Origin of the sequence: Paenibacillus antarcticus (assembly GCF_001637225.1) — a bacterium.
Taxonomy (GTDB): domain Bacteria; phylum Bacillota; class Bacilli; order Paenibacillales; family Paenibacillaceae; genus Paenibacillus_AQ; species Paenibacillus_AQ antarcticus.
On sequence record NZ_LVJI01000024.1, the window covers coordinates 1 to 115343 of the forward strand.

At 40.1% G+C, this 115343-nt stretch carries 110 protein-coding genes, 9 tRNA genes, 1 rRNA gene, 1 pseudogene and 1 riboswitch (1 of these 122 running past the window's edge); of the genes and pseudogenes, 84 read left to right on the forward strand and 37 right to left on the reverse strand.

The genetic code is table 11. From position 1 onward, the window contains the following. Nucleotides 1-89 precede the first annotated feature (89 nt). The 11 genes from rrf (at nucleotide 90) to PBAT_RS16275 (ending at nucleotide 2586) form a co-directional block, all read left to right on the forward strand. A 5S ribosomal RNA gene (gene rrf / locus PBAT_RS16225) occupies nucleotides 90-206 on the forward strand. A 77-nt stretch (nucleotides 207-283) separates the two neighbouring features. Further along, nucleotides 284-359 (forward strand) — tRNA-Asn (locus PBAT_RS16230). 5 nt (nucleotides 360-364) lie between these two features. Beyond that, a tRNA-Ser gene (locus tag PBAT_RS16235) sits at nucleotides 365-456 on the forward strand. A 19-nt stretch (nucleotides 457-475) separates the two neighbouring features. After that, nucleotides 476-550, forward strand: a tRNA-Glu gene (locus PBAT_RS16240). 19 nt (nucleotides 551-569) lie between these two features. Beyond that, nucleotides 570-643: transfer RNA gene (locus PBAT_RS16245), tRNA-Met, on the forward strand. A gap of 33 nt (nucleotides 644-676) precedes the next feature. Further along, nucleotides 677-754: transfer RNA gene (locus tag PBAT_RS16250), tRNA-Asp, on the forward strand. A gap of 10 nt (nucleotides 755-764) precedes the next feature. Beyond that, nucleotides 765-840 (forward strand) — tRNA-Lys (locus tag PBAT_RS16255). A 14-nt stretch (nucleotides 841-854) separates the two neighbouring features. Beyond that, nucleotides 855-939, forward strand: a tRNA-Leu gene (locus PBAT_RS16260). 55 nt (nucleotides 940-994) lie between these two features. Further along, nucleotides 995-1068, forward strand: a tRNA-Pro gene (locus PBAT_RS16265). A gap of 12 nt (nucleotides 1069-1080) precedes the next feature. Beyond that, a tRNA-Gly gene (locus PBAT_RS16270) sits at nucleotides 1081-1151 on the forward strand. A 415-nt stretch (nucleotides 1152-1566) separates the two neighbouring features. Then, complete coding sequence (locus PBAT_RS16275) at nucleotides 1567-2586, forward strand: Gfo/Idh/MocA family protein (protein WP_068650965.1); 1020 nt, start codon at nucleotides 1567-1569, stop codon at nucleotides 2584-2586. A 187-nt stretch (nucleotides 2587-2773) separates the two neighbouring features. Here PBAT_RS16275 and thiE read toward each other — a convergent pair whose 3' ends face one another. From thiE to PBAT_RS16310, 7 genes are all read right to left on the reverse strand, one after another. Beyond that, nucleotides 2774-3430, reverse strand: coding sequence for a thiamine phosphate synthase (gene thiE, locus PBAT_RS16280; RefSeq protein ID WP_068650966.1), 657 nt, complete (start codon nucleotides 3428-3430; stop codon nucleotides 2774-2776). Then, nucleotides 3423-4241 carry a bifunctional hydroxymethylpyrimidine kinase/phosphomethylpyrimidine kinase gene (thiD, locus tag PBAT_RS16285; protein ID WP_068650967.1) on the reverse strand — a complete coding sequence of 273 codons (819 nt, stop codon included), beginning with the start codon at nucleotides 4239-4241 and terminating at the stop codon, nucleotides 3423-3425. Before thiD ends, thiE begins: the two co-directional genes overlap by 8 nt. Before the next feature lie 66 nt (nucleotides 4242-4307). Then, nucleotides 4308-5102 carry a hydroxyethylthiazole kinase gene (gene thiM, locus PBAT_RS16290; RefSeq protein ID WP_068650968.1) on the reverse strand — a complete coding sequence of 265 codons (795 nt, stop codon included), beginning with the start codon at nucleotides 5100-5102 and terminating at the stop codon, nucleotides 4308-4310. Nucleotides 5103-5126: 24 nt separating this feature from the next. Further along, nucleotides 5127-6155, reverse strand: a complete 1029-nt coding sequence (locus PBAT_RS16295) for an ABC transporter substrate-binding protein (RefSeq protein WP_188017002.1) — start codon at nucleotides 6153-6155, stop codon at nucleotides 5127-5129. Then, nucleotides 6152-6928, reverse strand: coding sequence for an ABC transporter permease (locus PBAT_RS16300; protein WP_068650969.1), 777 nt, complete (start codon nucleotides 6926-6928; stop codon nucleotides 6152-6154). The genes PBAT_RS16295 and PBAT_RS16300 overlap by 4 nt, the downstream gene beginning before the upstream one ends. After that, nucleotides 6909-7766, reverse strand: a complete 858-nt coding sequence (locus PBAT_RS16305; protein ID WP_338060046.1) for an ABC transporter ATP-binding protein — start codon at nucleotides 7764-7766, stop codon at nucleotides 6909-6911. The genes PBAT_RS16300 and PBAT_RS16305 overlap by 20 nt, the downstream gene beginning before the upstream one ends. Before the next feature lie 16 nt (nucleotides 7767-7782). Then, nucleotides 7783-7887: riboswitch (TPP riboswitch) on the reverse strand. An 82-nt stretch (nucleotides 7888-7969) separates the two neighbouring features. After that, a complete protein-coding gene (locus tag PBAT_RS16310; protein WP_068650970.1) occupies nucleotides 7970-8512 on the reverse strand; it encodes a helix-turn-helix domain-containing protein in 543 nt (180 codons plus the stop codon). 155 nt (nucleotides 8513-8667) lie between these two features. On the opposite strand from PBAT_RS16310, the gene PBAT_RS16315 reads away from it, so the two are divergent. The 3 genes from PBAT_RS16315 (at nucleotide 8668) to PBAT_RS16325 (ending at nucleotide 14613) form a co-directional block, all read left to right on the forward strand. Beyond that, entirely contained in the window at nucleotides 8668-9528 is an 861-nt protein-coding gene (locus tag PBAT_RS16315; RefSeq protein ID WP_068650971.1) for a VOC family protein, read from the forward strand. A 493-nt stretch (nucleotides 9529-10021) separates the two neighbouring features. Further along, complete coding sequence (locus tag PBAT_RS16320) at nucleotides 10022-12760, forward strand: glycosyl hydrolase family 18 protein (protein ID WP_084403167.1); 2739 nt, start codon at nucleotides 10022-10024, stop codon at nucleotides 12758-12760. Nucleotides 12761-12777: 17 nt separating this feature from the next. Beyond that, nucleotides 12778-14613 carry a fibronectin type III domain-containing protein gene (locus tag PBAT_RS16325; protein ID WP_068650973.1) on the forward strand — a complete coding sequence of 612 codons (1836 nt, stop codon included), beginning with the start codon at nucleotides 12778-12780 and terminating at the stop codon, nucleotides 14611-14613. Between the two features lie 66 nt (nucleotides 14614-14679). Here PBAT_RS16325 and PBAT_RS16330 read toward each other — a convergent pair whose 3' ends face one another. The 5 genes from PBAT_RS16330 to qoxA form a co-directional block, all read right to left on the reverse strand. Continuing rightward, nucleotides 14680-14916 carry a DUF6953 family protein gene (locus PBAT_RS16330; protein ID WP_068650974.1) on the reverse strand — a complete coding sequence of 79 codons (237 nt, stop codon included), beginning with the start codon at nucleotides 14914-14916 and terminating at the stop codon, nucleotides 14680-14682. 95 nt (nucleotides 14917-15011) lie between these two features. Beyond that, a complete protein-coding gene (gene qoxD, locus PBAT_RS16335; protein ID WP_068651222.1) occupies nucleotides 15012-15299 on the reverse strand; it encodes a cytochrome aa3 quinol oxidase subunit IV in 288 nt (95 codons plus the stop codon). Between the two features lie 4 nt (nucleotides 15300-15303). Then, complete coding sequence (locus tag PBAT_RS16340; RefSeq protein ID WP_068650975.1) at nucleotides 15304-15900, reverse strand: cytochrome (ubi)quinol oxidase subunit III; 597 nt, start codon at nucleotides 15898-15900, stop codon at nucleotides 15304-15306. Next, nucleotides 15897-17840 carry a cytochrome aa3 quinol oxidase subunit I gene (gene qoxB / locus PBAT_RS16345; RefSeq protein ID WP_068650976.1) on the reverse strand — a complete coding sequence of 648 codons (1944 nt, stop codon included), beginning with the start codon at nucleotides 17838-17840 and terminating at the stop codon, nucleotides 15897-15899. Before qoxB ends, PBAT_RS16340 begins: the two co-directional genes overlap by 4 nt. 106 nt (nucleotides 17841-17946) lie before the next feature. After that, nucleotides 17947-18972, reverse strand: coding sequence for a cytochrome aa3 quinol oxidase subunit II (gene qoxA, locus PBAT_RS16350; RefSeq protein WP_068650977.1), 1026 nt, complete (start codon nucleotides 18970-18972; stop codon nucleotides 17947-17949). A gap of 419 nt (nucleotides 18973-19391) precedes the next feature. On the opposite strand from qoxA, the gene PBAT_RS16355 reads away from it, so the two are divergent. The 5 genes from PBAT_RS16355 to PBAT_RS16375 all read left to right on the forward strand — a co-directional run bounded on the left by PBAT_RS16355 (nucleotide 19392) and on the right by PBAT_RS16375 (nucleotide 26099). Further along, nucleotides 19392-21164: an ABC transporter ATP-binding protein gene (locus tag PBAT_RS16355; RefSeq protein WP_068650978.1), complete on the forward strand. Its 1773-nt coding sequence runs from the start codon at nucleotides 19392-19394 to the stop codon at nucleotides 21162-21164. Then, on the forward strand, nucleotides 21145-22995 hold the full coding sequence (locus tag PBAT_RS16360) for an ABC transporter ATP-binding protein (RefSeq protein WP_068650979.1): 1851 nt from the start codon (nucleotides 21145-21147) through the stop codon (nucleotides 22993-22995). The genes PBAT_RS16355 and PBAT_RS16360 overlap by 20 nt, the downstream gene beginning before the upstream one ends. A 74-nt stretch (nucleotides 22996-23069) precedes the next feature. Further along, nucleotides 23070-24614 (forward strand): sensor domain-containing diguanylate cyclase, encoded by a 1545-nt coding sequence (locus PBAT_RS16365; protein WP_188017003.1) that lies wholly within the window; start codon nucleotides 23070-23072, stop codon nucleotides 24612-24614. Nucleotides 24615-24678: 64 nt separating this feature from the next. Then, nucleotides 24679-25347, forward strand: a complete 669-nt coding sequence (locus PBAT_RS16370; RefSeq protein WP_068651224.1) for an HAD family hydrolase — start codon at nucleotides 24679-24681, stop codon at nucleotides 25345-25347. A gap of 5 nt (nucleotides 25348-25352) precedes the next feature. Further along, nucleotides 25353-26099 (forward strand): alpha/beta fold hydrolase, encoded by a 747-nt coding sequence (locus tag PBAT_RS16375; RefSeq protein WP_068650980.1) that lies wholly within the window; start codon nucleotides 25353-25355, stop codon nucleotides 26097-26099. Between the two features lie 114 nt (nucleotides 26100-26213). On the opposite strand, the gene PBAT_RS16380 is transcribed toward PBAT_RS16375, so the two are convergent. Genes PBAT_RS16380 through PBAT_RS16390 form a run of 3 tightly spaced genes read right to left on the reverse strand, consistent with a single transcriptional unit; the run spans nucleotide 26214 to nucleotide 29437 of the window. Continuing rightward, nucleotides 26214-27983 (reverse strand): CotH kinase family protein, encoded by a 1770-nt coding sequence (locus PBAT_RS16380; protein WP_068650981.1) that lies wholly within the window; start codon nucleotides 27981-27983, stop codon nucleotides 26214-26216. 21 nt (nucleotides 27984-28004) lie between these two features. After that, nucleotides 28005-28727, reverse strand: coding sequence for a DUF4956 domain-containing protein (locus tag PBAT_RS16385; protein WP_068650982.1), 723 nt, complete (start codon nucleotides 28725-28727; stop codon nucleotides 28005-28007). 2 nt (nucleotides 28728-28729) lie between these two features. After that, a complete protein-coding gene (locus PBAT_RS16390) occupies nucleotides 28730-29437 on the reverse strand; it encodes a polyphosphate polymerase domain-containing protein (protein WP_068650983.1) in 708 nt (235 codons plus the stop codon). A 230-nt stretch (nucleotides 29438-29667) separates the two neighbouring features. On the opposite strand from PBAT_RS16390, the gene PBAT_RS16395 reads away from it, so the two are divergent. The 3 genes from PBAT_RS16395 (at nucleotide 29668) to PBAT_RS16405 (ending at nucleotide 32418) form a co-directional block, all read left to right on the forward strand. Next, a complete protein-coding gene (locus PBAT_RS16395; protein ID WP_246168604.1) occupies nucleotides 29668-30897 on the forward strand; it encodes a purple acid phosphatase family protein in 1230 nt (409 codons plus the stop codon). 169 nt (nucleotides 30898-31066) lie between these two features. Continuing rightward, nucleotides 31067-31669, forward strand: a complete 603-nt coding sequence (locus PBAT_RS16400; RefSeq protein WP_068650985.1) for a DUF2087 domain-containing protein — start codon at nucleotides 31067-31069, stop codon at nucleotides 31667-31669. A 257-nt stretch (nucleotides 31670-31926) separates the two neighbouring features. Continuing rightward, nucleotides 31927-32418 carry an LURP-one-related family protein gene (locus tag PBAT_RS16405; protein WP_068650986.1) on the forward strand — a complete coding sequence of 164 codons (492 nt, stop codon included), beginning with the start codon at nucleotides 31927-31929 and terminating at the stop codon, nucleotides 32416-32418. Nucleotides 32419-32433: 15 nt separating this feature from the next. Here PBAT_RS16405 and PBAT_RS16410 read toward each other — a convergent pair whose 3' ends face one another. From PBAT_RS16410 to PBAT_RS16420, 3 genes are all read right to left on the reverse strand, one after another. Further along, complete coding sequence (locus PBAT_RS16410; RefSeq protein WP_068650987.1) at nucleotides 32434-32655, reverse strand: hypothetical protein; 222 nt, start codon at nucleotides 32653-32655, stop codon at nucleotides 32434-32436. Nucleotides 32656-32785: 130 nt separating this feature from the next. After that, entirely contained in the window at nucleotides 32786-33220 is a 435-nt protein-coding gene (locus tag PBAT_RS16415) for a threonine/serine exporter family protein (RefSeq protein WP_068650988.1), read from the reverse strand. 21 nt (nucleotides 33221-33241) lie between these two features. After that, complete coding sequence (locus PBAT_RS16420) at nucleotides 33242-34000, reverse strand: threonine/serine exporter family protein (protein ID WP_084403148.1); 759 nt, start codon at nucleotides 33998-34000, stop codon at nucleotides 33242-33244. Between the two features lie 286 nt (nucleotides 34001-34286). On the opposite strand from PBAT_RS16420, the gene PBAT_RS16425 reads away from it, so the two are divergent. From PBAT_RS16425 to PBAT_RS16440, 4 genes are all read left to right on the forward strand, one after another. Beyond that, nucleotides 34287-34688 carry a GntR family transcriptional regulator gene (locus tag PBAT_RS16425; protein WP_068651228.1) on the forward strand — a complete coding sequence of 134 codons (402 nt, stop codon included), beginning with the start codon at nucleotides 34287-34289 and terminating at the stop codon, nucleotides 34686-34688. Next, nucleotides 34685-35383, forward strand: coding sequence for an ABC transporter ATP-binding protein (locus tag PBAT_RS16430; RefSeq protein WP_188017004.1), 699 nt, complete (start codon nucleotides 34685-34687; stop codon nucleotides 35381-35383). Before PBAT_RS16425 ends, PBAT_RS16430 begins: the two co-directional genes overlap by 4 nt. Then, nucleotides 35380-36129 carry a hypothetical protein gene (locus PBAT_RS16435; protein WP_068650989.1) on the forward strand — a complete coding sequence of 250 codons (750 nt, stop codon included), beginning with the start codon at nucleotides 35380-35382 and terminating at the stop codon, nucleotides 36127-36129. Before PBAT_RS16430 ends, PBAT_RS16435 begins: the two co-directional genes overlap by 4 nt. 263 nt (nucleotides 36130-36392) lie before the next feature. Further along, on the forward strand, nucleotides 36393-37583 hold the full coding sequence (locus PBAT_RS16440) for an MFS transporter (RefSeq protein ID WP_068650990.1): 1191 nt from the start codon (nucleotides 36393-36395) through the stop codon (nucleotides 37581-37583). Nucleotides 37584-37642: 59 nt separating this feature from the next. Here PBAT_RS16440 and PBAT_RS16445 read toward each other — a convergent pair whose 3' ends face one another. Next, nucleotides 37643-39352, reverse strand: a complete 1710-nt coding sequence (locus PBAT_RS16445; protein WP_169810130.1) for a methyl-accepting chemotaxis protein — start codon at nucleotides 39350-39352, stop codon at nucleotides 37643-37645. Nucleotides 39353-39668: 316 nt separating this feature from the next. Between PBAT_RS16445 and PBAT_RS16450 the strand changes: the two genes are divergently transcribed. From PBAT_RS16450 to PBAT_RS16470, 5 genes are all read left to right on the forward strand, one after another. Next, the gene (locus PBAT_RS16450; protein ID WP_068650992.1) at nucleotides 39669-40838 is read left to right on the forward strand and encodes a glucose-1-phosphate adenylyltransferase; all 1170 of its coding nucleotides are present in this window, start codon (nucleotides 39669-39671) and stop codon (nucleotides 40836-40838) included. After that, nucleotides 40835-41938, forward strand: a complete 1104-nt coding sequence (gene glgD, locus PBAT_RS16455; protein WP_068650993.1) for a glucose-1-phosphate adenylyltransferase subunit GlgD — start codon at nucleotides 40835-40837, stop codon at nucleotides 41936-41938. Before PBAT_RS16450 ends, glgD begins: the two co-directional genes overlap by 4 nt. Before the next feature lie 114 nt (nucleotides 41939-42052). Beyond that, a complete protein-coding gene (locus tag PBAT_RS16460; protein WP_068650994.1) occupies nucleotides 42053-42565 on the forward strand; it encodes a mismatch-specific DNA-glycosylase in 513 nt (170 codons plus the stop codon). 155 nt (nucleotides 42566-42720) lie between these two features. Then, entirely contained in the window at nucleotides 42721-43149 is a 429-nt protein-coding gene (locus tag PBAT_RS16465) for an Rrf2 family transcriptional regulator (RefSeq protein ID WP_068650995.1), read from the forward strand. 187 nt (nucleotides 43150-43336) lie between these two features. Then, the gene (locus PBAT_RS16470) at nucleotides 43337-43987 is read left to right on the forward strand and encodes a nitroreductase family protein (protein WP_068650996.1); all 651 of its coding nucleotides are present in this window, start codon (nucleotides 43337-43339) and stop codon (nucleotides 43985-43987) included. Nucleotides 43988-44076: 89 nt separating this feature from the next. Here PBAT_RS16470 and PBAT_RS16475 read toward each other — a convergent pair whose 3' ends face one another. Further along, entirely contained in the window at nucleotides 44077-44928 is an 852-nt protein-coding gene (locus tag PBAT_RS16475; RefSeq protein WP_068650997.1) for a DegV family protein, read from the reverse strand. Between the two features lie 29 nt (nucleotides 44929-44957). After that, complete coding sequence (locus tag PBAT_RS16480) at nucleotides 44958-45371, reverse strand: hypothetical protein (protein WP_068650998.1); 414 nt, start codon at nucleotides 45369-45371, stop codon at nucleotides 44958-44960. Between the two features lie 168 nt (nucleotides 45372-45539). On the opposite strand from PBAT_RS16480, the gene PBAT_RS16485 reads away from it, so the two are divergent. Continuing rightward, nucleotides 45540-45923 carry a DUF423 domain-containing protein gene (locus tag PBAT_RS16485; RefSeq protein WP_068651232.1) on the forward strand — a complete coding sequence of 128 codons (384 nt, stop codon included), beginning with the start codon at nucleotides 45540-45542 and terminating at the stop codon, nucleotides 45921-45923. A gap of 37 nt (nucleotides 45924-45960) precedes the next feature. Here the strand turns inward: PBAT_RS16485 and PBAT_RS16490 are convergent, their stop codons facing one another. Beyond that, nucleotides 45961-46521 carry a hypothetical protein gene (locus tag PBAT_RS16490; protein ID WP_068650999.1) on the reverse strand — a complete coding sequence of 187 codons (561 nt, stop codon included), beginning with the start codon at nucleotides 46519-46521 and terminating at the stop codon, nucleotides 45961-45963. 199 nt (nucleotides 46522-46720) lie between these two features. Here PBAT_RS16490 and PBAT_RS25975 point away from each other — a divergent pair, with 199 nt between their 5' ends. Both PBAT_RS25975 and PBAT_RS16495 read left to right on the forward strand, forming a co-directional pair. After that, nucleotides 46721-46852, forward strand: coding sequence for a hypothetical protein (locus PBAT_RS25975; protein WP_420848789.1), 132 nt, complete (start codon nucleotides 46721-46723; stop codon nucleotides 46850-46852). 745 nt (nucleotides 46853-47597) lie between these two features. Then, nucleotides 47598-47900, forward strand: coding sequence for a YunC family protein (locus tag PBAT_RS16495; RefSeq protein ID WP_068651000.1), 303 nt, complete (start codon nucleotides 47598-47600; stop codon nucleotides 47898-47900). 86 nt (nucleotides 47901-47986) lie between these two features. On the opposite strand, the gene mtnA is transcribed toward PBAT_RS16495, so the two are convergent. After that, a complete protein-coding gene (gene mtnA, locus PBAT_RS16500; RefSeq protein ID WP_068651001.1) occupies nucleotides 47987-49078 on the reverse strand; it encodes an S-methyl-5-thioribose-1-phosphate isomerase in 1092 nt (363 codons plus the stop codon). Then, nucleotides 49075-50304 (reverse strand): S-methyl-5-thioribose kinase, encoded by a 1230-nt coding sequence (mtnK, locus tag PBAT_RS16505; RefSeq protein ID WP_068651002.1) that lies wholly within the window; start codon nucleotides 50302-50304, stop codon nucleotides 49075-49077. Before mtnK ends, mtnA begins: the two co-directional genes overlap by 4 nt. Before the next feature lie 277 nt (nucleotides 50305-50581). Between mtnK and PBAT_RS16510 the strand changes: the two genes are divergently transcribed. The 8 genes from PBAT_RS16510 (at nucleotide 50582) to PBAT_RS16545 (ending at nucleotide 57643) form a co-directional block, all read left to right on the forward strand. Continuing rightward, on the forward strand, nucleotides 50582-51043 hold the full coding sequence (locus tag PBAT_RS16510) for a Dps family protein (RefSeq protein ID WP_068651003.1): 462 nt from the start codon (nucleotides 50582-50584) through the stop codon (nucleotides 51041-51043). Between the two features lie 301 nt (nucleotides 51044-51344). Next, nucleotides 51345-52124 carry a Fe-S cluster assembly ATPase SufC gene (gene sufC, locus PBAT_RS16515; RefSeq protein ID WP_068651004.1) on the forward strand — a complete coding sequence of 260 codons (780 nt, stop codon included), beginning with the start codon at nucleotides 51345-51347 and terminating at the stop codon, nucleotides 52122-52124. 24 nt (nucleotides 52125-52148) lie between these two features. Then, the gene (gene sufD, locus PBAT_RS16520; protein ID WP_068651005.1) at nucleotides 52149-53456 is read left to right on the forward strand and encodes a Fe-S cluster assembly protein SufD; all 1308 of its coding nucleotides are present in this window, start codon (nucleotides 52149-52151) and stop codon (nucleotides 53454-53456) included. After that, on the forward strand, nucleotides 53453-54673 hold the full coding sequence (locus tag PBAT_RS16525) for a cysteine desulfurase (RefSeq protein ID WP_068651006.1): 1221 nt from the start codon (nucleotides 53453-53455) through the stop codon (nucleotides 54671-54673). The genes sufD and PBAT_RS16525 overlap by 4 nt, the downstream gene beginning before the upstream one ends. Continuing rightward, nucleotides 54663-55094 (forward strand): Fe-S cluster assembly sulfur transfer protein SufU, encoded by a 432-nt coding sequence (gene sufU, locus PBAT_RS16530; protein ID WP_068651007.1) that lies wholly within the window; start codon nucleotides 54663-54665, stop codon nucleotides 55092-55094. Before PBAT_RS16525 ends, sufU begins: the two co-directional genes overlap by 11 nt. A gap of 19 nt (nucleotides 55095-55113) precedes the next feature. Then, on the forward strand, nucleotides 55114-56511 hold the full coding sequence (gene sufB / locus PBAT_RS16535; RefSeq protein WP_068651008.1) for a Fe-S cluster assembly protein SufB: 1398 nt from the start codon (nucleotides 55114-55116) through the stop codon (nucleotides 56509-56511). A gap of 298 nt (nucleotides 56512-56809) precedes the next feature. Beyond that, on the forward strand, nucleotides 56810-57010 hold the full coding sequence (locus PBAT_RS16540) for a hypothetical protein (protein WP_068651009.1): 201 nt from the start codon (nucleotides 56810-56812) through the stop codon (nucleotides 57008-57010). A gap of 27 nt (nucleotides 57011-57037) precedes the next feature. After that, nucleotides 57038-57643: a M23 family metallopeptidase gene (locus tag PBAT_RS16545; RefSeq protein WP_068651010.1), complete on the forward strand. Its 606-nt coding sequence runs from the start codon at nucleotides 57038-57040 to the stop codon at nucleotides 57641-57643. Between the two features lie 49 nt (nucleotides 57644-57692). Here PBAT_RS16545 and PBAT_RS16550 read toward each other — a convergent pair whose 3' ends face one another. Both PBAT_RS16550 and PBAT_RS16555 read right to left on the reverse strand, forming a co-directional pair. Continuing rightward, complete coding sequence (locus PBAT_RS16550; RefSeq protein WP_068651011.1) at nucleotides 57693-58733, reverse strand: HD-GYP domain-containing protein; 1041 nt, start codon at nucleotides 58731-58733, stop codon at nucleotides 57693-57695. A 67-nt stretch (nucleotides 58734-58800) separates the two neighbouring features. After that, nucleotides 58801-59523 carry a molybdenum cofactor biosynthesis protein MoaE gene (locus PBAT_RS16555; protein ID WP_068651012.1) on the reverse strand — a complete coding sequence of 241 codons (723 nt, stop codon included), beginning with the start codon at nucleotides 59521-59523 and terminating at the stop codon, nucleotides 58801-58803. A gap of 162 nt (nucleotides 59524-59685) precedes the next feature. Here PBAT_RS16555 and PBAT_RS16560 point away from each other — a divergent pair, with 162 nt between their 5' ends. The 9 genes from PBAT_RS16560 to PBAT_RS16600 all read left to right on the forward strand — a co-directional run bounded on the left by PBAT_RS16560 (nucleotide 59686) and on the right by PBAT_RS16600 (nucleotide 68349). After that, nucleotides 59686-61125, forward strand: a complete 1440-nt coding sequence (locus PBAT_RS16560; RefSeq protein ID WP_068651234.1) for a bifunctional metallophosphatase/5'-nucleotidase — start codon at nucleotides 59686-59688, stop codon at nucleotides 61123-61125. Nucleotides 61126-61184: 59 nt separating this feature from the next. Then, nucleotides 61185-62015, forward strand: a complete 831-nt coding sequence (locus tag PBAT_RS16565; RefSeq protein ID WP_068651013.1) for an undecaprenyl-diphosphate phosphatase — start codon at nucleotides 61185-61187, stop codon at nucleotides 62013-62015. Between the two features lie 90 nt (nucleotides 62016-62105). After that, on the forward strand, nucleotides 62106-63224 hold the full coding sequence (locus tag PBAT_RS16570) for an HD-GYP domain-containing protein (protein WP_068651014.1): 1119 nt from the start codon (nucleotides 62106-62108) through the stop codon (nucleotides 63222-63224). Between the two features lie 288 nt (nucleotides 63225-63512). Further along, a complete protein-coding gene (yfkAB, locus tag PBAT_RS16575) occupies nucleotides 63513-64652 on the forward strand; it encodes a radical SAM/CxCxxxxC motif protein YfkAB (RefSeq protein WP_068651015.1) in 1140 nt (379 codons plus the stop codon). 16 nt (nucleotides 64653-64668) lie between these two features. Beyond that, nucleotides 64669-66012, forward strand: a complete 1344-nt coding sequence (locus PBAT_RS16580; protein WP_068651016.1) for a hemolysin family protein — start codon at nucleotides 64669-64671, stop codon at nucleotides 66010-66012. A 12-nt stretch (nucleotides 66013-66024) separates the two neighbouring features. Further along, nucleotides 66025-67056 carry a sporulation integral membrane protein YtvI gene (gene ytvI / locus PBAT_RS16585; protein WP_068651017.1) on the forward strand — a complete coding sequence of 344 codons (1032 nt, stop codon included), beginning with the start codon at nucleotides 66025-66027 and terminating at the stop codon, nucleotides 67054-67056. Between the two features lie 210 nt (nucleotides 67057-67266). Beyond that, on the forward strand, nucleotides 67267-67488 hold the full coding sequence (locus tag PBAT_RS16590; RefSeq protein WP_068651018.1) for a spore coat associated protein CotJA: 222 nt from the start codon (nucleotides 67267-67269) through the stop codon (nucleotides 67486-67488). Then, nucleotides 67488-67754, forward strand: coding sequence for a spore coat protein CotJB (locus tag PBAT_RS16595; RefSeq protein WP_068597784.1), 267 nt, complete (start codon nucleotides 67488-67490; stop codon nucleotides 67752-67754). The genes PBAT_RS16590 and PBAT_RS16595 overlap by 1 nt, the downstream gene beginning before the upstream one ends. Nucleotides 67755-67779: 25 nt before the next feature. Continuing rightward, nucleotides 67780-68349 (forward strand): manganese catalase family protein, encoded by a 570-nt coding sequence (locus tag PBAT_RS16600; protein ID WP_068651019.1) that lies wholly within the window; start codon nucleotides 67780-67782, stop codon nucleotides 68347-68349. A gap of 80 nt (nucleotides 68350-68429) precedes the next feature. On the opposite strand, the gene PBAT_RS16605 is transcribed toward PBAT_RS16600, so the two are convergent. Continuing rightward, a complete protein-coding gene (locus tag PBAT_RS16605) occupies nucleotides 68430-69821 on the reverse strand; it encodes an aldehyde dehydrogenase (RefSeq protein ID WP_068651020.1) in 1392 nt (463 codons plus the stop codon). A 129-nt stretch (nucleotides 69822-69950) separates the two neighbouring features. On the opposite strand from PBAT_RS16605, the gene PBAT_RS16610 reads away from it, so the two are divergent. The 7 genes from PBAT_RS16610 (at nucleotide 69951) to PBAT_RS16640 (ending at nucleotide 79031) form a co-directional block, all read left to right on the forward strand. Then, nucleotides 69951-70613 (forward strand): phosphatase PAP2 family protein, encoded by a 663-nt coding sequence (locus PBAT_RS16610; protein WP_068651021.1) that lies wholly within the window; start codon nucleotides 69951-69953, stop codon nucleotides 70611-70613. Nucleotides 70614-70781: 168 nt separating this feature from the next. Continuing rightward, on the forward strand, nucleotides 70782-71597 hold the full coding sequence (locus PBAT_RS16615) for a PPK2 family polyphosphate kinase (RefSeq protein ID WP_068651022.1): 816 nt from the start codon (nucleotides 70782-70784) through the stop codon (nucleotides 71595-71597). A 211-nt stretch (nucleotides 71598-71808) separates the two neighbouring features. Beyond that, nucleotides 71809-73569 carry a sensor histidine kinase gene (locus PBAT_RS16620; protein ID WP_068651023.1) on the forward strand — a complete coding sequence of 587 codons (1761 nt, stop codon included), beginning with the start codon at nucleotides 71809-71811 and terminating at the stop codon, nucleotides 73567-73569. Then, nucleotides 73562-75169 carry a response regulator transcription factor gene (locus PBAT_RS16625; protein ID WP_068651024.1) on the forward strand — a complete coding sequence of 536 codons (1608 nt, stop codon included), beginning with the start codon at nucleotides 73562-73564 and terminating at the stop codon, nucleotides 75167-75169. The genes PBAT_RS16620 and PBAT_RS16625 overlap by 8 nt, the downstream gene beginning before the upstream one ends. 337 nt (nucleotides 75170-75506) lie before the next feature. Beyond that, nucleotides 75507-76493, forward strand: coding sequence for an ABC transporter permease (locus PBAT_RS25630; RefSeq protein WP_068651025.1), 987 nt, complete (start codon nucleotides 75507-75509; stop codon nucleotides 76491-76493). A gap of 11 nt (nucleotides 76494-76504) precedes the next feature. Then, nucleotides 76505-77404: a carbohydrate ABC transporter permease gene (locus tag PBAT_RS25635; protein WP_068651026.1), complete on the forward strand. Its 900-nt coding sequence runs from the start codon at nucleotides 76505-76507 to the stop codon at nucleotides 77402-77404. 55 nt (nucleotides 77405-77459) lie between these two features. Next, nucleotides 77460-79031: an ABC transporter substrate-binding protein gene (locus PBAT_RS16640; RefSeq protein WP_068651027.1), complete on the forward strand. Its 1572-nt coding sequence runs from the start codon at nucleotides 77460-77462 to the stop codon at nucleotides 79029-79031. A 67-nt stretch (nucleotides 79032-79098) separates the two neighbouring features. Here the strand turns inward: PBAT_RS16640 and PBAT_RS16645 are convergent, their stop codons facing one another. The 6 genes from PBAT_RS16645 to PBAT_RS16670 are packed head-to-tail and all read right to left on the reverse strand — an operon-like array spanning nucleotide 79099 to nucleotide 85740. Then, complete coding sequence (locus tag PBAT_RS16645; protein ID WP_068651028.1) at nucleotides 79099-80232, reverse strand: YheC/YheD family endospore coat-associated protein; 1134 nt, start codon at nucleotides 80230-80232, stop codon at nucleotides 79099-79101. Further along, nucleotides 80205-80729 carry a GNAT family protein gene (locus PBAT_RS16650; protein WP_068651029.1) on the reverse strand — a complete coding sequence of 175 codons (525 nt, stop codon included), beginning with the start codon at nucleotides 80727-80729 and terminating at the stop codon, nucleotides 80205-80207. Before PBAT_RS16650 ends, PBAT_RS16645 begins: the two co-directional genes overlap by 28 nt. Nucleotides 80730-80746: 17 nt before the next feature. Continuing rightward, complete coding sequence (locus PBAT_RS16655) at nucleotides 80747-81814, reverse strand: YheC/YheD family endospore coat-associated protein (RefSeq protein WP_068651235.1); 1068 nt, start codon at nucleotides 81812-81814, stop codon at nucleotides 80747-80749. Nucleotides 81815-81861: 47 nt separating this feature from the next. After that, nucleotides 81862-83238 (reverse strand): YheC/YheD family endospore coat-associated protein, encoded by a 1377-nt coding sequence (locus tag PBAT_RS16660; RefSeq protein ID WP_068651030.1) that lies wholly within the window; start codon nucleotides 83236-83238, stop codon nucleotides 81862-81864. Continuing rightward, nucleotides 83235-84359: a YheC/YheD family endospore coat-associated protein gene (locus tag PBAT_RS16665; protein ID WP_068651031.1), complete on the reverse strand. Its 1125-nt coding sequence runs from the start codon at nucleotides 84357-84359 to the stop codon at nucleotides 83235-83237. The genes PBAT_RS16660 and PBAT_RS16665 overlap by 4 nt, the downstream gene beginning before the upstream one ends. Before the next feature lie 13 nt (nucleotides 84360-84372). Beyond that, nucleotides 84373-85740, reverse strand: a complete 1368-nt coding sequence (locus tag PBAT_RS16670) for a YheC/YheD family endospore coat-associated protein (protein WP_068651032.1) — start codon at nucleotides 85738-85740, stop codon at nucleotides 84373-84375. Between the two features lie 147 nt (nucleotides 85741-85887). On the opposite strand from PBAT_RS16670, the gene PBAT_RS16675 reads away from it, so the two are divergent. The 3 genes from PBAT_RS16675 to PBAT_RS16685 all read left to right on the forward strand — a co-directional run bounded on the left by PBAT_RS16675 (nucleotide 85888) and on the right by PBAT_RS16685 (nucleotide 88263). After that, nucleotides 85888-86235, forward strand: coding sequence for a YlbF/YmcA family competence regulator (locus PBAT_RS16675; protein WP_068651033.1), 348 nt, complete (start codon nucleotides 85888-85890; stop codon nucleotides 86233-86235). 197 nt (nucleotides 86236-86432) lie between these two features. Then, entirely contained in the window at nucleotides 86433-86717 is a 285-nt protein-coding gene (locus tag PBAT_RS16680) for a hypothetical protein (RefSeq protein WP_068651034.1), read from the forward strand. A gap of 211 nt (nucleotides 86718-86928) precedes the next feature. Further along, entirely contained in the window at nucleotides 86929-88263 is a 1335-nt protein-coding gene (locus PBAT_RS16685; protein ID WP_068651035.1) for a DRTGG domain-containing protein, read from the forward strand. Nucleotides 88264-88281: 18 nt separating this feature from the next. Here PBAT_RS16685 and PBAT_RS16690 read toward each other — a convergent pair whose 3' ends face one another. The 3 genes from PBAT_RS16690 to PBAT_RS16700 all read right to left on the reverse strand — a co-directional run bounded on the left by PBAT_RS16690 (nucleotide 88282) and on the right by PBAT_RS16700 (nucleotide 89481). Next, a complete protein-coding gene (locus PBAT_RS16690) occupies nucleotides 88282-88602 on the reverse strand; it encodes a YtpI family protein (protein WP_068651036.1) in 321 nt (106 codons plus the stop codon). 61 nt (nucleotides 88603-88663) lie between these two features. Beyond that, on the reverse strand, nucleotides 88664-89152 hold the full coding sequence (locus tag PBAT_RS16695; protein ID WP_068651037.1) for a sporulation membrane protein YtrI: 489 nt from the start codon (nucleotides 89150-89152) through the stop codon (nucleotides 88664-88666). Between the two features lie 2 nt (nucleotides 89153-89154). Then, on the reverse strand, nucleotides 89155-89481 hold the full coding sequence (locus PBAT_RS16700; RefSeq protein WP_068586991.1) for a YtrH family sporulation protein: 327 nt from the start codon (nucleotides 89479-89481) through the stop codon (nucleotides 89155-89157). Between the two features lie 180 nt (nucleotides 89482-89661). Here PBAT_RS16700 and PBAT_RS16705 point away from each other — a divergent pair, with 180 nt between their 5' ends. The 22 genes and pseudogenes from PBAT_RS16705 (at nucleotide 89662) to PBAT_RS16810 (ending at nucleotide 114903) form a co-directional block, all read left to right on the forward strand. Then, complete coding sequence (locus PBAT_RS16705) at nucleotides 89662-93330, forward strand: DNA polymerase III subunit alpha (protein ID WP_068651038.1); 3669 nt, start codon at nucleotides 89662-89664, stop codon at nucleotides 93328-93330. A gap of 167 nt (nucleotides 93331-93497) precedes the next feature. Next, nucleotides 93498-94004, forward strand: a complete 507-nt coding sequence (locus PBAT_RS16710) for a phosphatidylglycerophosphatase A family protein (protein ID WP_068651039.1) — start codon at nucleotides 93498-93500, stop codon at nucleotides 94002-94004. A gap of 101 nt (nucleotides 94005-94105) precedes the next feature. Next, entirely contained in the window at nucleotides 94106-94294 is a 189-nt protein-coding gene (locus PBAT_RS16715; RefSeq protein ID WP_068651040.1) for a glutamate decarboxylase, read from the forward strand. 83 nt (nucleotides 94295-94377) lie between these two features. Continuing rightward, complete coding sequence (gene accD, locus PBAT_RS16720) at nucleotides 94378-95268, forward strand: acetyl-CoA carboxylase, carboxyltransferase subunit beta (protein ID WP_068651041.1); 891 nt, start codon at nucleotides 94378-94380, stop codon at nucleotides 95266-95268. After that, nucleotides 95269-96267: an acetyl-CoA carboxylase carboxyltransferase subunit alpha gene (locus PBAT_RS16725; protein ID WP_068651042.1), complete on the forward strand. Its 999-nt coding sequence runs from the start codon at nucleotides 95269-95271 to the stop codon at nucleotides 96265-96267. 105 nt (nucleotides 96268-96372) lie between these two features. Then, nucleotides 96373-97797, forward strand: a complete 1425-nt coding sequence (gene pyk, locus PBAT_RS16730) for a pyruvate kinase (RefSeq protein WP_068651043.1) — start codon at nucleotides 96373-96375, stop codon at nucleotides 97795-97797. Nucleotides 97798-97985: 188 nt separating this feature from the next. Continuing rightward, entirely contained in the window at nucleotides 97986-98378 is a 393-nt protein-coding gene (locus PBAT_RS16735) for an FxsA family protein (protein WP_068651044.1), read from the forward strand. Between the two features lie 217 nt (nucleotides 98379-98595). After that, nucleotides 98596-99708 carry a citrate/2-methylcitrate synthase gene (locus PBAT_RS16740; RefSeq protein WP_068651045.1) on the forward strand — a complete coding sequence of 371 codons (1113 nt, stop codon included), beginning with the start codon at nucleotides 98596-98598 and terminating at the stop codon, nucleotides 99706-99708. A gap of 135 nt (nucleotides 99709-99843) precedes the next feature. Then, on the forward strand, nucleotides 99844-101139 hold the full coding sequence (gene icd, locus PBAT_RS16745; RefSeq protein ID WP_068651046.1) for an NADP-dependent isocitrate dehydrogenase: 1296 nt from the start codon (nucleotides 99844-99846) through the stop codon (nucleotides 101137-101139). A gap of 21 nt (nucleotides 101140-101160) precedes the next feature. Continuing rightward, the gene (mdh, locus tag PBAT_RS16750; RefSeq protein ID WP_068651047.1) at nucleotides 101161-102102 is read left to right on the forward strand and encodes a malate dehydrogenase; all 942 of its coding nucleotides are present in this window, start codon (nucleotides 101161-101163) and stop codon (nucleotides 102100-102102) included. A 167-nt stretch (nucleotides 102103-102269) separates the two neighbouring features. After that, complete coding sequence (locus tag PBAT_RS16755) at nucleotides 102270-102695, forward strand: hypothetical protein (RefSeq protein ID WP_068651048.1); 426 nt, start codon at nucleotides 102270-102272, stop codon at nucleotides 102693-102695. Nucleotides 102696-102898: 203 nt separating this feature from the next. Next, a pseudogene (locus tag PBAT_RS16760) lies at nucleotides 102899-103764 on the forward strand (SDR family oxidoreductase). A 226-nt stretch (nucleotides 103765-103990) separates the two neighbouring features. After that, a complete protein-coding gene (locus PBAT_RS16765) occupies nucleotides 103991-104986 on the forward strand; it encodes a bile acid:sodium symporter family protein (RefSeq protein WP_068651049.1) in 996 nt (331 codons plus the stop codon). Next, entirely contained in the window at nucleotides 104983-106776 is a 1794-nt protein-coding gene (gene pnpS, locus PBAT_RS16770; protein ID WP_068651050.1) for a two-component system histidine kinase PnpS, read from the forward strand. The genes PBAT_RS16765 and pnpS overlap by 4 nt, the downstream gene beginning before the upstream one ends. Before the next feature lie 126 nt (nucleotides 106777-106902). Then, entirely contained in the window at nucleotides 106903-107637 is a 735-nt protein-coding gene (locus PBAT_RS16775) for a response regulator transcription factor (RefSeq protein WP_068651051.1), read from the forward strand. A 130-nt stretch (nucleotides 107638-107767) separates the two neighbouring features. After that, nucleotides 107768-108523 (forward strand): phosphate ABC transporter ATP-binding protein PstB, encoded by a 756-nt coding sequence (gene pstB / locus PBAT_RS16780; protein ID WP_068651052.1) that lies wholly within the window; start codon nucleotides 107768-107770, stop codon nucleotides 108521-108523. A gap of 37 nt (nucleotides 108524-108560) precedes the next feature. Next, complete coding sequence (gene phoU / locus PBAT_RS16785) at nucleotides 108561-109220, forward strand: phosphate signaling complex protein PhoU (protein ID WP_068651053.1); 660 nt, start codon at nucleotides 108561-108563, stop codon at nucleotides 109218-109220. Nucleotides 109221-109389: 169 nt separating this feature from the next. Then, on the forward strand, nucleotides 109390-112050 hold the full coding sequence (gene polA, locus PBAT_RS16790) for a DNA polymerase I (RefSeq protein ID WP_068651054.1): 2661 nt from the start codon (nucleotides 109390-109392) through the stop codon (nucleotides 112048-112050). Nucleotides 112051-112100: 50 nt separating this feature from the next. Next, nucleotides 112101-112934 carry a DNA-formamidopyrimidine glycosylase gene (gene mutM, locus PBAT_RS16795; protein WP_068651055.1) on the forward strand — a complete coding sequence of 278 codons (834 nt, stop codon included), beginning with the start codon at nucleotides 112101-112103 and terminating at the stop codon, nucleotides 112932-112934. 128 nt (nucleotides 112935-113062) lie between these two features. Beyond that, nucleotides 113063-113737, forward strand: coding sequence for a sporulation membrane protein YtaF (ytaF, locus tag PBAT_RS16800; protein ID WP_068651056.1), 675 nt, complete (start codon nucleotides 113063-113065; stop codon nucleotides 113735-113737). 9 nt (nucleotides 113738-113746) lie between these two features. Beyond that, the gene (gene coaE, locus PBAT_RS16805) at nucleotides 113747-114343 is read left to right on the forward strand and encodes a dephospho-CoA kinase (RefSeq protein ID WP_068651057.1); all 597 of its coding nucleotides are present in this window, start codon (nucleotides 113747-113749) and stop codon (nucleotides 114341-114343) included. After that, nucleotides 114340-114903, forward strand: a complete 564-nt coding sequence (locus PBAT_RS16810; protein WP_068651058.1) for a lytic transglycosylase domain-containing protein — start codon at nucleotides 114340-114342, stop codon at nucleotides 114901-114903. The genes coaE and PBAT_RS16810 overlap by 4 nt, the downstream gene beginning before the upstream one ends. 64 nt (nucleotides 114904-114967) lie before the next feature. Here PBAT_RS16810 and PBAT_RS16815 read toward each other — a convergent pair whose 3' ends face one another. Further along, nucleotides 114968-115183: an alpha/beta-type small acid-soluble spore protein gene (locus tag PBAT_RS16815; RefSeq protein ID WP_068532065.1), complete on the reverse strand. Its 216-nt coding sequence runs from the start codon at nucleotides 115181-115183 to the stop codon at nucleotides 114968-114970. A gap of 136 nt (nucleotides 115184-115319) precedes the next feature. Between PBAT_RS16815 and nrdR the strand changes: the two genes are divergently transcribed. Next, nucleotides 115320-115343: the start of a transcriptional regulator NrdR gene (gene nrdR, locus PBAT_RS16820; RefSeq protein WP_068532067.1), read on the forward strand. 444 nt of this gene lie beyond the right edge of the window; only the first 24 of its 468 coding nucleotides appear in the window; the start codon lies at nucleotides 115320-115322; its stop codon lies off the right edge, out of view.

Here is a 115343-nt window from a genome sequence, read left to right on the forward strand (position 1 = left end):
ATTAAACCTTGAATTAAGCTCCATGCCTTTTTTAAGGACTGATATTTTCTAGCAGCGATTTCGAGAAGCATAAGCTTCGAAAAATCATGTTTGGTGGCGATAGCGGAGGGGTTCCACACGTACCCATCCCGAACACGACCGTTAAGCCCTCCAGCGCCGATGGTACTTGGACCGCAGGGTCCTGGGAGAGTAGGACGTCGCCAAGCAGTTCTTCTGAAACAAACTTATATGTGCTTGTATAGCTGATGCATACAGGTCGCGTTTGTAACACAAACGCTTATATTCCCTGATAGCTCAGTTGGTAGAGCACTCGACTGTTAATCGAGTTGTCACAGGTTCGAGCCCTGTTCGGGGAGCCATATATGGAGAGGTGTCCGAGCTGGCCGAAGGAGCACGATTGGAAATCGTGTAGGCGCCAAAAGCGTCTCGAGGGTTCGAATCCCTCTCTCTCCGCCAGAGAAGATTATACTTATGTGACCCGTTGGTCAAGCGGTTAAGACACCTCCCTTTCACGGAGGTAACAGGGGTTCGATTCCCCTACGGGTCACCAATATCAAATTGCTTATTGACGCGGGGTGGAGCAGCCCGGTAGCTCGTCGGGCTCATAACCCGAAGGCCGCAGGTTCAAATCCTGCCCCCGCAATTAATTTTATTCCATTGAGGAATAGGTTACTATGGAACCGTGGTGTAGTTGGCCTAACATGCCTGCCTGTCACGCAGGAGATCGCGGGTTCGAATCCCGTCGGTTCCGCCATTTTTACTAAGGGACATTAGCTCAGTTGGTAGAGCACCTGACTCTTAATCAGGGTGTCGAAGGTTCAAGCCCTTCATGTCCCACCATATATTTTCATTGTGCGCGTGTGGCGGAATTGGCAGACGCACTAGACTTAGGATCTAGCGTTTCACGACGTGGGGGTTCAAGTCCCTCCACGCGCACCATTTTTATCGAAGTAGCCTAAAGGTATACAATTACCGAACAACTATTTCAAAACATCGGGACGTAGCTCAGCTTGGTAGAGCACCTGGTTTGGGTCCAGGGGGTCGCATGTTCAAATCGTGTCGTCCCGATATTTTAAGTATGCGGGTGTAGTTCAATGGTAGAACTTCAGCCTTCCAAGCTGATAGCGTGGGTTCGATTCCCATCACCCGCTTAATGCTTCAAAAGTAAACGAATATGTAATAAACAAAAAGAGCTGCGAAAATTCGTGGCTTTTTTTGTTTAAATAGGTAAGCGGAAGTCTATCACGATAAAGCCATATCTTTATCAAAGAAAGGATGATGGAAGTGGCGAAGTTGTGGTAGATAGTCAGGGGAATATGACGAAAGAATATATTAAAGATCTGGAAATGACAGTTTCTATTTCACGATAATATTGATACAATTATCATATATATTTATTAGGAGGATCCCTGAGTAGGGAATCCTCCTCTTTGGTAATTATTTGGTAATTATATTGGGTTTTATTAATATAAAGGATGGAACCCCTATACTAGGGGGAGCAGCTCTTTTAAAATATCAACATGTATATGGTACAAATCTTACTGTGTATACAAATGGAGTATGAATATGATCTTATACGAAAAGGAAGCGGTGATTACTGTGATACGATTTGGAATCATTGGAACCAGTTGGATAACGGAACGATTCATTCTAGCTGGAAGGGAGTCGGAGGGATTTATTTTGAGTGCCATCTATTCTCGAACAGAAGAGAAAGGTACTTCATTTGCTACTAAATATGATATTCCAAAGGTCTATACCAACTTAGAGGATATGGTATCAAGTAATGAAATAGATGCGGTCTATATTGCGAGTCCGAATTCATCGCATGCAGAGCAAGCAATCATATGTATGAATCATGGTAAACATGTCTTATGTGAGAAGCCTATGGCATCGAATGTGAGAGAGATGCAAGAAATGATTAATACAGCACAGAAGAATGATGTTCTTTTGATGGAAGCTATGAAATCGACACTCATGCCGTCTTTTAACATAATGAAGGACAACTTATATAAAATTGGTCGGATACGTCGCTATTTTGCAAGTTTCTGTCGTTATTCTTCAAGTTACGAGGAACTAGAGAAGGGAAATATTCCAAATGTCTTCAATCTGTCTTATTCTAATGGTTCTTTAATGGATTTAGGTGTCTACTGTATCTATCCAATGGTGGCTCTGTTCGGTAAGCCTCAATCTGTTGAAGCTACGGGTGTATTACTATCAACTGGGGCTGATGGAGAAGGAAGTATGGTCTTGCAATATGGGAAGATGGACGCTGTTATCATGCATTCCAAAATAGCGGATTCCTTTTTGCCTGTAGAAATTCAGGGCGAGAACGGGACGATGGTTATTGATAAAATCAGTTCACCACAAGATGTTAAGATTCGTTATGGGGACGGTACAATTGAAGATTTAAACCGACCAGATATACATAAACCGATGTATTATGAGATTCAAGAGTTTATAGATTTAGTTCAGACGGGTCAAGGAGAAAGTTCTGTAAATACATTAGCCAATTCCTTAGCCGTTGCGGAAATATTGGAGGAGGCTAGAAGACAGATGGGAGTTAAGTATCCCGCTGATCTTTTGTAATAGGAATCTGATGTACAATTACTGGAATTTCTAAAAGAGAAGGACATGATGATCTGATACGCTCATATGGATCATATAGTGAAGTATAAATGAACTGAATGAATCGTATGTGCGAATAAATGAATGTGTTAGAAGGGTACTTTAACATACATAGAGTACCCTTTTTCTGTTGTATTAGTATAAGAAGCTAAATGCTTAAATTCTGATTGAAAAGTGCGGCTACATTTCGGACGGAAGCTGCGCTAGCAATGGCTGAGATGACAGATATACCATCTGCGCCAGCTTGGATGACATCTGCAGCATTATCGGTGGTGATGCCCCCTATTCCAACTAGGGGGATATCAATACCCTTTGTGCGCAATTCTTGAATAAGACGAGTACCGAGAACGGCCTTAGCATCGGGTTTGGTTTGTGTTGGATAAATTGGACCTACTCCCAAATAGTTAGCTCCATCTTGTATGGCTTGTTTTGCCTCGAATATCGTATGAGCAGAGACACCGATGATGGCATGTGTGCCTAGTTTTTTACGAATAATGATTGCAGATTCATCATCCTGTCCAACATGGACACCATCCGCTCCAATACTGATAGCCAGATTGATATCATCGTTCACGATGAAAGGGATATGATGTTCCTGGCACAGCTTCTGTAGTTGTTTGGCTAAATCAAGTTTAGCTTGACCTATTAGAGCACCAGGCCCTTTTTCACGAAATTGAAATAAAGTAATCCCTCCTGCAATTGCGTCAGACAATACGTTCACAGGGTGCCTTTGACAGTTAATACTCCCCATGATGAAGTAGAGCTTAAGATGCTTTCGAATGCTCTCTGCATGAATACTAGACATGTATTTCACCTCGCTGTCTTCTCTTATACGCAAAATGATTCGTAGGTCCATGACCCGATCCCATTCCTAGTTGATCCTCAATCGCCGATTGGATGAATGATTTAGCGACTTGAACGGCTTCATGAACAGATTTTCCTTTTGCTAATTCTGCTGTAATAGCCGCTGAGTAAGTACATCCTGTACCATGAGTATGTCTCGTCTCAATTCGCTTGTTCTCCATATAGACGTAATTCTCTCCGTCATAGAGAAGGTCTATGACTTGATCCGTAGAAGCATCGTGTCCGCCTTTCATGACAACATATTGACTACCCATCTGAACGATGATTTTGGCTGCTTCTTCCCTATCCCTCAACGTTCGAATAGACATTCTGGTTAGGATTTCTGCTTCAGGTAAGTTGGGCGTAGTAACTAGAGCAAGGGGGAGCAGATATGAAATGACGGATTGAACGGCTTCCTGTTGCAGAAGAGGGGAGCCACCTTTGGCGACCATAACAGGGTCAATAACTAAGTTCCTCCAATGATATTGCTGTACTTTGTCAGCTACGATGCGAATAATCTCTTCGCTAAATAACATCCCCGTCTTCACTGCATCAGGAGCTAAATCACTTCCAATGGAGTCTAATTGCATTGCAATAGCATTTGAACTTGAGGGGAAGACCCCTTGAACGCCTAATGTGTTCTGCGCAGTAATCGCAGTGATTGCAGTCATTCCATACACAGCTAGTTCTTGAAATGTTTTCAAGTCTGCCTGGATGCCGGCACCACCGCCACTGTCAGAGCCTGCTATAGTCAATGCTTTGAATATAGTCATGATGGAACCTCCTCTAAGTCCTGTTCAAGTTCTCAAAATAGATGGTATTAGATTACTTGTTCGTCTCTAATGAATTTTTTGAATATTTGATCTTTGTTGGACAACATCTGGGGTTACCAACGCTAATTGATTGAGGAATTCTATCTGAAAACTACCAGGTCCTTGAGCAACTGTCTTCTCAGCAGCTATTTCTGCAGCAATGCTATAGAAGGCAACGGCCTCGGTAACAGATTCAATAATTTGTTGTTCACTCACACTTAAAAAGGCAGCGATTACAGATCCAAGTAAACATCCGCAGCCCGTTACTTTTGTCATAATCGGGTGACCATTACTCACGATATATGTCGTTTGTCCATCTGTAATCACATCATCCGCACCCGTAATTACAACAATACAATCTAACATTTGAGCTGCTTTTTGCGCAAGTTGAATCACATTTCCTTCACCCGTACCAGCATCAACGCCTTTAATGGACCAACTCTCGCCTATAACATGGGCTACCTCAGCAACATTCCCACGTAGTACGGTAAGCTTGATTTCTTGGGTAATTAGCTGGGCTATAACTGTACGATATGAAGTTGCGCCAGCACCGACTGGATCAAATACGATGGGAAGGTTGCGCTCATTGGATGATTTACCTGCAATAAGTATGGAATTCACAATACTTTCATTGAGAGTGCCCATGTTGAATAGCACAGCATCTGCAATGCTAGCTACATCGGCAACTTCTTCAATACCATCTGTCATAAAAGGAGAGGCACCTAAAGCAAGGAGTCCGTTAGCTGTGAAATTAGTAACTACAGTATTGGTGATGTTGTGTACAAGTGGATTCTTGTTACGTAATTTTTGTAGAAATGTCATGATTGAATTCCTCCTTGGATTGAATTAGAGATTGATAAATGCTTCGTTAACGTTGATTGTATTCGGCAATAGCTTATTCGTCATGAGCCATTGATTAACGTTCTCCCACGATTCTAGTTCTTGGTAACCGAAAGGTCGTTCCTTAGCATCCATAAGGGGCAATAGAATTTGTAAACTCTTCGTTTCTATATCCTTGTCTAGAGGTGATGTTTGATCTTCATGTTCGAACAGAACGGATAGCGCTTGGTCAGGATGCTGTTGTACATATTGTTGTCCTTCTCTAATGGCTGCAACAAACTTACTAAGTAACTCAGGTTTGTCTTTCAAGCCTTGGACGCTAGCAACGAGTACAAGCTCATAATAATCAGGTACACCATATTCCGTAGGGTTTAGAGAGAGCATAGTGTGACCTTGCTTAGCTAAGATCAGTTGTTCATGATTAATGAATCCACCCATGATCGCATCGACCTTGGAGGTTGCAATGGCAGGAATCAGATCATAGCCTACATCGATCATTTTGACGTTCTCTGAGGTGCCTCCATCGTTCCTAATCATCGTATGTACCATAGCTTCATATAAAGGAATGGAAGAGTATCCAACTTTTGCACCGACTAGATCTTTGGGGGATTTGACCTTTGCATCAGCAGGCACCATAAGATGATTGAGGGGATGTCTAACAATAGCAGCTATTGATTTAACTGGAATATTCTCACCACGGGCCATAAGGACTTGCGGTTGATAGCTAAGGGCTAGATCAATTTTTCCAGCAGCCACTAGCTTTAAGGAGTCGTTGGTTTCTGCAGGCATTTGAATGTTTACATCTAATCCTTGATCAGAGAAATACCCATTCTTTTGTGCTGTATACAAGAAAGAGTGAATAGCGTTCGGGTACCAATCGAGCATGATCGAGAGTTCTTGAAGTTCTTTTTCAGAAGAAGTAGAGACTTGATTTGAGTTAGCTCCGTTATTACAAGCGGTTAGTAGTAGTAAGAATATTAGTAGCGTTGTTATCATATTTCTAGTTGAATTTGTTGATGTCCTTGTGTATGTCATTTCGTCGATCCTCTTCTCTTAAGTAATTGTTTCTCAATGATTACAATCGTTATAAAAAGGGAAATGCCAAGTAAAGAAAGTAACAATATGGAAGCGAACATGGCATCTGTATGCATATTGCTCGACATCCGCCGGCTGAAATAACCTAAGCCCTCCGTACCCCCTAACCACTCACCAATCGTAGCGCCTACAACGCAATATACGATAGATAACTTCAATCCCGAGAAGAAGGAAGGCAAGGCCATAGGAATCTCAATGGTTCGAAAAATATCCCAGCGCTTGGCTCCCATGGTCAAGAGTAGCTCGGTATAATCGCCATCGCCTTTCTTGAGACCGTCGTATGTACTCACTACAATAGGAAAGAATGCAGTCAGGAAGACTATCGCCACTTTACTCCAAATGGTGTAACCGAACCACATAATGAAGATAGGAGAGAGCGCGATTAGAGGGATGGTCTGACTTATAATGAGGAAAGGATAGAGAGCCTTCTCAATTGGACGGAATATATGCATACCTACCGCTAGCATAACGCCCCCAATAACAGATAGTAGAAATCCTAAGGTAACTTCCTCTAAAGTAGCAATTAAATGCTGACCAAGTAACAAATGACTGTCTTCAAATAACGCAAGGACAATCGAGGTTGGGGCAGGAATAATAAAAGAGGGGACCCATCCTAAAGTGACAACGGATTGCCAAGAGACTAGAAGTAATGGTATTAGAAGAACGAACCACCCATAATCGTGAACCCACTGTTTATATAAAGGTCTTCTCATATAGTCTTTGCTCCAAATCTTGCCTCAACTGAATAAAGTGAGGGTCGTAGTTCATCACGTAATGCCGCGGCCTCGGTAAATTTACGTGCATCTCTTGAACACCTTGATCAGGCTCAGAGGGCAGGAGATAGATTCGGTCACTCAGTAGAATCGCCTCTTCGAGATCATGTGTAATGAAGAGAACGGTCTTGAACAGATCATCCCACAGTTCCAGTAACCAACGATGCATCTCTTTTTTGGTCATAGCGTCAAGCGCGCCGAAAGGCTCATCTAATAACAAAAGATCTTGACCCGTTATGAGCGTTCTAAGAAAAGCGACACGTTGCCGCATACCGCCTGATAATTCGTTGGGATAGCAATGTTCGTATTTCCCAAGACCGAATCGTTCTAGCATTCGCTGTATGTTAGCTATGACCTCTTTCTTGTGCCCTCTGGAAGGTTTGCGATTAAATTCCCATGGGAGTAAGCAATTATCTAGAACTGTTCTCCAGGGCAGGAGCAGGTCCTTCTGAGGCATGTATGCGACTTCACCTAAGCGATTCGTTGTGCACTTTTCACCATGAATGTGTATTTCACAGCAGTTAGGTTCTAGAAGTCCAGCAATGAGCTTGAAAAGAGTGCTTTTCCCTGAGCCGCTAACGCCAATAATGGAAATGAATTCACCAGCATGAACATTCATAGAGAGTCCTTGAATTATGGGTGATTCGTGGGACTGAGAATAAGAGTATGTTAAATCGTCTAGAGATAAGATGGACAAGATCGCCTCGCTTTCTGTAAACAAATAAAGACCCAACCATTTCCGATAAGGAAAAAGTGGGCCCAAAAGTTCAATCAGCAAGAAATATGCACGAGTTGAAGATTTCGTTCCACTTCCCTCCGCTGGTATAATCCAGATCAGGTTCCAAGGGTCCGGAAACGTAAAGTTCCATCTCAGTCGTTAGACTCCCCTAGTGAAATACAAGGTCTTATTCAGTTCATAACCCATCAAATATAACACAATTTACAAATAAGTAAATATGTATTAAATAAGTCATACTTATTTTAATATGCATCGCTCTCTGAATCGATACTTATGGAGATTAAGACAATAGCAGGTTCATCACCAATATTTTTGACATAATGAGGAACACAGGCTTTCCAGCTAAAAGAATCTCCGGTACTCAGAGTAGCAGAATCCTCACCTTGTTCGATGAATAAGGTGCCCTGTATGATGAAATGAAGTTCTTCTCCTGCATGAGCATGAGCGTCTTCTGTTGAGGCACCTGAAGGCATTTCTACAAGCATCATCCGTATATTGCCACGATCACTTAGATGCTCAACATGGAAGTTCTCCTTGCCATGTATTGTCTTACGTCGTTCATCCTTACGTATAATATGCATTCGCTCTTCGTTCTTTAAGAGCAGAAATGCAAGCGGTACGTTAAGAGCTTGTGCGATGCTATCTAATGTAGCGATGGAAGGGGACGTTTTATTGTTCTCCACTTGACTCATAAATCCCTGTGATAATCCAGTTCGTTCGCATATTTGTTGTATAGACCAATTCTTTCTTTTGCGAATGGACCGAATATTAGAACCGATATCCAATGTAATCTCTCCTAGTCGAGCACTTTTATTTATAATATCAAACAGTTATTGACTTGGCAAAACAGTCGTGATAAATTTATTATACAAAATATATATTTCTATTACAAATATACAGTCAATATATCAACATTTTTACAATCGAAAGGAAGATACTTATGACAAAAACAATACATCCAAGTACGTCCATTGGACTTGTGAAACTTAAGATCAGTGATCTTGATCGTTCAGTAGCCTTTTATACGGAGGTCGTTGGGTTACGCATTCTAAGTCAGACGGAGAATATTGCTGAACTTACAGTAGATGGTAAACAACCTTTATTGATATTAGAACAAATTGAGAATGCTGTAATTTTACCGGAAAGATCGGTTGCTGGTTTGTATCATTTTGCAATTCTGGTACCAGATCGAATTTCATTAGGGTTATCTTTGCGTAATTTGATTAAGTTCAATGTGGGCGTGGGCCAAGGAGATCATCTCGTTAGTGAGGCATTGTATATTAGTGATCCCGACAATAATGGTATTGAGATTTATGCTGATCGACCAAAGGAATCTTGGAAACGTGATGCAAGTGGAGAATATGTTATGACAACTGATCCAGTTGACGTAGATGGATTACTTGCGATCTCTGAAGGCAAGACTTGGAGCGGGTTATCTAAAGATACGATCATGGGACACGTGCATTTCCATGTGTCAGATCTACAAAAGACAGAGGCATTTTATTGCGGTATTCTGGGTTTTGATGTTACTGCACACTATGGGGATATGGCATTATTCATTTCTGCAGGAGGATACCATCACCATATTGGATTAAACACATGGGCAGGAGTAGGTGCACCACCTGCACCTCATGATGCAGTAGGATTAGATTACTTTACATTGATTCTTCCTAATCATGAGGAACTAGACAAAGTGATCGTTCAACTGAAGGATGCAGGAATAAGTGTAAAGTATATAGAGGGTGGATGGTTTGTGAAGGACCCTTCTAATATTACGATCAAACTTTTGAGCAAGGATTGAGATTGTCTAGTACGATATTGGATGATTAGATGTGATATATTCTAAATTCACTTTATAGTGTCAGAAAGCCGTTAGCGATATGCTAACGGCTTTTTTGTATGTACATAACAGGGGGACTATTGTCTTGGGATGACTGGTAGACGTCTTAAATGTCTTGTTAGGTGTTGGATGCATTAATATAAGTTGCTAATGCAGTAACGCCATAAAATATATACAAATAATGTAATAAAATTTCAGGTGGTTAGCGTATATTTTATAGGAATTGCATGATAAGGATTATTTTTACAATTAGTATCGGGGTTTTATTTGAGTATGGATTTCTTTTCTTGTTGTGAATAGAGGAGGTTATATTTCTGTCATACAAGATTGAAATAACTATTTATAAAGGAGGTAATAGAAATATTGTTGTAAACGCTATCATTCTATTGTTTTAAAAATAAGGAGGCTACAAGCTTTGAAAAAGAAAGTGAAATCATTAGGAAAGTCTACGATTATGGTGTTGATTTCTGCTTTAATTATATCTTTTTTTCAATTCGTCAGTAATGACAAAGTTCAAGCAGCAGAAGCAGAGGGTTACAAAATAGTAGGGTATTTTCCCTCTTGGGCTCCGTATGATCAAAATTATTTTGTTAGTGATATAGATGCTTCTAAAGTAACTCATATCAATTTTGCGTTTGCAGATATATGTTGGAACGGTAGACATGGTAATCCCGATCCAACAGGTCCAAATCCAGTAACATGGACTTGTCAGGATGAAAATGGAACGATCAATGTACCTAATGGAACAGTCGTCATTGGTGATCCGGAGATTGATGTGCTAACAAGTATGGCAGGTGATACTCCGAATAAACCCATAAAAGGTAACTACGGGCAGTTGATCAATCTGAAGCAAGCGAATACGAATCTTAAAACGATTATATCCGTTGGTGGCTGGACTTGGTCTAACCGCTTCTCGGATGTGGCAGCCACTGCAGCGACTCGTGAAGTTTTCGCGAACTCTGCAGTTGATTTTCTACGTAAATATCAATTTGATGGGATTGATCTAGACTGGGAATATCCGGTTAGTGGCGGTCTAGATGGTAACAGCTATCGCCCGGCAGACAAACAAAACCATGTACTATTGCTACAAGCAGTTAGAGCTAAGCTGAATGCTGCTGAAATTGTAGACGGAAAAAAATATTTGCTAACGATCGCTTCAGGGGCAGGTCCTAATTATGTAACCAACAATCAGATGGCTAACATTGCGAACACTGTGGATTGGATAAATATCATGACCTATGATTACAACGGGGATTGGCAAACCCAGAGCGCTCACAATGCACCTTTATATAAGGATCCAGCTGCAGTAGCAGCGGGTGTAGAGAGTGCAGCTACATTTAATATTCAAGCCAGTATTCAAAATTATATAAATGCAGGTGTACCGGCAAACAAAATTGTTCTGGGTACCGCATTCTATGGAATTGGTTGGAGTAAATGCAAAAATGTAAGTAATGGGCAATATCAGAGTTGTAGTGCTCCAAATACTGGAACTTGGGAGACCGGTAGATATGATTTCACGGATCTCCAAAATAATTACATCAATAAAAATGGGTATACACGTTATTGGAATGATGTCGCAAAAGTGCCGTACCTATTCAATCCGACCAATGGTAACTTTATCAGCTATGATGATGTGGAATATTTTGGACACAAGACAAACTTTATTAAGTCTACTGGGTTGGGTGGAGCGATGATCTGGGATCTTAGTGAAGATCGCAATAAATTATTACTTAATAAAGTATTTAGTGATTTGCAAGGTACAATTGTGGTTGATAATCAAGCCCCGACTGTACCTAATAATGTGAGTTCTCCGTCCAAAACATCCAATAGCGTGTCTCTAACGTGGAGTCCTTCAACTGACAATGTAGGTGTGACAGGTTACACGGTCTCATATGGTAGTACTTCTGTAAACGTAGCAGGTACATCGACAACGGTTAGTGGTTTAACAGCAAGCACAGCGTATACATTTACTGTAAAAGCGAGGGATGCTGCAGGCAACAACTCGGAAGTAAGTGTACCACTTCAAGTCACGACGGAAGCCATTGTCGTAGATACGATACCACCGACGGTACCGGGAAATCTGCAAACGACAGGGAAATCTTCATCCAGTGTTAATCTGTCGTGGAATGCTTCCACCGATAATGTGGGTGTAGCGGGATATACCGTGTCCTACGGATCAACGAGTGTCAACGTAACGGGAACAAGCACAACAATCAACGGACTAACAGCAAATACAGCGTATACCTTCACCGTTAAAGCAAGAGATACAGCGGGAAATACTTCAAATGACAGTCCTGGTCTGTCCGTAACGACGGAAGCAGCTACTACTTGCTCGGTGGCAGCATGGAATGCTAATTCGGTGTATACGGGTGGACAGCGTGCATCGTATAACGGTAATAGCTATGAAGCCAAGTGGTGGACGCAAGGAGAACAGCCAGATCTGAGTGGAACAGCGGGTGTATGGAAGCTGATCGGCCAATGTGGCGGAGTAAGCGACACGATTGCTCCATCGGTACCGAGCAATCTAAGTACATCCGAAGCAACGGCCACCACGATCAGCCTTGCGTGGGACGCTTCAACGGATAATATCGGGGTGGTGGGCTACACCGTAACATATGGTTCAACAAACTTAAATGTTACAGGGACATCGACTACGGTGTCTGGTCTGAATGCTAATACAGCGTATATCTTTACAGTTAAGGCTAGAGATTCAGCAGGCAATGCTTCTGTCGCGAGTACGCCCGTGCAAGCATCAACGACAGCAGCACCGGCAGATACGATAGCTCCGACGCAACCTGGGGAGGTGCTAGTAACAGGAAAGAGTGCCACGAGTGTTAATCTGTCATGGAATGCCTCTTCAGATAACGTTGGGGTGAGCGGATATACGGTCACTTACGGTACAACAAATCTGAATATAACAGGAACAGCAGCTACAGTTAGTGGTCTTTCGGCAAGCACAGCCTATATGTTTATAGTTACAGCACGTGATGTAGCGGGGAATATTTCGACTGGAGCAACTATTAACGCGACGACAGATGCAGTGGGTGGTCCGAGCGCTTGGGCGACGAATGTTAGTTATAAAGTTAATGACATCGTGACGTATGGAGGTAAAACCTATGTTTGTATACAGCCTCATACTTCACTTGGGGGCTGGGAGCCTAGCAATGTGCCGGCATTATGGAGAATCCAATAAAAGGGGGATCATTTGCAATGAGGGATAATATTAGAATGACTCATTCATTACCACGTGCAATTCTATTTACAATAATTATTGCGATTATATTCACAGGGTACCAATGGAATACTCCGCAAGCAAATGCCTCCATTCCAGTAAGCAAGAAACTGATCGTTGGATATTGGCATAATTTCAATAACGGATCGGGCGATATAAGGCTACGGGATGTATCTTCCAACTTTGATGTTATTAACGTTTCTTTTGCTGAACCTACCAATGGAGTACAGGGTGGGACGATTGGCTTTGCTCCATATAATGCGACGGACGCTGATTTCATTGCAGATGTTCAATACCTACAAAGTCAGGGCAAGAAAGTCATGATTTCAATCGGGGGCGCCAATGGGCAAGTGCAACTAGTCAATACGCAGGCTCGTAACAATTTTGTATCAAGTATGAAGACGATCATCACAAAATATGGTTTTAACGGATTTGATATTGATTTCGAAGGTCATTCACTCTATTTCAATGCTGGTGATAGTGATTTCCGGAGTCCCACCACACCAGTTATTACAAATCTGATCTCTGCCGTAAGAGAACTGCATGATTTCTATGGTGATAGCTTCATGCTGACAATGGCACCGGAGACATTCTTCGTACAGCTTGGGTATTCTTTCTATGGAGGAAGCTGTATTTCATGCGATAATAGGGCCGGATCATATTTGCCTGTTATCTATGGGCTAAGGGATATTTTGGATTGGCTACAGGTACAACATTATAATTCGGGACCAATCACGGCGCTTGATAATCAATACTATTCCATGGGGAGTGCTGATTTCCATGTCGCTATGGCGGATATGATGCTTACGGGTTTCCCAGTAGGAAGAAATTCTAACTATCTCTTCCCAGCACTTCGTTCCGATCAGGTCGTCATAGGACTTCCCGCTAACGTAAATTCTGGGGGAGGGTTTACTTCTGTAGCGGAAGTGCACAAAGCGTTGAACTACTTAATGAAGGGTGTTTCTTACGGCGGAGGGTACACTTTGCGTAACGGAGCACATCCCGGTACGAGAGGGCTGATGACTTGGTCGATTAACTGGGATAAATTCAATAATTTCGAGTTTTCCAGCAATCATCGTACGTATTTGAATCAATTCGAATCAGGTGGTGTATTGGATACGATACCACCGTCTGTACCCGGCAATTTAGTATCGACACTTACCACGTCTAATAGTGTGAACTTAGCGTGGAACGCATCTACAGACAATGTGGGTGTTACAGGCTATTCGGTAACTTATGGGGCGACCAGTATGAACGTAGCGGGCACAAGCACGACTATTAATGGGTTATCTCCGAATACAGCCTATACGTTTATTGTGAAGGCTAAAGACGCAGCAGGCAATCAATCAGCAAGTAACGTGGTAACGGTCACGACTAACGCTCCTAGTGCCGATACAACGGCTCCGACAGCACCAACGAACCTACAGGTATCTGGGAAAACGACTTCTAGCGTAATCTTGAGTTGGACAGCGTCAACGGACAATGTAGGTGTTACTAGTTACACGGTAACTTGGGGTTCAAATAGTGTGAATGTAACAGCTACAACAGCAACAGTAACCGGGTTATCGGCGGGCACAGCTTACACGTTTATGGTAACTGCGAAAGATGCGGCTGGTAATGTATCTACTGGTACATCCTTCCAGTCAACGACGGATAATAATCCTACAGGACCCGTCCCATGGGCAGCAAATGTGAGCTATACAGTAGGCAAATTAGTTACTTACGAAGGGGCAACCTATTCTTGTAGACAAGGTCATACCTCGCTTCAAGGGTGGGAGCCAGCAAACGTACCAGCATTATGGTTATTGCAGTAAATGAATGACAAGGGTACTGGAATATATCCAGCACCCTTGTTTGTACCTGTATTAAGTTTGAGTGTATTAGGTCCAATACCAGAAGAATCCTTCACGATCCCAAGCTGCTCGCCCAGCATGTAACTTTTTAAAAGCCTTTTTTACTTCCTTCGATATAGATTGGTTCCCATTTTCATTGACATAAATAAAGGGTTCTCCAAAATGATCTAAAATATGCTTAACAGCCTCAGGTTGTATTAACTTACCGGAGTCCTTTAATTCACTAAGCATCCATTCAGCGACTTGATCCGCTGTAAATTCCATGTGCATCAATCCTCACCATTCTAATTGTGTAATGAAAAATGCAGCTTGCCTACATTGTAGGAGAAGCTGCATTTTTCATTATAATACATCCTTAATTAACTATACCAGCCCCATATGAATATGAACATTGATCCGAAGAGCGTAACCAGACCAACAAACAGTGCATAAGCGATATTAAGGTAAAGTTCTTTTTTAGTACTAGCCATTTCACTAATGTGCATGAATACAAACAGCTGCAGAGAAGCCTGAATGACGGCAGTAACTGCTAAGATTGCCATCTTAGAAGCAAAAGGAATATCAAGTAAAGCTGTTAATGCAAGGGCCGAAAGGATGAGGGAGGATAGATAGCCCATTACATGGCGAATTGGAAATAACTGTTTCATCATGTCACATCAGTCCTTTCAGGTAAACGAAACTAAAGATAAAGATCCATACAACATCTAGGAAATGCCAGTAAAGAGAGAATATAAAGGATTTATTGGCAGTTGCCAATGTAAATCCTTGTCTCTTGACTTGCAATAATATAGACGCTCCCCATAATATACCAAAGCTAACGTGAGCTCCATGTGTTCCTAGTAATACGAACAAGCTAGAAGTAAAGGCACTTGTCGATATTGAAGCACCCTCATGTACATAGGTGAAGAATTCAGTGATTTCAATTCCAAGGAATCCTAGACCCATGAGTAAGGTAAGCCCGAAAAAGATCATCATAGGCTTCTTCAAACCAAGTCGCATACTATGAACCGCAAGACCGATGGTGAAACTACTTGTAAGTAGCAAGAAAGTTTCCCATAGAACACCTGATAGTTCAAATAATTCTGTACCATTTGGACCTGTTGCATAACGATTCACTAAAACGAAATAAACGGTGAATAGGGTGGAGAATAGAGCAATTTCTGCTCCTAAAAAGATCCAAAATCCGAAGATTTTATTACTGTTTTCTTCTGACCCATATTCAAGCGGTTTAGTGGCATCTATTTTCATAGCGTTTCACCCCGCAATTTCTTTTCTGTTTCTATAATTTCTTCGACAGACACGGTAATTCCATGATCTCTATCGAAGGACATGGTAGCTAAGACAATTAGAATTCCAATACCTGATATAATTGCTGGGATCCACCAGCTAAATACCAATGCGAAACCAAAGACGAAGAAGACACCGGCAAGAATGACAGGCTTTCCACTATTACTTGGTAAATGAATCGGCTCAATCTTACCGTCGAAGATAGGTTGGTTATCGTGCTTAGCGGACCATAACGCATCTCTACCCTTAACATTTGGAGTTATAGCGAAGTTGTATGCAGGAATTGGACTACTTGTTGCCCATTCAAGCGTACGTGCATCCCATGGATCTCCGTTCGTTTCACGTGGGCTATAACGAATACTGTAGTAAATGTTATATACCAGAATAATGAAACCGAAGGCAAGGCCTAAGGCGCCGGCAAACGATAGTAAGTTAAGTGGACCAAATCCTGTTTCTTCCGAATAGGTGTACATCCGACGTGTCATTCCTTGTAAACCTAGGAAGAACAGTGGGAAGAATGTCACGTTAAAGGAAATAGCGATCCACCAGAATGCATGTTTCCCAAGACGTTCATTAAGTTTGAAGCCGAATACTTTCGGGAACCAGTAATGGAAACCGGCAATAACGGCAAAGACTGTACCCGGAATTAGAACGTAATGGAAATGTGCTACTAAGAACATTGTATTATGGTATTGATAATCGGCGCTGGCCATAGCCAACATGACACCTGTAACACCACCGATTGTGAAGATTGGAATAAAGGCTAATGAGTAAAGCATAGGCGTCGTAAAGGTGATCTTACCCTTTCGCATGGTGAACAGCCAGTTAAAGATCTTGACCCCCGTAGGAACGGATATCGCCATGGTTGTAATAGAGAAGAATCCGTTAACCATAGCTCCTTGACCCATCGTATAGAAGTGATGCGCCCATACTAAGAAGGACAAGAGAGAGATAACGACCATACTGACGACCATGGATGTATATCCGTACAAGTTCTTCTTCGAGAATGTCGCGATAATTTCACTGAATATCCCGAACGCAGGGAGAATAACGATATATACTTCAGGATGTCCCCATACCCAGAATAGGTTGGCCCATAACATATCCATCCCACCATTAGACATGGTGAAGAACTGGGACCCAAAGATACGGTCAAACATCATTAAAGCAAGCGCAACAGTTAGTACTGGGAATGCGAATGCAATGATAACACTTGTGATTAGAGAAGACCACGTAAACATTGGCATACGCATAAGCTTCATGCCAGGTGCGCGCATCTTAAGAATGGTTACAATGAAGTTGATCCCTGTCAACAATGTACCAATCCCTGAGATTTGCAGAGCTAGAGAGTAATAGTTATTTCCTACTGTTGGACTAAACTCTAGACTTGCAAGCGGGAAATAAGCTGACCAACCTGCATCAGGAGATCCTCCGATAACAAAGGAAAGATTTAATAGCATAGCTCCTGCGAAGAATAACCAGAAACTAATAGCATTCAAACGTGGGAATGCGACATCTCTTGCTCCAATTTGAAGAGGAACAACAACGTTCATAATCCCAATAATAAATGGCATAGCCATAAATAGAATCATAATCAGACCATGAGTGGTAAAGATCTCATTGTAATGTTGTGCATCCAGGAACTTATTCTCTGGAACGGCGGTCTGAAACCTCATCATGATGGCATCGACACCACCACGGAACAACATGATCAGAGCGGAAAGAATGTACATTACTCCGATGCGTTTATGGTCAACAGTGGTTAGCCATTCACGCCATAGGTAACCCCATTTCTTAAAGTAGGTAAGACCAACGATAATCGCAATCGTAGCAAGAACAATACTAGCCATTGCGCCGTAAATCATCGGTTCACCGGTAACGAAAAATTCGTCCCATTTCATTAGGATTTGACTCCTTTCAGGTTATATATATAGATTGAACCTTGTAAATGCAAACGTTCAATCTATATAATTAAGCAATTTAATGTTTGTTTGAAAATAAACGTTCTTACTTCCCATCATGACTTGTATGATCGATATCTGAGTTGCTGTCCTCTGCTGGTGATTGAGGTAACGGTTCGTTCGGATTTACATTAGGTACAGCATCGAATTTTGTTTCTTCAGGATTAGCTGGAACTGGATGTTCTGCTTTGTTCTCCTGGTGTTCTTTGTTACCATTTTCCATATCCGTGTGTTTCATATGATCGGAATGATCTCCTGGAGCTGGACTAAAGGTTAGATGTGTACTTGAGAATGTTTTGCGACCTACATAGGAGGTTGCAAGCAAACTTTTAAATTCTGTTTCGTCTAATGCAGAGGCTGTTGTTTTAACTTCCTCAACCCATTCGCTATACGCCCCAGGACTCATGGCAAGTGTTTCAAATTCCATGTGTGCAGTACCCTGTCCACTGAAGTTAGAATTTCGACCTAGATAAGAGCCTTGTTCATCTGCAACTAAATTCAAGGTGTTAACCATGTCACTCATCGCATATTTTTGTCCGGCTAATTGAGGTATCCAAAGACTTGTGATTGGACCAAATGAATACAATCGTAATTCAATAGGACGATTAACAGGGATGTTAAGATAATTGACTGTCTCAATCCCTTCCTCAGGATAGCTGAAATGCCACTTCCAGTTAGATGAAGATGCATAAACAACCAAAGGTTTCTGATCCTCATAACCTGCAGCTACCTTTTCTACTGTGCTTGTTGACTGCACGGTTACTACAGAAAGAACAGCTACAATGATGATTGGAATTGTGATCCAAATCGCTTCTAGCCATTTATTTCCTTCCTCATGTGGAGGCATGTAGTCGTCTTTCGTCTTCGATCCTCTGTACTTGACCAAGAACACGACATAAAGAACATATACTACAAGTAGTACTCCTGCCATCATGGCAATTGAGAAAAGAATCGTATCGGATAATGTTCTTGCAGCAGGACCTTTAGGATCCAATACTGTAATTGAACTACATCCAGACAAGAGCAATACAAGGCTCATGAATAGTACTAATAATGATCCTCTTTTTTTCATGATGAACTCCTTCCTTTATGAACTGCATTTAAACTGATTACGGATGAACCTGATAAACAATCATAGTTCTATATTAGGAATACCTTTCAGATAAAGCAAAACCCAAAACATTGCTTTTTTGCCATATTATTGTTAATTTTTGTCTAACTATTTAACAAATTGTGATTAAATTGTTACAAGGGAGCATTGATATGACATAGATCACTGTAATGGCGCTGTTTTTGGCGTGTTCATAGAATGTTCATTATTTCACAAAAGTTACTCTAATCGACACATTTGACAAGCTCTGAATTACGGAGAATCCGCTATTTACTTACATATTTGGCTTCTAATACGTCCTTCATTGGAATAGCATACCCAAGCAGTAACGGCTTTAATTTGTTATAATAAGTCATATTTGAGTTGGTATAATTGCGTATATGAGTTGGGAATATGGGGGAATAGTGGTGGTTACATGTCTTTTCTATCTGAAAAAGTATCGAATATCTACTGTTGCAGCCTTATTGATGATGTTAATTGAGCTTTCAGTTGAATTAATACAGCCCTTAATTATTTCCAAAATGATTGATGGTGGAATTAGAAATGGGGATCTTTCCAGTGTATTGCAATGGGGTGGTTTCTTGGCTGTTTGTTCCATTATTGCCTTTGTATCTGGCATTTTAAGTTCTTTTTTTGCTTCTCATGTGAGCCAGGGGTTTGCCTATGATCTTAGAGAGCAGTTGTATGAAAAAGTACAATCGTATTCATTGTCTGTATTTGACCGATTCGCTGCTTCTTCCTTAATTACAAGATTGACTAATGATGTCACACAGCTACAGAATACTGTGTTTATGGGGCTCAGAATTATGATGAGAGCACCTCTACTTGTGATAGGTAGCGTTGTGATGGCATTTGTTGTACATGCAGAACTTGCTCTATTATTAACCTTAACGGTTCCAGTATTGCTTATCTTTTTAATCGTGGTAGTCAAAAAAGCAGGGAATTTATTTCGAATGGTTCAAGTGAAATTGGATGCTACGAATGGTGTGATTCAGGAAAATTTAATCGCAATGAGATTGATTCGAGTCTTTGGACGTATGAAATTTGAAACGGAGCGGTTTGCACGTTCAAGTCAGGAACTAATGATACGGACGATCTCTGCTTTACGTCTAACAGAACTAACGATGCCCATTATTTTATTGATCATGAATACCGGGATATTAGCAGTATTATGGTTCGGACAAATAAAGATTAGCCTTGGTGAAGCAACAATGGGGGAAGTAGTAGCTGTCGTTAACTACTCGTTACGAACGACAGGTGCCTTATCCGTCTTCTCTATGATTGTTGTTAACTTCTCAAGAGCACGTGCATCGGCTCAACGAATTGCAGATGCACTCGAGACAGATAGTAATCTCTTGGGCGTGACAGACGGAAATGTGACTTCTGATACGATTAATGGTGCCGTAACGTTTGATCATGTGTCTTTCCAGTATCCGGATACGCAAGCTGCTGTACTGCATGACATATCATTCGAGACCAAACCAGGTGCTACAGTTGCTATTATGGGAGCGACGGGTGCTGGGAAAACTTCACTTGTAGGGCTTATCCCAAGGCTGTATGAACAGAATACAGGAGTAGTCAAGATCGATGGTAAGGATATAACCACTCTAAACACAGAATATTTACGTGATGCCATCGGTTATGTGCCTCAGGAGATTATCCTCTTCACAGGTACCATTCAAGATAATATTGCATGGGGTAAAGAGGATGCCACACTCGATGAGATTATTGAAGCGGCAAAGTTAGCACAAATTCACGATACAATTATTAGTTTTCCAATGGGTTATGACACAATGTTAGGGCAAAAGGGTGTGAATCTGTCAGGTGGACAGAAACAGCGATTGACGATTGCTAGGGCGCTGGTTCGCAAACCTGGCATATTATTACTTGACGATAGTACTAGCGCATTGGATATACGAACAGAAGCTACATTACTACAAGCACTGAGAGACGTCGCATGTACTACATTTCTTATTACACAAAAAATCAGTTCTACGCTTCACGCAGATCTAATTCTATTATTGGAAGATGGTTCTTTACTTGCACAGGGAAGTCATGAGGAATTGCTTGAAAATTGTGTTCTATATCAGCGGATTTATGAATCTCAGTTCTCGAGAGTAGGAGGTATACGTCATGTGGAAGGAGTTAAGTGAACCATTCCGATATCCACGACCACAGGCGACCCAGAGGCCCAAAGGAACTGACACTATTGTTTCGGGAAAGCGAGTTAAACGTAAAGCAAAGGATTTGTCGGGAACGTTGAGAAGATTATGGATCTATCTTTCTCATCGCAAAGGTCGACTCATTTTAGTGCTTGTTATGGTACTTCTAAGTTCAGCCTTAGCCCTACTTGGACCCTTTATGATTGGAACAGCTATAGATACATTTATAGAGCGCCCGGCAGATCAATCGTGGTTGTATTTTCTCGGCGGACTTGGAATAGTGTATGGGCTGCAGTCGCTTACGTTATGGTTGCAAAATATTTGGATGATTGGAATTGCACAGGAGACGGTATATCGAATGAGGGTAGACCTTGTCCAACATTTACATCGCTTACCGATTCCTTTCTTCGGAAAGCGTCAACAAGGGGAGTTAATGAGTAGGGTTACTAATGATATAGACAACGTTAGCGCAACTTTGAATAGCTCTGTTATTCAAGTGTTCTCTAGTGTACTTACACTTGTGGGTACGATCATCGTTATGCTATGGCTCAGTCCCTTACTAACTTTACTGACTTTTCTAGTCGTTCCATTAATGGTATTAGGTATGCGATGGATTACATGGCGCACAGGGCCTTTATTTAAGCAGCAACAGCGTAATTTGGGTGATTTAAATGGATTTGTTGAGGAGACATTATCAGGCCAGCGTATTATAAAAGCATTCTCACAAGAGCAAAGGGTTATTAACGAATTTAGATTCCGCAATGATATGATTAAGCAGTCGGGGTTTTGGGCTCAAGCGATATCAGGTTTCATTCCTAAATTGATGAATGCGCTCAATAACTTGAGCTTTGCCATTATTGCTGGCGTAGGTGGATTATTAGCCATTCGTGGAACAATATCTATTGGAGTTATCGTCATATTCGTCGAGTATGCAAGACAATTCACAAGACCCCTGAATGATTTGGCTAATCAATGGAACACGATGTTGTCTGCGATTGCGGGGGCAGAGCGAGTATTTGAAATTCTTGACGAGGAAATAGAGGCGAAGGATGAGAAGGATGCAATCACACTAGATGCAGTACAAGGAGCAGTTATCTTCTCGCATGTGTCGTTTGCTTACGATGAAGGAAAAGAGACGTTGTCTGATATCAGTTTTAAGGCAGCACCAGGAGAGATGATTGCACTAGTCGGCCCTACAGGAGCGGGTAAGACTTCACTAATCCAATTGCTATCGCGATTCTATGAGTTGGATCATGGCACTATTACGATTGATGGGATCGATATTACAACAATTCGGCGTGAAAATTTGCGTTCTCATATGGCATTTGTACTGCAAGATTCTTTTTTGTTCGAAGGGACGATCCGTGATAATATCCGCTACGGAAAGCTTGATGCAACGGATGAAGAAGTTGAGAGGGCTGCACGTATGGCGAATGCGCATTCATTTATTGAACGAATGCGAGGAGGTTATGATAAGGTGCTGAAGCATAGCGGCGCAGGTATTAGCCAAGGACAGAAGCAATTACTCGCTATTGCTAGAGCCATTCTCGCAAATCCTTCGATTCTAATTCTAGATGAAGCTACGAGTAGTATTGATACGGTAACGGAGATTAAGATACAAGATGGCCTTCAGAGGTTAATGAAGGGCCGAACAAGCTTTGTTATTGCCCATCGTTTAAACACGATTCGGAAGGCTGATCAAATCCTAGTATTGAAGGATGGGCGTCTCCTTGAACAGGGGACTCATGAGGAACTTCTTGTAGAGCAGGGGTTTTACAACAGCCTATATGATGCACAACTGAAGGGCCAACTCAATAGTTAGAAAAGTATATTTGTTTTCATACAGATATCATATAGTATATAAGTTGTACTTAAGTCAATGAAAGAGGTCACTCCGTGAGAAAACATAAAGGATTTAAGCTTCGTACTATTCTTGGCATGTTAGTGATAGGATCTGTACTAATAACTGCTGTACTAGGTGGTTATATGGCGTATAGTAATAACGCTAATTCTTTGTCTTCCAGCTATCTTGAAAATAACTATCACTATGCTCAAAAGTTATCCTCTAATACTAGCGACTTATTGAATGTGATGCAGAATAATATTTCGTACATTGCAGAGATCGCCGGACAAGAGTCTTTCTCACAGAAGGACCTAGATATTGTATATAGGGGTAATGATCAGTATTTCAACTCTATCATTATATCCAACTCAAAACGTGAAGTTCAGTTTATAAATCCGGGAGATACGGGCGTTGATGTGGGAACACTGCTAACATCGGATGCATCTCTTCAAGCTTCTTTAGCAAGGATACCGATGATTTCTGAGCCCTACGTAGCTGTATCAGGTCGTCTTATTCTCATGGTCTCTGCTCCAATATATAATGATAGAGGAACCTACATAGGTTTTGCTGGGGGGACATTATACCTCCAAGAGGATAATGCATTAAGTAAGTTGTTAATGGAACATTTCTACGGGAATGGATCCTATGTGTATGTGTCAGATCAGCAAGGACGACTCATTTATCATCCTATAATTGAACGCGTTAATGAGATTGTGCAGAATAATGAAGTGATTGAAAGAGGATTGTCGGGACAAAGTGGTTCTCAAAATGTCGTTAATTCAAAGGGAAAATCATTTTTTGCAGGATTTGCATATGAACCTATTAGTGAATGGGTCATCGTGTCTCAAACACCTACCGCGATCTTGGATAAGCCATTGCGAGATATGTTAATCAGTTTGTTGATCAAGGATATTCCTTTGTTTCTTATTATATTAATTGTTGCAGCACGTGTTTCTTATTATATCTCCACACCGCTATACAGACTGGCACAGTTCTCAGAAGAGGCGTTTGACTCTAAAAAAGCCAATCCGCCGTCTTTACCTAAGATATCTTCTGTGATCTATGAGGTGAATCAGCTACATAAAAGTATGGGGAAATATTTGAATTTATTAAATGAGGAAATTCAAATTGATGGATTAACGGGTCTATCTAATCGAAAAACATTCGATTTAAACATACAAGAATGGTATGAAGAGAAAATACCATTTGCTCTAATTTTGATAGACATGGACCATTTTAAACAAATTAATGATACCTATGGGCATGCAAGAGGAGACGAGGTGTTAAAGTTCGTTGCTTCTCAACTAAGGCTCGTGGCTACTCCACGGGATGTATGTTTTCGTTATGGAGGAGAAGAATTCGGAATCTTAGTCAAATTCGCTGAAAGACAGTCTGTACTTGATATGGCCGAACTTTTACGTAAAAAGATAGCTAAATCGGAATGTCCTAATGAAGATAAGGGGATTACGATATCGATTGGAGTAGCTTTATCTGATCCCTTGTCAGGTGGGCCGGAAAAGGTGATAGAGTTCGCAGACCGAGCGCTATATCAATCAAAAAAAGAAGGTAGGAACAGGACGAATATCTACGAAGATTGAGCATGAGGATATTCGTTTTTGTTGAAGAGAATTGAGTTTGAATGTAAAGGGAGCGATTATATCTATGATTAAAGCACTGATCTTCGATTTTGACGGTACGATTATTGATACTGAAACGGCATGGTACATAGCTTTTAAAGAGGCTTATATGGAATATGGTGTTGACCTGACACTTGAATTGTATTCCGAGTGTATTGGTACGAGCCTCGCTGGTTTTAATCCGTATGAATATTTAATTACAGAGAAGAAGCTTCCCATCGACCGAGAATCCTTCCGTCGTTCTGTGGATCTTCGGCATACTAAGCTTATGGAACTTGAGAAGGTTCGTCCGGGTGTATTAGAATATCTTGAAGCAGCCAAGGATGCTGGCCTTAGAATCGGATTGGCATCAAGCTCATCCATGAAATGGGTAGGGAAATATTTAGATCAATTGAATATTCGACATTATTTCGAGTGTATTCGTACGTCTGATCATGTAACCAATGTAAAGCCAGATCCTGAACTATACATACAGACGTTAGCTTGTCTTGAAGTTAAAGCGGATGAAGCGATAGCCATAGAAGATTCACTACATGGAGCAAGGGCTGCAGCCTCTGCAGGCATGCATTGCGTGGTTACTCCTAACGAAATAACAGGTTTCATGGAATTCGATTCAGTGTTTCATAGAGTGAAAAGTCTTTCTGATGTGGATTTTGTACAACTCATTCACCATACATTTAATAGTAGGAGTTAGTAGAGATGACGCTTTTTGTGAATGAATCTGGGAACAAGATGGGTCCAATGCTTGTATTTATACATGGAGCTGGCGTGAGTGGTTGGATGTGGGATAAGCAGGTGGAATATTTCAAAGAACATTACTACGTAGTAGTGCCTGATTTGCCCAGTCACGGTAAAAGTCATGATAAGGAGTTTACAACGATACATGATGCGGCCCAAGATATCGCTGAAGTCATCAGAGATAGAGATTACGGACAGTCTATTACAATCATTGGTTTTTCTTTAGGTGCGCAAATAGCGTTAGAGATGTTAAGCATGAATGGCATCCGTATGGATCGTGCGATTATAATTAGCGGGCTTGTGACACCTATGAAATTCACTCGTTGGATCACGAAACCGTTAGTTCGCATTTTCATGCCATTAACAAAAAATAGATTCTTTTCAAGGTTACAAGCTAAGGAATTATATATCGGAGATGAATATTTCGAACTATATTATCAGGAATCTGCGCTAATAAGTATGGATTCGCTCCTTACTATTCTTAATGAAAATATGTCGTATTGCTTACCTCAAGGGTTCAATCAGGGTAAAACAAAGGTCTTAGTTCTAGTAGGAGCTAAGGAAAAGAAACAGATATTGAAATCTTCTAATGTTATTAGTAGCAGTAGTGAATATTGTGAAAGAGAAATTGTTCCCAATATTGGCCATGGAATATCATTAGCAAATCCGGCGCTATTTAACCATATGATAGAAGCTTGGATAAGATGAGATATAGTCAGCTTGGAAGAATCAGATGAAGTATCTTTAATAAGACAAGAATAAGCTAGTACGGAATGATAGTAACAATCATCCATACTGGCTTATTCTTGTTATGTCTAGAATTTAAAGTCTTTTCCGTTTATAGAAGGTAATGAACAAACCGGAAAGGAGTAGGAGAACTAGTGTAATGCCGACTGTGAGTGCTTCTTTTACAGTGCCTTTTGGTTGAGCACTTTGCTCACCGAAACCGCCCATACCGCCAACCATTCCACCGCGACCACCACCCATACCATCGGGTCTATCGCCTCCCATTTGGCCTCCAGGAAAGCCACCACCTTCGAAATTCTGTCCATCAGCAGGAGCAGTTGGAGCGCCTTGAGCATTCTGTCCATCGCTAGAAGCAGTTGGAGCGCCTTGAGCATTCTGTCCATCGCTAGAAGCAGTTGGAGCACCTTGAGCATTCTGTCCATCAGCAGGAGCAGCTTGCCCAGCTTGTGCGGTTACATCAGTTGGAGTAGCTAGTGCGTTGTTGCCTGCCATAGCTGGCATATCACGCTTACCACCGCCACCCATGCCACCACCGCCCATGCCACCGCCGCTTCCTGATCCATCGCCTGAGGATGCAATGGTGCCGGCAAGTTGTTGATCAATATTGTTGACTTGCGTGTCATTAATGGTTATGAGCTTCGGTACTGCACTTTGATACTCTTCATAAGTGTAGAAAGAACTTGGATCTTCCTTCACGTTAGTGGAGATCATAGCTGAGACTTCCTCAACTCGTTCCTTAAATATAGCCGAAGACAAGTAACCTTCAGTGGCGTCTTTAATGATGTTATGATACATTTCTTTGTACTCATCAACAGCAAGGAGTTTGGCAACCAAAGGCCGCTCAGCTAAGGCACCTTGTGTTGGTTCATCGATGAGTAGATTCGAACTTCCCAATCCCCCGAATGCCATGTTATAGTCCCAAGGGAGGACGGAGAATACACCGTCATCTTCGTATAAATAATAATTCTGTTTGTTTCCACCAATATAGCTGTCAGTATTATTAGTTAGCACTTGAAGAGCAATGTATTTCAGGGTTTCTTCTACATCCAAATATTTGGCATAATCTGTACCGTTATTCAATTCGTCCAACATATCGATAAGAATATCATCGTTGGATTTTTCGGATTTCTGAGCTAGTCCAGTATAGGACGCAATCTTGTCATCAATCCATTGAAGGTCGCTACCGCTTCCGGTCATTTCCCCTTTGTACAGCGCTCCGTATGAGTTGCCGAAGTTCGATTCAAGATACTGTTCATCTACTTGTTGGACAGCCAAAAAGAATCCATACAATTCATCATTCACATAAACATTTACAAATGAAAATCCAGGTGTAGGAAGTCCCATTTGATCCGCGAGTTCATAGGTCAGGAACTCTCTCATATAACTGGCATCACTGTAGCCATTATTCAGGTTTATTTTACTGATTCCCAAAAGATTCTGGCTTGATAAATACTCATCAAAGGAGAGCTTTAGGCTATATCTATCCGAATCATCCATGCTGACTACACTTCGCAAGCTTAGATTCCCTTTTGTACGAACGCCCACATTATCGTAATGCATGCCGTTGTAATCGACAGATGCGGTTTTAATCTCTTCCGCAGAAGCGTTGTCTTTCATGCTCTGAAAGTCATCTTTATCAATGGTGATTTTGACGTCTACGACTTTATCCTTAGGGAATACCTTCGTAGCTATTTCGTCATCCGTCTTTGAGGTTTCGGTAGTACTTGATACCTCAGAATTTTCTATGCTAGTAGTGGTAGATTTAGTCGCCTCACATCCTACCATGGCTATAATGGTGACGATGGAACAGATGCATAGAAGAAGCTTCATCATTTGTGCTTTCATCTTGTGAACACCTTCCCATCCTTAAGATACATAGTCGCCGCTGTAGCTGATAAGTACGGCATTCTTAACTCCGCTAATACCAGAAAGTTGATTAACAAAGCTTCCTTCCTTGTCATGAAGGCGAATTTCCAATGTCATTTCAATATTTCCATTCGTTACGGTTTTTTGTTTCACATTAAAGCGTTTAACGGATGTGTTTAGTTGTTTATGAACGGCTAGCTCACTTGTATCTCCGTCACAGTTCACTACTAGTAAATAAGGAGTTTCAACAGATGAACTTTTGATAAAGAAGAACATGACTAGTCCCACAATAATTGAACCAATCGCTGCTAGAGTGAAGAATCCAGCACCAGATACGATACCGGCTGCCGCAGCCCAGAACAAGAAGATTAGATCAGTAGGGTCTTTGATAGGTGTTCTGAAACGAACAATGGAGAGTGCGCCGACCATACCAAGCGACAGTACTAAGTTTGAATTAATCGCGATGATGACCATCGAAGTGACCATCGTCATTCCGATCAGAGAAACGTTGAAGCTTTTAGAATATAAAACACCGCTGAATACCCGTTTATAAAGAAGATAGATAAAGAAGCCAATAATAAATGAAATTGCCATAGTAATAATTATCTTGGAAATACTAATATCAGATACAAAGTTCTCTGTCACCGAGTTTTTTAGAATATCTGTAAAATTAGTTGTTGAATCCGTTGGTGCTGCAGCCGCTGCTGCTGTTATTGCGCTCATTATTAATAATCCTCCCAAGAGTTCGTTTTCAAAAACTTACGACACATCACGTATTTCGAAGCAGATTGTCTGTTTAATCCTTCAAGCTGTAGCGCTATTCTGATATATTCTGGAATGTACTCGTCGTATTTCACCTCAAGAATAATCAGATTGTCATCCATTGCACGTACACAATGTAAGTCAGGATCGAACATATCTACGGAATGAAGCCCCGTTCGAAGTTCTTTATCAAAAGTAATGCGAACATTTCCATTCTCACAAATAAAAGGTTCTCGCACATAATCCACAATGACCTTGGCGCGAAGTAAGTTGTTCTTCATTTCTTCATGTAGTTCAATGAGTAATGGCTTATCTGAGTGGCGTAGCACTTCATAATTTCCTGATATGAGTTCATCCGCTATTTCCCTAGTCAGTGGTTCTTTCAATTTAGCGATATAATCTCTAAATTTGATTTTCTTCTCGAAATGAATGATTGAATCGTCTTTATTGTAAATTCGGATCCGGTACTTGGCGCGATCTCTGACCCCACCCAATTTCTCATGAAGGGCTTTGTTATTAATATCATCAAAATATAAGCTACGAATCGCGTATTCTCCATTGGGTCCGACATGCGTATCTTGTTTAATCAAGTTTTTCAACCGTTGACGAATGATTTGGTACTGATGTTGATTGATGAAATACTTGAGTTCATTACGATATTTGAGATTCATATTGTTAATTACACCTCATTTCCTCGTTACATTTATACTCATTGTATCTTGTAAATCTGATTTTTCTCTGAGCGTAAACTGAATGTAAACTGAAAATGTTTACATTGCGTTAACAAAAGGTTGTATTAGGACAAGAAATTGACTCTATGAGTCATTGAGGGGTATCGTATATGAAATACATTTAAAGTATCCAATAGTAAATGTGGTTGTATGGAGGGGGGGAGAAAAAGTTGCGGAAAGAGTTCATCTGGTTAGTATTGATAGGTATAGTTATCTTAATTATAGTAGTCGGTGCGGAATGGATGAAGGTAGGTCAGTCTGAGAAACCAAAGTCTTTGGTGATGACATTGAAGAATTCTGCTCTAACGAGTCGCGCATTTACTTGGTATACGGAAAGTCCTAATGCTGCTTCGATATTACAACTAGTGAAAGGTAAAAATCAGGATTTCGATGGTCAAGATGTGATTACGATTACCGGATCAACGACCAAGGTGGATGTGGGAAATAATCATGAACAAGGCGCCCACAAAGCTGAAGTGACTGGACTTGAATCTGGAACTGTTTATTCTTATCGTGTTGGGAGTGGTAAGGACAAGGAATGGAGTACAACGGTAAGTTTCACTACGGAATCCGAGGAGATGGAAGAATTCACGTTCATCAATGTGGCAGATTCGCAGGGCATAACAGAATTGGACTTTGACCTCTGGGGAAAAACAATGAATAAAGCCTTCGAGATATTTCCAACTGCTCAATTTATCGTGCATAATGGCGATCTAACGGAGGAGCCTGAGGATGAGGTTGCTTGGGATCAGTTCTTTGGTAAAGCAAAAAATTGGCTAACACAAGTGCCATTCATGCCTGTCACGGGGAATCATGATGAAGTGAAGGGACTTGCAGATAGATATACATCACACTTCAACCTACCAGATAATGGAGCTAATGGATCGATAGAAGGTACAACCTATTCATTCGATTACGGTTCCGCTCACATTGCGGTATTGAATACAGAGTCTAATATTAAAGAGCAAACGAAGTGGTTGGAGAAAGACCTCGCAGGGACGGATAAGCAATGGAAGATTGTAGCCATGCACAGAGGAGCCTATGGAGGTAAAACATATAATAAAGTAGATGACTGGGTATCAATTTTTGACCAATACGACGTAGATCTTGTATTACAGGGTCATAACCATGAATATTCTCGTTCTTATCCTTTGTGTGATGGCAAGATAGTAGGAGATGGCGGAAATATCGTGAACGATCGTGAAGGTACAGTATATGTTGTTACGAATACAGCAGGGCAGAAGTTCAATGAGAAGAAAGATGATCAATTCTATCACCAAGTGCATTTTCAAAATCAGAAACAGATGTTTGCTGGTATTACGATTCAAGCAGATACGTTAACCTTTCAGGCATATGATATCGATGGAGAAAAGTTAGATGAGTTTGTCATACAGCATTGATGATTTGATGCCATTTGCGAGAGCTCGGATTACTCAATAGAAATAACCGGAAGATGAACCATCTTCCGGTTATTTCTATTGACAATCATGAAAGATGACATTATTATGTAATTTAATAAGTATCTAATTAGATGATTGTTAAATTAGTTGGGAAGGAGCGTGTGTTACATTGCAACTAGATAAGATCGTTAGCTATCATAAAGCACTTGCGGATCCAACACGAATAAAGATGCTAATCATTCTGGCTGAGGGAGAACGTAATGGTCAAGTCTTAGCTGAGAAGCTTCATGTTACGCCAGCTACCATAACACACCATGCTACAAAATTGCGTGAAGCAAGTCTAATTAATGAGCGCAGAGATAAGAATACGATCTATTTTTCTTTAAATGATTATTTCATCCACAATAATGCAACGGCAATCGTAGAACTAATATACAGAAATGTTAGGAACAAGAGGGAGGAAGACGTAATGTTAGAGTCTCATAAGAAATTAAAGGAATCGGTTATTAACAATTTCTTTACGACAGAAGGGAGATTAAAGCAGATACCAGCGCAACTTAAGAAGAAATTAATTGTACTAGAGCATGTGGTCAGTCAGTTAGAGAACGGAAGGAAGTACACCGAGAAGGAAATAAATAATTTCATTAAACCCGTTCATGAAGACTTTGCAACGATACGTAGAGAATTTATAATGCATCAATTTATGTATAGGGAAAATGAGATTTATGAATTAAATCCTAAGGAATTATGGGCAAGGTGGGAGACTCTGTAGTAAGAGGAATACAACGGCTTCCAATTACACTTGACAAGCATGGTACGGGTGCGACAAGGATTGATCATTCATCAAAGTTGAGGAGAAAGTCCTTTAATTCATTCCAATAGAAAGAGCCTACCTAGATCCTTATGTGGGCTTTTTGTTTATCTTAGACGAGTGTAACATTAAAGATACATAGTCAATTATTGGATCTTCATGGTAAAATAGGATGAAATATATCATAAGTAATTCTATCTCACAAGGGAGCGATGATTATGGAATTATATTTTAAAGACAAATTTTTCAATTCAGGAATCTCAGATATTATGAATCATGATGGAGTAGTTGTTGGAAGTATGGACTTGAAATCCTCCTTCGGTTCTTCTTTGAATGTATTTGGTGATCAAGGTCAGATCTTGTGTGGTGGGAAGTTTCGTTCATTCTCAAATAAATGGATCATATCCGATGAAAGAGAGGGGCAACTTGGTCTACTGCGAAGACGAATGAGTTTTCTTACTAAAAAGTATGAATATGATGCGGGAAATCGAGGAGTCTATGAGATTACATCCCCAGCATTTTCTAAAGAATATAGTATACAGAGAAGTAATGGTGAGATCGTAGCCTCTTTTGCTAAAGTAAGCAGTTGGATACAAACGGGAGCATTTCGTTTATTTAATGATTCGAAGGAATTAGATAGTTATGAGTTAGTGGCGGTTGTCATGGGGGTACATGAGATACAGAAGAGGGATTCACAAAATGCAAGTTGAATGTTACGTAAGGAGCTACCGAAATATAACAAAATCAACATAGAAAAAGGAATCGCTGCGCTCGAGGGCTGGATTCCTTTTGTGTTTATTATGAAGTTGTGTACGTTTCTGTTGAAGTGTAGGTGTTATTTTGGAGAGGGGATTAATACCTAACCATGATCCACGTAGTAACTCTGGGTTTACTTTACCTTGTTTCTCGATCTTTTGTCTTATTTTTTTGGCTTTACTTGATGACATCGCTGTGTTCCTCCTTAGAATTGAACTTCCCTTCTATTATACGTCCTAATTTGATTTTGGCTATACTTGTGGAATAGTGAATAATTGGGCAAGGAATACGCAGATCTTTGTAGTAGAGACTTCTACTTGTTTATGTTAATGGAGGCGTCTTCTTGCGAATGGTCTGGTTTAACACTTCAGATAACACAAGACCTAAGGCAATGGATCCTGAGAGCATAAAGGCTTGAACGGCGAAGTGAACTGCCTCGTTATAATCATTCTGTACGAATCTGCGCATCGCATTATAAGCTAATCCACCGGGAACCAATGGAATGATACCCGATACGCTAAATATAATAACTGGCATCTTATAATACTTTGCAAATATTTGGCTAATCACCCCTACGAGAAAGGTAGCCGCAAGTGTTGCTAGTATGGGGTCAACGTCATATTCTAGAAGTAGAATATATGCCATCCAACTGAGCGTACCTACCAAGCCACATTGGATAAGAGATCTCTTTGGAGCATTAAAGAGTATAGCAAATCCTGCGGTTGCAATGAAACACGTGACTAATTGTTCAATCATGATAGAAAGACCTCTTTCAATTTAAAAAATAGTGAATACAACTGCAATTCCTGTTCCAATCGCAAAAGCTGTTAGAAATGCCTCAGCCCCTCTAGATAACCCGGATACGAGATGTCCGGCCATTAAATCGCGCACTGCATTCGTTATAAGCAATCCTGGTACTAGTGGCATAACAGAGCCAATGATAATCTTATCTAATGATTGTCCGATTCCTGCAGAGGTTAGAATGAATGATACGATTCCGATAAGGAAGGCTGCCACCAATTCGGCGAAAAATTTGACCTTTACTAAACGATGGAAATACACAAATGCGGAATATCCTAATCCTCCACAAATCATACCCGGTATGAAATCAAGCCATCCCCCTTGAAACATGATCGTAAAGCAGCCACTAGCAATCGATGCCGCCATAATTTGAAATCCTATTGAGAAAGCATGAGCCTCTATATCCACCTGATGGAGCATCGTCAGTGCTTCCATAACAGAAATTTCCCCGCTACTTAGCTGCCTTGAAATGCCATTCACAGCGACCACTTTCCGAAGATCGGTTGTTCGTTTCACTATTTGAATTAACTGAGCTGATCCAGCCCTATCCAGTTGAAAAATAATTCCTGTTGGCGTCACGTAGCTATTCGAGTTGTTAAATCCAAATGAGGCAGCTATACGCGACATCGTATCCTCTACACGATAGGTTTCTGCTCCGCTTTGAAGCATAATCTGACCTGCTAAGAGGCATACAGAAATGACGTCATGCGTCGGTTGCTCAAGCTTAATCTCCAATTCTAATCTTCTCCCCTAGGATGATATTAATTCGCTAATGAGGAACATTTATTCCCAATTACAGAGCCATTATATCACGAGATAAATAAAAAGCAGAATACAATAAACACAGGTGACGTTTATGGATATCGTGAAACCATTAGCTTGTAAGTCTGATTGGCGTATCTATAGGTTTATTTGTATTTTTTTTGGATAACTCGTTAAAAGTACTTTACAACGTCACAATCATAGTGTACTATTTAGCTATGACAGTGACACTGAGGTGGTGGAAGGAGATATGCCAATTGTGAGTATTGAATTTGATAATAATATGCCGATCTATTTACAGATCATGAACTACATCAAGAGACAGATCGTAACAGGCACATTGAAGCCGGGAGACAAAATACTTTCGGTTCGTGAATTAGCAGCAGAATTACAGATTAATCCGAATACGATTCAGCGCACATTTCAGGAACTAGAGCGTGAAGAGATTGTAGAGACGAGACGTGGTCTCGGAAGATACGTGACAAGTGAGGAATCTAAAATTATGGCGATTAAGAAGGAAATGGCAGGCGCGTTGTTAGATCAATTTATCATCGGTATGCAGGAACTTGGATTTGCAGATCAAGACATTGTATCTATTGTTGCTGAAGCGGTAACAGAAAGCCCTGAACCTGGTCAAGAGAGAGGAGTGAATCATACGTGAGTAGCTTATTACAAATGAATAGTATAACCAAATCTTACGGTTCCAAGTTCGCATTAAATGACGTATCTCTTGAGATTGGACCGGGGAAGATCGTAGGACTTCTTGGGAGCAATGGAAGCGGGAAAAGTACGCTCATGAAGATGGTCACAGGGTTGCTACAACCAACTAGAGGAACATTAACTGTTACGGGATTACCTGTAGGACTGAAGAGTAAAGCGTTAGTGTCCTTCATGCCTGATAGACCTTTGACAGAATCATGGATGAAAGTGCGAGATGCCATTACTTTTTTTCAAGAGTTCTATGACGATTTCGATATTGTGAAGGCTCGAGAAATGCTTCAATTCATGAAGCTAAATGAAAGTGATCGTGTCAGTGTATTGTCGAAGGGGATGAGTGAAAGGTTACAGCTCACGTTAGCTTTATCACGTGATGCGCGCCTCTATTTACTTGATGAGCCGATTGGTGGCGTAGATCCGGTAGCCCGAGGAAAAATATTAGATGCTATTGTAGAGTACTACAATGAAGATAGTAGCATCATTATCTCTACTCACCTTGTGCGTGATATTGAGAGGATCTTTGATGAAGTGGTCTTCATCCGCGAAGGAGAAATTGTCATGCATGAAGAAGTAGAGAATATACGGATTAAATATGGAAAAAGTGTTGATGACATGTTTAAAGAGGTGTATGCAGAATGATGAAATTATTGAAATATGACTTTAAGAGAAATAGTGCGAAGCTATTAGGAGTTGCTGTTGTACTCATTCTTGCCCAGTTATCAATCATGCTATTAATGAATGACATTACTCTGATAATAGTAATTACCTTGCTTACTTATATGATCGCTGGAGTGATTTTATTTATAACACCGATCCGCACCTATAGTTATAATCTCAAAGCCTATCACCGTAAGTTATTACCGGTGCATTCATTGAAGACTATTATTTCACCTATCGCAATGGGTTTTATATGTTTGTTGATATTGGGCCTTATTATGCTCATTCACGGATATGTATACCTCACGGTTTATGATAATACACAAATACTTTACATCATTAAAACGTACCCTATGGATACTATAATATCACTGTTATCTGCATGTTGGATTATCATTAATATGTTTATTACGATCTTTTTAGCTATCACTATTGCTACTAGTATTCGTAGCAAGGGAAGCTTTTGGATCGGAATTGTGGTCTTTTTCATCATCGTGAATGGGCTGTCTTGGTTAGATAACCTGCTATTTGGAGGGGCTGAGTGGGGATTTTTCCGAATTTTTGCTGATGAGTCTAATTCATCAGTGAATGGTGTACTTACTAATATGAATTCACTTCAAACATCGATTTCTGGAGGAATGATAGGTTCGTTCATCTTTGAGTTGGTATGCTCTGTAGCTTTCTTGTATGTAATGGTGAAACTTATTGATCGGAAAGTAGAAGCATAACACCAGAAATCAAAGTATAAAAAATGGCCTTATACGCAGTTAACTTGCGTATAAGGCCATTTTTTATTTTCATTAACAGCCTCGATATGACTCAATTAGTTAGCGAAAAGTGCATTAGTGGTACGACTTCTCCCAATTCACAGTATAGAGATTCTAGCCAGATAGGAGTAGAATGGTACCTAATGTTACCAATCGTGAAGAAATTGTTCCATATAACTTAAGAGTAGCAAAGTACATAAGGACGATGTGAAAGGATGGTGTCTATGCCATATTCTTGGAAACGGAATTTAGTTGTCCTTTGGATAGGTGTCTTCTTTTGTAGTACAGCGTATTCGATCTCTATTCCCTTTCTTCCCATATTTCTGAACACAGAACTTGGTGTAGAAACAAATATTGAGATTTGGTCAGGATTGGCTTTCGGTATAACCTTTCTAGCTAGTGCTTTAATCTCTCCATACTGGGGTTCACTAGCAGATAAATACGGTCGTAAACCCATGCTGATTCGCTCTGGCTTTAGTCTTGCGGCATTATACTTATTAAATTATTTCGTTACAGATCCGTATTGGTTCTTAGTTGTGAGAGTTCTACAGGGGTTATTAGCTGGATTCGTACCTGCTGCGATAGCTATGGTAGCAACGAATACACCAGAGGATAAGACAGGTTATGCACTAGGAATCATGTCTACATCTGGAGCAACGGGTAGTATTATTGGGCCTCTCATTGGAGGTTTTGTAAGTCATTATTACGGGAACAGGAATGCATTTCTATTCTCAAGTATCATTGTGTTAGTCTCCGCACTTATTGCAACTTTGTTTGCCAAAGAACATAATTTCGATCGGACTGCTGTTCGTTCTCATGTACGTGATGACCTTAAGATGGCAGCGAAGAATAGCACATTCATGACACTGATGGGGCTTGTGTTCATCACAACGTTCTCGGTGATGATCTTGGAACCTCTCATTACGGTCTATGTTATGGAGATGGGGGTTACGAAGTCCAATGCTTCTCGTACCTCAGGCATAATTTTCTCCGCTGTTGGGATTGCAACGATTATCATGGCTCCTCAGTGGGCGAAAATAGGTAGAAGAATTGGGTATGGAAAAGTGTTGTTTCTGGGCTTAATCGGTGGTGGATTAGGGAACTTATTGCAATTCTTTGTGACAGGTTATATTGGCTTTGGGGTGCTTCGATTCGGTTATGGGCTGTTCTTTGCAGCCGTGTATCCCACGATCAATGCCATGATTGTAAACGTGACAGATTCGAACTTCCGGGGTAGGGCATTCGGACTGAATCAATCCGTCTCCCAGATGGCAACGATGGCAGGGCCTATTATTGGTGGATTGCTAGGGGCATGGATACCTATCCGGTGGATATTTATTATTAATGGACTGGCATTGATCGGTTCTGCACTGCTTGTAAGATCAAGGATGCTAGAACGGCAAGTGGAAGTATAAATACAAACAGCCTCGAACGCATGTTATTAACGCATTCGAGGCTGTTTGTATTATTTAAGTTACACCCTAAAAGAGGATGTGTTGTTCTTCAAGCTTGTTGATGTATTTTTTAAAGTATGGGTAAGTTCATATAATTGATCCGATATTTCGTTCTGACCTTGAGAAATTTCACTAACAATTTGCATACGCGTATTTACATCAGAAGACGAGGTGGATAATGTCTCAACCGAAGTAACGATATTACTCATGCTTGTAGAAATCTCGCCTATGGCTAGCGTAATTTCGCTAACTTGATCAGCTAGGACGGAACTCTGTGATTCCAACTCTTGGAATGTGGTGCTGGACTTCTCAGAAATATTCTTCGTTTCTTGAATGACGCTTGAGAAGGTAGCTAGACTTTGACCACAGGATGTCATATTCGAATGGATAAGAACTAAGTCTGTATTAATCTCTTCAGACAGTGATTTGGTATTCTCAGATAGTTTACGAATTTCGTCAGCAACAACGGCAAAACCTCTTCCATGTTCACCAGCTCTAGCCGCTTCGATCGAAGCATTCAAGGACAATAGATTAGTCTGGGTATTCACATCTTGAATACCAGAAAGGGTATGCTCTATATGGTTATACCGTTCGGACATTGTATCAAACACCTTCATTAGCTGTTCGAACTCAATTCCTGTCCGATCAACTAAATTAACGACTTCAGTCATGTGCCCGACGCCAATATGTGATGAAGATTTCATCAATTGCATGTTGTCATTAATATATTCACTGGATGCCGCGATTTGCTGGGAACTAGCAGATACTTGCTCGGTTACTGCAGATATAGATGTAGTCTCGTCAAGCTGAGATAAGAGTACCGGTGCGCTATTATCAATTTCCTTCTTGACTGTAACGGATGCCTCTTTGTTATCTTGGGCAATGCTTTCCATGCGTTGGGATATATCCAAGACGTTGTTGCTAATATCCAGGGTAGATTGAATAGTAGTCCTAAGATTGGCTCCCATGATAGTGAGTTTCTGATCTATTGTGCCAAATTCATCTTCACGTATGACATTACCTTCATAAGTGAAGTCACTATTTTGATAGGAATCAATACGCTTCATGATGCCTGATAATCCCTTTCGAATTCTAGTAATGAACTGCATAATCATAATGAACGGTATAATGATAAGGAGTGCACTAGTAATATAAATGGTAATGTTTGCTCGAGATATATTCTGGCTAAGACGAGTCTGATTTTTTTGTAACACGTCCCGGAATTCGTCATTTATTGTGGACTTACTATAGGATAATACGGAAGAATAGGTACTCATGAGCTTCTGTTTTAACATGCTCTTTTCGAAGACCTCTAGGTCAGGTGTTATCCGTGGATGAACATCAATCAAGGTAGTATAGACCATTTGCAAAACATTGACATAATTCACAAACTTACCTTCCGTTAAATTCAAATACTTGTCGAAAGCATTGAATTGTAAAGTTAGAGATTCCATATCCTTAGGAAGGGTTGCAATATCCTCCAGTATAGATTCCTTATTTTCTTTGTTTCCTGTCTCCAATATATCGATCATCCATATTAGATCACGCTGCATTTTATCGGCTACTTCCACGTAGCCTTTTTCTTGTTGAGTTGCATATTCTGAATCCTTTATACTCTGTGATACCGCTCGGTTGGATATAATATTGCTAGTTGTTGCGCCAACACTTACCAAGGTTATGACTACTAACATCAAGATAAGTTGTTGGGTAATGGTTCGATTCTTTCTCAAACTTATTATTTTTTTGAAAAAATTCTGCATGCGTGTTTCTCTCCCTTATATATGTCTGTCTTATTACTATCGGAATAACAGTCTGGAAATTGTAATTGTATTGTGAGATAACTGCGGAAAACAACCATTTCAAGGCATATTCTTGTCCAATTTTTCATATGGATAGAATGAACGATGACAATATTTAATCCTACAATTAGTAATATATTTTCTGCGAAATCCCACGTTATTATCTCATTGGTTAGTCATGAAGGCATACTCAGAGGGCTGTGACAAGTCGGAAAGAGAGCTATTTCTTGTGAGGGAGGGTCATGTCATGAAGAACAAAGAATGCATAGCGATGTTATTAGCTGGAGGCGAGGGGAAGCGTTTAGGGAAACTTACCAAGAAGATAGCTAAACCTGCCGTTTTTTTTGGCGGTAAATATCGGATTATCGATTTCACACTTAGTAATTGTACGAATTCTGGTATAGATACCGTTGGCGTACTAACGCAATACCATCCTCTAGTATTGAATCACTATATTGGCATTGGGAAACCGTGGGATTTAGATCGGAAAGAAGGCGGCGTGTCTATTCTACCTCCTTTCATCAAGCGAAAGGGTGGCAATTGGTACAAGGGGACGGCAGATGCCATATATCAGAACATGGACTATATTAAACAATACAATCCTGAATATGTCCTCATCATATCTGGTGATCATATTTATAAAATGGACTACGAGCGTATGTTGCGTTTTCATAAAGAACAGAAGTCAGATGCAACGATTGCAGTCATTGAAGTGAAGTGGAAAGAAGTGAATCGATTCGGAATCTTAAGTGTCGATGATAACCACAGAGTGACTGATTTTCAAGAAAAACCAGAAGAAACCACAAGTAATCTCGCTTCTATGGGGGTGTACATTTACACATGGAAGGTACTCAAACAATACTTGGAGAATGATGCAGTTCAATCGAAATCAAGTCATGACTTTGGTAAAGATATTATTCCTGCGATGTTAAATGACGGGATACAGTTAACGGCCTATCCTTTCGATGGATACTGGAAGGATGTTGGAACCATTGATAGTCTGTGGGAAGCGAATATGGATCTATTAGATGATGAGACGACATTGAAGCTAAATGATCGCAAATGGCGTATCTATTCTCTCAATCCGAATCAACCGCCCCAATATATCGCAGCGTCCGCAATTATTTCAAATTCCTTGGTCAATGAAGGATGTATTGTATTTGGTGAAGTTAGGCATTCGGTCTTGTTCTATGGTGTAGAGATAGGACAAGGAAGTATCATCATCGACTCTGTTATTATGCCCAATGCTAAGATTGGAAACAATGTTACGATCTACAAAGCAATCGTAGGTGAAGGATCCATCATTGGGGATGGAAGTGTCGTGGGTTCACCTGAAAGTGATGAAGTCACGCTAGTAGGTAACCATGAATCTATTCCTTCCGAATTCTTATCCGTAAAGGAGCAGATGGGGATATGAAGAATGTGATGGGCATTATAAATATGATAAATGAGCCAGATCAGTTGGAGGAACTTACGTACCATCGAAATATCGCCTCTGTTCCATTTGCGGGGCGTTACCGTTTAATCGACTTTATTTTATCAAGCATGGTTAATTCGGGGGTTACCAATGTGGGCATATTCACCCACACGAAATATCGTTCATTAATGGATCATTTAGGCTCCGGGAAAGAATGGGATTTGGATCGCAAGCGTTCGGGACTCTTTATTCTACCTCCCATGAAAGAAGGGTTGGATCCAACCAATGGTGATTTGCACACGTTAAATGCTCATAGAGATTATTTACATCGGAGTAGTGAAGAGTACGTATTGATTTCTCGCAGTTACATGGTATGTAATATCGACTTCAATGGATTGCAAGAATTTCACAATGAGAATAAATCAGATATCACTGTAGTGTATAAAGAGACGAACGACATCGATTCATTCTCTACACGGATTGGGATGGATGATAGTGGTAGAGTAACCTCGATGTGGGATCCGAATGCATCACCGCATGGAAATAAAGTATCAATGGAAATGTTCTTTCTGAAGAAAAGTCTCCTGTTAGATTTAATAGAAACTTCCTTGGCTGAAGGTCATCATAGCCTCATGAAGGACGCGATTCGCGCCAATATCGGTCGATTAAATGTATTTGGATATTCGTATCAAGGTTATTTAGGCATTATTAATACACTGAACAGCTATTACAGGCACAGTATGAATCTTTTGAATCCGAATGTGTGGAGAGAGTTATTCTTTGAGCCTGGGCTTATATATACGAAGATCAAGGATGAGGCACCAACCCGCCATATTGATGGTGGTCATACAAGTAACGCGATGGTGGCAAATGGATGTGTGATAGAAGGAAGTGTTACGAACTCTATACTTTTCCGTGGGGTACACATATGTAAAGGTGCATCCGTGAAAAATAGTATTATCATGCAAAATGGTGTGATCCATGAAAATACGGCCATTGATCATGCTATTATCGATAAAGATGTTATTGTAAAAGCAGAAAGAACGTTGATTGGACATGAACGAGCACCCTTTATTGTCGTGAAGAGAAAAGTAATTTAATTGAAAATCGTACAATCATAGAGCCACCTACTTGAAGGCATAATTGTCTTTGAGTAGGTGGCTTTGCTATGATATAGATTAACGTCTCTTTTATTTGTAGGAGGAGGAACTTTTATGCCAGAAATACCAGATCACTTAGATTCTGGTCTATCCATCATATTTATCGGATTTAATCCAAGCATACGTTCAGGAGAAGTGGGTCACCATTACGCTAATCCTAGAAATAACTTCTGGCGAATTCTTCAACGATCAGAGTTAACTCCACGACAGTATGAGGCTTATGAGGATCAGGATTTGCTGAAGTTAGGTTATGGATTCACCAATATTGTATCTCGGCCCACACGTGGGATGGATGATATAACACCTGAAGAATATGCAGAGGGGCGAAAGATTCTCCATGCTAAATTGAGTAAGTACCGGCCCAAAGTGGCTTGTTTCGTAGGTAAAGGGGTATATACAGAGTATAGTCATAGGTCTAAGGTGAATTGGGGATTTCAGCAGGAATCCGTTACGGAGAATATCTATGAGTTTGTTGCTCCTTCATCAAGTGGGCTTGTGCGCATGCCTATGGATGATATCATCGGAATATATGAGCAACTTAAGCTGTTCATTTCTGAAGGATTGTAGACAGGTCTCTCCTAATTAAATAGGTGATATAAACAGAGACAGATTCCATATAGATAAGTCATAGCAAAGTAGACGAACTATAAGTCTTTTGTTAGAATAATGATGCATCTTAGAACGATGTTTCATAGAACGAATTTAGAAGGGTGAGATCAATAGTGGTAAAAGAACGTATGACGGGATCGCCCGAGTATAAGTCATTTGGTCTTGCTGTACAGGCATTAGTAGTACTAGCTAATCATAAAGGAGATACTTGTCCTAGCTGTTTTATTGCAGAGAGTTTACATTCAGAAGCTACGTTGTTAAGAAGAATACTAGCCAATCTGGTACGCGAGAATATATTGGAGACACGTGAAGGTAGAGAAGGTGGTTATCGGCTGAAAATAGATCCTGCATTACTTACTCTGGCTGAGGTATATAGGGCACTTGAGGTCGGTGAAGCACAGTTCAAAACGATGCTTCATACGACATGTGAGAATGAATTAGGTATACAAATCAGAGCCGATTTCACAAAAATATTGGGCGAAATGGATCAAAGCATACTAGATACATTGGAAAAATACACTATCGCAGATCTGGCGCAATAAGAAGGGTATTGACAAGAGTTATTTCTTTGTTTTATACTGTGCAATATAAAGTAACAGTTGGAGAAATTGGACCTGATACATCTTGTGGAAATGTAGATTATCGGACATTTTTTTTGGGTTTAACTGTGTGTATAACTACACAGAATCATAAAAAAAAGAACTTAAAATTGGATATGGAGGAAATACAATGACGAATGGAGTATTGCAAGTGGAGAAGGATTTCAATGCGGTGATTAACGAGCGACATTCAGTAAGAAAGTATGATTCTTCTTGGAAAATTTCACAAGAGGAAATCAATGAGATTTTGTCTGATGCAATTCTGGCACCTTCTTCTTCTAACCTTCAACCATGGAGATTTATCGTTATTCAAGACCAAAGTTTAAAGGAACAGTTGCTTCCTATTGCTAATAATCAACAACAAATCGTTGATGCTTCCGCTGTGATTGCAGTGATTGGTGATTTAAATGCTTATGAGAATGTGGAGAAGATTCATGGCATAGCAGTAGATGCAGGCGTGATGACACCTGAGATCAAAGATATGATGGTGACGAACACGATGAAGGTATATCCAAACGTAGGTGCTGAGAAACTTAAAGAGATTGCATTGGTTGATGGAGGTTTGGTATCGATGCAACTTATGTTGGCTGCAAAAGCTAAAGGATATGACACGGTACCTATGGGTGGTTATAACGCTGTTCAGTTCAAAGAATTGTTTAATATTTCGGATCGTTATACGACCGTGATGTTAATTGCATTGGGGAAAGCAGCAGTAGAAGGCCGTCCAAGCGTACGTTTGCCGCTCGAGGATGTAACTTCCTGGAACGAATTTAAGAATTAAAGTAGTGTTAATAAATAAACGATAAACCCTAGAAATCCCCGACGATGATAACTTCTCGTCAGGGATTTCTAGGGTTTAAGTTATGTATTCTAATTAACGGTTTTTGAGTACATAATGCCGATTGTGTGTGGTCCGCAATGACTACATACGACACAGCCTGCGCTGGACAGGGTTACCGTAGCTTGTGTGTACTCTTGCAGACGGGCTTGCATAACAAGGGCATCTTCTTCAGCCAAGGAGTGAACGACCATAATATGGTCATGATCCATAAGATCTTTCTTTTCTAGCGCGTTCTGTAATAACTGTTCTACAGCTTTTTCACGTTTGCCGCGAACACGATTAGCCGGTATCATTTTACCTTCAGAAACTTTAATAACTGGACGAATCTTTAGCAGACTTCCGATGAGGTTCTGCATGCCTGAGCAGCGTCCACCTTTATAGAGATATTCTAGCGTATCAACAACAAACTCGGTTTCAATCTCAGGCCGTACAGCTTCTAGAAGTGTAATAATCTCTCCCAAGGAATGACCGGCTTCACGTGCTTTGATGGCTTTCATAATTAAGAGTCCAATGGCAGAAGATAAATTTAATGAATCAAACACTGCAATCTGGTCTGATGGATACTCTTCAGCTGCAATGCGAGCATTCTGATATGTTGAGGAGAGTTCTGAAGAGAGGCTAATAAAAAGAATTTGCTCTCCTCGTTCTATATGTGGGGTGAAGGCTCTCATGAAATCAGCTGGAGAAGGCGCCGCTGTCTTAGGTAAATCGGCATTCTGATCAACTCTCTTATAGAGATCAACCGGGGTAATATCTAATCCATCTCGTAATGACTGTTCTCCGAATATTACGTATAAGGGTATGATACCAATGTCGTATTGTTCAATCCATGATGTAGGTAGATCACTTGTACTGTCAGCAAATATTTTAATAGTTGGCATGTGGTAGTAATCTCCCTTAATCGTGTTTATTATATTGTAGCGTTTACAACAGCAATCACAAAAAATATAGCTAAACTTAGCAAAATAGCGGCATTCATAATCAAACCTAAGATTGCGAATATTTTCTTTCTTTTTTTCAATGATACCCCAACAATCCCCAAAATGACACCAATTAAGTTCATTAATAGGAACAAGATGACGATCGACCCTGCAACACCTAATTTTTCAACCATTTCTTCGGTAGGGGCAGTAAGTTCTTCATTAAGATAGGGTGTCATTAGGGAGCCGATGAGGGCGACAGATGCAATATAACCTAATAAACTAATCATACAAAGAATAAAAGATGCAATTCCTGGACCCGAGTGCTTTAAAATAATAGGTGCAGGAAGTGGGTTAAAGAATGAACCTTCTTCAACGGTATGCTGTGGTTCATTTGAATCCATGGTTGATCTCTCCTTAGAAATATTCAAGATACTATAACTCTTCCATATTTGGATGGAAAAATCAAGGATTGCTATCTGATTTGGCGGGGAATACCAAGTGGTAAACAAGTAGGCTATGCGTTATCATTACGTAAGAGAATCAGATTTATGATAAAGGAGATGGATGAATTGCAACGGACATTTGCAAAGTGGGGAGCAATCTTGATGGCACTATCGGTGGCGATCGGGGCTTTTGGAGCGCACTTATTAGAGCCCAAAATAGGTGCAGATGCCATAGGAGTATATGAAACAGGTGTTCATTATCATATGATCCATGCACTTGGTCTTCTAATGATTAGTTTAACTGTAGGTCAGATTGGTGAATCGAAAAGTCTTAAATGGGCCGGGTGGTTATTAGTAGCGGGAATTATATTGTTCTCAGGAAGCCTTTATGTACTTAGTATTACGGGGATTAAAGTACTTGGGGCCATTACACCATTAGGTGGTGTAGCTTTCATCGCAGGCTGGTTATGTTATTTATCAGCTTTCTTACGATCCAAAAAAGTTTCATAATAGAGATCAAAAAAAGAGGACTCTCGAGTCCTCTTTTTTAATCCGTAAATGCATCAATTTCGTTCAGCATAAATGAATATACTTGTTTCTCATCTACATGGTAAACGTTAATGAACTGTTGTTCTTCATCAAAATTCAATATCCTGCAAGGGATTTCCATGTGTTGACCCTTGCGATTGGCAGTCAAACGTACTAGACGGTTGTCATTAATACAGGATTTAATCCATACCCTAGGATCTTCACTATGATTTGATACTGGATTTTTGGTTTTTGGAATTAAGATTGGTTCTTGAGTTAGTGAGTTCTTTAATCTGGATTGCACGATTTCCTTTCCAGTTTTACCACCTAGTGTGGTTTTGGAAAGATGTTGCTGTGTAGATTCTATTTTGGAAAGGGAATTCTTTTTCTTAGATTGAAGAAGAGAATCTATGATTTCGCCTAACTCTATTCCGGATTGGATTCGAAAATCCATCACTTGGTTGTTACCATTCATCATTTCAATTAACGATTGAAGCGCACGAGCATTGGATTCATTTTTAATTAAAATGTCGACTTTGAATAAATATCCTAGGTCCTCTTTATGTAGTTTGTTATTCATAGTTCCCCCAACCTGTCAGTTAAATCTTAGCTATGTTATAAACTATACCATTATAATGGGGAGAAAAATAGTCCTTATGTCGTAGGTCTAATGTGGATTTTATTGTGTATTCGACAAATTTCTCATAATGTTGTAGACATCCCAAAGACCTGAGATTGAATACACATAATGTTGAGATAGATGTGAGGAGGTGTCCTCCATGATTATTATTGTGCCTATTGTTATTGGGGGTATAACCGTGACTGGAGTTAAAGTAAAACTCCCCAAAACGACGCTTCTGGCCACCAATACTCCTAATGGATATATTATGTGTGGTGCACATAATATGTAGTAATTTAGTGGTATCTTGAAATGTTATTGTGAAGGCATTAACTCTATTGGGACAAGCATTTGGTGAATATTTAATATTAATTTAAGTTCATTATTTATAATTGAAATTAAGCGAAATCCACTATGTATTATAACCGCATCTGTGACTTTGTGACCAAACCTGCGATCATTAGGTTGAGTAAATATGTAACAAACTCGAACTATTCTATTATCACATGTATGGTAAAATAATCACACGTAATGACAACGAAGTGAAAATTAAAATTTAGATTCATTTTTAGGGTAAGTTCTTGAGTGTGCGGATCATGGATTTAATGTTTCGGTTTAAAAATTTAGTGCAACTATAGAGGTTAAGAGGTAATGTATATTGTCGAATTTGTTATTAAACTGGGCCAAGGAAAACCTGATTTTATGTATAATAGAAATTTTTTTTACAGAGAGGAAACTATAAATAACTGAGCGTAGTGATGGAGTAGTGAGCTACTAACAACAAGAGGAGGAAACAGCATGAGTTCTGTAATGTTTGTTGCGGGTTGGGCTTTAACTGGAATTTGCATTGGTGGTTTAATTGTTGTATTTAAATCTAGATTTAAGAAGTAAGAAGTATTATAAATCACGGATTTCATGTGGAAAGGATAGACATAAGTTCCATCACTACGATAGTAACTTCTTATTATAACATAGACACCCTCTGACCTCGAATTGAATACACATAATGTTGAGATAGATGTGAGGAGGTGTCCTGCATGATTAATATTGTGCCTATTGTTATCGAGGGTATAACCGTGACTGGGGTTGAAGTAAAACTCCCCAAAACGACGCTTCTGACCATTAATACTCCTAAAGGATATATTATGTGTGGTGCTCTGGATATTGGTCTATTAAATGAAAGGCTTTCCGATCGCCAGATCATTGCTGGGAGAGCTGTAGGTGTGAAAACACTGCAAGAATTACTGGATGCACCACTTGAATCCGTTACCTATGAGGCAGAGAAGTTGGGTATAACCCCTGGAATATCCGGAAGAGATGCTTTGCAAAAGATGTTCTAAAGAAGCGATATGTAAAAAGACCAATTCGATTGTCGAATTGGTCTTTTTACTTTATTTGTGATTATCTTTGATTTCATTCAGATGAATTATTTTGAAAAAATAGCAGCTAGATTTTCGTTGTAAGGCGCTTGAATAATGCCTTTTTCAGTAATGATGGCCGTTACATATTCATTCGGAGTGACATCGAAGGCAGGGTTAAATACTTTAATATCCTGGGGTGCAGTTCGTTTGCCGAACCCTTCGGTTATTTCTTCTGCCGGTCTTTCTTCAATAGGAATCTCATTGCCTGTCTCAGTGTTTAAATCAATCGTTGAGAGAGGGCAGGCAACATAGAAAGGTATTCCATGCGCTTTGGCGAGTACAGCTACACTGTAGGTACCAATTTTATTACATACATCACCGTTAGCTGCAACACGGTCAGTTCCTACGATAACGGCTTGAATCCACCCTTTAGACATCACCATACCAGCCATATTATCGCAGATTAGGGTAACATCAATACCGGCTTGTTGAAGTTCAAATGCAGTTAACCTTGCACCCTGTAGCACGGGACGAGTCTCATCGGCAAACACTTTTAACTTGATTCCTTGTTCGTGTGCAAGATACATAGGCGCAAGAGCAGTTCCATATTTTGCTGTGGCAAGACCACCTGCATTACAGTGTGTTAGGACGCCCATTCCATCATGGAATAGTGGGAGTGCGTGTTCACCAATCATGCGACATACTTCTTCATCTTCGGATTGAATAGCTTCAGCTTCCGCAAGAAGCGCGTGGTTGAGTTCAAGCAAGTCATGTCCTTCTTCGGTAAGTGTTGTAGCTTTGTTCTTCATTCGATCTAGCGCCCAGAAGAGATTCACAGCAGTTGGTCTTGAAGTCGCTAAATATTTGCAGACTTCAAGGATTTGATCCAACCAGGTCTGGTTGTCGTTGTGATCTTTACCTAGCTGATTCTGTGAAAAACGAAGAGCACCAAGGACCACACCATATGCAGCTGCGATTCCTATTGCCGGAGCACCACGTACCTTCATGGTATGAATAGCATCCCATACCTCTTCGGGGGTATACAGATCAAGCATAATAATAGATTCAGGCAGTAATCTCTGGTCAAGAAGAATTAGTCTGTCATCTCCCCAAGTAAGGGAAGATAAAGGTGCGTTCATTGCATTTGTGGTGGTCATGATGTAGCTCCTTGTCTAGAAGTTGGATTTGTATCTTGTACAATACGTAGCAATTCTTCAATAGAAGAGATATGCCGGTGATTAAGAATGAGTTGTTTCCCGATGGCTAGTGCTTTGCGTTGTGCCACCTCTTTCAAATCCACACTTACGATTGTATCAATATCGGCAACGTGAGCCAAGCCTACAATGCGGCGTATTATTTTACACCCTGCAAATCCTACTGTATCTTGTAGTACACGCGTAATATATAAATCTTGATATCCAGGTGTACGAGCCATAAGATCTTGTACATCTTTATTCCATAATGCTCGGAAGCTAGATTCAAATTGTTTCCAGACATTCGCCACAGTGAGTAGAAGTTGTGCTTCTTTCTCCTGAACTGCGAGCTCTGAATCATTCCAACCGGGCTGTGCTACATAATTGAGTATAAGATTAGCAATAACGGCTCCAATATCGAACCCCATCGGACCATAATATGCAAATTCAGGGTCAATCACTTTAGTGGATGTCTGGGTAACAAAGATACTACCCGTATGTAAATCCCCGTGTAACAATGCTTGAGATTGGGTTAGAAACTTTTCTCTTAATAAAGCTACTTCTAAATGAAGGTCTAGATTATCACGTAAACTCTGCGCTTCATCTTCAATAGTAACAGGATAATTGTTATTGTCTGAAATATGGTAGGGATCCTCAAAGATTAGGTCTTCTGTAATTTTACATAAATCCGGATTGATGAATTTTTTGGATTGTTCTTTTTTATCCACAGGGTTTAAGGCTAGATCAGATGTGTAAAAAAGTGTATTGGCTAAGAATTCTCCAATATGCTCAGCAAACAAAGGATACTGCTCACCATTGATCAGGCCTTGTCGCATAATGACATGATCACTAAGGTCTTCCATGACGGTGAGTGCGAGCTCTTCATCATAAGCGTAGACAATAGGAACGTGTCCAAGGGAGAGATTATGCTGAATTTGAAGCGCTTCTCGTTCTATTCTTGCTCTATCCAATGAAAGGGGCCAAGATTCTCCTACGACTTTTGCATAAGGAAGGGCTTGCTTGACAATGATACTCTTAGCAGTGTTTTGGTCACTAATATGAAACACTAAGTTAAGATTTCCGTCACCGATTTCACGGCACACGAGATTGGATTCTTCTGAGAAGAAGTTAGGGATTTCTTTGACATATGCAATAGCTTCTTCGTTACTAAAAGGATGATATGTGGACAAAGGATTCACCTCCGGTAAAATATAAAGAATGTTATCCCTACTCGTTAACTAGGTATAATTTAGTATAACGGAAATAAGACATATTTTGTACACTTAATTTGAGAGAAATGTGACCTTTGATGTTTCATCACATAGGTAGAATGGGTAAAGTATAAATAAGCAAGCGAGTAACATAGACCGATGATGGAACTAAGAAATGATATCCAAATTTAATAACTCGCTTATCTTTTTATAGGCAGTCTTGTATCACATATTACTGAAAAGGATGGGATTTATCATGGCAAAATCAACTTCAACTACACAAAAGACTACATTAGAGCAGGTTCTGAATCAACAAGTTGCGAATTTGAATGTATTGTATGTGAAAGTGCATAACTACCATTGGTATGTGCGCGGAGATAAATTCTTTACATTACATGTGAAATTCGAAGAATTATATAATGATATTACTTTAAAAATGGATGAGGTTGCTGAACGTCTTCTAACCATTAAGGGAAGTCCAGTTGCAACAATGAAAGAATTTCTCGATATTACTACAATTCAAGAAGCTGATGGTAAAGAGGATGCAAGTAAGATGGTACAAAATCTGATCGAAGATTTTGCTACAGTGGCAGAAGAACTTGAAGAAGGCATTGATCTTGCAGAAAATGCTCATGACCATGTTACTGGAGACATCTTGATTACGATTAAAGGCGATTTCGAGAAACATATGTGGATGCTTCGTTCTTTACAGGGTTAATCCAATAGTTAGATACGAACGACCTATTAAGGTGGGCTTGGCTGAAATCCTTCAGCCAGGCCCATTTTCCTTATGAATATATTTTGCAATAATGTGACAAATGTCATAGCGAAAAATGTATATAGGCTTGATTTTAAATAACTTTAGTATAAAATTAATGAGAATCATTGAGAATCAGACGGATTTAGTTTAGAATAAGTATAAACAACTTAAAACATGCTTGAAATTGGAGAGAGACTCTATTTCAAATATAGCTTTCACTTTAAAGCAAATAATCAAAATAGCGGAGGGAATAATAAACATGACTACAAATTTCGTCATTGAAGGACTTAAAGCATCAATCGAAGGTAAAGAAATACTGAAAGGCATTAACTTGAAAATGAAAGGTGGAGAAATCCACGCAATCATGGGACCAAACGGAACAGGTAAGAGCACTTTGGCTTCTGCTTTGATGGGACATCCTAAGTATGAAGTAACAGCAGGTTCAGTATTGTTGAATGATGAAGAAGTACTTGAAATGGCTGTTGATGAACGTGCTCGTTCAGGACTATTCTTGGGTATGCAGTATCCAAGTGAAATCAGCGGTGTTACTAATTCCGATTTCCTTCGTTCTGCAATTAACGCACGCCGTGAAGAAGGAAGCGAAATTTCTCTAATTAGATTCATTCGTCAAATGGAAGCGAAGATGAAAGAGCTTGATATGAACCCTGAGTTCCTACATCGTTATCTTAACGAGGGTTTCTCCGGTGGAGAAAAGAAACGTAATGAAATTCTACAAATGATGATGTTAGATCCTAAAATTGTTATTTTAGATGAAATAGATTCCGGGTTGGACATTGATGCACTTAAAATTGTAGCAAATGGTGTCAACGCTATGAGAAGTGAAGATCGTGGTTTCCTTATTATTACCCATTATCAACGCCTATTGGACTACGTTAAGCCTGATTTCGTTCACGTTATGATGCAAGGTAGAATCGTGAAGTCTGGTGGACCTGAGTTGGCTCAACGTCTAGAAGCTGAAGGTTACGACTGGGTTAAAGAAGAATTAGGTATTGAAGACGAAACTGTAGGTCAAGCGTAAATATAACGGGAGGAGGACAAAGATATGACAACACAAACCATTCTTCCGGTTAATACCGAAAGTTTACAAGCAACTTCGTTACGAAATAATGAACCGAATTGGTTAACGGAACTTCGCCTTGAGGCGTTAGAACTAGCAAGCCAATTGGAACTTCCTCGACTTGAGAAGACGAGAATAGATCGTTGGAATACGCAATCTTATGGAGCTTATCAAGAAAGTACTGTGATTGATTCTTTAGAGAATCTTCCAGTGTCTGTCCAAGGATTGATTAAGGATGAAGCTTTGGAAGGAAGCCTAATTGTTCAGCATAATTCTGGTGTGGTCTATACTCATCTTTCATCTGAATTAGCTAAACAAGGCGTTATTTTCATGGATCTTCATACAGCTGCAAGTGAACACGGAGATTTAGTGAAGAGTTACTTGCATAAGGCAATTGAGAAAGGCGAGAACGCCATTACTGCACTTCATGCTGCACTATGGAATGGTGGCGTCTTCTTATATGTACCTAAGAACGTGGAAGTTACTTTACCACTTCAAGCTATTTTCCTAACAGATGAGGAACAATCAACATTTGCTCCACATATACTGATCATTGCAGATACTAACAGTTCTGTAACGTATGTTGATAATTATGTATCTGGTGAGATTGAGGGTAATGTTGTTCATAATGGTTCTGTTGAAGTATTTGTAAAAGCTGGAGCTAAGGTTCGTTATGCTACGGTTCATCAATTTGGCAATGAAGTAACTGATTTAAGTTACCGTCGTGCTGTCGTAGAGAACGATGGTGTCATTGAGTGGATCGTTGGTGAGATGAATGACGGGAATACAATGAGCGATACAAGTTCTATTCTCAAAGGTAACGGAGCATCGACAGATGCTAAGGTAATTGCTGTTGGATCTGGCGCACAGAAGCTTAACTACACAACAAGAGCGCAGCATTTCGGTAAGAATACACCTAGCCAAATGATTACACGTGCTGTATTACGTGAACAATCTACAGCGATTATCAATGGTATTACGAAAATTGAACATGGTGCTTCCAAAGCAGACGGACAGCAGACTGAAAAAGTGTTGATGCTAAGTCCGAAAGCACGTGGAGACGCTAACCCAATTCTTCTAATTGATGAAGATGATGTTACCGCAGGACATGCTGCATCTGTTGGACAAGTGAATGCAGAACAAGTCTATTACCTAATGTCACGTGGTATTTCCCGTACAGAGGCTGAAGCTTTGATTATTTACGGATTCTTGGCTCCAGTTGTATCTCAAATTCCACTTGAAGGTTTACGGACGCAACTTCAAGCATTGGTTGAAAGGAAGTTGGGACGATGAACCTTGACGTGCGGGAGCAATTCCCTATTTTGCAGCAGGAGATCAATGGACATCCATTAGTATATTTGGATAGCGCAGCTACTTCTCAGAAGCCTCGTGTGGTTCTTGATGCACTGCAGCATTATTATCAATGGGACAATGCGAACGTGCATCGTGGAGTGCATACGCTCGGTAGCCGTGCTACAGATGCATATGAAGGTGCTCGCGAAAAGGTGGCCCGTTTCATTAATGCCAAAAGTACACAAGAGATTATCTTCACTCGAGGGACTACATCGGCTTTAAATTTGGTTGCTTCATCGTATGCACGCGCTGTATGTGTTGAAGGTGACGAAATCGTGATTACACCAATGGAACATCATAGCAATCTCATTCCGTGGCAGCAGGTAGCTAAAGCTACCGGTGCTACGCTCAAATATATTACTTTGCAAACAGATGGATCGGTGGATCTGGCTGAAGTAGAAAAAGCTGTAACAGCTCAGACTAAAATCGTAGCCATTGCACATGTATCTAATGTTATGGGAGTCGTGAATCCCGTTAAACAGATTGCTGAAATTGCTCATCGCAATGGTGCTATTCTTGTAGTGGATGGCGCTCAGAGCACGCCACATATGAAGGTGGATGTTCAAGATTTAGATAGTGATTTCTATGCTTTCTCTTCTCACAAAATGTGTGGTCCAACCGGAATTGGAGTACTTTACGGCAAGAAGGCACTGCTGGAGTCTATGGATCCGGTTGAATTTGGAGGAGAAATGATTGATGAAGTAGGCCTCTACGAATCAACATGGAAAGAACTACCGTGGAAGTTTGAAGGCGGAACGCCTATCATTGCGGGTGCTGTCGGATTAGGTGCTGCTATTGATTTCCTTAATGACATCGGCATGGATAACGTTGAACGTCATGAAATTGAATTAGCAGCATACGCTATGGATAGCTTGTCAGAGGTCAAGGGGATAACAATATATGGCCCTCGTACGCGTGAAGTGGGACTTGTCACCTTTAATCTAGGTGAAGTTCATCCTCATGACGTGGCTACCGTACTTGATGCAAGTGGCATAGCCGTAAGAGCGGGACATCATTGTTGTCAGCCCCTCATGCGATGGTTGAATGTTAATTCAACGGTTCGTGCGAGCTTCTACTTGTACAATACCAAAAATGACGTTGATCGTCTTATAAGTGCCTTAATCCAGACAAAGGAGTATTTTGGCGATGCAACTTGATGATTTATACCGGCAAGTAATCATGGATCATTATAAAAACCCACGTAATAAGGGGAAGTTTGAAGAAGGCGCTATAACGGTGGATTTGAACAATCCTACGTGTGGCGATAAAATCTCACTTCAGCTTAAGGTCAATAATGGTGTCGTTGAAGATGCAAGATATACGGGAGATGGATGCTCGATCAGTATGTCCTCTGCCTCCATGATGACGGCAGCAGTTAAAGGTAAGACACTGGAAGAAGCTAAGGAAATGATTGCACGTTTCTCACAGCTCATGCTTGGGAATGACGTTCAATTTGATGAATATGAAGATATTGAAGCCTTATCTGGAGTAAATAAGTTCCCTGCACGTATTAAATGCGCAACGCTCTCTTGGAATGCACTACGGAAAGTGATTGATGAGGAACAGTTCAACAAATAATGATAGGGAGTTGAAATACATGGCTAAGAAATCACCAGAGTTAGAAGAGTATAAATATGGATTTCGCGATGAACATGAGTCCATTTTTAAGACAGGAAAAGGTTTAACGCCCGAGATCGTTAGAGAAATTTCTCGTATTAAGGACGAACCAGAATGGATGCTTGAATTCCGTCTGAAGGCGTTGGAACAATTCGAGAAAATGCCTATGCCTAATTTCGGTGGGAATATGGATGATTTGGATTTCAATGAAATTCAATATTTCGTAAGAGCTTCCGACAAACAAGGGAAAACATGGGAGGAAGTTCCTTCCGAAATCAAGGAAACTTTCGATAAGCTTGGGATTCCTGAAGCTGAGCAGAAGTTCCTTGCTGGGGTATCTGCACAGTATGAGTCAGAAGTTGTATATCATAGTATGCAGAAGGATCTTGAAGATCAAGGCGTTATATTCATGGACATGGATACGGCACTTAGAGAGCATCCGGAAATTGTTAAGGAATATATCAGTACTGTTATTCCAACAACGGATAACAAATTCTCAGCCTTGAACAGTGCAGTTTGGTCCGGAGGAAGCTTTATCTATGTACCTAAGGGTGTTAAATGTGAGTTGCCTCTACAAGCATACTTCCGCATTAACTCCGAGAACATGGGACAATTCGAACGTACGTTGATCATCGCTGATGAAGATAGCCATGTTCATTACGTGGAAGGCTGTACAGCGCCTGTATATAGTACGAACTCACTACACAGTGCAGTTGTTGAGATCATTTGTAAGAAGAACGCACGCGTGCGTTATACAACGATTCAGAACTGGGCACCGAACATTTATAACCTAGTTACAAAACGTGCTGTAGCAGAAGAAAATGCAACAATGGAATGGGTAGATGGTAACATCGGTTCCAAACTTACGATGAAATATCCTTCTGTCGTTCTTAAGGGCCGTGGAGCAAAAGGAATGGTATTGTCCATTGCAATTGCAGGTAAAGGTCAACATCAGGATGCTGGAGCTAAAATGATTCATTTAGCACCAGACACAACATCTACGATTGTATCTAAGTCCATCAGTAAACATGGTGGTAAGGTAACCTATCGTGGTCTGGCTTCCTTCGGACGCCAAGCAGAAGGGGCTAAATCTAACATCAAGTGTGATACATTGATCTTAGATAACGAATCCACTTCAGATACGATTCCTTATAATGAGATCATGAATGACAACATCACACTTGAGCATGAAGCTACTGTATCTAAGGTATCAGAAGATCAACTCTTCTACCTAATGAGCCGTGGTCTTACAGATGCAGAAGCAACTCAAATGATCGTTATGGGCTTCATTGAACCGTTCACTAAAGAACTTCCAATGGAGTATGCAGTAGAAATGAACCGTCTCATCAAGTTCGAGATGGAAGGTTCTATTGGTTAACCCTTGTCTTACCGTATCTTAAGTAACATGTAAAAACATGTCTCGGTTATCTTCTACACTTTGGTGTTCAAGAAGCTCAGACATGTTTTTTTATATCTGGTCAAAAGTAGATTAACTTTATGTGAAGACAACGGATGTCTGAAATAGAGACGTTTCTTTAAAATAACAGGTCAAGAGGGTTATCCTCGACCTGTTATTTTTAGGTTTTAGTCGAATGGAATAAACACACTTTTAAGCACATCTTTTATTGTTCAGAACGAAAGCGATAACAGAGATTCATATTTAGGAATTGTTCCTTTTGAAATGGTTTCTGGAAATTGTATTTACTCACAGTAGCGCAGCGATTCACACCATCTATTTTCCCCCTACAGAAAAGGGTGTCCCTAGTCAAATCGTTAAAGATCTATGGATGCCCTTTATTGACTCTCAATCCATCAAAGGAAACGCACAAGCAGGAATAGATTATAAGAATAGAATATATGACCAGATTGGTAGTTGATTGGAAGGAAAAGGAGAGAGGATAGCGATGAACCCATTTGAATCATTTAGACTCATGAGTCCATTCGGCATGCGGATAGATCCAATTAATAAAGTACCCAAGTTTCACAGAGGCGTTGATCTTGTAACTACACCATCTTCGGGCCCACTATACGCATTTGTAGCAGGAGAAGTCATTCATGCTAAAGAAGGAGTGAAAGGCTCAGGATTTGGAGGCTATGGTTTCGTGGTAGCAATTAAGGACGACAAGGGGTATCTGCATTGTTATGCTCATTTATCTAAGGCTATGGTTCAGGTTGCGGATAAGGTACTTAGAGGGGATAAGGTGGGGCTTCAAGGAAGTACAGGGATAAGTACAGGTGCTCATCTCCATTACGAGATACGTAAGGCATGTTCGCCTTCATTTGGTTTCACAAGTACGGAGATTGGAGTAGTTGAACCTACGAAGTACTTGCAAGATTATTACGCGAAAGAGGGGCTAGCTAGAGTGGAAATAAAGGATGCGAATGCAATCATTGAAAAGTATCTCAAGCCAGCGTGGGGAACAGCTAAGACTCGTGAAGAGAAGAAGGAGATTGGTCGATTAGCTGATGAACTGCGGGTAGCTTCAGGACAGGAGAGACAGAATGTATGAGTATAGCAAAAACAGACTACCTTGTATAAGGTAGCCTGTTTTTGCTATACTACATAAATAATTTTTCAATAGATAAATTTCGTTCGGTGGAAAGGTCTAGAAATGTAGACTCGATCTGGATGAGCGGACGAAATGAATCTATAGGGTTTGTCATGACGATTGTTCCTATCTGACCATCGGATAAGAGGACGTTTTTTCCAATGAAGTTTGGAAGCATATGTCTAATAAAGACTTGTGTAGGTTTGGCATTCAATTTACCGAAGCTTAAGCTGTATATCTCACGAAGAACGGTTAATAATTCTTGTTTGGATTGATACACACGATTCGTTGTCATCGCGCTAAACACATCCGCTACTGCTGTGATTTGTGAAAATGGATGAATATTATGTACATGTAATCTAAGGGGATATCCACTGCCATCGTCGCGTTCATGATGTTGTAGAGCAACTAACGCGCATGCTTCATCAATAGAAGAACTACGAATGATTTCATAACCATAAGTGGTGTGTAGCTTCATTTCTTCAAATTCTTCCTGCGTTAATTTAGTGGGTTTGTTAAGTAGTTCCCGAGGGATTCTACATTTACCTATATCCTGTAAATAACCTGCTTTGCCAGCTGCATAGGCATCCTTCTTCGCGTATCCAAGCCAAGTGGCAATATAATAAGATAACATCCCAACTTGCATAGAGTGCTGATAAGTATAATCATCAGTGAAGTCATTCGCTAACAATAAAGATACAACATCTGATTGGTCTGATAATTCATCAACTAGAGGATGGAAGATGTCGTCAACCATACTACTGTTTATTTTCCCTGTACTGATAGCTTCCATAAATATATTCTCGAATCCATCAATAGCATTTGCTAAATGAGGTGTAGCTTTGGATAGAGACTCCTGGTTCTTAGTTGATACATTGTTAGTCGTAGTAAGAGACTCGACATCCACATAATCAACGCCATGCTGAATCAGTTTATTTATTTCAGTCATTCCTAATTCAGCATATTTCTTTAAGACGTGAAGGCCTTTATCATTAAAAGTATCCGCTTGCAAAATATCTCCTGGTTTTAAATCAGTTACATGAACTCTCAAGAGGAAGCACCTCACTTAATATTTGTAAATAAATATATCATAACAAGAAGAAATTGGATATACGCTATTAACGTGAGAGGGGGTCCCAAGTTTCTTGTTGGTCAACCCCCTTCCATTTGTGTCCATCATCCCAAATCTCCTTTTTCCAAATAGGAACAGATTGTTTTAAGTTTTCAATGGCATATCGACTTGCCTCATAGCAAATATCTCGATGTGCTGAAGAAATGGCAATGATCACACTGACTTCTTGGATATCAACCTTTCCGATTCGATGTGAGATGGCACAAATCGTACCTGGCCAACGTATGTTCAATTCGGTTCCAATTTTTTCTAAATAGGTTAATGCCATTGGGATATAGGCTTCATATTCTAAATGTACGGTTCGCTTGTCTCCAGTCATTTCTCTAGTGGTTCCGACGAAGGAGAGCGTAGCGCCATGATTATTGTTTAGTACTTTGGAATATACTTCTTCAATAGATAGCGATTCGTCCGTGATGACATACATGCCATCTGAACTTCTTTCTACGAGTGATTTGTGTCCATCTCCTCCAGATACCGGTGGGATAAGAGCGACTTCATCGTTCACTGTAATCATCATTTCACCAGTAGCATATTCTTCATTAACAGCAAAGAAGGATACTGAAATTTGGGATGATGCCTCAGGATAAGTAGAAGAAAGTAAAACTTTTAATTGATCCACGCTGATGGGCAACTGATCTATTGAGAAATCGAGTACAGTAGTATTTAATAGTTCAGCTATTCCAGCAAAAAGTCTAATTTTTATTATCATATTTATGCACCTCGTATTATGTCGGTTTTCCCCTTCAATATACCACAATCATTAAGGAAATGTTATGATTAAGCGTAAGCATTAAGAGGAAGCAAACGGGTGGGCAGTCTTGAAATAGATTTGATTGAATTAGGAAGAATAGAGAAAGGGGGGACAATCATCATGATACAGATTCAGAAAGAAAGACTAACCATTCTACATACCAATGATATTCATAGTCATTTTGAAATGGTAAGTTCCATCGCTGGATTGATAACCACAGAAAAAAATCTTGCTTCAGACAGTCCCCTTCTTCTGTTGGATATAGGTGATCATATGGATCGCATGTCAGTAGAGACAGAAGGTAGTGTTGGGCTAGTGAATACGGATATCATTAATTTAACGAACTACGACGCGATTACGATAGGTAACAATGAGGGTCTTACTTTCACACCTGAAATGTTAGAGAGAGCTTATAGCGGATTGTTGTGTCCCGTCGTGTGCTGCAATATTCGTGAATTAGCTAGTGGTCATTGTCCGAGTTGGATGAAGGAACATACGATCATAACTAAAGGAAATATCAATATAGGAATGATTGGCGTAACCGCACCATTTGATGAATTCTACAGACTTCTTGGATGGGAGGCTATTGATCCTGAAATCGCAATAAAGGAACAGATTGCTATCCTAAGACCACAAGTTGATATTCTTATTCTTTTATCTCACTTAGGTCTACCAACAGATCGTGAACTCGCGACAAACGTAGATGGGATAGATCTAATTCTGGGTGGACATACACATCACTTACTCGAAGAGCCAATACACATCGGTAATACGAGTATTTGTGGTGCGGGTAAGTTTGGACAATTTGTAGGCAAAGTGGTTATGGAGCGTGATGTTGATGGGAGATTCAAAGTGGTATGGGGAGGGTGTTTACCTGTAGATCCGATGCAAAAGGATGACAGGATTACTACAGCTTTGGAGATTCATCGTAATCAAGCCGAAAAGGTGTTACAACGTACAATAACGCTAACAGATCATGCTTTATTACTGAATGAAGAGGGGCAGGAGTCTCCTTTTGGTAACATGATGGCACAATCGTTACGTCAATTCACAAAGACTGAAATTGCTATGGTTAATACGGGGCAATTGCTAGGATCTCTCCCGGAGGGAAATATCACAGTAGGCATGTTACATCAATTATGTCCGTCACCCATTAATCCTTGTATTCTTAAGTTAAAAGGTAGTGATATTCGATATACGTTAGAACAAAGTCTATTGTCTGAGTATAAGGAAAAGAAGATTTTTGGGTATGGATTTCGAGGGAAGGTATTAGGGAGTATAGCACTTGATGGAGCAGAGGTATTGTACGACAGTACCCGAATCCCTTATGATAGGGTGATAAGCGTTAGTATCAATGGTATTCCTTTATGTGATGATCAAGAGTATGTGGTAGGTACCATTGATATGTTCACTTTTGGAATAGGTTATGAAAGAATTGCAAAGGGTACGGATAGAACATTTATTCTACCAGAATTTCTGAGGGACTTGTTAAGCATTGAACTTCAACGTCCGGGTAGTCTCGAGGATTGTCATGAGATAAGATGGCACTCTGTAGTCTAAGTTATCAGGATTTCAACATAGAATAGGTTATTTAGAACAGAAACATTTAGGAGGATATAATGGATACGATTACAGCAATTATTCTTGGAATTGTGGAAGGTATTACAGAATTCATACCGGTATCTTCTACGGGGCACATGATCTTAACGTCCAAAGCAATGGGATTTGATGATCAAACAGATATTATGAAAACCTTTGAAATTGTTATTCAATTAGGGGCTATCCTTGCAATTGCTATTGTGTATTGGCGCCGAATATTGGGGTTGCTCGGAATTAAACGGAATAATAAATCAACCCTTGTTGGAACTACATCAAAGAAAGGGCTTGACCTTATCCATGTGATATTGGGGATTGCTCCTGCACTTATTGTCGCTTTTTTTGCGAGAGATTTTATTAAAAGTTTGTTTAGTGCAAACACCGTAGTATGGGCATTAGTAGCAGGTGGTATATTTATGATCTTTGCAGAATGGTTTAACAAATCCAAGTCAAATGTAACAGCGCATGAATTAGATGACATGACTTACAAGCAAGCGTTGTTAATCGGATTATATCAGATTATATCTGTTCTATGGCCAGGATTTTCACGTTCTGGTTCTACCATTTCTGGAGGGATGTTAAGCGGTGTTAGTTATAAAGCATCCGCAGATTTCTCCTTTTTGATCGCTATTCCCATTATGTGTGCTGCATCGGGTTATGAATTACTCGATTCATACCGATATTTTAATAGTGAGACTATAGGCGTATTTGCAATAGGGTTTCTCGTAGCATTTGTAGTTGCGTATTTCGTAGTACTGGCCTTTATGAAACATATACAGCGAATTAGACTTACTCACTTTGCAATCTATCGATTTGTACTTGCCGCTGTATTCTGGATATTTATACTAAACTAATCGCATCCAAGCATATTGTTCTCGATTAGGAGATCATTGTAACGGATTTGATGTATCATGACATTATTCATCCATGTAGGAGGATATACTTTGCGACTAGTACCTGTGCAGAAGCTTAAAGAAGGCATGAAATTAGGCAAGAAAATATATAGTGCTGATGGCGTTACACTATTGGCAGTAGGCGTGGAATTAACGAATAATCTGATTCGTAGATTAATGGGAATTGGGATCGATTATGTATATATTCAAGATGTATTAACAGAGGATATTGTTATTCCTGAGGTCTTACACGAAGAAACACGGCGCAAAGCCCTACGTACTATTCAATCAAGTTTTCAAAAAATATCGGAATCGTCAATAACCTCACGAGGGATTGGTGGGTACCGTCATTTGGGCAGAGACTTCTCTGTTGTAATGCAGTCCATTCTAGATGATCTGAATAGCCAAGAAGTGACGATGATCATGCTTATGGATATGAACCAAACCGATCATTATTTGTACAGGCATTCGTTAAATGTATGTATATATACATTAATTCTTGGTGCTGCAAGTGGCTTATCTCACGAACAGCTTAAAGTGCTTGGCATAGGATCACTTCTACATGATATTGGTAAGACTCAGATTCCACTTGAGGTATTACTAAAGCCTGAAAGACTGGATGACAAGGAATTCGAACAAATTAAGTCTCATACGGAATTAGGTTTTAAAATACTGAAAGGTGAACCTGACATTCCTTTACTTGCAGCCCACTGTGCGTTACAGCATCATGAAAGGCTGAATGGTACAGGGTATCCACGAGGGCTGAAAGGTTCTGAAATTCATGAGTTTGCTCAATGGTTAGGAATGGCTGATTCATATGATGCGATGACTTCTCATCGTGTGTATAAGAAAGCGATGCTACCACATCAAGCCATGGAGATCCTGTATGGGGGTTCGGGTACTATGTTTGATCAGAAGAAGCTACAAGTATTTCGTGATAAGGTCGCCATTTATCCACCGGGTATGAGTGTTAAGCTTAGTTCGGGAGAGACCGGAGTGGTGTGTAGAATAGATCCAAGTATCCCTCAACGTCCTGTAGTTCGTGTTCTGACTAACGAATTTGGTGAAGTACTAAAAGCACCTTATGATATGGATTTGACGCAACAGTTGTCCATCGTCATTACACAAGTTGAAGGATTAGACACATTTGGCGAAACAACGATTTTATAAGAATTCCATGAAACAACGACATTATGAAAAGCTAATGTGATTGTGGGCACAAAGATGTGCTACTATCGCTAAAGCCGTCGTTGTATCATGGTTTTTTTTGACGATGTATACGGCTACTTTTGGTGGTAGGTATGATTATGATGAGCATTGGGATAATAATATATTTGAATGGTTAACAAGAAATGTATTATCAAGAAAAATGATTTAATACCCTCTTCGTGATATGATATATAGTAAACGTTTGGGCTTATTATATAGTTGGTTAATAAAGGGAACAGGGTGGATAATATGATTACAGAAGAAAATGCAAGATCTACGAACATGCAACAAATATCACCAGGGTATGATCAATGGGAACCTATAAATTCACTTCGCAAGTATGGACAGCATGTCCTGACTAGCGTAGAAATGACAGTTACTCATCTCTGTAATATGCGATGTGAACATTGTGCAGTGGGAGATATGCTTGTTATGAAAGAACCTGAATCTCTTTCATTGGATCTAATGCTCAAAAGATTGGACCAAGTAGAACATTTGGAAACGATAAGTATGACGGGTGGAGAACCTCTATTTCGTAAGCAAACTGTAGATGAAGTCATCGTTCCTTTGCTGAAATATGCGAAAGAACGTGGAATCAAATCACAGATGAACTCTAATTTGACGATGGGTATGGATCGCTATGAGAAGCTTCTTCCTTACCTAGATGTTATGCATATGTCGTTCAATTACTTGAACGGAGATGATTTTCATGAGGTAGGATTTGCAAACAGTGGACGTCCCGTAAGTAAGGAAGCGGCTTATCGTCTATATGACACGATGATTGAGAATACGCGTAAACTTACCGATGCTGGCATGTACATCTCAGCCGAATCCATGATTAATTATCGAACACATACGAAGCTAGATGAGATTCATCAATTGATTGTAGATATGGGCTGTCAACGTCATGAAGTTCATCCTATGTATCCATCAAACTTTGCTTCAAACCTTCCGGTATTATCCTTAGAAGATATGCGCAAATCTATATATGGCTTACTTGATTCACGTGATGAGTCTGTGTGGATGTTGTTCGGCACACTTCCGTTTTATGCCTGTAGTGATCGGGAGGAAGATTTGAAGTTGCTTCGTCGATTAAAGGAATCAAAGAATGTCACAGTTCGAAATGACCCCGATGGTCGTAACCGAGTGAATGTGAATTTATTTTCTGGGGATGTTTATGTGACAGATTTTGCAGATATTCCTCCGTTTGGGAACATTAAGAATGAATCACTTGAAGATATTTTCAATCAATGGACGAATGGTCATCCGCTGAACCAAAAAGTGAATTGTCATTGTGATGCTGTAGGATGTTGTGGTCCAAACCTTCTCGTAGCAGATATGTATTATAAAGACGTGGACTTTAAATTAAGAACCGCAAACCGTTTATAGAAAAGAGGCGTTCGTATTGCATACAGAGTTTGCAATCGGGGAACTTACAATAAATATAACTCTAGTATTGCTGCTTGTATTGTTGAATGGCGTATTTGTCGCGGCTGAATTTTCACTTGTGAAAATACGTCAAACACGTATTACGCAATTGGTCAGTGAAGGGAATAAGTTGGCTGGATTTGCGCTGAAAGTTAACAATAAGCTGGATTCTTATCTATCAGCAACACAATTTGGAATCACACTTACTTCTCTGGCACTTGGTTGGCTCGGTGAGCCAGCTATTTCGGACCTTCTTGTTGAACCAATCATGTTTAAGTTAGGTATTACGGATCCAACGCTGATTACAACGGTTGGTGTTGTAATTGGTTTCAGTTTGATTACCTTCTTACATATTGTATTAGGAGAACTAGCTCCGAAGTCCATAGCGCTTCAAAGAACAGAAGGAACAGTACTTGCCCTTTCTGCTCCGTTGATCTTTTTTTACAAAATATTTTTCCCGTTTATTTGGGTATTGAATGCTTCAGCAAATGCCTTACTTCGGCTGATAGGCATTCAACCAGCCAGTGAGGCAGAAGGGGCACATTCTGAGGAAGAAATCCGTTTATTAATGAATCAGAGCGCTCGTAGTGGTGTGATTGACAAAGAAGAAATGAAACTTATGGACAATATTTTTGAATTCTCAGATCTGTTAGCGCGGGAGGTTATGTTACCTCGAACAGATATGGTTTGCTTATATGTGAATTTACCTCTTGAAGACAACATAAAGATAATTAATGAGACCAAGCATTCTCGTTACCCTGTTGCATTAGAAGATAAAGATCAGATTCTTGGTTTTATTCATATTACGGATCTTCTACTTGCGAACAAGGAACAACAAGAGGATCTTACATCCATGCTTCGGCCGATATTAAATGTGCCTGAATCCATGGAGATCAGCCAAGTCCTCCGCCTAATGCAGAAGAAGCATGCCCAGCTTACACTTGTTGTAGATGAGTATGGCGGAACGGCTGGACTCCTAACAGCGGAAGAAATCCTAGAGGAAATCGTTGGAGATTTATATGATGAATTCGAGGATGATGAACGCGAGAATGTGGAAATCGATGGCGATATTATCTCTGTAAAGGGGAGAATGCTTATTGAGGATGTGAATGATCTCACTGGTGTTTTGATTGAGGATAATGAAGTCGACTCCATCGGAGGATGGTTGTTCAAAGAACTAGAGGGAAGTCCTGCCAAAGGCGATCATGTGCAGATCGGTAATTTCATATTTCAGGTAGAGGAAGCGACTAAATTGCGTATTACTAGGGTCATGATTATACGAGCAGACACCGTGAGGCAAACAGAGCAGGATGATCTCTAAAGGATGTGAGGAATGTCTGGGAAGCAGTTAATATTCATTGCGCTAAGTCTTCTATTCATTTATGGTCTCTTTACGATCGGTTCGCCATTTCTTCTCGCAGCATTAGTAGCTATATTCATTGAGCCGGGTAATGTGTTTCTAATGCAACGGTTGAAGCTAAACCGAATTACGGCATCCACCATCACTTGTACTCTATTTCTACTCTTGATTTTATTGTTAGTCTATATTTTGGGACTTCAAGTGTTTACTCAACTCGTCGAGTATTGGAAGAACGCACCTAGTTATTTCTCAAGTGCTAATGATTTTATTCAAGACGCGATGATTCAGGCAGAAGGGTTATTTGACCGTCTTCAGCCTGATGTGGCAACGAGTTTACAACAGTTTCTATCTAATTTGACTTCGTATGTTCAATCTATAGTAAATACGGTTTCATCTTCATTTCTGTCTTTTGCTAAAGGGATACCGGATATGTTTATATTCTTCATTGTTTTTTGTGTGGCTGTGTATTTGTTTAGTTTCAGTCTCGATACGATGCGTTATAGCGTTCTATCTTTCTTTGAAGAAAAGTCACAGAGCCAAGTGAATGAAGTGATCCTTAGTCTCAAAAGGTCAATCTTCGGATTTCTAAGTGCCCAGCTTATCTTAAGTATCTCGACATATGTCGTTACGCTCTTAGGTCTGCTAATCTTGGGGGTATCTTATCCATTAGCTGTCGCACTATTAGTCACTGTCGTCGATCTGCTACCTATTCTTGGTGTAGGTTCGGTTCTAATCCCTTGGGCCATATATCTAATGATTGTTGGGAATACCTATACAGCGCTAGGATTAGTGATCCTCTTTATTGTAATCACGGTATGGCGTCGTGTTCTTGAACCTAAAATTATAGGTGATGCTGTTGGTATCGGAGCGCTGCCTGCTCTTATTAGCATGTATATTGGTTTCAAATTAGTTGGAGTTATCGGTTTCTTTATTGGGCCGTTGGTCATTATTATTTATGTAGCCATGCGTAAAGCGGGCTTATTCCATATCAAAATTAAGTTTTGAATGAATTTACTAAACGGGATGATTTAGCCAAGTGGGATATGGCTGGATCATCCCGTTATCTTTAAGCTCCTTTTGGTTAAAGCTGATTTATTGGCCAAGCCAAGGAGTTTTTTTGTCTTATTTTAGTTCATTTTCTGGGCTGACGACATATGCTTATTACAAAGACGCATGTTGCGCTAGGTATTATGATTCTTAAGGAGGAGACTTTTGTTGAACTCACAGATACGAAGTTATACACCTTTTATTGGTCCTTTTGATCCCTGTCCGCCACTACTCTGTAGGACTTATGTGGTACCACCTAATCAATTCATTCAATTCCAGCCATTGGGTTGGCCACAGTATAGTCTTTCCGAAGCTTTAAGACGGGGAACACTTTGGCCAGCACTATACAGTCCATATACTGCTAGACAATCGCAAGGGGGGACTTCTTGATGGAGTTTACACAGTGCGATGAACAGTATTATGAATGGCTGGAACAACTTCAAACTGTAGATTTTGCTCTTGTAGAACTCAATTTATTTCTAGATACTCATCCTGATGATCTTAAAAGCATCCAACAGTATAACCAGCTTAGTCAAGAAAGAATGCGACTTGCGCATCAGTTCCAGGAAGTATACGGACCTCTTATGAATTTTGGTCATGCTTTTTCAAGGTTTCCATGGCAATGGTCACAATCCCCTTGGCCTTGGCAAGTCTAGAATCTAACGGAGGTGAGGTTAGTTCATGTGGGTGTATGAGAAGAAGTTACAATATCCTGTAAGGGTTAGTAAGTGTGATCCTCAAATGGCTAGGTATTTGGCAGAACAGTATGGTGGTGCTGATGGAGAGTTGGCTGCTGCGCTACGTTACTTAAATCAGCGGTATACGATACCTGATAAGGTTATTGGACTTCTTACGGATATCGGGACGGAAGAATTCGCTCATCTTGAGATGATCGCGACCATGATTTACAAACTAACCAAAGATGCTTCAGTTGAACAACTGAAGGCTGCGGGGCTTGGTCCCCATTACGCCGCCCATGACAGTGCGCTATTCTATGAGAATGCAAGTGGGGTTCCATTCACAGCTGCATACATTCAAGCCAAGGGAGACCCTCTCGCTGATTTGTATGAGGACATAGCTGCTGAGGAGAAAGCACGGGCTACATACCAGTGGCTGATCGATATGACAGATGATGTGGATCTACAGGACAGTTTGAAGTTCCTGCGTGAGCGGGAGATCGTGCATGCGCTACGCTTCAAAGAAGCCGTGGAGATGATCAAGGATGATCGTCAGGAGCAGAAGGTGTTTTAATTAGTAAATCAATGCAAAAAAGGGCTTTATCCTTAGGATTTCCTAAAGGATAGAGCCCTTTTTATCATGATTACGAGCCACTATTTCAATAATTTCTTGAGTAATTTTATTTTGTTCCCATAAGGAGGGAAAACAACGTTAATACTTAACTTTGTACTTTTCTTAATAATACTTTTATTGTGAGAGAAGAGCTCAAAGCTACTTCTTCCGTGATAAGCACCTATACCTGAATTCCCTACGCCTCCGAAAGGGAGATGGACACTAGCGGCATGTGAGAGGGTATCATTAATACATCCGCCTCCAAAGGAGACACGTCTCAGCACTTCATTCTCAGTATCCTTATCCTCTGTAAATAAATATACAGCCAATGGTTTCGGACGACTATGAATGATCTGAATGGCTTCTTCAAGCTCATGGTACGCCATGATAGGTAGAATGGGTCCGAAAATCTCATCTTGCATACAAGCATCAGCTCGCGATCCAACAGCTAATAGGGTAGGCTCTATATAAAGGTCCTCCTTGACTGCATGACCACCATATAGAACTTGAGCACGATCCTTTTCCAAAATAGTAGCGAGTCTTTCATATTGCCGTTCATTGACAATGCGTCCATAGTCTTTACTTTGTTTGGCATCTGTTCCGTAAAAGTCTATTATGACAGTTTTCATGGTCTCAATCAGTTCTTCTTTAATCTCTGCATGAGCGATGACATAGTCAGGTGCTATACATGTCTGTCCTGTATTTAAGAGTTTTCCCCATATAATACGTTTGGCGGCTAGCTTAATATTTGCTGTTCGATCTACAATTACAGGGCTTTTTCCACCAAGTTCAAGCGTGACAGGAACGAGATTCTTGGCTGCAGCCTCCATGACTATCTTCCCTACAGGTACACTTCCCGTAAAAAAGATATAATCAAAAGGTGCATGAATCAGGATCGATGTTGTTTCACGTTCGCCTTCAATCACTCGAATGTAGGATTCTTCGAATGTTTCCTTTATGATAGTAGTAATGATAGCTGATACGGTAGGTGTATTCTCTGAAGGTTTGAGCACGGCGCAGTTACCAGCAGCGATAGCACCGACGAGTGGTTCAATGACTAATTGGAAAGGATAGTTAAAGGGACCTATAATTAATACGGTTCCATAGGGTTCCTGTAGGATAAAACTTTTAGATGGATATTGGTGAATGGGTGTTTTTACTTTTCGTGGCTTCATCCATTGTTTCAAATGTTTCATCATATATCCGATATTATCTAACGTCAGACCGATTTCCGTAGCGTAGGATTCAAATTCACTTTTTCCTAAATCTTGATATAGGGCTGACATAATCTGTTGTTCATTGCGCTTTATGGCCTCTTTTAACTTCGTTAATTGTTGTATCCGAAATTGAAAGTCATATGTTCGGCCACTGAAAAAGTACTGATGATGTTCTTGTAATATTTCCTCCATACGTGAGGTTGTTAAATATTCCATAGACGGGACTCCTCCTGTTTAAACCTATGTTTGAATAGTACTATTTACTTTGTAGTAAGTCCATAATGTAGCTTCATAGAAATTATATGTATGTTAAGAAAATAAAAACATGAAGGGTAGACATGACTTATGAATAATAGGAAGCTTGAATTATCAAAGACTCTCATGATCTCCATTGTATGTGCTATTAGTTTTGGTCTGATTGCTGTATTTGTTAGTAACACCAAGATTAAGAATTTTGATAATACTATGATCAATCTGATTCAGGGTCTCGAATCGCCTCAATTAACTACAATCATGAAGTTGTTCACGATGATTGGTAATGGGTTCTCCATAGCGATAATTACGTTCGTAGTTATGTTTATACTTTACATATTTTTAGGTCACCGTACCGAACTTGTTTTTCTAGTGTGTGTAGTGATTGGTTCTTCGTTGTTGAATACGTTATTGAAGTTAATATTTAAGCGTGCTCGACCAGACATTAACCGCATCGCTGAAGCTCATGGTTATAGCTTTCCTAGTGGGCATTCTATGGCTGCATTCACGTTGTATGGCGTTATTGCCTTTTTATTATGGAAACATGTCCCGACCGCAGTTGGGCGGGTTACGATCATTATTCTAAGTTCACTATTTATTACACTCATTGGTGTAAGTCGCATTTATTTAGGAGTTCATTATCCAAGTGACATCTTGGGAGGATACTTAATGAGTGCCTGTTGGTTAACAGGTTCGATATGGATTTATCAACGTTATTTAGAACGTTCGAAACGTATAAGGTCTACTCACGAATGAGTAGGCTTTTCTTATTATGTAAGGGTGATTATATTGTTTGTTAATAATAGGCAAATAATCTATGATTAGAATATTAGTCAAAGCATGTTGCTTTAATTCAATATAACGATGTTATTCATGGTTTACAATCAAAGTGTCCAAATTTGCTATTTATGGAGGATGGAAAGGATGCCCAAACCATTTGCATTGCCTGTAAAGAAGAAGGTGGATCTTAGCGCCATTGATCCTAGTGATACGGGTGGGATTCTGAGTAAAGAGGAAATCCTAGAGGAAACTTTGAAATTGAAAGAAGAGTTACAAGAGTTACAGGAGATGCTTGTAGCGGGTAAGAAACAGGCTGTTTTGTTTGTGTTTCAAGGAATGGATTGTAGTGGAAAGGATGGTGTAATCAAGCACGTCTTTTCGGGACTTAATCCACAAGGGATATCCTCTTATAGTTTCAAAACGCCAACTGAAGAAGAGAGCCAGCATGATTTTCTATGGAGAGCTCATACTAAAACACCTGCGCTTGGTCAAATCACGACGTTCAACCGATCTTATTATGAGGATGTCCTTATCACAAGGGTGCACGATCAAATAACGGACAAGGTAGCAAAGAGAAGATTTAAGCATATCAATCATTTTGAGGAACTTTTGAACGACAATCATACGTTAGTCGTCAAAATTTTCTTGCACATATCGAAGGAATTTCAGTTGAAGAAGTTAAAGAGTCGTATTGAGGATCCAACTAAGAACTGGAAGTTCGATCCTAGTGATCTAGAGGAACGGAAATCTTGGAAGCAATATCGCAAACATTACGAAGAAGTGATGGAGAAATGTAGTAGCGTTTCACCTTGGTATGTCGTTGCCTCAGATCATCGTTGGTATCGTGATTATGCTGTTCTAAGTATTGTTGTAGAAGCTATGAGAAGCTTGAAGTTGAAAGAACCAGAACCGAATCCAGAGTTGATAACATTTCTAGAACAGATTACAAATGAAAATTGAGATGAAAAGAATGGTAAAGGGCGCTCTATATTCTATGGGGTGCCTTTTTCCTATTCTTTTATTAGGAAATTGATGAGCTTACTATATTTGATTCATCAATCATAATAAATAAAGTAATAGGTATAGACTTCCATATGATCCGTGATTTAGAATGATATGGAAATACAGTCGCACAATTTGTTGGCGCTTACATATGCGAAGGGGTGAGAGAATGAAGTTTGGAAGATCGCTTCGCTTTAAATTTATTGTGGGGTTCTCTATCGTAATGATCCCAATTATGGTTTTTGTTTACTACAATAATTTATATGCTATTCAAGTTGTACGCGAACAGGTATCACTAATTAATAGCAATCATTTATCTCAGAATATGGAGCAGAATGAACGTGTTCTACAAGCGACCAGCCGCTATCTATATCGTCTGGGTGATACAGACCCCGATATTATCGCGTTATATTTCATTCCCTATGGTAGTGGTGATTACACCATAACCAAGCAGCGAATACTGAATAAATTTACAACCGATACAAGTTTTTATAATTTAATTGATTCTTTCTTCTTATACAATATACGCGAAGATGATATTACCATTGGGAACCCGGACCATTACAACGATAAGATAACTACCATTAAAGAAATGATGCCTACTGCAATCATGAAAGATGGGCGTGTACAGAATGCCAATTGGAAGATTGTTAAGGCTGGTAGCAATTATGGACTAGTTAAGATTACTCAGATCAATCAGGACTTGTATGCGGGCGCTTGGATAAACATGAATAGCCTTAATAATCAGGAAAAGTTTGTTGAAATGGGAGAGAAGGGCGGTTCGTTAATGATCTCTAGTGACGGTACGCCGCTATCAGACACATCTTTATCATCGGATCAAATTAAGTTAGTCTCACGTTATTTAAATGGGCTGGATAAACCTTATCAGATTATTAAAGATCCTGTAGATAAGCAAAATTATTTACTCGTCGGTAGAAAATCAGCTGTTTCCGATGTGATTTCTATCGTACTTTTACCGGAAGAACGAATTTTGTTGAATTTATCTTTTTTTCAAATGGCTATTAGATGGACGCCAGTTGTTGCACTTTGTTTCTTGGGATTAAGTCTTGTTTTTCTAAGGGAGACGTTGTTTAAACCATTGGGGACTTTGATAAGGGGAATGAGAACGGCTACGAGGGGAGATTTAGACTTTCAATTAGTTTCTAACTATTCCGTAGAATTTGACTTCGTTATTAAGACATTTAATCAGATGATATCTCAAATTCAGCATTTAAAGATTGATATTTATGAGGAGAAGTTAAGAACTGGGGAAGCAGAATACAAACAGCTACAGATGCAAATAAACCCCCATTTCTATTTAAACACATTAAATATTATCTATAGTTTAGCAGGGCTTAAAAAGTATGATTTGGTCCAGAAAATGGCTGAACATTTAGCTGATTATTTTAGATTTAGTATCCGTACAGATAGAGATTTCATTCATCTATATCAGGAAATGGAGCACATTGAGCATTATTTAGAAATTCAGAAATTACGCTTTCCTAATAAACTATTATTCAAACTTAGCATAGCGGAATCATTCGATGTTATTCAGTTACCGCCACTTACCGTACAGCCCTTTGTAGAGAATGCAGTGATTCATGGTTTCAAGAATAGAGGGGAACATTTCGTCATAGAAGTACATGTGGTATCTGACGTTCACAATCCAGACCGGTTCATAAATATTATTATTATAGATAATGGGGATGGATTCCCAGCTACGCTGTTAGAGCAATTACATAGTGGCCAATATATCGTAGATGATTGGAAACAACATATTGGAATATGGAATGTAGAGAACAGATTGCGGATGAAATTTGGAGGAGAGGCAAACTTGTCATTTATGAATCGACCTGATGGTGGAGCGGTAGTCATCATTCGAATCCCGATAGAATTGGCTGAAAGCGGAGGAGGATTATTATATGCATAATCTAATAATTGTAGATGACGAAGAATATGCGCTTCAAGCACTCATTGAGAATATTCAATGGGAACAGATTGGGATTGCACATGTCTATAAGGCGATGGATGCGGATGAAGCGAAAGAACTGTTCAGAACGGTTCCAATTGACATCATGATATGTGATATTGAAATGCCCAAGGAGACTGGTCTACAGCTCTTAGAATGGGTGAGGGGACACTATCCTCATACCGAGACAATCTTTTTGACAGGACATGCATTGTTTAATTACGCGCAAACGGCTATCCAATTAGAGAGTTTTGATTATTTACTGAAGCCTGTGAAATATGATCAGTTGATGCAGACCGTTGAGAGGGCATTGAACAAAATTCAAGAAGATCATGATATGAAACATACACATGAGATATACAAGAAGTATTATGGCTTATGGGAAAAGCGTAAACCGCTTCTAATAGAGAGATTCTGGAAGGACATTCTAGGTCAACGAATGAGATCAACACCTGAACAGATTAGGGATTTAACGGAGTCTTATAATATTTATCTTGATGTAGATAGTAAAGTACTTCCTATCATTATTAGTGTTGAACAGTGGGATAGGGAATTTAATATTCGAGATGAAGAGATTATGGAATATGCCTTGCGGAACGCAGCCGAAGAAATAATTCTAAACAATTGGCCGGGAATCGTGATTCAGGATCGCAGTGGGATTAATATTGTTCTGTTGTATGGTAATGAACAACAAATGCCTCAGATCGAAGAACTTATGGAACGCTGTAAACAATATATTGCTGGATGCACGGGGTACTTTTATTGCCATCTTTCCTGTTATATTGGAACTCCGGTTACCATTGCTAATCTTACCCAAATCTACTACGACTTACTAGAAATGGAACGTCAGAACGTAACTCAATCGAACAGTGTACTGAAGCTTACAAGTCGGATAGAAGAACCCCATCATCTTCTGCCTGTTCCGTGGTTCCCTGAATTGTCTGTTCTATTTGAATTAGGTAAAAGAGGTGAACTGTTAGAACGGGTAGATGAAGTATTTGAGTTGCTTGGCAAACAAGAACAATTATCTGCAGAAACACTAGGTTTCTTCTATCACGCGTTATTGCACATGGTGTACGATATTCTTCATAAGAATAATATATCGATCCGTGAAGTGGTGCTTGATAAACGTCCGTATGATGATCTAACGGCTACTCGTTCTTTAAGTCATCTTAAGGCGTGGACTTTAGAGATCATTAGTCGGGGACTTGATCTGATACATCCTCCACATAAGCCTCCTAAGTCCGTTGTTGAGAATATATGCACCTATATCGAATCGCATACTGGAGAGGACTTTAGTCGCGAAGATCTAGCCTCATTCGTCAACTTCAACTCCGCGTATTTATCCCGTCTATTTAAGAAAGAAACAGGCATGTCTTTATCGGACTATATTGTAAAGTGTCGTGTTGAAAAAGCAAAATCCCTTCTTATCCAATCGACAGTCAAAGTTGCTGACATCGCTGAAATCGTAGGATACTATAATATTTCTCACTTCACTAAGATGTTCAAAAAACACACGAGCCTTACCCCACAAGATTACCGAAAGCAATACCGAATTTAACGCTATGAAGAAGGTAGACCGATGCTGAAAGCATTCGGTCCTTTTGCGCCGTATGGAAGCGTGTCCCCGTCCTTTGCGTAGCAAAGCAGGAGACAAAGCGCTCATACCACTCACCTACATATTTCAGTCAAGTTACCTCCTTGCACCGAAATTTCGGGTGTCCAGAGGGCAGGTCCTCTGGGGTCCTCCCTAGTAGGGAGTATTTAGGTGGGTAATCTCATATGTCATAATAACGTTACCTCATAAGTCATGTTACACCATAGAGGCATTCCTTTTAATCCCATATACTAATCATATAGAAGAGATAAATAAATATGGAGGTTAGGGGAGAACGCATATGAAACTTCAACCTGTATTGGGCAAAGAGCCTAAAGTACTGGAACCGACAATAAAGACACGGCGAAAGAAAAACTCTTTTTTTAGAAATTTAATGAAGTATAAAGTGCTCTATTTGATGTTATCGCCAGGTGTAATCTTTTTGTTAATTAACAATTATTTACCGATGTTTGGTGTCATTATTGCGTTTAAGAATGTGAACTATCGTGATGGGATCTTACACAGTCCATGGAGTGGATTTGAGAATTTCAGGTATTTGTTCTCAACATCAGATGCATGGGAAATTACTAGAAATACATTGGCGTACAATTCCGTATTTATATTGTTGAATTTATTGATAGGCGTTGGGATTGCGATTCTATTAAATGAAGTTAAGAACAAGTATGCTTCTAAGATATTCCAATCCGTGATGTTACTCCCATACTTCTTATCTATGATTGTTATAAGTTATCTTGTATTAGCATTTCTAGGCAGAGATTCGGGATTTATAAATGCTACGGTTTTCCCAGCGCTTGGAATCGAACCTTTGGATTGGTATTCAGAACCTAAATTCTGGCCGTATATCTTACCGCTAGTCAATACGTGGAAGAATATCGGATATTACGTTGTCATCTACTTAGCTGCTGTAGTGGGTATTGACGAAGAATATTATGAAGCTGCTGTGCTAGATGGTGCAAATAAATGGAAGCAGATCAAGCACATTACGATACCATTTTTGTATCCCTTGATGATTATCATGACACTGATGCAAATCGGTAAGATTTTCTCAGCAGACTTTGGTTTATTCTACCAAGTTCCTATGGAATCGGGTGCATTGTTCCCTGTGACTAACGTCTTAGATACTTATGTTTACCGAACGTTCCTAGTTGGTGGGGACATGGGGATGTCTTCTGCAGCTGGACTCTATCAGGCCGTAGTGGGATTCGGACTCGTGTTAATATCCAATTCCATTGTCCGTAAAATAAACAGCGACAATGCGCTATTCTAGGGGGAATTAATATGAATAAAGGAACTAAAACATCCAGAGCCATAATAAATGGAATATTTACACTCTATTCGTTACTATGTATCATTCCACTGCTACTGGTGTTCTCCATATCCTTTTCAGATGAAACAAGTATCGTTGCGAATGGGTATAAGCTTATCCCAGAAGTATTCAGTCTAAAAGCATATGATGTTCTGTTTAAAGACTTTAGTCAGATTTTGTATTCCTATGGAATATCCATTTTTGTTACAGTCGTAGGTACAATTTTAGGGGTAATGTTAACAGCATTTTATGCGTATCCCTTATCTCGTCAAGACTTGCCTTATCGTAATGGATTTGCATTCTTTATTTTCTTCACGATGCTGTTTGGTGGTGGATTGGTCCCATGGTACCTGGTATATGTAAATCTTCTTGATCTGAAGAATAGTGTATGGGTTCTTATCATTCCACTGCTTATGTCACCCTTCTTTGTACTCGTGATGCGGACTTTCTTCTCTAGTTCAATTCCTGCATCTATATTGGAATCTGCAAGAATTGATGGGGCTGGTGAATTGAAAATTTTTTCCAAAATCGTACTGCCTCTATCACTGCCCGTGCTGGCAACCGTAGCTTTGTTCAGCACACTGAACTATTGGAATGATTGGTATCTGAGTATGATATTCATCTCAGATAACAAGACGATCAGCTTACAGTATCTCATGTATCGGACGTTGCTCGATATTCAGTTCTTGACCTCAAACTCTAATGTAGCATCTCAAATTTCCTCTGCAGGTGGCGGTAATATCCTAGACTTACCAAACAAAACACTGCAAATGGCTATGGCGGTTGTAGGTGTAGGACCCATTGTCTTAGCTTATCCGTTCTTCCAAAGATATTTCATAAAAGGTCTGACCGTAGGCGCTGTAAAAGGCTAAACCCGATTCACATGAATCGGTTAGCATATAAAACCTATTATTAGGAGGGGTTATTTTGATTAGGCTTAAGAGGTCTTTACCGCTATTAGCGGCAGTAGTATTGATGTTCTCCATGGTACTTAGTGGTTGTGGATCATCGTCGAATAACGAAAAAAATGCTTCTGAAAAAAATACAACGAAGGTACAAAATGCTACAAAAGAAGAACCTAAGGAGGAACCAAAGGAAGAACCCAAAGGTGATCCTTACGAAGTTACTTTGTACTACCCTGGAACGCCACAAAAAGATGTTGCTCTAGTTGAAGCAGAAGCTAACAAGTATTTGCTTGAAAAAATTAATGCAACTATCAAAATCAGTGCGATTGACTTTGGACAATGGGATAACAAACTGAATTTGATGATTTCATCTGGAGAGAAGTCAGATATCATATTCACAGCAGCTTGGCAGAACTATACAGTTAACGTAGCTAAGGGTGCCTTCCTACCCATTAATGATCTACTTGAAAGTAATGGTCAAGATATCCTTAAGAACTTGGATCCTGCATTCTTAGATGGTTCCAAAATTGAAGGTAAAAATTATGGCGTTCCAACGAATAAGGAACTTGCTGCCACACGTGGCGTACTCGTTCGTCAAGATTTGCTCGACAAATACAAATTGGATAAGAGTACTGTGAAGACATGGGCTGATTTGGAGCCTCTGCTTAAGGTAATTAAAGAAAATGAGCCTGGAGTTACACCTTTCTACATGTCTAATTCTAATGGTAACGGATTACTTGAAAATCTTGACTGGGACTATCTGGGAGATGCTTCAGTACCAGGAGTAATCAAGAAGGTTGGAACAGAAACGAAAGTCATGAATGAATTAGATACACCTGAATTTAAGGCGACTGCAGAATTAGCTAGAAAATGGTACAAAGCAGGATATATCAACAGTGATGCTGCTACTTCTAACGTGTTCCCTAAAGAACAAGCCAAAACAGGTAAAGTATTTATGTGGACTGACGGAATGAAACCAGGTAAAGACAAGGAAGAAGAAGCAAGTGTAGGATTCCCTCTTACACAAATCGAATTAACACAACCAACGATCACTACAGGAGATACCTCAGGAGCTATGTTAGCCATTTCTAGATCATCTGAGAAGCCAGAAGTGGCTATGCAAGTCATCAACTTATTACACTCTGATAAATTTTTTAATAACTTAGTGAACTTTGGTATTGAAGGAAAGCATTACGTTCTAAAAGATGGGGCAGATAATGTGATCTCTATTCCTGCAGATGCAGATGCGAATAATCGTACTTATAATCCGGGGGCACAGTGGGAACTTGGGAACCAATTCTTGAACTACCTATGGGATAATGAAGATCCGAATAAATGGGATAAATTCAAGGAATTCAACTCCAAAGGTATTAAATCTCCAGCTCTTGGATTCTCATTCAATAGTGAACCAGTCAAGAATGAAATTGCAGCTGTAAATAATGTGAACAAACAATTTAAACCTGCATTAACTGCGGGTGCAGTAGATCCTACTGAAATGATCTCTAAATACCAAGATAAACTGAAATCAGCTGGTATCGATAAAATTATCGCTGAGAAACAGAAACAATTGGATGCGTTCTTAGCAGCAAAATAAGGTAAATAGAAGAAGAGGGACTCGGATTATACTCCGGGTCCCTCTTCTTCTATAGGTTATTCAACTTTTAAGATAATTCTTCAGTTACTTCTGCTTTGATAAGAACATCCTTTTGTCCATATAACCACAGGGCATATTCTAAAGGTTTGATAATCGATTGACGATAGATATCCTTTTGCCCACTTCTAGCGAATACTTCTCTAGCGGGTTTAGGGTTAACCTCCAGTAGGAAGACGTCACCCTTCTTATTGATAGCTAAATCAAGGGCGAGTTCACACAATGCACCATAGGTTTGTTCCAGATATTTAGCCGTCTCTAGGCCAAGGATTTCTGATTTCTTTTTCACTTGCTCTTGTATTTCTCGGTCTTTGATCCATTGAGATAACAGGATATCCATCGTTATGGCCTGACCGCCTCCATGCAGATTAGACGTGATACTCCGAGAAGCACCTACTCTACCGACCATTCCGGTCAATTCCCACTGACCTTCTCGGTTTTTCTGCACTAGCATGCGATAGTCATGTACACGTCCGTTAGGTAATTGAACGGGAATCCCTTCTTGGGCGATATAACTGTCTTTCATATCCCAAGTCTGCAGAATAGATCCAAGACGGGCAGCGTGTATTTTATGTGGTGTGATGATTTTACGTTGTTGATTGCGCCCTTGAATATAATATTGTTTCTGATTCTTTAATTTCTCGATCCGAAGAATGCCACGCCCCCCAGTTCCATTAACAGGCTTGAGGTATACGACAGATGTCGTTTTTAGCATTTGTTCAACATCTGAAATACGGGTAACTAACTTCGTCAGAGGTAAGTGTGGACGGAAGTTTTCTTTTTTGGAGAGTACTTCATGAATAATCCATTTATTACGGAGTGGACGATTAAGAAATACGTGATGCCCATAGTTTTTCCGGAAATTTAAAAGCTGTTTGAATCGGTAACCTTTTTGGATACGACAGCGATCAAAGATCATGTTAGGGAAATCTCGAAGTCTTCGACTCCATTTACGTTGTATTGGATCAAATTCCATAGCTATGATCTTCTTCGTCGAGCCGTTAACATCCATGGGTGTAAAGACAAAGATATCAAGTCCAAGCTTTCTTCCTTCGGAGATCATGTTCTGATAAATGATTCGTTCTTCGAGTTGCTTTTGTTCATTGAGGTATAGCGTTAAGATCCCAAGGACGGGACGTGGCATATCGGTTCACCTTCTTCTTGAGTGAAAGTTGTTGGGGTGTAGTATTCTCCGTGTAACTTAAGACTTGGCTTACCGGTTGGTCCAATATGGAGTGAACCGGCTGTAAGTCCAACATTAAAGCACATTTGAAGACTATGAACATTGTCTAACGCAACATTACAGCTTAGTTCTCCTAAATTGGTGAGTTGGGATGACATGAGGGAAGTCCCAATATGTCGTCCTCGGTATAAAGGATGCACGACGATTAAGCAGGATTGTTCGCCATATCCAGAAATGAAACTAACACCAGCGAGCGTAGGTCCGAGATCCCCTCGAACCGTTGCTATTAGAAAAGACACATCTGATCGTAACAAATCTTCATAAGTTAAATCGGCAAAGTGACGAAAGCCCTCCGTTGTTATCCGTTTCCCACTATATTTCTTAACAAAAAGAACACTTTGATCATGTAGTTTCTGCCATTCACGTTTGGACACTGTACTTAAGGATGTAATTTGCATCCTTTATACTCACCCCCTTAATTATATTGGTTGTTCTTACGAGCTAGATATTGGCTATACTCAAATATTCGCTCTAACGATTTTCTTCGAATATGAGGCTCATCGAACTTCATTGGTCGCGCATTAGCTTCAAAAAACCACAGTTTACCTAAAGCGTCAATACCGAGATCCATGGACATTTCACCTAATGTGAACCCAGACCCTTTTTCAATCTGACGAGCAATAATTAAGGCGGTGGTTCTAATTCGACTCATCATGCTTGAGGACATATCAGCTCCAAAGAGTGTTGAGAGTAGTTTAGATGGGCTTTCAATCGTTCCTCCACGTGGTACATGTGTTGTTATGCTCTTTAAACCAGCCATTCGAGCCCCTACGCCAGTGACTCCCCAATGCCCTTTTGCGGTTTTTTGAACTAGAATGCGTAGATCGAAAGGACGATGATCCACCGTTGCGAGCGCAATTCCTTGTTGAATAATATAGGGAGAATGACCCGTTTCCTTATTGATACGAACCCAGAGCCTTCTCAGACTAGTGGATTTATATGTGATACTTGATCTATCATTTTGAATCTTTAGTCTATAGGGGATGATTTTATTTTTTTTGTACTTCAACATCATGATGCCTTTGCCCGCTTTTCCGCTTTCTGGTTTCAAATAAAGATAGGGATGTTTATCAAGAAGTCTTGCGAGTGAGATAACTCCATCCATACGTTTCGTTTGAGGAATCAGATAATCCGTGGATTTTGAAACCTTGAGCCATTCGAATAGATGCCATTTATTAAAGAAATAAGGATTATAGAACTGGATGTTTGGATGTTGTAAACAGGTCATTATTTTACGATGAACCCAAGGTTTCTCCTCATCTTCACGTAGAGGAATTCGATTGTAGATGACTTGAGGTAGTGGGAATTGATGTGTTTCCCATCCGTCGTTACTGCTATTTAATGAGTATCCTTTGACGGTGGGAGAAGTAAACTTCAAATCACGAATAGTGACCACATAAACAAGGAAGCCCATATCTTTCCCTGTTCGGACAATATCCACAAAATTATCGCGATTGCCTCGAAAACCATTTGTGGAATCCATGGTCAATATGGCAACGACCGGTTTTATTTCCTCAAAACCTCGGCCGTTCACTGGTTTATCCTCCTACGGAACTTGCTTAGATATAAGCAATGTTCCAGAATATGTTCTACCGAGGCTTTTCCTTCATTCTTCAGGGAAGGATGGTTAAATATCGTTCTTCCAGGTTTGGCATTGGCTTCAAACATCCAAATTTTCTCATCTTGATCAATACCTAGATCGAACCCGATCTCACCGAGCAAATGGGGGTGATGGAATTCAATCGCTTCGGCAAGAGAAATAGCAACATGTTTGGCTTGCTTAAGCACTTCATCGGAACGCGCACCAAAGCTACGACTCAGTGCTTGTTCCGGGGTCATGAGAGAACCGCCGTTCTTTAAGTGTGTGGTGACACTACCACGTCCCGCTTTTTTAGCCCCAATGCCAACGACAACCCATTGATTACTACCGTTTTTATGCATATGAAAGCGGAAATCGATAGGACAATTGTCAATTTCAATCAACCGGATTCCTTGCTGAATGACATACCCGTGTAGTGTTCGACCATGTTTTGTATTCAACATACGCATGAGGCTCTTGAAATTATTAAAGCGAAGTAGAACATTCTCTGTGTTCTTGCGATAACGTGCGAAATAGCCACGTTTAGGTAAATAAGTCATGCGATAAATCCCTTTTCCTAGACTACCACCCGAGGGTTTGTAATAAACAAATTGATGCCGCTCGAGCATGTCATTTAGGACCTCTGTAGTTGGATTCATATGAGATTCAGGTACGTAACGATTGACGCTGTTATCATTCTCAATAAGTTTATAGATATCTGATTTGTTGAAAAAACTCCAGTTAAAGAAAGGGATTTTTCTACGGCCAAAGCGTTCTCGTAATTGGTTCATAGCAGGGGAAGTCTCTTCTTTACGACTCGGAAGTCTGTTGTATACTACATCCGGTAGTGGAACCGTTTTACGCGTAAAAGTACCATTTTCAGCAAGAAAATGTCCTCGAACGGTTTCTTGCTGCCAATTGATATCCTTGGGTGAAAATGCAAAGATGTAAGCTTTCTTACTACCTTCTTTAAGGAGTTGTTTAATAAAGCCTGTTCTTGAACTAAAAGGTTGTGTGGTAGAGTTTGTCGGTCCATCAGATAGGATACCAATCAGCGGTCCAAGTTGAAATTCATTCTCTTGAAGATTACGAAGATAAACTCCTCCGGCTTGGGGAACATGAATGGTATTTCGGATTCCGGAACTTAAATAGAGGTGGCTCCCTGTTTTTTTGATTGTTTTAATGCTTGCAGGAACGACATCATTCCCAAAGCGAAGGTGTATATTTTTTTTGCCGGACAGTTTGAGGTTCTTCATTAGTGTATTGGAAATATAGGCGACTTTCTCAGGTTGTTTCGAGAAATGAACATTGCAAAAAGTCAAACTCATGAATATACCCTCCTAGGTTGTCGAAGCAATAAATAACGAGCGTAGCGGAGTGGATTCTCTGCTGCGAGAATTGCGCTTGTCGGGTCCTCAATATGATTAAATGAGCTGCGTCCCGGTTTGGAGTTCACTTCAAGCAGCCAAATATGCCCTAACGTATCGATACCATAATCGATTCCAAGTTCACCCAGCCGACCGAAATGGCTCTCTAGTATCGATGGAATATCCTTCGACAGGTTATGAAGAACAGCCATCATATGTTCAGCTGGAGTAGCTCCGAATTCCCAAGTCAAGAATGGTAGGACCGAAGTTGCTGTTCCTCCGCCGTGCAAATTGGAGGTGGTTCCCCCAATATATCCTTTTCGTACAGCCATCCCTGTGAGCGTCCAACGTCCCTCACCGTTCTTTTGCATGAGAACACGTATATCATAGGGATGCTCTTTTTTGTTGTATAAATGTAAATATGGTTGGATGATAAATGGTCGATGATGAATAAATTGATGAATCCATGCTAGACCCTTGGAGTGTTTGTCAAAACGTTGGGTAATTGGGTTGTTTTGATGATCTCGACCGTTAATTATTAATGCGTTAGAATTATTCAGCATGTGTATATGAAGAGTTGATTTTCCCTGTGAACCTGCTTGAGGTTTAAGAAATACCTGCTTTTGAAAAGTGAGTAAGCTTTTGGTTAGAGATTCAGGTCCTGAGTAGGAAGCAGTAGGCGGAAGGTAGGGTTTTAGTGTAGGTTCATCTTTTAGCTTGTTATATACGTTCCATTTCCCTGGTAATCCCCTTGCCCATATCATCCATGATTTCTGTTGCTTATAAGAAGTAAGTAGCTTAGATGCTGCATTACGTTCTCTTCCTTTTAGATCAAAACAGCGATCATAGATAATGTCAGGCATGGGAATGATCGTTTCCTTCCAACCATCCTCTTTGAGAATATAGCCGTGAACGACTTGAGAATCATACTGAATGGTTTGAGGACATAGGACAACGACAGAAATTCCATATTTGGAACTTGCTTGACTCAAGGTACGGCAGTAATGTTGCTCCGAGAACGGAGGACTTCCTCGTCTGGTACTACACAATATACCTAGGGAGCCGATTGGATGAGGAGTCATGGTGAACCGCCCCTTAAAAGCCAGACAAAAAGCAAGAATATTGAACAATCTGTCTGACGGATGGTCTTATCTTTTGCTCATTAAGTGGTGTGTTGTCATTCTTGGAAGGCTTAGAGTTTACCTCGAGTAGCCAAATCCGGCCAGTATTATCCATGGCTAGATCTATCCCTAATTCACCGAAATGAGCAGGGATGGCATTATCAAGTCCTTTTGCAATTTGCATGGATGCCAATTTGAGATTGGAGTGAGCCGTATTCTTGGAAGCTAATGGCATACTACTTTTAAGGACAGCGTCCTTTACCGTACTAAGGCTACCACCACGAGCCAAGTTAGATACGAAGTGATTCCCACCAGCAATTCGTGCCACAATGGATGTCACACTCCACTGTCCAGTAGCATTTTTTTGAACTAATGAACGAAAATCTACAGGGTGTTTACCATGATCAATAAGCGTCAAACCTTGTTGAATTTGATAACGTGTACTTTTCATTTTTCCTGAGATACTTGTGAATAACTTGGGAAGAGTAGCATATATTTTCTTTTGCGTCCCACCCATGATAGTGGATAACGTATGGAAGGTGCCATCGGATTGCTTAGTGATACGAATGATCCCCTTACCAAGACTACCTCTGATGGGTTTAAGGAATACAACAGAATGCGTCGTACACATCTTTTTCAGAATGGCATAGCCATTCAATAAGTGAGACTCAGGCATGTAACGCTGGAGATTTGTCTCCTTTTTCAATGCATCGAACACTTCGGTTTTGTCGAGAAACTTTTCATTGAAAATGTGACTGCCGTACAAGGATTTTACTTCCTTCATAAAATGCTGTACGCTTGGATTATTCTCCATTTTTCGCGATGTCAAACGATTATTAATGACATCTGCGATTGGCATTTGAGTCAAACGCCAGCCTCCGTCATAGATCCAGCCTTGAATTGTGTTGGTGCTAGATGTGATATGCTCTGGGGTGAAAAAGTAAACATGTGCCCCTTGCTTTTGGCAGGCATTTACAAGTTCACGACAGAACAGTGAGATGGAACCAAACGGATTGTCAGGCATGTTAGGATGATCGCGGCTGATCATGATACCAATCAGAGGTCCTAATCGAAGTGTCCGGCTTCCGGCATGATAATGGATTTTTAATTCCGGGCGAGAGGACAGTCCCATCTGCCTTGATAACGCTGCACTGATTCGTAAGCCGCTATACTTTGGTACCGGGATGACGTTGATATCCTGTTTGAAAGAACCAAACGTCAATTGAAGAGGGCGATCTGTGGGTATTTTCCACAGTTTAACGAGCTTCTCACCTAACATGATTGCGTTCGCCTGCACAATGCCCGGTTTGAATAGTTGGACCGATATCTTTTTTGTGGACATCGTGGATCTCCTTCCAACAACAACTTGATGTCTTGAGTCATATTTGGACTGTGCATATTGCATGTAATTCATCATATGAGGACATATATCCCTTGGTGATTGACCATTTTTCAGAATGGGAGAGTAATTTTAAAGGAGGAATAAATAATGAACATTTATGACAAGACACATGAATTAGCGAAAGCCCTCAAAGAAAGCGAAGAGGTACAAGAGATTAATGCGGCTATGACCCTCATTGACAAGGACCCTGAGGGAAAGGAAATGTTAGAGGATTTTCGCAAGCGTCAAATGGATCTTCAGCAACAAATGATGACAGGAGATATGCCTTCACCTGAGGAAATGGAGAAAATGGAAAAGCTGTTTGAAGTTCTCAGCTTAAACCTAAATATCCGTCGTTTATTCGATGCTGAGCGTAGATTAAGCATCATCATTGAAGATGTTAATAAAATAATCTCTGAGAGTCTCCAGGATTTATATGGTGGTTCCAATATGTAATTTGTTTTCTTTTAAATATAAGAAAGTATAAGTTTCACTTGATACGCTACTTCTTATATTTCCGAAGAGACGGATATTCGTCCTTAAGGGCGGTGTATCCGTTTCTTTTTGCAACTCTCGCAATTTGTTCTCATATTTCATCTGCTATCTTCATAGAATAGAAATATAGATTCGAATTGAAGGAGTTGCTTATAAGGATGAGAAAGAGAACAAAATTCAAGCATTTCATGTTCATGTTAATTGCATTAGCGATGTTAATCTATGCGATACCTAGCATTTCCTTCAAAGGCGGAAATGGCTGGATATCATTATTCAGCGTGGTATGGGTTTCATTCTCATTTCTCGTCATCGCCGCCCATTGGCATGTTATTTTGGGTGTGGATGAAGAGAAAAAGAAGGCACTTGAGCGTGTGAGACAACGTAAGCTTCAGCAGTGGCAATTGAAATTGTCGGAAGAGTCGGAAAGAAGCGAGGGCTTGTAGATGCTTAAGTTTTGTTCATAGTATTACTCTCGTGTTTTACTAAAAGCCCTAAGATTCTTCAAATGAATCTTGGGGCTTTTGTGTGTGTAATAGAAATGGCATCTAACCCTTTCAAACATGGTAATGGCTTACTTAAAATATAGTATATTAAAGAAATTCCGTGATATAATAGGTACAGTATAGTACAGATTTGAGTATGGGGGTGTAACAGTTGGAGAATAGAGATGAGACAGTTACCAAACATGAATTTTTGCTCCAATATATAGAAGGACTAAAGGTAGGAACGAAGATATCGGTTCGTAAGCTAGCGAAGGAAATGGGGGTTAGCGAGGGAACGGCCTATCGTGCAGTTAAGGAAGCTGAGAATTTAGGAATTGTCATCACGAAGGAACGAATGGGTACAATTCGAATAGAGAAGAAACCACGTAATATATCAGATCAGTTAACGTTCTCTGATGTCGTAGATATCGTGGAAGGTCATGTATTGGGTGGGGCTGAAGGGCTTCAAAAGAATCTTCATAAGTATGTGATTGGTGCGATGAAGATTGATGCCATGGCGAGGTATATTGATGCTGGGAGTTTACTCATTGTGGGTAATCGGGATGATGCTCATTCTCTGGCGCTTGAACATGGTGCGGGTGTACTGATTACGGGTGGATTTGGTATCAGCCGTGATGTCAAGAATTTAGCGGATGAACTCAACCTACCTATCTTTTCTTCACGTCATGATACATTTACAGTTGCTTCGATGATCAATCGGGCCATCTTTGATCGATTAATTAAGAAGAAGATCATGATTGTTGAAGATATTGTCGCAACGAAACCAAAGCTTTACGCTCTCAAGATAACGAGTACTGCACAGGAATGTAGAGAACTTGCGGCGCAATCTGGAGAACCGAGGTATGCTGTCACGGATGAATGGAATCGCGTAATAGGTATTGTTAATATAAAAGACACGGTGTGTTTATCTGACGATCAGAGTATCGAGAAAGTGCTTATCCGTAATCCGATAACAACGAGTTTACAGACATCCCTTGCATCTGCTGCACAACACATGATGTGGGAGGGAATCGATTTCTTACCTATTGTGGATCGTAATCGCAAACTTATCGCTACGGTTAATCGTAAAGAAGTACTACAAGCCATGAGAGATGCACAGCACCAGCCACAGCTTGGAGAGACGTTCGATCATTTGATATGGAATGGAATTGCTGAGGAACGCGACCAAGAAGGTCGGTTATTTTTCCATGGATTTATTACCCCTCAAATGGCGACTGATTTGGGTACAATTTCTGAGGGAGTGTTAGCCACAGTGATGACGCAAGCTGCTTTTAAATCTACGAAAGATATTTCGGGAAATGATTATGTGTTGGATAACATGTCTACCTACTTCTTACGACCTGTCCAGATTGAAGACCAGATCGTGATTATGCCAAAGCTGCTAGAAATGAGTCGCAGAACTTGTAAAATAGAGATTGAAATGACTCACGAGGACACACTAGTCTCCAAAGCGGTTATGACCTTACAGTCTATTGAACATGGGTAAGGGAATTTATAGTTGTTGTTATTTAGTGTTATTCATGATGATCTGACTTCTTTGGTAGACATAATATTTCCGATTACGTAGTCCGGCGAACATATTGAACGCACCAAGGACTAGGAATAACGCTTCCACAACGATCGATAGTGTAGATCCACGGAAGATGAACATGAAGACAATGGACATTAACATGAGCATGATACCCATTAATATATTCGTAGTAGCGCCATAAAGTCCTCTATCCGTTGGATTGGAAGAACGGTGTGAACGTATGCTGTAATAAGCAGAGGTAATACAAGTTACAACCAATAGTACAAACAGAATGTATTTAATAACAGTAATCATGACCACTCTTCACTCCTTAAGCAAATGACAAATTTGCTTGTATTGTATCATGAATAACTTGTTAACGCACAGGAGGATTCTTAATGGATATCCAAATTTGCAATACACTCTCGGAGACAAGCATCGTTTTGATCTGAATAGCATAGTTTTTCTCTCGTACTGTATATATTTTTCGGTCTAGCAGTGTTCTAGCAATTTTACTATCCGTATCTATTTCATACACACTTCGACCTCGAAGTACTTCGAGGTCATCACCTACTTGAACGAGAATTTCCTTTACAATGATGGAGTCGAGTGGTGGATCTTGTTGTTCAGCACGTAGTTTAATCTCTTTAATGACGGTTTGTTGCTTACTATATTTCTTCAATGTTTTGATATCATCTTCGAATTGGTTCTTTTGGATTTTGAGATCTTGGTTTTCCTGCCATAATTGGTTGTAACTAGCATGAAATATAGCATTATAAACAATGCTGCCTAGAACCATGCCTAGTACAATGAGAGAAGTGGTCTTTGAGAAGGCGAGGATACGAGTAATTGAAGGAATTCGCATGATTATTTCCTACCAGCGCATACCCATTTGACTAATTCACTGCCAGCATGTGCACCTAAGAAGGCAAACACGAGAAATAGAATTTGTTTGATCGCGGGTGATAAATTGCCACCAAAGAAGTTACTTTCTATGACACGCATGGGGTCAATGGTTCCACCTACAGCTGCTGCGAGCGCCCAAATCTTTATTCTATCTGCGATATCAAGCATCGTTTGTGTAGGTGGCTGTAAGGAAATAACAGCCCCTATACCTCCGACCATCGCACCTCCGAGTACAATGCCGAAGGCGATACAGAAATCCAAAATGGCTTTTGATAAGAAAGTACTCATGTATTTATCCCCTTTCTTGAACAATCGTTTCGAAATAACGCTTGTCCGCTTCTTCTATTCATATATCAAATCCGATTCTCCTTGCTATAATCCATTCTATGGGCGTTCCCTAAGGTAATATGATAAAATAAGAGAAAGAACTTTCTAAAAAAAGAACTTGCGGTGAAAGGGAGGGCGGACATGGCTTCATTTGTGCATCTACATGTTCATAGTGAATTTAGCCTCCTGGACGGAGCCGCACGTATAACGGATCTCGTGCAACAGGCTGCTGATTTAGGAATGAAGTCGTTGGCTTTAACAGACCATGGGGTTATGTACGGTGCAGTTCCGTTCTATAAGGCATGTAAAAGTAAAGGTATTAAGCCCATTATTGGCTGTGAAGCTTACTTCACTTCAGGGTCACGTAAGGAGAGAGGCAGTCGTAAGGATCAGCCGATCTATCATTTAATTCTGCTAGCTAAGAACGAAGTAGGCTACCGAAATCTAATGAAGCTCTGCTCCATTGGACATTTGGAGGGCTTTCACTATAAACCAAGAATAGATTTAGAATCACTTCGAACGCATAACGAAGGAATTATTTGCCTAAGTGCATGTTTAGGTGGGGAGGTTCCGCAACATTTATTACATGGTCGATATGAAGAGGCTCGAAAGGCTGCTTTGAGATATCAAGAGATTTTTGGTGATGATTTCTATTTGGAATTACAGGATCATGGGATATCTGAACAGAAAAGAGTTAATCCCCAGCTGATTCAGCTTAGTGAGGAAACAGGCATTCCATTGGTAGCGACAAACGATGTTCATTATCTTCAGCGTGAGGATGCCGAGGTACAAGATGTGCTTATCTGCATCGGAACAGGAAAGACGGTAGATGATGAGCAAAGGCTGCGTATCCCAACAGACCAGTTATATTTCAAAAATGGGGAGGAAATGGCACGCTTATTTCCTCATGTTGAAGAAGCCATTCTCAACACAGCTGTTATCGCTGATAAGTGTCATCTAGAGCTTGAATTCGATCGTTCTATACTGCCTCAGTACAGCCCTCTTCCTGTTGGGGTGACTTCTGAGCAGTATTTACACGAATTGTGTTCAAAAGGTCTAATATCCAGGTATGAGAGGACAGATAGGTGGCACGATACGGAAGCTAGAAGAGAACTAGAAGAAAGGCTTTCCTATGAACTAGGGGTTATTGGGAGTATGGGTTTTGCTGACTATTTCCTTATCGTGTGGGACTTTATTGCTTACTCTCATAGACAAGGCATTGCAGTTGGACCTGGGCGTGGATCTTCTGCAGGAAGTATCGTGGCGTACGTGTTACAGATTACGAATGTGGACCCAATGAAGTATCATTTGCTCTTTGAGCGATTCTTAAATCCTGAACGAATAACCATGCCTGATATAGATATCGACTTCAGTGATGAACGTCGGGATGAAGTCATTGAATATGTGGTAGATAAGTATGGTCGTGAGCATGTTGCACAGATCATTACGTTTGGAACGATGGCTGCTAGAGCTGCCGTGAGGGATGTAGGTAGAGCATTAAATGTTCCCTTTGGTGATGTTGATAAGGCCGCTAAACTTATTCCTAACCAACTAGGGATTCATATAGATCGAGCTATGGAAGTCAGCGAAGAACTGAAGAAATTGTATGATGCTGGCGGTAAGATACGAGAAATGTTGGATATGGCAATGAAAGTCGAAGGCATGCCACGACATTCGTCAACGCATGCTGCCGGTGTCGTCATTTCTCGCGATTCCCTGACTGATGTTGTACCTTTGCAGGAGGGTAGTGAGAAGACAGCGCTCACACAGTATTCAATGGAACATCTGGAAAGCATCGGCCTGTTAAAGATGGACTTTCTTGGACTTAGAACGCTCTCCATCATAGAGCGTACAATGAAATGGATAGGGGAAATGACGGGGAATATACCTGATTTCGATCAAATACCAGATCATGATACAAAGACTTACGACATGCTTGGGCACGGGGATACAACGGGTGTGTTCCAAATGGAATCAGCTGGCGTCAGACGTGTATTGAAGGATTTGAAACCCTCAGTGTTTGAAGATATTATCTCTGTTCTTGCGCTTTATCGTCCGGGCCCGATGGAGTTCATCCCTAAATTCATTCAAGCGAAGCATGGTTTGTTAGAAGTGGAATATCCCCATGAAGATTTGGAATCCATTCTAAAAGATACGTACGGTATTATTGTATACCAAGAGCAGATTATGAAGATTGCATCGACAATGGCTGGATTTTCCTTAGGTGAGTCAGACTTGTTACGACGTGCAGTTTCTAAGAAAAAGCGGGAAGTGCTGGACCGCGAAAGAAGTCATTTCGTGGAAGGAAGCTCGAAACAAGGATATACAGAACAAGAAGCTAATAAGGTCTATGATATGATCGTGCGTTTCGCAGATTATGGGTTTCCACGAGCACATGCGACAGCATATGGTGTACTTGCGTTCCAAACCGCATATCTAAAAGCACATTACCCTGTACAATTTATGGCATCCATGTTGACAGCCGTCATGGGTAATCATCGGAAGGTAGCAGAATACGTGCTAGAGTGCCGTCGGATGAATATAGGTGTATTATCACCTGATGTAAATGAAAGCGGTGTGCTGTTTACGCCTGTACCGACAGTGGCACATGAGGATATTTCTGAAGAGCAAGTAGGTTATGGCCATATCCGATTCGGATTAGGTGCGGTAAAGAATGTAGGTACTCAAGCTGTTGAGAATATGATGATAATTAGACAAGACAAGCCATTTGAGAGTCTTCTTGATTTCTGTAGACGTATCGACCTTAGAGTATGTAACAAAAGAGTTATTGAATCACTTATTCAAGCGGGTGCCTTTGATTCGCTACCTGGGCATCGAGCTCAATTGCTAGCGATGTTAGATGAGACGGTTGAAGCTGCATTAAAGTGGCGTAAGGATCGTGATGATTTACAAATTCAAATGTTTGATTTCGTAGAAAGTGCGAATTGGGACATTGCTTATCCAGACATATCACCCTATACGATAGGTCAGCAATTAGAATTAGAACGAGAACTACTCGGATTGTATCTTTCGGGGCATCCGCTTGACGATTATGAGGATCTGCTAGATCAGACATCAGGCGTTGATCGGTTAATGGATCTCGGTGAACTACCAGATGACACCCTCTCCGTTGTTGTAGGTATGGTTGTTTCAATCAAAACGATCATGACTAAGCAAGGGAAGGCTATGGCATTCATGGAGTGTGAGGATCAAATAGAGCGCTGTGAGGTTGTCTTATTCCCTGAGGTTTGGAAACGTAGCTCTTCCTATATTGAGAAAGGGGCATTACTTGCCTTGAGAGCGAAAGTACAACAACAGGATGAAGGATTTAAGCTACTCGCAGAGGAAGTTGTACCTTTAGATAATACGGGGCTGGAACAGTTGGTTAAGCGTAAGAATAATGCTCGAACAAGCATCGAGAAACCTATAGGACGAAAGGCGTCGCCGGTTAAGAGTCTAAGATCACCGTCTACAGTAGCGAAGGCGGATATCGTGCACCAATCGGGTGCTCCACATTCAGATAATTCATTAGAAGTTCATAAGGACAGTTCGATTGAGAAAGACCGCTTGAAGCGTGCGAATGAGCAGCGTGTGTTCGTGAAGATTAGTACGCATGCCGAGAATGCTCAGTTATTGATCCGCTTAAAGGAATTGCTCCAAAAACATCCGGGATCGGTAGCCACCGTACTTTTTTATGAGCAAAGTCAGAAATTGCTCGCATTAAGCGACCATTATCGAATTAAGCCCTCACCAGGGCTGTTTGAAGAAATGGAACAAATGTTGGGTTCAGGAACAGTCCGTATTAAATAAACTTAATAGGCTCCTAAATATATGAATCGTATTGTATTTAATTGTAAATGACGAACTTTTCGAATACCTCCTGCATACACTTAGGAACATCTAAGAATTCAACCTTAGCAAACAAAGACAAAATGTGATTGCTTCGGTTAGTTAACAGGTATGCGGGAGGAATAATGATGTCATTTGAAATTGTGAGTTCTATACTTAAGCGTCGAGGGGTTTGTATTGAAGATATTGCAGAAATTGTCTATGAATTGCAATTACCCTACCATCCTCAATTAACGATGGAAGAATGCGTGAATAGTGTTACGGCTGTGTTGAATAAGAGAGAAGTTCAATATGCATTGTATACAGGTATCGCTCTCGATGAGTTGGCAGAACAGAAATTACTTCCTCAGCCTTTGCAATCCATTATGGAAGCTGATGAACCTCTATATGGTGTAGATGAGACAATGGCACTTGGAATAACAAGTGTATATGGCATGATTGGATTGACGAGTTTTGGATACCTCGACAAAGAGAAAAAAGGAATTATAGAGAAGTTAAATAACAATAAAAGTGCTATTCATGTATTTCTAGATGACTTAGTTGCAGGTTTAGCTGCTGCTGCCTCAGCAAGAATCGCCCACCGGTACGAGGGAGCTAAGAACTATTCCATTCCATCGGATATAGAACGTTCGTAACCATTTAAATCCAATACTATTGTTGCGATTAAAAAGATAGTTATGGTATCATGGGTTCATTATATGAGCTCAGAACTTGAGAGTAGGGGGCTTTTTCGAAAGTGTGGACGGTTATATATATCGCACCTACCGCCAAGGTTGCGGAAATGATTCAGACCAAATTAACAGAAGAAGGTTTTTTGGTTCGAAGCCGTCCTGTAAATTTGTCCAAGCAACAGTATGAAATACAGGTTCCTTCTGGGGAACTAGAAGAAGTTCAGGAAGTACTTAATACTATTTTACATCCTTAACTTTTAATATAATTGGTAGATGGTGTATAATAAAAGTTTGTGGATAGATCGTCCAACAAATTAACGGCTGAAGAGGTGTAGGTGTGTTTAAAGACTTATTTCAGAAGAAAAGAAAATACGCGACCATTCCTTCAGATCGTACGGGACGGGACAACAATCCAGAAGGCGATCGCCCGAGACGGGAAGTTCCGGAAGGACTAATGAACAAATGTGCCAAGTGTGGCACAATTCAGTACAGTAAGGAACTGGAGAAGAACCTGAAGGTTTGTACATCTTGTGGATATCATATACGTCTGAATGCTATGGAACGAATCCAGATGACTTTGGATGAAGAAGGATTTGAAGAATTCGATAGCGACATGATATCGATTGATCCTTTGCAGTTCCCCGGTTATGCTACTAAGCTAGAAGAGCAAGCGATGAAATCAGGTTTAAAAGAAGCGGTTATCACTGGACAAGGTACGCTTTGTGGAAATCCGGTTATCGTAGCTGTAATGAGTTTTAATTTCTTCAGTGGGAGTATGGGATCTGTCGTTGGGGAGAAAATAACCCGAGCGATTGAAATCGCTATGCAACGGAAATTACCTCTCATTATCTTTTCTACCTCAGGTGGTGCGAGAATGCAGGAGAGTATTCTTAGTCTTATGCAGATGGCTAAGACAAGTGCGGCTCTTGCACGGTTTAACGAACAGGGAGGGTTATATATTTCTGTCATTACAGATCCAACCATGGGTGGCGTTTCCGCAAGTTTTGCGACGCTTGGAGATATAAATATTGCAGAACCTGGAGCTGTATTTGGATTCGCCGGTCGAATTGTTATTGAACAGACAATTCGTCAGAAATTACCGGATGATTTTCAAACGGCTGAATATAATATGGCACATGGACAATTGGACCTAGTGACTCACCGTAAAGAAATGCGCGGAATGCTTGCTAAGCTCATAGAATTTCATACACTAAAGGGGGAATTTTAAATGGCAGCAGATTTGCCTTTTGAATTACCTCTTATAGAGATGCGCAAAAAAATCGATGAATTGAAAGTGTTTGGGCTAGAAAAGGGTATCGATTTTACCGATGAAATTTCTAGACTTGAGGAACGTTATACCAAGTTGGAAGAAGAAATATATTCTAATATATCAGCTCCTCAAAAAATGCATCTTGCAAGACATCAACAGCGTCCAACCTCCCTGGATTTAATTCAACTTATTTTCACTGATTTTGTTGAACTTCATGGTGATCGATTGTTTGGTGATGATCTCGCCGTTGTAGGCGGAATAGCGACCTTAAATGGTGTGCCAGTGACGGTTATAGGACAGCAACGAGGCAAGGACACCAAAGATAATATTGCACGTTTTTTTGGGAGCTCCCACCCGGAAGGATTTAGAAAATCACTCAGACTCATGAAACAAGCGGACAAGTTTAAGCGCCCTATTATTACCTTTATTGATACTAAAGGAGCTTATCCTGGTAATACTGCAGAGGAGAGAGGTCAAGCTGAAGCCATTGCTCGTAATTTACGCGATATGTCCATTCTTGGTGTACCTGTTGTTTGTGTAGTTATCGGTGAGGGCGGAAGCGGCGGAGCATTGGGTTTGGCTGTGGGAAATCGAGTTCTTATGTTGGAACACGCCATTTACTCGGCTATTTCTCCAAATGGTGCTGCTTCGATTTTATGGAAAGATGCAACACGGGCTGATCAAGCTGCAGAAGCTATGAAGATTACTGCTCAAGATTTACTGCAACTTGAAGTCATTGAGGAGATCATCCCTGAGCCGCAAGGTGGAGCTCAACGAGATTATGATTTAACAGCAAGTCATATAAAAGACAGTCTCTGCCGACATTTAAAAGAACTATCTGGCATGGATATAAATGAATTAAAAGAAGATCGTTATTTGAAGTTTAGAAAGATAGGTAAATTTACATTTGAACGATCTTTAGCTACTGACACTCAACTGCCCCCAGATATTGGATAATCATTAAAGTGATAAAGGTCCTATACAAATCCTTCCTCATGTAGTAGATTTAGTTGTTGAAAAGATATGTTGTAGAGAGATCTTTATAAAACGGAGGAAAACATAATGCGTAAAACTAAAATTGTTTGTACTATCGGTCCGGCAAGTGAATCCTTAGACAATACCAAAAAATTAATCTTGGCTGGTATGAACGTAGCACGTCTGAACTTTTCCCATGGTGATTTTGATGAACATGGCAATCGAATTAACGTTATTCGCCAAGCATGTCAGGAATTAGGCAAGACTGTTGCCATCCTATTAGATACTAAAGGCCCAGAAATTCGTACAGGTAAGCTTGCTGTTGAGCCGATTGAACTTGTACAAGATGAGTATATTACACTGACTACAGAAGAAATCTTGGGAGACAAGAACCGTATTTCTATTACGTATGATAACCTTCCAAATGATGTTGAAGTGGGTTCCACTATTCTAATCGATGATGGATTGATCGGGTTGACGGTTGTGGAAGTTCAAGGAACAGAAATTAAGTGCCTTATTGTTAATGGAGGTACAATTAAGAGTAAAAAAGGCGTTAACGTACCAGGAGTTCGTATTTCTCTTCCAGGTATCACAGAGAAAGACGCTAACGATATTATTTTCGGAATTGGACAAGACATTGATTTTATTGCCGCTTCATTCGTTCGTAAAGCGAGTGATGTACTTGAAATCCGTGAATTGTTAGAGCGCCATAATGCTGGTCATATCAACATCATCTCCAAAATTGAGAATCAAGAAGGCGTTGATAATCTTGACGAAATTCTTGCAGTATCTGACGGGTTGATGGTTGCACGTGGAGATCTAGGAACAGAAATCCCGGCTGAAGACGTACCATTGGTACAAAAAATGATGATTGAAAAAGCAAACTGGGCAGGTAAACCTGTAATCACAGCTACGCAAATGTTGGATTCTATGCAACGTAATCCTCGTCCAACTCGCGCTGAAGCAAGTGATGTAGCGAATGCTATTTTTGACGGAACTGATGCGATTATGTTATCTGGTGAAACAGCTGCTGGGAAATATCCAGTTGAGTCTGTACTTACGATGTCACGTATCGCTGAAAAAGCTGAGTCTGCTCTAAATTATCGTGAACTATTCTTGAAACAAAGTACAATTCAAGAAACAACGATTACTGAAGCGATTAGCCAAGCGGTTGCTATTTCTGCATTGGATTTGAATGCGAAAGCAATCATTTCTTCAACTGAGACAGGTCACACGGCTCGTGTCGTTTCCAAATACCGTCCAGAAGCTCCTATTGTCGCTGTAACAACTGAAGATCGTACGATGCGTCGTTTAACTCTTACATGGGGAGTAACACCTGTAAAAGGTAAACTAGCGTCAACTACGGATGAAATGTTTGATTATGCACTTCAAGGCGGAATTGATTCCGGACTTGTTGCTGAAGGCGATCTTGTTGTAATTACTGCAGGGGTACCTTTGGGACGTTCAGGTTCTACGAACCTCATTAAAGTGAGCGTAATTAATAAAGGTTAATTGGTTTAAATCATAAGCTGAGGCTTTATGTAATATATACAAAGTAACGACCTAGAAATGAATGGGTCGTTATTTTTTTTGATTTAAATTCCATATTTGTATGCTCTCATTTGACTGAACTGGATAATTGCATGTGAGTATACTATGATTTATAAGTATAGACATGGTGCTAAGGGAGGTTTTTTTGTATGAAGAAGTGGATTCTTGTGTTAATCGTAATTGTTGCAATGATAGAAATATACGTATTTGATTTTGTTATCGGAAGATTCGGTGGAATGAACACATTTCTCCTTACTTTATTTACTTCAGTCTTAGGTTTCGTAATGATGCGATTTGAAGGACGAAAGGTATTGGAAGATGCACGTGCGCAAATGCAGATGAGACAAATTCCAGGGAGAACCTTAGTTGATGGGTTAAGTATTTTTATTGGGGGACTTTGTTTAGTATTACCTGGTTTTGTGACAGATGTCGTAGGATTCACAATGATATTTCCGTTGACACGGCCATTCTATCGTCTTTTTATTCTGAGATGGTTACAGAAAAAAATGAAGAATGGAAATATGACTGTTTATAAGAGATAGGGAATGAAAAGGCTTTCAAAAAAATAACTTTATTACACTGATAAAACAATTTAATGCGATAGGTTAGCATGTAAATGTTCACATATCAGACAAAATCCAGTATGATGTTATAAGGTTTACTCTCGATGTTATGTTTTTAGTATTTAAGAATGTAAATGTTTTCATTGATACTGGTAGCACTCTTAAAAATACGTTTTCACAAAAGGAGAGATGTACGATGACAGCAACCAAAGGATTGGAAGGTATCGTAGCTGCAACTTCATCCATAAGTTCAATTGTGGATGGTGTGCTTACATATCGCGGATATGATATTAATGAATTAGCGTTACATGCTAGCTTTGAAGAAGTCGCTTATTTATTGTGGTTTGGTAAGTTACCTAATGCTCAAGAATTAAATGACCTGAAGCGAGATTTGGATACGTTTGCACCAATCCCACAGACATTGATAGAACAGATGAAGTTGTTTCCTAAAGATACAAATACAATGGCTGCACTTCGTACTGCTATTTCTGCTCTTGCTTTATATGATGAAGAAGCAGATGATATGAGTCGTACAGCTAACGAAAAGAAGGCTGTAAAACTTCAGGCTCAATTGCCTACGATAGTAGCTGCACTCTCCCGTATTCGCCAAGGAAAAGAACCAGTTCAACCTCAAAAAGGATTGACTATTGCTGAGAACTTTCTCTTTATGTTAAGAGGCGAACAACCAGATGAAACTTCCATTAAAGCATTGGATCAAGCACTTGTTCTTCATGCTGATCATGAACTTAATGCGTCCACCTTTGCAGGTCGTGTAACTGTTGCAACGCTCTCTGACATATATTCAGGCGTTACTTCTGCTATCGGGGCGTTAAAGGGCCCTTTGCACGGTGGAGCTAATGAAGCTGTAATGAGAATGCTTGAAGAAATTGGTGGTCTAGATCAAGTTGAGAGCTATATTCAAGATAAATTGAATAAGCGAGAAATTATCATGGGATTCGGACACCGAGTTTATAAGAATGGAGATCCACGAGCTAAGTATCTTCAAAAAATGTCACGTGAACTTAGTGAAATGAAAGGCAATTCTGATCTCTATGAGATGTCCGTGAAGATTGAAGAGATGGTAACTGGACAAAAAGGACTAAAACCTAATGTTGATTTCTATTCTGCTTCGGTATATACCCAACTTGGAATAGAACGTGAGTTGTTTACACCGATCTTTGCGATTAGTCGAGTATCTGGATGGACAGCACATATGCTAGAACAATGGGAATCGAATCGAATTATCCGTCCACGTGCAGAATATATAGGCTTACATGATCAGAAATATATTTCTATTGAATTACGCTAAACTTGAATCGATAGATGAATTGATTTGGGAGTAACGCTATAATAAATATAAGATAATGCTTTCGATATAAATTTTTACGAAGACTTTACTTAGAAGACGTTGTGCTAATAAAAAATTTTAGGAGGATACAAAAACATGTTTAAACTAGAAAAGTACGCACTACCAACCGAGGGTGACAAGATTGAGATTCAAGATGGAGTACTAAATGTTCCGAATTTTCCAATCATTCCGTTTATCGAAGGTGATGGAACAGGACGCGATATCTGGAAAGCTTCCAAGCGTGTACTTGATGCTGCAGTAGATAAGGCTTATGGCGGTTCTAAGAAAATTGCTTGGTATGAAGTATTTGCAGGTGAGAAGGCTTTCAATGAATACGGAGAATGGCTACCAAACGATACACTAGAAGCTATCCGTGAATATATCGTAGCTATTAAAGGACCTTTGACAACGCCGATCGGTGGAGGAATCCGTTCTTTGAACGTAGCTTTGCGTCAAGAATTAGACTTGTACGTATGTTTGCGTCCAGTTCGTTATTTCAAAGGTGTTCCTTCTCCAGTTAAACGTCCAGAGCTAGTGGATATGGTTATCTTCCGTGAGAATACAGAAGACATTTACGCGGGTATTGAGTATAAAGAAGGTTCCGCTGAAGTGAAGAAATTGATCACTTTCCTACAGGATGAAATGGGCGTCAAAAATATCCGTTTCCCAGAAACATCAGGAATTGGTATCAAGCCTGTATCTGAAGATGGTTCTAAACGTCTAGTACGTGCTGCAGTTGAATATGCGATTGAGCATGGGCGTAAGAGTGTGACCTTGGTACATAAAGGTAACATCATGAAATATACAGAAGGTGCATTTAAGAACTGGGGATATGAAGTAGCTGAACAAGAGTTTGGAGATAAAGTATTCACATGGGCTCAATACGATATTATCAAGGAGAAAGACGGAGAAGAAGCAGCGAATGCAGCTCAGAATGAAGCATTAGCAGCGGGTAAGATTCTTATTAAAGATGCTATCGCTGATATTGCGTTGCAACAAGTTCTAACACGTCCGACTGACTTTGACGTTATTGCAACACTTAACTTGAATGGAGATTACTTGTCTGATGCACTAGCAGCTCAAATTGGTGGAATTGGTATTGCTCCAGGAGCTAATATCAACTACCTGACAGGACATGCCATTTTTGAAGCTACTCATGGTACAGCTCCGAAATATGCAGATAAAGACCTTGTTAATCCAGGCTCAGTTGTATTATCAGGCGTTATGTTGCTTGAACATTTGGGTTGGAAGGAAGCTGCAGATCTTATTTATAAAGGTATGGAGACATCCATTAACGATAAGATTGTTACTTATGATTTCGCTCGTCAAATGGATGGTGCTACAGAAGTTAAATGTTCTGAGTTCGCAGATCAAGTTATCAAAAACATGTAGTCATAAGGAGATCATCCGATTATGGGATTAAAAAGAAATAAAATATCCGTGGTTGGAGCTGGATTTACCGGTGCAACAACTGCATTAATGTTAGCGCAAAAGGAACTTGGGGATGTTGTATTAATTGATATTCCTCAGCTAGAGAATCCAACCAAAGGTAAGGCACTTGATATGATGGAAGCGAGTCCTGTTCAAGGATTTGATAGCCAAATTATGGGTACGTCTAACTATGAAGATGCTGTAGATTCCGATGTTGTTATTATTACTGCTGGTATTGCTCGCAAACCTGGGATGAGTCGTGATGACCTTGTGAATACAAATGCGGGAATCGTGAAGTCTGTTTGCGAGAACATTAAGAGATATGCTCCGAACTCTATCGTAATCATTCTAAGTAATCCTGTGGATGCAATGACTTATGTAGCATATAATGCTCTTGGATTTCCAAAGAATCGCGTGATTGGTCAATCGGGCGTTCTTGATACAGCACGTTATTGTACGTTTATTGCACAAGAACTGAATGTATCTGTTGAAGACGTTCGTGGATTCGTATTAGGTGGACATGGCGATGACATGGTACCTCTAGTTCGGTATTCAAGCGTTGGAGGCATTCCGATTGATACACTCATCAGTGCAGAGCGTATTGAAGCAATTGTTCAACGTACACGCGTTGGTGGCGGTGAAATTGTAAACCTTCTGGGTAACGGTAGTGCTTACTATGCCCCGGCAGCGTCCTTGGTACAAATGACAGAAGCTATTCTGAAGGATAAAAAGCGTATTATTCCGGTTATTGCACTGCTTGAAGGAGAATATGGATACGACGGATTATTTATGGGCGTACCTACGATTCTCGGTGGGGACGGAATCGAGAAGATATTTGAACTTGAGTTGACTGCCGATGAGTTGTTAGCACTAGAACAATCTGCAGATTCTGTTCGAAATGTCATTTCGGTAATAACGGTTTAATATAAATGATTGGTGTTTGTATAAGACACGGTAAAAGTGTCAAAGTTATGAAAGAAGAAGCCTCTTTGTTTACTAAAAGCGAGAGGCTTCTTTCTTTTCATTCATAGGTACGGTATACTTAACGTGATAATTATCACAGAAAACAGATTTTTAGGAGGATAATATTTATGTGGAACGTCATGTCTTTTGTACATATTTTAGGGGCTTTATCTGTAGGGTTCTATCTGTTGTTGCCGTTTATCGTGAGTAAAATGTCAACGTTGTCGTTGCCAGCTCAAGAAGGTACGGCTGTAGCAATTCGTAGTTTTAATATTTTTGCGCAGGTTGGATTGCTAATTCAGTTCATTACAGGTGGATATATGATGTCACAAGGTGATTATTCTGTAGCTTGGATGGTGATTACTTGTATACTAATCGTTGCTCTATTTGCAGTTAGTGGCATGATGAGCAAACCATTGAAGGCTGCAGTTGTTAAGATCAAGGAAAAGAAAGATATTTCTGTTGAAGCAGGTAAATTGCGGATGATGAGTGCAATCCTCGCAGTATGTCTACTTGTGATGGTATATTTCATGGTATTCAACCAAGTTATCTAATACAACGTAAAGAGAAGAGAATCCCCCGTCTTGATGACGGGGGATTCTTTTTTTTGTGTGAAATTAGATTTTAGAGGTCCTAGATCATTCGTAGTATATATTAAAATTGATTAAATCACTAGAGAACGTGGTAATGGGTTAAGGAATAGTTATGAAGGATTATTGTCATCCTAATAAAGATAGTTTTAGAAGGGAGAATGATCATGTCAGCACAACAACCTAAGAAAACATTACCTCCACAGCATCAGGATCAACAGCCAGGAGTAGAAAGTAAGATGAAGCCTCTTCCTGAATATGAATCATCAGATTATAAGGCTGCAGGGAAATTGCAGGGGAAAGTTGCGATTATAACAGGCGGAGATAGCGGTATCGGTAGGGCGACAGCTGTCGCTTTTGCTAAAGAAGGAGCAGACTTAGCTATTTCTTATTTGAATGAACATGATGATGCAATTGAGACACAAAAGCGTGTGGAACAGGAAGGGCGTAAATGTCTATTGATTGCAGGAGATATTGGAGATGAAGAATTCTGCAAGTCTTCAGTTAAACAAGCGATTGATAAGTTTGGAAAAGTAGATATTCTGGTGAATAATGCGGCGGAGCAACATCCGCAGCAAAAAATCGAAGATATTACGACAGAACAATTGGAACGGACGTTCCGTACGAATATATTTAGTATGTTTTACATGACAAAGGCAGTTATGCCACATCTTAAGAGTGGAAGTACCATTATCAATACGGCATCCATTACTGCATACAAAGGTAATGCCACGCTCATCGATTATTCAGCGACCAAAGGGGCCATTGTTAGTTTTACACGTTCTCTTTCGATGAATGTTATAGAGAAGGGGATTCGTGTTAATGCAGTTGCACCGGGGCCAATCTGGACACCACTTATACCATCAACCTTTGATGCAGAGAAGGTAAGCGAATTCGGTAGTACTCAGCCCATGAAACGTCCGGGTCAGCCTGCAGAAGTAGCACCAGCGTATGTATATCTTGCTTCTGATGACTCTTCTTATGTAAGTGGACAAGGATTCACATAAATGGTGGAGAGATTGTGAACGGTTAAAGAATATGTTAAGGCCCTTTCCCGAGAGTTGTAATCAAGGGAAGGGGCCTTTTTCTATGTGAGTGAGCAATGAGAAACGGTGAGACTGCTCGACTACGCTCTCAGGTAACTCATTGAATATAATGTAGATCCCTATTGGATTCATATTTGTATGCTATTATAATACCAATGTATGGTTAATATGACATGGATTTTATCATATAGCAGCAAGAGAGAGGGGGACGTGATGAGAAGATGGGCAGAGGTATTTACGTCATGGTATGAAAAATATATGTTTATCATCATTCCGGGTTCACTCATTGTGGGGTTCATATTTAGCCAGTTCTTATTACCTTTCGTTTCGTGGACACCTTACGTGTTCGGATATGTAACACTTGTGATGGCTTTAGGTTGTGGGTTAGAGCATTTGAAAAGGGTTCTTATACGTCCGGCGCCTATCGTATTGATTATATTCCTGAGTCACATCGTTGCTCCGCTCTTCGCATACGTACTAGGATGGATAACGTTTGGTGCCCATTCAGATTATACAGTCGGTTTAGTTCTATTTACGAGCATCCCACTGGGTGTCTCTTCTGTATTGTGGGTGGGATTATCGCACGGTAACGTAGCATTGATGTTAGCATTGGTCGTAATAGACTCAGCGCTCAGTCCATTTGTCGTTCCTTTTCTCATCGAATTTTTCTTTGGGACCCAAATTGCATTCGATAGTATGAGATTGATGAAGGATCTATTTGTAATTGTGGTCCTACCTACCTTTATTGGCGTTACATTGTATGAGTGTTCAGGTGGTAAGTTGAAGAAGATGACTACGCCAATAGCTATACCGTTATCTAAAGTCGGATTCACAGCTGTGGTGATGTTGAATGCGGCGGCTATTGCACCACACATCGTTCAATTGAAAAACGATATGTTAGTTGTTATTCCTTCTGTTATAATCGTGGTGGCTGTAAGTTACATAGTAGGTTATTTCGGTTCTTATCTTTTGCTGAGTCCATCTAGAGAAATAAGGGTGACTTTATCCTATGCGGCTGGTATGCGGAATATTTCGCTAGGGATGGTGCTAGCAATGAGTTATTTCTCACCTATGGCCTCTGTTCCAGTTGTTCTAGGAATTATGATTCAGCAACCGCTAGCAACCCTTTTTCATAGTTGTATGAAGCGTTGGGTTCCATTACATAAAGAAGAGTTCAAATTGAATCAAGGGAGCATGAGAGATTTATGAAGTCCTTTCGTACCAGATTGACACTTATTTTAATGATTATGATAGGTCTAACAATGATTGTTGCTGGAGTGGCAATGGCCAAGGTATTTAAAAACTCACATATCATTGTACTTGAAGAAAATATGGCCCGGGAAATAAAACTTTTAAGTAGAACCCTTGATTTTCAATCTACCGAAAATGAAGAAGCTATTACGTATTACACCAAAGAAGCTCAGGAGATTGGGAAATTAATTGACTCGAGAGTCACTTTTATTAATTCTAATGGTGATGTTGTTGGTGATTCTGAGAAAGATCCATTGATTATGGATAACCATCTGAAAAGGGAAGAAATTATAGAAGCGAACCGGAGTGGGTTGGGACATATCATAAGATATAGTAGTTCCCTTGATCAAAACATGTTATATGTTGCTGCACCAGTCACAGTAGGAAATGTATTTGATGGCTATATCCGATTGTCCGTTAGTCTACGCTCCATAGATGAAGGTCTAGAGCGTGGGTGGGCGACAATGGCGGTATGGTTACTCATATTATTCGCTATTGCTGCACTGGTCAGTTATCGTATGGCTACGAGTCTAACATTACCTCTGGAAAAGATTATTAAAGTTGCAAGAAGAATTACGCAACTGGATTATGATGCGCGTGTGCAGTTAGAGCGTCATGATGAGGTAGGGCAATTGGGGAAAGCAATCAATGCGATGGCAGATAGCTTACAGAATCAACTTAAACGAATTCGAGATAATGAGGATTTAATTCAAAGTGTATTGGACAATATGACCAGTGGCATACTGATGATTGATGTGAAAGGTAATATAGCCGTTATTAATCCAGCTGCTGAAGATATGCTCAAGGTTAAAAGCGAGCAGGTCTTAGGTAAATCATATTTGGAAATGAAACAACATTATGAATTATCTAAAGTATTGAAAGAAGGGATTTCGTTACGAGTTGCCATTCATGAAGAACGAAGTTTATATTATCCTGAGGAAAAAATGATGCGAATAGATGGCGTTCCAATGTTAGATGAGCAAGGTTCCTACAAAGGTATTTTGTTCCTACTACAGGATATATCCGCCATTCGTAGGTTGGAGAATATGCGTAGTGAATTTGTTGCCAATGTATCACATGAATTGAAGACTCCGATTGCCGCAGTTAAAGGGTTCGCTGAAACACTACTTGGTGGTGTGACCGATGAGAAGACTGTACGATCATTCCTCCAGATAATATATGATGAGAGTGAACGTTTGAACAGACTTATTAGTGATATTCTAGATCTTTCGAAGATCGAATCTAAACGTATCCCTATGGATTATTCGCCGGTTCATTTATCCTCGTTCTTTATATCGGTGATGGAGACCATAACCACAATGGCAAAGAAGAAAGGTATCAGCTTACAGATGGAAATTCCTGATGAATTATTTATCGAAGCGGATGAGGATAAACTGAAGCAGATATTCATCAATCTCTTATCGAATGCGATTAATTACACTCAAGAAGGAGGGCGAGTCAAAGTGATCGTTCGTCATCTTGAACATGATCAAGGTGAGGATCGGGTTCAATTTACAGTGTCGGATACAGGCTTGGGTATTCCTAAGAAAGACCTTCCACGAATATTTGAACGTTTTTATCGCGTAGATAAAGCTCGCTCTCGTGTTTCAGGTGGAACGGGTCTAGGACTATCGATTGTGAAGCATTTAGTTGATATGCATAATGGTTATTTATCAGTAGAAAGTGAACTTAATATCGGTAGTTCGTTTACAGTCGAGTTACCTTTTTTACAAGAACATGAAGGATAAATAATTTAATAACTTTGTATAAATGATTGTTTCTTACTTTACACTCCGTTAACATTATGGTGTTATGATTGTAATGTTGAACTAGCATCTCTCTAAATGGAGATGATAAATGAATGGAGGGCCCATATGTCACAACGATTGTTGGTCATTGAGGATGAGCCGACATTGGCCAGACTATTATCTTATAATTTATCACAAGAAGGTTATGATGTAACCATGGAAGACCATGGTACAGCTGGTTACGAGCGGGCATCTCAGGAATCTTTTGACTTAATCTTATTAGATTTAATGTTACCGGGTATGAATGGCATTGATATTTTGAATAAATTACGCACACAAGGTGTAGTTACACCTGTTATCATTCTGACAGCGAAGAATGGTGAAGAGGAAGTTGTTCAAGGACTTAAATCAGGTGCGGATGATTATATTACGAAACCTTTTGGTGTCTCAGAACTTCTTGCTCGAGTGAGTGCTGTGATGAGACGGGTGACAGGGAAAACGGAAGAAGTAAGAAACACACCACAGACTTCGGCATCCATGATCTCTTTAGGTCAATTGGAGATTTTCCCTGAGAAGTATGAAGTGATATTGAGTGGTCAGAGCATTAACTTGCGTCCCAAAGAATTCGAAGTATTATTATATCTTGCCCGCAAGCCGGGGGTCGTTCTTACAAGAGACGACTTGATGAATGAAGTATGGGGGTTTGATTATATCGGGGGTCAGAGAACCGTGGATGTACACGTTAGCTCACTTCGTAAAAAGCTCGAACTTGATCCTGAATCCGTGCATATCGATTCTATTCGAGGTGTTGGATACAAGCTAGTCGTCAGTAAAAAGAGAAATGCTCATCAGTCCGTATGATTGGATGAGTATTTCCTTTTTTTTTACGATATATTTTACACAGAGTTTACAATTATGGGGCACAGTATTTACATACAAAATGTAATATTAGTAAGAATACCACGTAAAGATAAGGAGATATGATAATTAAATGGAAGATATTATCCATATTAAGCAATTGAATCTATTCTATGAAGATTTCCATGCACTCAAGGATGTAGATCTCAATATTCCAGAAAAAACAATAACGGCTTTCATTGGGCCGTCCGGCTGTGGTAAATCTACATTGTTACGTACTTTGAACCGTATGAATGATATGATCTCTGGAACTCAAATTGTTGGTTCTGTCCAAATTAACGGTAAAGAAATTTATGGTGAAGATGTACATGTTGAGGCCCTTCGTAAGCAAGTCGGAATGGTATTTCAGCAACCGAACCCTTTTCCTAAATCAATATATGATAACATTGCTTATGGGCCTCGCCTACACGGTGTTCGCAATAAAGCAGAATTGGATACCATAGTAGAACAGAGTTTACGTCAAGCTGCGTTATGGGAAGAAGTTAAAGATTACTTGAAACGTTCTGCTCTAAGTTTGTCAGGCGGACAACAGCAACGTTTGTGTATTGCACGGGCGCTCGCGGTTCAACCAGATATTCTGTTAATGGATGAGGCAACCTCGGCGTTAGACCCGATCTCCACACTCAAAATTGAAGAGTTGGTCCAGGAATTGAAAGAAACCTATACGATAGTCATGGTTACTCATAACATGCACCAGGCTGCACGTGTATCTGGAAGGACTGTATTTTTCTTGAATGGGGAAGTTGTTGAATCAGATGATACAAACATTTTGTTTACGAATCCTCAGGATTCTCGTACCGAGGACTATATTTCAGGTAGGTTCGGATAGACTTAAATATAAGGCATTGATAGGGGGATGACAGAAGATGATTCGGAGAATTGGATTAGATCAAGACTTGGAAGAGTTACGTTCATTATTACTTCGTATGGGACAGCATGTTATAGAAGCATTGGAAGGCGCCATTACGGCGCTACATACTTTAGATACAGTTAAAGCTCAACAGATCGTGAAGGATGATGTATTACTGAACGCGATGGAAGATCAGATTATGGATATCGGATCTCGTCTGATTGTTACACAACAACCTGTGGCTAAAGACTTAAGACGAATTATTGTCGCCTTTAAGATCTCAAGTGATTTGGAGAGAATGGGTGATCTCGCCCTAGATGTGGCTAAGGTTACGATGCGCCTTCAAGGACAACAATTGATTAAACCACTTGTGGATATCCCTAATATGGCAGCTATCGTTAAAATCATGATTACAGAGGCTATCACATCGTACTTAGATGAGAACACCGATCTTGCTTACAAGATGGCGTTGGACGATGATAAGGTCGATCATTTATATGGACAAATGATTACCGAATTATATGCTTATCTATCAGCACACCCAGAGTCAACTTCTCAAGTCATGTTACTTACCCTAGTTGGACGATATATCGAGCGTATCGCTGACCATGCTACAAATATTGGAGAAAGTGTAGTTTACCTTGTTACGGGTAAACGGCCAGATTTGAACCAATAATGGAGTGGATTACATCCAAGCACCGACCATGTCGGTGCTTTTTTGTATTTTAGAGTCATAATCGGATAGCAAAAGTGATAAATAGTTGAAGCACTACGTACATTTTTCTCATTTTGAGGGGTCGTATGGTATCATGAAATAACAATGTTGTATAAAGGGAAGGTGTTTTATGGATAAGCTAATTCTTATTGATGGTAATAGTATAATTTATCGCGCATTTTTTGCAATGCCGCCGCTAACCAATACAAAAGGACTACACACAAATGCGGTATATGGATTTACGAACATGCTTTTACGATTGATTGAGGATCATAAACCAACGCATATGATGGTTGCTTTTGATGCGGGAAAGATTACGTTCCGACATGAGGGGTATCAGGAATACAAGGGTGGACGAGAAAAGACGCCTCGTGAGCTGTCTGAGCAATTTCCTTTGCTAAAGGAGTTGTTACAAGGACTTGGAATTGCCCAATATGAGTTAAGTGGATATGAAGCGGATGATATTATTGGAACTATTGCTAAGGAAGCAGACCAAGCTGGACGTCAAGTGTTAGTGGTATCTGGGGATAAGGATATGTTCCAACTGGCCTCTGAACACGTACAGATTGGATTGACTCGTAAAGGTGTTACTGAGATCGAACTCTATGCTCCTGAGCAGATTCAAGAACGATACGGTTTAGAACCTCACCAAATTATTGATCTAAAAGGATTAATGGGGGATACATCCGATAATATTCCAGGTATTCCAGGAGTAGGTGAGAAGACCGCGCTAAAACTTTTACATCAATATGGATCAGTAGAAGAGGTATTAGCGAATACCCATGAGTTAAAAGGGAAGATGAAGGAAAAGATTGAGACGCATGCAGATGATGCGATCATGAGTAAAAAGTTAGCGACAATCTATCGTGAAGTTCAATTAGATAAATCATTGGATGAAATGGTATTCAACGGTTTCAATCAAGAAACGTCAGGTCCAGCACTTGCTAAATTGGAATTCAAATCACTCCTTGAACGTCTATCGCTATCTGGTGAAGGAGGATTGGAGGAAGGTGAAGTAGCTAAGCCAGTTTTGAATGTAGAAGTTACTGTAATCGATAAGGACAATATGGACGAGCTAATCGGTCGACTTTCTGATGTCAAAGTTCTACATGCAGAGACTTATGGAGATAACCCACATCGAGCTGATGTTATTGGGATCGTGTTCTCATCCGAAGATCGGCATGATTATGTACCGTTTGATTTATTAAAGACGGATCAAGCAGAACCGATTCTGAACTGGCTACAAGACCCTTCCGTTCCTAAACGTGGATATGATTTGCATCGGATGGATCTTGCGTTACATTGGCATGACATCCCCTTTGCTGGGGTTGCTTTCGATGTACAGCTTGCAGCATACTTACTCGATCCGACAGAATCCAGTCAAACGGTAAGCGCATTGGCATCCAAATATGGATTAGATTCTATAGCCATTGAGGAAGATGTATTTGGTAAAGGCGCGAAATATAAAGTGCCCGATGTAGACATACTAAGCAACCATTTAGCACGTAAATCGGCAACCGTACTCAGTATTATTCCGATACAAGAAGCAGAATTAGATGAGAAAAAGATGAAATCGCTCTTCCATGATATTGAGATGCCTCTTTCTCGAATCCTTGCGGATATGGAGAAGCAAGGTATTGAAGTTCATATGAGTGATTTACAAGAGCTTGGTAAGGAATTTGAAGTTCAGATTCATCGTTTAGAAGAAGAAATCTATAGCATTGCAGAGACGAAGTTCAATATTAATTCACCGAAACAGTTGGGTGAAATTCTTTTCGTGAAGTTAGGTCTGCCTGTGGTCAAAAAAACCAAGACAGGATTCTCTACTGATGCTGAAGTGCTTGAGAAGTTGGCACCGTATCATGATATCGTCCAACTTATTTTGCAGTATCGCACGATAGCGAAGCTACAATCTACGTACGTGGAAGGTTTGTTGAAGGAAATATCTCCGAAGACGGGCAAGGTGCATACGTATTATCGTCAGACAGTAGCTGCCACAGGTCGTTTGAGTAGTCAATTTCCAAATTTACAGAATATCCCAATTCGATTGGAAGAGGGTCGTAAGATTCGTAAAGTATTCGTGCCTTCGGAGCCTGGCTGGTCTATCTTAGCAGCTGATTACTCCCAAGTGGAATTACGTGTACTCGCACATATATCACAAGATAAAGGGCTGATTGATGCCTTTACACATGATATGGATATTCATACGAAGACGGCAATGGATGTGTTTGGGGTGAGAGCGGAGGACGTTGACTCCAACATGAGACGTGCCGCAAAAGCTGTTAATTTTGGTATTGTATATGGTATTAGCGATTATGGGTTATCTCAGAATCTTAACATTACGCGCAAAGAAGCTGCGAAGTTTATAGAGCAATATTTCGAAGTATTCCAAGGTGTGCAACAATATATGGTTGATATTGTGAAGGAAGCTAAAGAGAATGGCTATGTCACGACGCTCTTAGAGAGAAGAAGGTATCTTCCTGAAATTAATGCCAGTAACTTTAATCTTCGTTCATTTGCTGAACGAACTGCTATGAATACGCCTATTCAAGGGACGGCAGCAGATATCATTAAGCTTGCTATGATACACATGGATCAGGCACTTACTGATAAGAAATTAAAGAGCAGAATGTTACTTCAGGTTCATGATGAATTGGTATTTGAAGTTCCAGAAGATGAGCTTGAGATCATGAAATCATTGGTGCCAGAAATTATGGGCAAAGCACTTCCGCTTAATGTTCCACTGAAAGCAGAAGTAAGCTATGGTGGCAATTGGTATGAAGCGAAATAGTAGCCCATAGGTTACTAAATTCCGTTATAATGGGATAGAGGTGAGACATCATGCCGGAATTACCGGAAGTAGAGACCATAATAAGAACCTTAAATGTATTGGTAAAAGGCAAAACCATTGATCATGTAAGTGTCCACTTGGCACGGATTATTCAGCGCCCTGATGATATAGAGGAATTTGCATTTTTGCTTGAAGGACATACCATCTTAGGGGTAGAACGTAGAGGTAAATTTATACGTATTCTATTGGATGGACTTGTTATCGTATCCCATTTGCGGATGGAAGGCAGATATGGACTTTACGCAAGTGAAGAACCTGTGGAGAAACATACACATGTCGTATTTCATTTTAATGATGGGACTGAACTACGTTACAAAGATGTTCGTCAATTTGGTACGATGCATCTGTTTGCGACAGGGGAGGACCTGGTTTCGTTACCTTTGTCCAAGTTAGGATTAGAGCCCTTAGATCAGTCGTTTACATTAGCGCAGTTCAAGCAGGTCCTAACGGGTAAAAAAACAAAAATAAAATCTGTCTTGCTAAATCAAGCATATGTCGTTGGAATCGGGAATATTTATGTAGATGAATCGCTATTTAAAGCTGGCATTCACCCGGAGTCAACGACGGACGTATTGGATAATAAACAGATTGAACGATTGCATACAGCTATTGTAAGTATATTGTTAGAATCCATTGAAGCGGGTGGATCCTCTATCAAGTCCTATGTGAACGGTCAAGGAGAGATGGGGATGTTTCAACAACAGTTACTAGTGTATGGTCGTCAGAACAAGCCTTGTGTGAATTGTAGTTCTATCATTGAGAAAACAGTCGTTGGTGGGAGAGGAACACATTTCTGCCCGACATGCCAACCGGACCCTAAGTAATATTCATGAGAATGTGCACCCCTCGTTTTTTCTTCCATATAATATGGAGAACGTATCGACTGTAGCGAAAAGCGTATCGGATTTTGGAATTCGGTCATTTTTCGCATGTGAGATAGGGAGGGAACAGGGTGCTCAGTCACATTCTTGCACTGACGTTGCTGGCTTTTGCGGTGAGTTTGGATAGTTTTGGAGTAGGGATTACATATGGATTAAGGAAAGTGAAAATCCCACTACTCTCGATTGTGATTATTTCAGTTCTGTCTGGCGTTGTTATTGGAATTTCAATGCAAGTAGGGGTTCTGCTTGCGCATTTTGTATCTCCTAAGATTGCTTCAGCTGTAGGGGCTATGATTCTTATCATCATGGGATTATGGTCATTGGTTCAAATGCTTATTCAAAAAGAAAAAGATCAAGTGCTTGAACCAGTGAAAGTTGAGAAATTACCCAAGCCGCTATCAGAGCGGCAGGTATTCTCATTAGAAATTCGTAAGTTGGGTCTTGTGATTCAGATATTACGTACACCCTCGTCGGCAGATGTGGATAAATCGGGCAGCATTTCGGGTTATGAGGCTATGTGGCTAGGTATTGCGTTATCATTAGATGCATTTGGAGCAGGGCTCGGAGCAGCACTTCTAGGGTTCTCTCCGTTGTCCACATCATTAGTAATTGCATTATTTAGCGGTAGTTTTCTGGTCATGGGCATGAATGCAGGATTTCGTTTTGCTACAAAATCATGGACACGGCACATGACGGCACTGCCAGCGTTAATGTTGATAATAATGGGAATAATGAAGCTATTATGAGGTGAAATCATGAACATTGGATTAACCGGGGGAATTGCAACAGGTAAGAGTACGGTATCCTCCCTTCTAGTCAAGAAGGGAGCTATGCTTGTTGACGCCGATGCTATTGCCCGGGAAGTTATGCTCCCGGGTCACCCTGTTCTTGCTGCGGTAGCTGAATTTTTTGGACAAGGTATACTGCAAGAGGATGGTACATTGGATCGTAAGAAGCTTGGTAGCATTGTTTTTGACGACAAAGAAGCTCTAAAGGCTTTGAATAATATGAGTCACCCTGAGATCCGTAAAGAGATAAGGAAGCGAATGATGGAGCTTCAGACAGCGTATCCTGAACGTCTCGTAGTGGTAGACATCCCGCTTTTATATGAATCAGGACTTCAATCCATGTTCGAAGAAGTATGGGTCGTATACGCACCACGTGATGTGCAGATGGAACGTCTTATGAAGAGAGATCTTTTGTCATTTGGACAAGCAGAAACGAGGCTTCAGTCACAGATGGATATTGAAGATAAGAAAAGTTCAGCAGATCGAGTTATTGATAACAGTCATAGCTTAGAAGCAACGGAGCAACAAGTGAATGAATGTTGGCTTCAGATGAGGTTGTTATGAAGTTCTTTCTTAAAAAACGTGTGCTCATTCTTTTGTTTATGACGTTCGTATTGTTGTTATTCTTTAATAGTAATTGGATGTCTTGGTTTTATCCTATTCATTACAAAGAGGAAATCCAAATACAAGCTGAGGAATACGAGGTAGATCCATTTCTAATTGCTGCTATTATTCGGGTAGAGTCTAATTTTAAGCCAGGAAAAGAGTCATCGAAGGGTGCACTTGGAATTATGCAACTTATGCCACGTACGGCGACTTGGGCTATGGAAATGGCCAAACTTCCTGAAGTGTCTCTAGAGCGGATCAAACACGAAGTAGGACCTAATATTCAACTGGGAGCATGGTATTATGCATCGCTTTCTAAGCAATTTGATGGCAATAAGGCATTAGCCATTGCCGCTTATAATGCAGGACCTGGTAATGTACGAAGTTGGATGGATAAGGGTCTATGGGATGGACAACTTGAAACAGTTAAAGAAATTCCTATTGATCAGACTAGGCATTATGTACAACGTGTATTATATTATTATGATAAATATACAGATATCTACGATGAGTTCTAATGATGAACTAAAAGGAGTGTTGGTCCAGCTTCTCGCCGGTCCAACACTCCATAACTTCATCAGACTAGCTGAATTGACCAGCTAATTGTTGTTCTGCAAGGGTTACCAAACGTTTAGTGATATATCCACCGATTGAACCGTTCTCATAAGAAGTCATGTTTCCTTGGTATCCATCTTGTGGAATGCTGATTCCAAGTTCCTGAGCAATTTCATATTTCATTTGTTCTAGGGCGCCTGTAGCTTTAGTAACAACTAAGTTATTGGAACTGTTGTTTGCCATTGTCGTTCACCTCCTCGCTGTTTGTAAAAGTATTATGTGTTAAATTTGCAATCTTCATAACTTTTTGTAGGTGGAAATTTTTATGGAATAAATATTGCTTTACGAAAACTCATGTGAAAAGGGAAGTGCTAACACAATGAAATGCCCATATTGTAGCTAT

Bases quoted from the DNA above. Each gene is read 5' to 3' on its own strand.
- PBAT_RS16275 (WP_068650965.1), top strand. From the start codon at position 1,567: ATGATCTTATACGAAAAGGAAGCGGTGATTACTGTGATACGATTTGGA.
- thiE (WP_068650966.1), bottom strand. From the start codon at position 3,430: ATGTCTAGTATTCATGCAGAGAGCATTCGAAAGCATCTTAAGCTCTAC.
- thiD (WP_068650967.1), bottom strand. From the start codon at position 4,241: ATGACTATATTCAAAGCATTGACTATAGCAGGCTCTGACAGTGGCGGT.
- thiM (WP_068650968.1), bottom strand. From the start codon at position 5,102: ATGACATTTCTACAAAAATTACGTAACAAGAATCCACTTGTACACAAC.
- PBAT_RS16295 (WP_188017002.1), bottom strand. From the start codon at position 6,155: ATGACATACACAAGGACATCAACAAATTCAACTAGAAATATGATAACA.
- PBAT_RS16300 (WP_068650969.1), bottom strand. From the start codon at position 6,928: ATGAGAAGACCTTTATATAAACAGTGGGTTCACGATTATGGGTGGTTC.
- PBAT_RS16315 (WP_068650971.1), top strand. From the start codon at position 8,668: ATGACAAAAACAATACATCCAAGTACGTCCATTGGACTTGTGAAACTT.
- PBAT_RS16320 (WP_084403167.1), top strand. From the start codon at position 10,022: ATGGTGTTGATTTCTGCTTTAATTATATCTTTTTTTCAATTCGTCAGT.
- PBAT_RS16325 (WP_068650973.1), top strand. From the start codon at position 12,778: ATGAGGGATAATATTAGAATGACTCATTCATTACCACGTGCAATTCTA.
- PBAT_RS16330 (WP_068650974.1), bottom strand. From the start codon at position 14,916: ATGGAATTTACAGCGGATCAAGTCGCTGAATGGATGCTTAGTGAATTA.
- qoxD (WP_068651222.1), bottom strand. From the start codon at position 15,299: ATGAAACAGTTATTTCCAATTCGCCATGTAATGGGCTATCTATCCTCC.
- PBAT_RS16340 (WP_068650975.1), bottom strand. From the start codon at position 15,900: ATGAAAATAGATGCCACTAAACCGCTTGAATATGGGTCAGAAGAAAAC.
- qoxB (WP_068650976.1), bottom strand. From the start codon at position 17,840: ATGAAATGGGACGAATTTTTCGTTACCGGTGAACCGATGATTTACGGC.
- qoxA (WP_068650977.1), bottom strand. From the start codon at position 18,972: ATGAAAAAAAGAGGATCATTATTAGTACTATTCATGAGCCTTGTATTG.
- PBAT_RS16355 (WP_068650978.1), top strand. From the start codon at position 19,392: ATGAGTTGGGAATATGGGGGAATAGTGGTGGTTACATGTCTTTTCTAT.
- PBAT_RS16360 (WP_068650979.1), top strand. From the start codon at position 21,145: ATGTGGAAGGAGTTAAGTGAACCATTCCGATATCCACGACCACAGGCG.
- PBAT_RS16370 (WP_068651224.1), top strand. From the start codon at position 24,679: ATGATTAAAGCACTGATCTTCGATTTTGACGGTACGATTATTGATACT.
- PBAT_RS16375 (WP_068650980.1), top strand. From the start codon at position 25,353: ATGACGCTTTTTGTGAATGAATCTGGGAACAAGATGGGTCCAATGCTT.
- PBAT_RS16380 (WP_068650981.1), bottom strand. From the start codon at position 27,983: ATGAAAGCACAAATGATGAAGCTTCTTCTATGCATCTGTTCCATCGTC.
- PBAT_RS16385 (WP_068650982.1), bottom strand. From the start codon at position 28,727: ATGAGCGCAATAACAGCAGCAGCGGCTGCAGCACCAACGGATTCAACA.
- PBAT_RS16390 (WP_068650983.1), bottom strand. From the start codon at position 29,437: ATGAATCTCAAATATCGTAATGAACTCAAGTATTTCATCAATCAACAT.
- PBAT_RS16405 (WP_068650986.1), top strand. From the start codon at position 31,927: ATGGAATTATATTTTAAAGACAAATTTTTCAATTCAGGAATCTCAGAT.
- PBAT_RS16410 (WP_068650987.1), bottom strand. From the start codon at position 32,655: ATGTCATCAAGTAAAGCCAAAAAAATAAGACAAAAGATCGAGAAACAA.
- PBAT_RS16415 (WP_068650988.1), bottom strand. From the start codon at position 33,220: ATGATTGAACAATTAGTCACGTGTTTCATTGCAACCGCAGGATTTGCT.
- PBAT_RS16435 (WP_068650989.1), top strand. From the start codon at position 35,380: ATGATGAAATTATTGAAATATGACTTTAAGAGAAATAGTGCGAAGCTA.
- PBAT_RS16440 (WP_068650990.1), top strand. From the start codon at position 36,393: ATGCCATATTCTTGGAAACGGAATTTAGTTGTCCTTTGGATAGGTGTC.
- PBAT_RS16450 (WP_068650992.1), top strand. From the start codon at position 39,669: ATGAAGAACAAAGAATGCATAGCGATGTTATTAGCTGGAGGCGAGGGG.
- glgD (WP_068650993.1), top strand. From the start codon at position 40,835: ATGAAGAATGTGATGGGCATTATAAATATGATAAATGAGCCAGATCAG.
- PBAT_RS16460 (WP_068650994.1), top strand. From the start codon at position 42,053: ATGCCAGAAATACCAGATCACTTAGATTCTGGTCTATCCATCATATTT.
- PBAT_RS16470 (WP_068650996.1), top strand. From the start codon at position 43,337: ATGACGAATGGAGTATTGCAAGTGGAGAAGGATTTCAATGCGGTGATT.
- PBAT_RS16475 (WP_068650997.1), bottom strand. From the start codon at position 44,928: ATGCCAACTATTAAAATATTTGCTGACAGTACAAGTGATCTACCTACA.
- PBAT_RS16480 (WP_068650998.1), bottom strand. From the start codon at position 45,371: ATGGATTCAAATGAACCACAGCATACCGTTGAAGAAGGTTCATTCTTT.
- PBAT_RS16490 (WP_068650999.1), bottom strand. From the start codon at position 46,521: ATGAATAACAAACTACATAAAGAGGACCTAGGATATTTATTCAAAGTC.
- PBAT_RS25975 (WP_420848789.1), top strand. From the start codon at position 46,721: ATGATTATTATTGTGCCTATTGTTATTGGGGGTATAACCGTGACTGGA.
- PBAT_RS16495 (WP_068651000.1), top strand. From the start codon at position 47,598: ATGATTAATATTGTGCCTATTGTTATCGAGGGTATAACCGTGACTGGG.
- mtnA (WP_068651001.1), bottom strand. From the start codon at position 49,078: ATGACCACCACAAATGCAATGAACGCACCTTTATCTTCCCTTACTTGG.
- PBAT_RS16510 (WP_068651003.1), top strand. From the start codon at position 50,582: ATGGCAAAATCAACTTCAACTACACAAAAGACTACATTAGAGCAGGTT.
- sufC (WP_068651004.1), top strand. From the start codon at position 51,345: ATGACTACAAATTTCGTCATTGAAGGACTTAAAGCATCAATCGAAGGT.
- sufD (WP_068651005.1), top strand. From the start codon at position 52,149: ATGACAACACAAACCATTCTTCCGGTTAATACCGAAAGTTTACAAGCA.
- PBAT_RS16525 (WP_068651006.1), top strand. From the start codon at position 53,453: ATGAACCTTGACGTGCGGGAGCAATTCCCTATTTTGCAGCAGGAGATC.
- sufU (WP_068651007.1), top strand. From the start codon at position 54,663: ATGCAACTTGATGATTTATACCGGCAAGTAATCATGGATCATTATAAA.
- sufB (WP_068651008.1), top strand. From the start codon at position 55,114: ATGGCTAAGAAATCACCAGAGTTAGAAGAGTATAAATATGGATTTCGC.
- PBAT_RS16545 (WP_068651010.1), top strand. From the start codon at position 57,038: ATGAACCCATTTGAATCATTTAGACTCATGAGTCCATTCGGCATGCGG.
- PBAT_RS16555 (WP_068651012.1), bottom strand. From the start codon at position 59,523: ATGATAATAAAAATTAGACTTTTTGCTGGAATAGCTGAACTATTAAAT.
- PBAT_RS16560 (WP_068651234.1), top strand. From the start codon at position 59,686: ATGATACAGATTCAGAAAGAAAGACTAACCATTCTACATACCAATGAT.
- PBAT_RS16565 (WP_068651013.1), top strand. From the start codon at position 61,185: ATGGATACGATTACAGCAATTATTCTTGGAATTGTGGAAGGTATTACA.
- yfkAB (WP_068651015.1), top strand. From the start codon at position 63,513: ATGATTACAGAAGAAAATGCAAGATCTACGAACATGCAACAAATATCA.
- ytvI (WP_068651017.1), top strand. From the start codon at position 66,025: ATGTCTGGGAAGCAGTTAATATTCATTGCGCTAAGTCTTCTATTCATT.
- PBAT_RS16595 (WP_068597784.1), top strand. From the start codon at position 67,488: ATGGAGTTTACACAGTGCGATGAACAGTATTATGAATGGCTGGAACAA.
- PBAT_RS16600 (WP_068651019.1), top strand. From the start codon at position 67,780: ATGTGGGTGTATGAGAAGAAGTTACAATATCCTGTAAGGGTTAGTAAG.
- PBAT_RS16605 (WP_068651020.1), bottom strand. From the start codon at position 69,821: ATGGAATATTTAACAACCTCACGTATGGAGGAAATATTACAAGAACAT.
- PBAT_RS16610 (WP_068651021.1), top strand. From the start codon at position 69,951: ATGAATAATAGGAAGCTTGAATTATCAAAGACTCTCATGATCTCCATT.
- PBAT_RS16615 (WP_068651022.1), top strand. From the start codon at position 70,782: ATGCCCAAACCATTTGCATTGCCTGTAAAGAAGAAGGTGGATCTTAGC.
- PBAT_RS16620 (WP_068651023.1), top strand. From the start codon at position 71,809: ATGAAGTTTGGAAGATCGCTTCGCTTTAAATTTATTGTGGGGTTCTCT.
- PBAT_RS16625 (WP_068651024.1), top strand. From the start codon at position 73,562: ATGCATAATCTAATAATTGTAGATGACGAAGAATATGCGCTTCAAGCA.
- PBAT_RS25630 (WP_068651025.1), top strand. From the start codon at position 75,507: ATGAAACTTCAACCTGTATTGGGCAAAGAGCCTAAAGTACTGGAACCG.
- PBAT_RS25635 (WP_068651026.1), top strand. From the start codon at position 76,505: ATGAATAAAGGAACTAAAACATCCAGAGCCATAATAAATGGAATATTT.
- PBAT_RS16645 (WP_068651028.1), bottom strand. From the start codon at position 80,232: ATGCCACGTCCCGTCCTTGGGATCTTAACGCTATACCTCAATGAACAA.
- PBAT_RS16650 (WP_068651029.1), bottom strand. From the start codon at position 80,729: ATGCAAATTACATCCTTAAGTACAGTGTCCAAACGTGAATGGCAGAAA.
- PBAT_RS16655 (WP_068651235.1), bottom strand. From the start codon at position 81,814: ATGGATTCCACAAATGGTTTTCGAGGCAATCGCGATAATTTTGTGGAT.
- PBAT_RS16660 (WP_068651030.1), bottom strand. From the start codon at position 83,238: ATGAGTTTGACTTTTTGCAATGTTCATTTCTCGAAACAACCTGAGAAA.
- PBAT_RS16665 (WP_068651031.1), bottom strand. From the start codon at position 84,359: ATGACTCCTCATCCAATCGGCTCCCTAGGTATATTGTGTAGTACCAGA.
- PBAT_RS16670 (WP_068651032.1), bottom strand. From the start codon at position 85,740: ATGTCCACAAAAAAGATATCGGTCCAACTATTCAAACCGGGCATTGTG.
- PBAT_RS16675 (WP_068651033.1), top strand. From the start codon at position 85,888: ATGAACATTTATGACAAGACACATGAATTAGCGAAAGCCCTCAAAGAA.
- PBAT_RS16680 (WP_068651034.1), top strand. From the start codon at position 86,433: ATGAGAAAGAGAACAAAATTCAAGCATTTCATGTTCATGTTAATTGCA.
- PBAT_RS16690 (WP_068651036.1), bottom strand. From the start codon at position 88,602: ATGATTACTGTTATTAAATACATTCTGTTTGTACTATTGGTTGTAACT.
- PBAT_RS16695 (WP_068651037.1), bottom strand. From the start codon at position 89,152: ATGCGAATTCCTTCAATTACTCGTATCCTCGCCTTCTCAAAGACCACT.
- PBAT_RS16700 (WP_068586991.1), bottom strand. From the start codon at position 89,481: ATGAGTACTTTCTTATCAAAAGCCATTTTGGATTTCTGTATCGCCTTC.
- PBAT_RS16705 (WP_068651038.1), top strand. From the start codon at position 89,662: ATGGCTTCATTTGTGCATCTACATGTTCATAGTGAATTTAGCCTCCTG.
- PBAT_RS16710 (WP_068651039.1), top strand. From the start codon at position 93,498: ATGTCATTTGAAATTGTGAGTTCTATACTTAAGCGTCGAGGGGTTTGT.
- PBAT_RS16725 (WP_068651042.1), top strand. From the start codon at position 95,269: ATGGCAGCAGATTTGCCTTTTGAATTACCTCTTATAGAGATGCGCAAA.
- pyk (WP_068651043.1), top strand. From the start codon at position 96,373: ATGCGTAAAACTAAAATTGTTTGTACTATCGGTCCGGCAAGTGAATCC.
- PBAT_RS16735 (WP_068651044.1), top strand. From the start codon at position 97,986: ATGAAGAAGTGGATTCTTGTGTTAATCGTAATTGTTGCAATGATAGAA.
- PBAT_RS16740 (WP_068651045.1), top strand. From the start codon at position 98,596: ATGACAGCAACCAAAGGATTGGAAGGTATCGTAGCTGCAACTTCATCC.
- icd (WP_068651046.1), top strand. From the start codon at position 99,844: ATGTTTAAACTAGAAAAGTACGCACTACCAACCGAGGGTGACAAGATT.
- mdh (WP_068651047.1), top strand. From the start codon at position 101,161: ATGGGATTAAAAAGAAATAAAATATCCGTGGTTGGAGCTGGATTTACC.
- PBAT_RS16755 (WP_068651048.1), top strand. From the start codon at position 102,270: ATGTGGAACGTCATGTCTTTTGTACATATTTTAGGGGCTTTATCTGTA.
- PBAT_RS16765 (WP_068651049.1), top strand. From the start codon at position 103,991: ATGAGAAGATGGGCAGAGGTATTTACGTCATGGTATGAAAAATATATG.
- pnpS (WP_068651050.1), top strand. From the start codon at position 104,983: ATGAAGTCCTTTCGTACCAGATTGACACTTATTTTAATGATTATGATA.
- PBAT_RS16775 (WP_068651051.1), top strand. From the start codon at position 106,903: ATGTCACAACGATTGTTGGTCATTGAGGATGAGCCGACATTGGCCAGA.
- pstB (WP_068651052.1), top strand. From the start codon at position 107,768: ATGGAAGATATTATCCATATTAAGCAATTGAATCTATTCTATGAAGAT.
- phoU (WP_068651053.1), top strand. From the start codon at position 108,561: ATGATTCGGAGAATTGGATTAGATCAAGACTTGGAAGAGTTACGTTCA.
- polA (WP_068651054.1), top strand. From the start codon at position 109,390: ATGGATAAGCTAATTCTTATTGATGGTAATAGTATAATTTATCGCGCA.
- mutM (WP_068651055.1), top strand. From the start codon at position 112,101: ATGCCGGAATTACCGGAAGTAGAGACCATAATAAGAACCTTAAATGTA.
- coaE (WP_068651057.1), top strand. From the start codon at position 113,747: ATGAACATTGGATTAACCGGGGGAATTGCAACAGGTAAGAGTACGGTA.
- PBAT_RS16810 (WP_068651058.1), top strand. From the start codon at position 114,340: ATGAAGTTCTTTCTTAAAAAACGTGTGCTCATTCTTTTGTTTATGACG.
- PBAT_RS16815 (WP_068532065.1), bottom strand. From the start codon at position 115,183: ATGGCAAACAACAGTTCCAATAACTTAGTTGTTACTAAAGCTACAGGC.